General features: G+C 74.0%; 81 protein-coding genes, 2 tRNA genes and 3 pseudogenes. 28 read left to right on the top strand and 58 right to left on the bottom strand.

Annotated elements, in window-relative coordinates:
• Together smc and AWW66_RS04190 are read right to left on the bottom strand one after the other, a co-directional pair.
• Positions 1–2,292, bottom strand: a 2,292-nt coding sequence (gene smc, locus AWW66_RS04185) for a chromosome segregation protein SMC (protein WP_067360078.1), incomplete at its 3' end; no start/stop codon positions are given.
• A gap of 423 nt (positions 2,293–2,715) precedes the next feature.
• The gene (locus tag AWW66_RS04190; RefSeq protein WP_067360080.1) at positions 2,716–2,910 is read right to left on the bottom strand and encodes a hypothetical protein; all 195 of its coding nucleotides are present in this window, start codon (positions 2,908–2,910) and stop codon (positions 2,716–2,718) included.
• Positions 2,911–3,282: 372 nt separating this feature from the next.
• Here AWW66_RS04190 and AWW66_RS04195 point away from each other — a divergent pair, with 372 nt between their 5' ends.
• Positions 3,283–4,926 (top strand): CAP domain-containing protein, encoded by a 1,644-nt coding sequence (locus tag AWW66_RS04195; RefSeq protein WP_083978203.1) that lies wholly within the window; start codon positions 3,283–3,285, stop codon positions 4,924–4,926.
• A gap of 61 nt (positions 4,927–4,987) precedes the next feature.
• On the opposite strand, the gene mutM is transcribed toward AWW66_RS04195, so the two are convergent.
• The 8 genes and pseudogenes from mutM to rsmD form a co-directional block, all read right to left on the bottom strand.
• Positions 4,988–5,839: a bifunctional DNA-formamidopyrimidine glycosylase/DNA-(apurinic or apyrimidinic site) lyase gene (gene mutM, locus AWW66_RS04200; RefSeq protein WP_067360082.1), complete on the bottom strand. Its 852-nt coding sequence runs from the start codon at positions 5,837–5,839 to the stop codon at positions 4,988–4,990.
• Positions 5,840–6,077: 238 nt separating this feature from the next.
• A pseudogene (gene rnc, locus AWW66_RS04205) lies at positions 6,078–6,833 on the bottom strand (ribonuclease III); the annotation flags it as partial.
• Positions 6,830–7,861, bottom strand: coding sequence for a fatty acid synthesis plsX protein (locus AWW66_RS04210; protein ID WP_067360087.1), 1,032 nt, complete (start codon positions 7,859–7,861; stop codon positions 6,830–6,832). The gene AWW66_RS04210 and the pseudogene rnc, both read right to left, overlap by 4 nt.
• Positions 7,862–7,933: 72 nt before the next feature.
• The gene (gene rpmF / locus AWW66_RS04215; protein ID WP_067360089.1) at positions 7,934–8,107 is read right to left on the bottom strand and encodes a 50S ribosomal protein L32; all 174 of its coding nucleotides are present in this window, start codon (positions 8,105–8,107) and stop codon (positions 7,934–7,936) included.
• Positions 8,108–8,112: 5 nt separating this feature from the next.
• Positions 8,113–8,676, bottom strand: a complete 564-nt coding sequence (locus AWW66_RS04220; RefSeq protein ID WP_067360091.1) for a YceD family protein — start codon at positions 8,674–8,676, stop codon at positions 8,113–8,115.
• 109 nt (positions 8,677–8,785) lie between these two features.
• Positions 8,786–9,283: an SPFH domain-containing protein gene (locus tag AWW66_RS04225; protein WP_067360093.1), complete on the bottom strand. Its 498-nt coding sequence runs from the start codon at positions 9,281–9,283 to the stop codon at positions 8,786–8,788.
• Between the two features lie 169 nt (positions 9,284–9,452).
• Entirely contained in the window at positions 9,453–9,941 is a 489-nt protein-coding gene (coaD, locus tag AWW66_RS04230) for a pantetheine-phosphate adenylyltransferase (RefSeq protein ID WP_067360094.1), read from the bottom strand.
• Entirely contained in the window at positions 9,938–10,501 is a 564-nt protein-coding gene (rsmD, locus tag AWW66_RS04235) for a 16S rRNA (guanine(966)-N(2))-methyltransferase RsmD (RefSeq protein ID WP_067360095.1), read from the bottom strand. Before rsmD ends, coaD begins: the two co-directional genes overlap by 4 nt.
• A gap of 332 nt (positions 10,502–10,833) precedes the next feature.
• On the opposite strand from rsmD, the gene AWW66_RS04240 reads away from it, so the two are divergent.
• Positions 10,834–12,102 carry a hypothetical protein gene (locus tag AWW66_RS04240; RefSeq protein ID WP_067360096.1) on the top strand — a complete coding sequence of 423 codons (1,269 nt, stop codon included), beginning with the start codon at positions 10,834–10,836 and terminating at the stop codon, positions 12,100–12,102.
• Positions 12,103–12,235: 133 nt separating this feature from the next.
• On the opposite strand, the gene recG is transcribed toward AWW66_RS04240, so the two are convergent.
• Positions 12,236–14,437: an ATP-dependent DNA helicase RecG gene (gene recG / locus AWW66_RS04245; protein ID WP_067360097.1), complete on the bottom strand. Its 2,202-nt coding sequence runs from the start codon at positions 14,435–14,437 to the stop codon at positions 12,236–12,238.
• A complete protein-coding gene (locus AWW66_RS04250) occupies positions 14,434–16,038 on the bottom strand; it encodes a DAK2 domain-containing protein (protein ID WP_067360099.1) in 1,605 nt (534 codons plus the stop codon). The genes recG and AWW66_RS04250 overlap by 4 nt, the downstream gene beginning before the upstream one ends.
• 196 nt (positions 16,039–16,234) lie before the next feature.
• On the opposite strand from AWW66_RS04250, the gene rpmB reads away from it, so the two are divergent.
• Positions 16,235–16,426: a 50S ribosomal protein L28 gene (gene rpmB, locus AWW66_RS04255; RefSeq protein ID WP_007075181.1), complete on the top strand. Its 192-nt coding sequence runs from the start codon at positions 16,235–16,237 to the stop codon at positions 16,424–16,426.
• A gap of 373 nt (positions 16,427–16,799) precedes the next feature.
• Here the strand turns inward: rpmB and AWW66_RS04260 are convergent, their stop codons facing one another.
• Together AWW66_RS04260 and AWW66_RS04265 are read right to left on the bottom strand one after the other, a co-directional pair.
• Positions 16,800–17,267 (bottom strand): GNAT family N-acetyltransferase, encoded by a 468-nt coding sequence (locus tag AWW66_RS04260; protein ID WP_067360100.1) that lies wholly within the window; start codon positions 17,265–17,267, stop codon positions 16,800–16,802.
• Between the two features lie 18 nt (positions 17,268–17,285).
• Complete coding sequence (locus AWW66_RS04265) at positions 17,286–18,257, bottom strand: thiamine-phosphate kinase (RefSeq protein ID WP_067360101.1); 972 nt, start codon at positions 18,255–18,257, stop codon at positions 17,286–17,288.
• Between the two features lie 123 nt (positions 18,258–18,380).
• Here AWW66_RS04265 and AWW66_RS04270 point away from each other — a divergent pair, with 123 nt between their 5' ends.
• A complete protein-coding gene (locus AWW66_RS04270) occupies positions 18,381–18,614 on the top strand; it encodes an Lrp/AsnC ligand binding domain-containing protein (RefSeq protein WP_067360102.1) in 234 nt (77 codons plus the stop codon).
• Positions 18,615–19,342: pseudogene (locus AWW66_RS32375) on the top strand (DUF3515 family protein).
• A 184-nt stretch (positions 19,343–19,526) separates the two neighbouring features.
• Here the strand turns inward: AWW66_RS32375 and AWW66_RS04275 are convergent.
• On the bottom strand, positions 19,527–20,633 hold the full coding sequence (locus tag AWW66_RS04275; RefSeq protein WP_067360104.1) for a D-alanine--D-alanine ligase family protein: 1,107 nt from the start codon (positions 20,631–20,633) through the stop codon (positions 19,527–19,529).
• Between the two features lie 229 nt (positions 20,634–20,862).
• On the opposite strand from AWW66_RS04275, the gene AWW66_RS04280 reads away from it, so the two are divergent.
• Positions 20,863–22,122, top strand: a complete 1,260-nt coding sequence (locus AWW66_RS04280; protein WP_067360106.1) for an ATP-binding protein — start codon at positions 20,863–20,865, stop codon at positions 22,120–22,122.
• A gap of 36 nt (positions 22,123–22,158) precedes the next feature.
• Here the strand turns inward: AWW66_RS04280 and AWW66_RS04285 are convergent, their stop codons facing one another.
• Together AWW66_RS04285 and AWW66_RS33380 are read right to left on the bottom strand one after the other, a co-directional pair.
• A complete protein-coding gene (locus AWW66_RS04285) occupies positions 22,159–22,419 on the bottom strand; it encodes a hypothetical protein (RefSeq protein ID WP_067360108.1) in 261 nt (86 codons plus the stop codon).
• Positions 22,420–22,467: 48 nt separating this feature from the next.
• Positions 22,468–22,620 (bottom strand): hypothetical protein, encoded by a 153-nt coding sequence (locus AWW66_RS33380; RefSeq protein ID WP_169807054.1) that lies wholly within the window; start codon positions 22,618–22,620, stop codon positions 22,468–22,470.
• A gap of 290 nt (positions 22,621–22,910) precedes the next feature.
• Between AWW66_RS33380 and AWW66_RS04290 the strand changes: the two genes are divergently transcribed.
• Together AWW66_RS04290 and AWW66_RS04295 are read left to right on the top strand one after the other, a co-directional pair.
• The gene (locus AWW66_RS04290) at positions 22,911–23,756 is read left to right on the top strand and encodes a helix-turn-helix domain-containing protein (protein ID WP_067360109.1); all 846 of its coding nucleotides are present in this window, start codon (positions 22,911–22,913) and stop codon (positions 23,754–23,756) included.
• A 5-nt stretch (positions 23,757–23,761) separates the two neighbouring features.
• The gene (locus tag AWW66_RS04295) at positions 23,762–23,980 is read left to right on the top strand and encodes a DUF397 domain-containing protein (protein ID WP_067360111.1); all 219 of its coding nucleotides are present in this window, start codon (positions 23,762–23,764) and stop codon (positions 23,978–23,980) included.
• 308 nt (positions 23,981–24,288) lie between these two features.
• Here the strand turns inward: AWW66_RS04295 and AWW66_RS04300 are convergent, their stop codons facing one another.
• The 4 genes from AWW66_RS04300 to AWW66_RS04315 all read right to left on the bottom strand — a co-directional run bounded on the left by AWW66_RS04300 (position 24,289) and on the right by AWW66_RS04315 (position 28,122).
• Positions 24,289–25,074 carry a putative protein N(5)-glutamine methyltransferase gene (locus AWW66_RS04300; protein ID WP_067360113.1) on the bottom strand — a complete coding sequence of 262 codons (786 nt, stop codon included), beginning with the start codon at positions 25,072–25,074 and terminating at the stop codon, positions 24,289–24,291.
• Positions 25,075–25,210: 136 nt separating this feature from the next.
• The gene (locus AWW66_RS04305) at positions 25,211–26,347 is read right to left on the bottom strand and encodes a cystathionine gamma-lyase (protein ID WP_067360115.1); all 1,137 of its coding nucleotides are present in this window, start codon (positions 26,345–26,347) and stop codon (positions 25,211–25,213) included.
• 6 nt (positions 26,348–26,353) lie between these two features.
• The gene (locus tag AWW66_RS04310) at positions 26,354–27,388 is read right to left on the bottom strand and encodes an NAD(P)H-dependent glycerol-3-phosphate dehydrogenase (protein WP_067360117.1); all 1,035 of its coding nucleotides are present in this window, start codon (positions 27,386–27,388) and stop codon (positions 26,354–26,356) included.
• Entirely contained in the window at positions 27,385–28,122 is a 738-nt protein-coding gene (locus tag AWW66_RS04315; protein WP_067360118.1) for a lysophospholipid acyltransferase family protein, read from the bottom strand. Before AWW66_RS04315 ends, AWW66_RS04310 begins: the two co-directional genes overlap by 4 nt.
• A 120-nt stretch (positions 28,123–28,242) precedes the next feature.
• Here AWW66_RS04315 and cofC point away from each other — a divergent pair.
• The 4 genes and pseudogenes from cofC to AWW66_RS04335 all read left to right on the top strand — a co-directional run.
• A pseudogene (gene cofC / locus AWW66_RS35090) lies at positions 28,243–28,875 on the top strand (2-phospho-L-lactate guanylyltransferase); the annotation flags it as partial.
• Positions 28,876–29,140: 265 nt separating this feature from the next.
• The gene (locus AWW66_RS04325) at positions 29,141–31,597 is read left to right on the top strand and encodes an RNA degradosome polyphosphate kinase (RefSeq protein ID WP_067360120.1); all 2,457 of its coding nucleotides are present in this window, start codon (positions 29,141–29,143) and stop codon (positions 31,595–31,597) included.
• A 27-nt stretch (positions 31,598–31,624) separates the two neighbouring features.
• Positions 31,625–33,181, top strand: coding sequence for a CYTH and CHAD domain-containing protein (locus tag AWW66_RS04330; protein WP_067360122.1), 1,557 nt, complete (start codon positions 31,625–31,627; stop codon positions 33,179–33,181).
• Positions 33,169–34,068: an NUDIX domain-containing protein gene (locus AWW66_RS04335; RefSeq protein WP_067360215.1), complete on the top strand. Its 900-nt coding sequence runs from the start codon at positions 33,169–33,171 to the stop codon at positions 34,066–34,068. Before AWW66_RS04330 ends, AWW66_RS04335 begins: the two co-directional genes overlap by 13 nt.
• A gap of 87 nt (positions 34,069–34,155) precedes the next feature.
• On the opposite strand, the gene AWW66_RS04340 is transcribed toward AWW66_RS04335, so the two are convergent.
• From AWW66_RS04340 to leuC, 3 genes are all read right to left on the bottom strand, one after another.
• A complete protein-coding gene (locus AWW66_RS04340) occupies positions 34,156–34,872 on the bottom strand; it encodes an HU family DNA-binding protein (protein ID WP_067360123.1) in 717 nt (238 codons plus the stop codon).
• A gap of 172 nt (positions 34,873–35,044) precedes the next feature.
• Positions 35,045–35,632 (bottom strand): 3-isopropylmalate dehydratase small subunit, encoded by a 588-nt coding sequence (gene leuD / locus AWW66_RS04345; RefSeq protein ID WP_067360126.1) that lies wholly within the window; start codon positions 35,630–35,632, stop codon positions 35,045–35,047.
• Between the two features lie 16 nt (positions 35,633–35,648).
• The gene (gene leuC / locus AWW66_RS04350) at positions 35,649–37,091 is read right to left on the bottom strand and encodes a 3-isopropylmalate dehydratase large subunit (RefSeq protein ID WP_067360127.1); all 1,443 of its coding nucleotides are present in this window, start codon (positions 37,089–37,091) and stop codon (positions 35,649–35,651) included.
• A 49-nt stretch (positions 37,092–37,140) separates the two neighbouring features.
• On the opposite strand from leuC, the gene AWW66_RS04355 reads away from it, so the two are divergent.
• Positions 37,141–37,827 carry an IclR family transcriptional regulator gene (locus tag AWW66_RS04355; protein ID WP_067360129.1) on the top strand — a complete coding sequence of 229 codons (687 nt, stop codon included), beginning with the start codon at positions 37,141–37,143 and terminating at the stop codon, positions 37,825–37,827.
• Between the two features lie 216 nt (positions 37,828–38,043).
• Here the strand turns inward: AWW66_RS04355 and AWW66_RS04360 are convergent.
• The 3 genes from AWW66_RS04360 to AWW66_RS04370 form a co-directional block, all read right to left on the bottom strand.
• Positions 38,044–38,116, bottom strand: a tRNA-Glu gene (locus tag AWW66_RS04360).
• Positions 38,117–38,255: 139 nt separating this feature from the next.
• Positions 38,256–38,327: transfer RNA gene (locus AWW66_RS04365), tRNA-Gln, on the bottom strand.
• Positions 38,328–38,435: 108 nt separating this feature from the next.
• Complete coding sequence (locus AWW66_RS04370; protein ID WP_083978206.1) at positions 38,436–39,236, bottom strand: fumarylacetoacetate hydrolase family protein; 801 nt, start codon at positions 39,234–39,236, stop codon at positions 38,436–38,438.
• 128 nt (positions 39,237–39,364) lie between these two features.
• Here AWW66_RS04370 and AWW66_RS04375 point away from each other — a divergent pair, with 128 nt between their 5' ends.
• Both AWW66_RS04375 and AWW66_RS04380 read left to right on the top strand, forming a co-directional pair.
• Entirely contained in the window at positions 39,365–40,780 is a 1,416-nt protein-coding gene (locus AWW66_RS04375; protein WP_067360133.1) for a hypothetical protein, read from the top strand.
• A gap of 33 nt (positions 40,781–40,813) precedes the next feature.
• Positions 40,814–41,677 carry a 3-methyladenine DNA glycosylase gene (locus AWW66_RS04380; protein ID WP_067360134.1) on the top strand — a complete coding sequence of 288 codons (864 nt, stop codon included), beginning with the start codon at positions 40,814–40,816 and terminating at the stop codon, positions 41,675–41,677.
• A 64-nt stretch (positions 41,678–41,741) separates the two neighbouring features.
• Here AWW66_RS04380 and AWW66_RS04385 read toward each other — a convergent pair whose 3' ends face one another.
• The 8 genes from AWW66_RS04385 to AWW66_RS04420 all read right to left on the bottom strand — a co-directional run bounded on the left by AWW66_RS04385 (position 41,742) and on the right by AWW66_RS04420 (position 48,731).
• Positions 41,742–42,905 carry a cellulose binding domain-containing protein gene (locus tag AWW66_RS04385; protein WP_157527140.1) on the bottom strand — a complete coding sequence of 388 codons (1,164 nt, stop codon included), beginning with the start codon at positions 42,903–42,905 and terminating at the stop codon, positions 41,742–41,744.
• 120 nt (positions 42,906–43,025) lie between these two features.
• Complete coding sequence (gene arfB / locus AWW66_RS04390; RefSeq protein ID WP_067360138.1) at positions 43,026–43,451, bottom strand: alternative ribosome rescue aminoacyl-tRNA hydrolase ArfB; 426 nt, start codon at positions 43,449–43,451, stop codon at positions 43,026–43,028.
• A gap of 9 nt (positions 43,452–43,460) precedes the next feature.
• The gene (locus AWW66_RS04395; protein ID WP_067360141.1) at positions 43,461–43,769 is read right to left on the bottom strand and encodes a hypothetical protein; all 309 of its coding nucleotides are present in this window, start codon (positions 43,767–43,769) and stop codon (positions 43,461–43,463) included.
• A 111-nt stretch (positions 43,770–43,880) separates the two neighbouring features.
• Positions 43,881–44,738 carry a S1C family serine protease gene (locus AWW66_RS04400; RefSeq protein WP_067360143.1) on the bottom strand — a complete coding sequence of 286 codons (858 nt, stop codon included), beginning with the start codon at positions 44,736–44,738 and terminating at the stop codon, positions 43,881–43,883.
• Positions 44,739–44,845: 107 nt separating this feature from the next.
• Entirely contained in the window at positions 44,846–45,805 is a 960-nt protein-coding gene (locus AWW66_RS04405; RefSeq protein WP_067360145.1) for a VWA domain-containing protein, read from the bottom strand.
• A complete protein-coding gene (locus AWW66_RS04410; RefSeq protein WP_067360149.1) occupies positions 45,802–46,824 on the bottom strand; it encodes a DUF58 domain-containing protein in 1,023 nt (340 codons plus the stop codon). The genes AWW66_RS04405 and AWW66_RS04410 overlap by 4 nt, the downstream gene beginning before the upstream one ends.
• A 138-nt stretch (positions 46,825–46,962) precedes the next feature.
• A complete protein-coding gene (locus tag AWW66_RS04415; RefSeq protein WP_067360150.1) occupies positions 46,963–48,042 on the bottom strand; it encodes an AAA family ATPase in 1,080 nt (359 codons plus the stop codon).
• 164 nt (positions 48,043–48,206) lie between these two features.
• Positions 48,207–48,731: a hypothetical protein gene (locus AWW66_RS04420; RefSeq protein ID WP_067360151.1), complete on the bottom strand. Its 525-nt coding sequence runs from the start codon at positions 48,729–48,731 to the stop codon at positions 48,207–48,209.
• Positions 48,732–49,059: 328 nt separating this feature from the next.
• On the opposite strand from AWW66_RS04420, the gene AWW66_RS04425 reads away from it, so the two are divergent.
• Positions 49,060–50,061 carry an endonuclease/exonuclease/phosphatase family protein gene (locus AWW66_RS04425; RefSeq protein WP_067360153.1) on the top strand — a complete coding sequence of 334 codons (1,002 nt, stop codon included), beginning with the start codon at positions 49,060–49,062 and terminating at the stop codon, positions 50,059–50,061.
• 113 nt (positions 50,062–50,174) lie between these two features.
• Here AWW66_RS04425 and cimA read toward each other — a convergent pair whose 3' ends face one another.
• A complete protein-coding gene (gene cimA, locus AWW66_RS04430; protein ID WP_067360155.1) occupies positions 50,175–51,758 on the bottom strand; it encodes a citramalate synthase in 1,584 nt (527 codons plus the stop codon).
• A gap of 527 nt (positions 51,759–52,285) precedes the next feature.
• Between cimA and AWW66_RS04435 the strand changes: the two genes are divergently transcribed.
• Together AWW66_RS04435 and AWW66_RS04440 are read left to right on the top strand one after the other, a co-directional pair.
• Positions 52,286–52,624 (top strand): PRC-barrel domain-containing protein, encoded by a 339-nt coding sequence (locus AWW66_RS04435; protein ID WP_067360217.1) that lies wholly within the window; start codon positions 52,286–52,288, stop codon positions 52,622–52,624.
• A gap of 50 nt (positions 52,625–52,674) precedes the next feature.
• Positions 52,675–53,451, top strand: a complete 777-nt coding sequence (locus tag AWW66_RS04440) for a tyrosine-protein phosphatase (RefSeq protein WP_067360157.1) — start codon at positions 52,675–52,677, stop codon at positions 53,449–53,451.
• A 179-nt stretch (positions 53,452–53,630) separates the two neighbouring features.
• On the opposite strand, the gene AWW66_RS04445 is transcribed toward AWW66_RS04440, so the two are convergent.
• The gene (locus AWW66_RS04445; RefSeq protein ID WP_067360159.1) at positions 53,631–54,728 is read right to left on the bottom strand and encodes a branched-chain amino acid aminotransferase; all 1,098 of its coding nucleotides are present in this window, start codon (positions 54,726–54,728) and stop codon (positions 53,631–53,633) included.
• Between the two features lie 341 nt (positions 54,729–55,069).
• Positions 55,070–56,101 (bottom strand): 3-isopropylmalate dehydrogenase, encoded by a 1,032-nt coding sequence (locus AWW66_RS04455; RefSeq protein ID WP_067360163.1) that lies wholly within the window; start codon positions 56,099–56,101, stop codon positions 55,070–55,072.
• Between the two features lie 222 nt (positions 56,102–56,323).
• On the opposite strand from AWW66_RS04455, the gene AWW66_RS04460 reads away from it, so the two are divergent.
• Together AWW66_RS04460 and AWW66_RS04465 are read left to right on the top strand one after the other, a co-directional pair.
• Positions 56,324–57,172, top strand: coding sequence for an FAD:protein FMN transferase (locus tag AWW66_RS04460; RefSeq protein WP_067360167.1), 849 nt, complete (start codon positions 56,324–56,326; stop codon positions 57,170–57,172).
• Between the two features lie 406 nt (positions 57,173–57,578).
• Positions 57,579–57,953, top strand: a complete 375-nt coding sequence (locus AWW66_RS04465) for a hypothetical protein (protein ID WP_211271831.1) — start codon at positions 57,579–57,581, stop codon at positions 57,951–57,953.
• A 115-nt stretch (positions 57,954–58,068) separates the two neighbouring features.
• Here AWW66_RS04465 and serA read toward each other — a convergent pair whose 3' ends face one another.
• The 5 genes from serA to AWW66_RS04490 all read right to left on the bottom strand — a co-directional run bounded on the left by serA (position 58,069) and on the right by AWW66_RS04490 (position 66,418).
• Positions 58,069–59,667: a phosphoglycerate dehydrogenase gene (serA, locus tag AWW66_RS04470; RefSeq protein ID WP_067360169.1), complete on the bottom strand. Its 1,599-nt coding sequence runs from the start codon at positions 59,665–59,667 to the stop codon at positions 58,069–58,071.
• Positions 59,668–60,195: 528 nt separating this feature from the next.
• Entirely contained in the window at positions 60,196–61,209 is a 1,014-nt protein-coding gene (gene ilvC, locus AWW66_RS04475) for a ketol-acid reductoisomerase (RefSeq protein ID WP_067360171.1), read from the bottom strand.
• Positions 61,210–61,394: 185 nt separating this feature from the next.
• Positions 61,395–61,910 (bottom strand): acetolactate synthase small subunit, encoded by a 516-nt coding sequence (ilvN, locus tag AWW66_RS04480; protein WP_067360173.1) that lies wholly within the window; start codon positions 61,908–61,910, stop codon positions 61,395–61,397.
• 61 nt (positions 61,911–61,971) lie between these two features.
• Positions 61,972–63,858 carry an acetolactate synthase large subunit gene (locus AWW66_RS04485; protein WP_067360175.1) on the bottom strand — a complete coding sequence of 629 codons (1,887 nt, stop codon included), beginning with the start codon at positions 63,856–63,858 and terminating at the stop codon, positions 61,972–61,974.
• Between the two features lie 187 nt (positions 63,859–64,045).
• Positions 64,046–66,418 carry a putative bifunctional diguanylate cyclase/phosphodiesterase gene (locus tag AWW66_RS04490; RefSeq protein ID WP_083978207.1) on the bottom strand — a complete coding sequence of 791 codons (2,373 nt, stop codon included), beginning with the start codon at positions 66,416–66,418 and terminating at the stop codon, positions 64,046–64,048.
• A 111-nt stretch (positions 66,419–66,529) separates the two neighbouring features.
• On the opposite strand from AWW66_RS04490, the gene ilvD reads away from it, so the two are divergent.
• The gene (ilvD, locus tag AWW66_RS04495) at positions 66,530–68,377 is read left to right on the top strand and encodes a dihydroxy-acid dehydratase (protein WP_067360221.1); all 1,848 of its coding nucleotides are present in this window, start codon (positions 66,530–66,532) and stop codon (positions 68,375–68,377) included.
• 127 nt (positions 68,378–68,504) lie between these two features.
• Here the strand turns inward: ilvD and AWW66_RS04500 are convergent, their stop codons facing one another.
• The 3 genes from AWW66_RS04500 to AWW66_RS04510 form a co-directional block, all read right to left on the bottom strand.
• Complete coding sequence (locus AWW66_RS04500; protein WP_067360179.1) at positions 68,505–69,683, bottom strand: MalY/PatB family protein; 1,179 nt, start codon at positions 69,681–69,683, stop codon at positions 68,505–68,507.
• A gap of 81 nt (positions 69,684–69,764) precedes the next feature.
• Positions 69,765–70,181 carry a VOC family protein gene (locus AWW66_RS04505; RefSeq protein ID WP_083978213.1) on the bottom strand — a complete coding sequence of 139 codons (417 nt, stop codon included), beginning with the start codon at positions 70,179–70,181 and terminating at the stop codon, positions 69,765–69,767.
• A 35-nt stretch (positions 70,182–70,216) separates the two neighbouring features.
• The gene (locus tag AWW66_RS04510; RefSeq protein ID WP_067360181.1) at positions 70,217–70,621 is read right to left on the bottom strand and encodes a helix-turn-helix domain-containing protein; all 405 of its coding nucleotides are present in this window, start codon (positions 70,619–70,621) and stop codon (positions 70,217–70,219) included.
• Positions 70,622–71,082: 461 nt separating this feature from the next.
• Between AWW66_RS04510 and AWW66_RS04515 the strand changes: the two genes are divergently transcribed.
• The gene (locus AWW66_RS04515; RefSeq protein WP_157527142.1) at positions 71,083–73,029 is read left to right on the top strand and encodes a hypothetical protein; all 1,947 of its coding nucleotides are present in this window, start codon (positions 71,083–71,085) and stop codon (positions 73,027–73,029) included.
• Entirely contained in the window at positions 73,026–74,576 is a 1,551-nt protein-coding gene (locus AWW66_RS04520; protein WP_157527144.1) for an ABC transporter substrate-binding protein, read from the top strand. The genes AWW66_RS04515 and AWW66_RS04520 overlap by 4 nt, the downstream gene beginning before the upstream one ends.
• Positions 74,577–74,613: 37 nt before the next feature.
• Here AWW66_RS04520 and AWW66_RS04525 read toward each other — a convergent pair whose 3' ends face one another.
• From AWW66_RS04525 to AWW66_RS04545, 5 genes are all read right to left on the bottom strand, one after another.
• Positions 74,614–75,066: a nucleotide pyrophosphohydrolase gene (locus AWW66_RS04525; protein ID WP_342671908.1), complete on the bottom strand. Its 453-nt coding sequence runs from the start codon at positions 75,064–75,066 to the stop codon at positions 74,614–74,616.
• 64 nt (positions 75,067–75,130) lie between these two features.
• Positions 75,131–77,566 (bottom strand): glycoside hydrolase family 2 protein, encoded by a 2,436-nt coding sequence (locus AWW66_RS04530; RefSeq protein ID WP_067360188.1) that lies wholly within the window; start codon positions 77,564–77,566, stop codon positions 75,131–75,133.
• Complete coding sequence (locus AWW66_RS04535; RefSeq protein WP_067360225.1) at positions 77,563–78,405, bottom strand: carbohydrate ABC transporter permease; 843 nt, start codon at positions 78,403–78,405, stop codon at positions 77,563–77,565. Before AWW66_RS04535 ends, AWW66_RS04530 begins: the two co-directional genes overlap by 4 nt.
• 50 nt (positions 78,406–78,455) lie before the next feature.
• Entirely contained in the window at positions 78,456–79,457 is a 1,002-nt protein-coding gene (locus tag AWW66_RS04540) for a carbohydrate ABC transporter permease (protein WP_067360190.1), read from the bottom strand.
• A gap of 94 nt (positions 79,458–79,551) precedes the next feature.
• The gene (locus tag AWW66_RS04545) at positions 79,552–80,832 is read right to left on the bottom strand and encodes an ABC transporter substrate-binding protein (protein WP_067360192.1); all 1,281 of its coding nucleotides are present in this window, start codon (positions 80,830–80,832) and stop codon (positions 79,552–79,554) included.
• 350 nt (positions 80,833–81,182) lie between these two features.
• On the opposite strand from AWW66_RS04545, the gene AWW66_RS04550 reads away from it, so the two are divergent.
• Entirely contained in the window at positions 81,183–82,202 is a 1,020-nt protein-coding gene (locus AWW66_RS04550) for a LacI family DNA-binding transcriptional regulator (protein WP_067360194.1), read from the top strand.
• An 89-nt stretch (positions 82,203–82,291) separates the two neighbouring features.
• Here AWW66_RS04550 and AWW66_RS33385 read toward each other — a convergent pair whose 3' ends face one another.
• Positions 82,292–85,087: a putative bifunctional diguanylate cyclase/phosphodiesterase gene (locus tag AWW66_RS33385; protein WP_067360196.1), complete on the bottom strand. Its 2,796-nt coding sequence runs from the start codon at positions 85,085–85,087 to the stop codon at positions 82,292–82,294.
• A 201-nt stretch (positions 85,088–85,288) separates the two neighbouring features.
• Here AWW66_RS33385 and AWW66_RS04560 point away from each other — a divergent pair, with 201 nt between their 5' ends.
• The gene (locus AWW66_RS04560; RefSeq protein WP_067360197.1) at positions 85,289–85,672 is read left to right on the top strand and encodes a PH domain-containing protein; all 384 of its coding nucleotides are present in this window, start codon (positions 85,289–85,291) and stop codon (positions 85,670–85,672) included.
• Positions 85,673–85,847: 175 nt separating this feature from the next.
• Positions 85,848–86,414 carry a PepSY domain-containing protein gene (locus tag AWW66_RS04565; RefSeq protein ID WP_067360198.1) on the top strand — a complete coding sequence of 189 codons (567 nt, stop codon included), beginning with the start codon at positions 85,848–85,850 and terminating at the stop codon, positions 86,412–86,414.
• A 28-nt stretch (positions 86,415–86,442) separates the two neighbouring features.
• Here AWW66_RS04565 and AWW66_RS04570 read toward each other — a convergent pair whose 3' ends face one another.
• A complete protein-coding gene (locus tag AWW66_RS04570) occupies positions 86,443–87,369 on the bottom strand; it encodes a 2-hydroxyacid dehydrogenase (RefSeq protein WP_067360199.1) in 927 nt (308 codons plus the stop codon).
• Positions 87,370–87,437: 68 nt separating this feature from the next.
• On the opposite strand from AWW66_RS04570, the gene AWW66_RS04575 reads away from it, so the two are divergent.
• Together AWW66_RS04575 and AWW66_RS04580 are read left to right on the top strand one after the other, a co-directional pair.
• Complete coding sequence (locus tag AWW66_RS04575) at positions 87,438–88,607, top strand: PQQ-dependent sugar dehydrogenase (protein ID WP_067360201.1); 1,170 nt, start codon at positions 87,438–87,440, stop codon at positions 88,605–88,607.
• A gap of 211 nt (positions 88,608–88,818) precedes the next feature.
• The gene (locus AWW66_RS04580; RefSeq protein ID WP_067360203.1) at positions 88,819–90,459 is read left to right on the top strand and encodes a metallophosphoesterase; all 1,641 of its coding nucleotides are present in this window, start codon (positions 88,819–88,821) and stop codon (positions 90,457–90,459) included.
• Positions 90,460–90,573: 114 nt separating this feature from the next.
• Here AWW66_RS04580 and gatB read toward each other — a convergent pair whose 3' ends face one another.
• From gatB to AWW66_RS04605, 5 genes are all read right to left on the bottom strand, one after another.
• Positions 90,574–92,070 carry an Asp-tRNA(Asn)/Glu-tRNA(Gln) amidotransferase subunit GatB gene (gene gatB, locus AWW66_RS04585; protein WP_067360205.1) on the bottom strand — a complete coding sequence of 499 codons (1,497 nt, stop codon included), beginning with the start codon at positions 92,068–92,070 and terminating at the stop codon, positions 90,574–90,576.
• A gap of 97 nt (positions 92,071–92,167) precedes the next feature.
• A complete protein-coding gene (locus AWW66_RS04590) occupies positions 92,168–93,205 on the bottom strand; it encodes a hypothetical protein (RefSeq protein WP_067360207.1) in 1,038 nt (345 codons plus the stop codon).
• Between the two features lie 263 nt (positions 93,206–93,468).
• Complete coding sequence (gatA, locus tag AWW66_RS04595) at positions 93,469–94,944, bottom strand: Asp-tRNA(Asn)/Glu-tRNA(Gln) amidotransferase subunit GatA (protein WP_067360209.1); 1,476 nt, start codon at positions 94,942–94,944, stop codon at positions 93,469–93,471.
• A gap of 67 nt (positions 94,945–95,011) precedes the next feature.
• Positions 95,012–95,317 carry an Asp-tRNA(Asn)/Glu-tRNA(Gln) amidotransferase subunit GatC gene (gatC, locus tag AWW66_RS04600; RefSeq protein WP_067360211.1) on the bottom strand — a complete coding sequence of 102 codons (306 nt, stop codon included), beginning with the start codon at positions 95,315–95,317 and terminating at the stop codon, positions 95,012–95,014.
• A 190-nt stretch (positions 95,318–95,507) separates the two neighbouring features.
• Positions 95,508–96,553, bottom strand: a 1,046-nt coding sequence (locus tag AWW66_RS04605) for an EAL domain-containing protein (protein ID WP_157527146.1), incomplete at its 5' end; no start/stop codon positions are given.

Raw genomic sequence — 96,553 nt, forward strand, 5'->3', positions numbered from 1 at the left:
CTCCTCCAGCTCGGCCAGGGCAATCAGGTCCCGTTCCCGGGCGGCCTCGGCGCGGGCCCGGGACTCGCCGAGCCGGTCGGTCTCGGCCTTGGCGGAGCGGGCGGCGGCGCCCAGTTCGGCGAGCCGCCGGGCGGCGGCGTTGCGGTGGCTCTCCGCCTCCCGCTTGGCGGCGGCGGCGTGCTGGACCGCGTCCTTCGCGGCGGCCACCTCGGCGCGGGCCTCGACGAGTTGGTCGCGCAGTCCGGTGGCGGTCCGCTCGGCGGTGAGCCGGTTGCTCCGGGCCTCCTCGACGGCGGCCTGCACCTCGATGAAGCTGGGGGCCTTGGCCGACCCGCCGGCCGCCGCGTACGCACCGACCACGTCCCCGTCCGGGGTGACCGCGCGCAACTCCGGGCTCCCGGCGACCAGCTCCGAGGCGGCGGCCAGGTCGTCGACCAGGACCACGTCGCGCAGCGCCCGGTACACCGCCGGGCGGAGGTCGGCGGGGCACTCCACCAGGTCCGGTGCCCAGTGGGCGTGCTCCGGCAGCTTCGGCCGCAGCGCGTCGGCGGGCCCCTCCATGCCCGGCCCGGCGGGGCTGCCGACCAGCAGGCCGGCCCGGCCGGCGTCGGAGATCTTCAGCAGCCGCATCGCCTCGACCGCCTCGTCCACCCCGCTGACCGCGACCGCGTCGGCGAGCCCGCCCAGCGCGGCGGCGAGCGCGGCCTCCCGACCGGGCGCGACGGTGAGCAGCCCGGAGAGGCTGCCGAGCAGGCCGGGTACCTGGTCGGCGCGGGCCAGCAGGGCACCGGCGCCGTCCTTGCGGCGCAGCCCGAGGGCGAGCGCCTCCTCCCGGGCCTTCCAGGTGGCGGCGTCCTTCTCGGCGGTCCGCTCGGCGTCGGCGAGGGAGCGGACGGTGGCCTGCGCCTTCTCCTGCCCGGCGACCGCCTCGGCGTGCCGGGCGTCCAGGTCGGCGTTGTCCCGGTCGGCCTCGGTGGACTGTTCGGCCACCGCGTCCACCTCGGCCTGGGCCTGCTCGGCGCGGGCCATCGCGTCGGCGTGCGCGGTGGCGAGGCGTTCGATCTCCTCCCCCGCGCTGGTGGTCCGGGCGCGGGCCGAGTTGACCTGGCCGGTCAGTTTGGCCAGGCCCTCCCGCCGGTCGGCGATGGCCTTGGCGGCGGCGACCAGTTCCCGTTCCGCGGCGGCGAGCTGCCGCTCCAGCTCCTGACGGTGCTCCACCGCCTCGGCGAGCCGGATCTGGTCCTCGGTCAGCGCGGCCCGCAGCTCCTCCTCCTGCTCACGGATCCGCTCGGCCTCGGCCTCCAACTGGTCCGGGTCGCGGCCCGGTCGCTCGTCGTCCCCGCCGGCACTGAGGTGACGCAGCCGTTCCCGGGCGAGCTGCTCGATGGAGCGGAACCGCTCGGCCAGGGCGGAGAGCTTGTACCAGGTGTCCTGCGCGGCGGCGAGCAGCGGGGCGTCCTCGGCCAGGACCGCCTCCAGCTCGCCGAGCCGGCCCTGCACCTCGGCGTGTTCCGCCTCGACCTGCTCACGCCGCTCACGGACCGCCGCCTCGTCGGCGATCTCCCGGTCCAGCGTGCTCCGCAGGGTGTGCAGGTCGTCGGCGAGCAGCCGCAGCCGGGCGTCGCGCAGGTTGGCCTGGATGGCGGCGGCCCGCCGGGCCACCTCGGCCTGCCGGCCCAGCGGCTTGAGCTGGCGGCGCAGCTCGGCGGTGAGGTCGGTGAGCCGGTTGAGATTCACCTGCATCGCGTCGAGCTTCCGCAGCGCCTTCTCCTTGCGCTTGCGGTGCTTGAGGACGCCGGCCGCCTCCTCGATGAACGCCCGCCGGTCCTCCGGCTTGGCGTGCAGCATGCCGTCGAGGCGGCCCTGCCCGACGATGATGTGCATCTCGCGGCCGATGCCGGAGTCGCTGAGCAGCTCCTGGATGTCCAGCAGCCGGCAGGAGTCACCGTTGATCTCGTACTCGCTCTCGCCGGAGCGGAACATCCGGCGGGTGATGGAGACCTCGGTGTACTCGATCGGCAGCGCGCCGTCGGTGTTGTCGATGGTGAGGGTGACCTCGGCCCGACCCAGCGGCGCCCGCCCGGCGGTGCCGGCGAAGATGACGTCCTCCATCTTGCCGCCGCGCAGCGCCTTGGCGCCCTGCTCGCCGAGCACCCAGGCGATGGCGTCGACGACGTTGGACTTGCCGGAGCCGTTCGGGCCGACCACGCAGGTGATCCCGGGTTCCAGCTTGAACGTCGTGGCGGAGGCGAAGGACTTGAACCCCTTCACCGTCAGGCTCTTGAGATGCACCTTCTCGATCCTCGTCCGGTGGCCGCCGCAGGCGTCGCGGGCTGCGCGGACCTGGTGAACCCGCAGACTAACCCCCGGCCGGCGGGGCCGGAGCACGCGACCCGCCCCCGACGTGCGGTGGAACCGGCGGTGACGCGGGGCGGACGGCCTGCGGCCGGCCCGGCGGGACGGCCCCCGCGGTGCGGCGGGGCGGTCGGTCCGGGTCCGGCGGGGCGGTCGGTCCGGCGCGACCCGCGGCGACCCGAGCGATTTCCGGTCGGGGCGCAAACTGCGCCCGGTGGGCTCCCGGGACGGTGACGTGACCATCCCCACAAGATCAATAAATGGCGGCGGCGAAAAGTGTCCGGACAAGGCTGCGCGCCGGAACAAAACCGTCCGGCGCGCTTTTTCGTGTACTGCGATTCAGTTTTCCGACCCTGAAGATCAGGTCAGCGCCGGCTCGGCCAGCCGGAGGAGGTCGTCCGCCTCCGACACGGCCGCCGCGAGCCGATCGTTCTCGGCGCGCAGGCGCGTGATCTCGAACTCCATTGCCTGAACCCTGGCACGCAAGCGGGTGACCTCGTCGAGCAGGCGCCGGTCGGGCGCTGCACCTACGTGGCCGTAGAGGGCCTTCGCCATGCTGACTCCTTGATATGCGCTGCCGGAAAGGCCGGCCAACGCGCGCCCACGTGATTCGCGACTGCCATCCCCTGCGTTATGCGGGCACGACCGGGCGCGACTGGCGACACCTATATATTGAGCCGAAACCCCTCCTTCGTCAAGTTCCCGCAGGCCGTAGATCATCTCCACGTCAACCTGTCCACTTGCCGGGGGGCCGCCGCAAGGCTCGGACACGCTCTGTCCGGACACCTTTACTGTACGCCGGATCCCTGAACAGGGTACGGAGCAGTTCGACTTCGCCTTAACTCTTTCTTAGCCACGTTGCCGCTGCTCACGACGCTCACGTAGCGTCACCTGCGCCCGTCAACCGAAGCTTTGGAGGCACCCGGCGTGTACGGCTCGACCGACCCGATGGACCCGGATCGCGCCCACCGACGCGAGGAGCCGGCCGGCGAACCGACCTGGCTCACGGACCGTCCGGAACCCCGGTCGGCGTACCTGTTCGGTGACGACCCCGAGCCAACGGACGGGCCCTGGCAGCCGGGCGGGCGGGGCGACGCCCGCCCGGCCGACCAGCCCGCCGTCGACCGGCCCCGCACGGACCGGCCCCGCGCCGACCACCCCCGTACGGACCAGCCCCGCGCCGACCAGACCGGTGTCGACCGGACCGGCGTGACGCCGGAGGGCCGGTGGCCCGACGAGCCGGCCCCGGACCGGTGGACGGCCGAGGCGGCCCCCGACCGGTGGACGACCGGCCCGGCGCGCGAGCGGTGGGAGACCGACGCGACCGACGGCCACGGGCAGCTCGACCCGGGACACCACCGGTGGGCCGACCAGCGACCCGACGACCGGTGGACCGACACCGACAGCCAGCGCTCCGACCACCGGCCCGACAGCCGGTGGGCCGACCAGCCGGCCCCGGACCGGTGGACCGGGCAGACGGCACAGGGCCCCTGGGCCGACGAGCCGGCGGACGGCCGGTGGGCCGAGGAGCCGGCGCAGGGCCGGTGGACCGGCACCGACGGCCGGTGGGCCGACGGTGCGACGGACGACCGGGCCGCCGGGGAGCCGGGCTACGGCTGGCAGCCGGACGGCCCCGAGCAGCAGTGGGCGGCCGACCGGACCACCCAGCGGTGGGCAGCCACCCCGACCGGCTCCGACGCCGGGCCGGCCACCTCGGAGATCCCGGCTGTCGGCGTCGCCGGCCCGACCGCACGTCCGGGGACCGACGCCGACCGTACGCCGGGTGAGGGCCGGCACCGCCCGCCCCGCCGCCTGCGCCGGCCGGCGCTGGTCGGCGCCGCCGCGGCGGCCACCCTCGCGGTGAGCCTCGGCGTGGGCGCCCTGGTGCTGCCCGGCGACGACGGCCCGGCGGCCTTCACCGGTACGGCCGAGGAGCGGACGGCGGCTCCGCTGCTGGCCGACCCGCTGCCCGGCGCCCCGAGCGGTACGCCCGACGTGGCGTCGCCCACCCCGTCCGCGTCGCCGTCGGCGTCCCCGTCGGCGTCCCGTCCGGCGCCGTCGCCGAGCCGGACCAGCAAGCCGACCCCGGCGGCGGACCGGTCCACCACCGCCCCGTCGCGGCGCAACGTCGAGCGGAGCAGCGCCCCGGCCACCACCGCCCCGAAGTCCGTCGCTGGCGGCGGCGCCGTCAGCGGCCAGGCGCAGCAGGTCGTCGACCTGGTCAACGCCGAGCGCGCCAAGGCCGGCTGCAAGGCCGTGCAGGTCGACGAGAAGCTGATGACGGCGGCCCAGCGGCACAGCCAGGACCAGGCCGACCACCAGGACATGTCGCACACCGGCAGCGACGGCAGCGACGTGGGCCAGCGGCTCGACCGCGTCGGGTACGCGTGGCGGACCTACGGGGAGAACGTCGCCTGGAACCAGCGGACGCCGGAGTCGGTGATGACCGCCTGGATGAACAGCCCCGGCCACCGGGCCAACATCCTCAACTGCGCCTTCACCGAGATCGGTGTCGGCATCGCGACGAGCAACGGGCCGTACTGGACGCAGAACTTCGCCGCACCGCGCTGACCCGCCCACCCGTTCCGCCCCGGCCGGCTCGACGGCCGGGGCGGCTCGGCACCGGAGCGGCTCAGCCCCGGGTACGGGGGCGGGGCTGACAGCGGGGGCAACTGTAGGACGAGCGGTTCATGAACGCCTCGCGGCGCACCGGCGCCCCGCAGCGGTCGCACGGCTCGCCCTCCCGGCCGTAGACGTGCAGGGACCGGTCGAAGTACCCGCTCTCGCCGTTGACGTTGACGTACAGGGCGTCGAAGCTGGTGCCGCCGGCGGTGATCGCCTCCGCGAGGACGTCCCGGACGTGCCCGAGCAGCCGGGTCGCCGCCGGCCCGGTCAGCGCGTCGGTCGGCCGGGTGCCGTGCAGCTTCGCCCGCCAGAGCGCCTCGTCGGCGTAGATGTTGCCCACCCCGGAGATCAGCGTCTGGTCGAGCAGCGCCCGCTTGACCTCGGTACGCCGGCGGCGCAGCGCCGTCACGAAGCCCGCTTCGGAGAAGTCCGGGTCCATCGGGTCCCGGGCGATGTGCGCGATCTCGGCGGGCAGCTCCGCGCCACCGGCCGAGACCGCCAGCCCGCCGAACGTCCGCTGGTCGACGAAGCGCAGCTCCGGGCCGGCATCGGCGAAGCTGAACCGCACCCGCAGGTGCAGCTCGTCCGCCGCGTCGTGCGGCTGCACCAGGAGTTGGCCGGACATGCCGAGGTGTCCGACGATCGCGTCCCCGCTGTCCAGCGGCAGCCAGAGGTACTTGCCGCGCCGCCGGACGTCGAGCACCCGCCGTCCGGCGAGGACGTCGGCGAAGTGGACCGCGCCGGGGAGGTGGCGGCGGACCGCCCGGGGATGGCGTACCTCGACGGCGGTGATCTGCCGGCCGGTCACCCAGCGGGCCAGGCCCTGCCGGACCGTCTCGACCTCGGGCAGTTCAGGCACGGCGCTCGCCGGCCAGCCCGGTCTCCACCCCGCCCGGGGCGCCGGTCGTCTCGACGCCCACCTCGGCCCGCCCCACCTCCGTCGCCGGGGAGACCCCGGCGGGAGACCCCACGTCGGCCGTCGCCGTCGCCTCGGCAGGTCGCCCAGCCGCCGCCTCGGCGGCCCGCACAGCCTCGGCAGCCCGTGCCGCCTCAGCCGTCTCAGCCGCCCGCACAGCCTCGGCAGCCCGTGCCGCCTCAGCCGTCTCAGCCGCCCGTGCCGCCTCAGCCGCCCGGGTCGCCTCGGCCTGCTCGTTGAGGATGCGCCAAGCGGACTCGGCGGCGCGCTGCTCGGCCTCCTTCTTGCTGCGCCCCTCCGCCCCGCCGTACCGGTTGCCGGCCACCACCACCCAGGCGGTGAACGTCTTGAGGTGGTCCGGGCCGGTGCCCTCGATGCGGTACTCCGGGACGCCCAGCCCCAGCGCGGCGGTGAGTTCCTGGAGGCTGGTCTTCCAGTCCAGCGCCGCGCCCCGGCCGGCCGACTCGGCCATCAGCGGGTCGAAGAGCCGGTGGATCACGATCGCGGCGGTGTCCAGCCCGTACTGGAGGTAGATCGCCCCGAGCAGCGCCTCCAGCGTGTCGGCGAGGATGCTCGCCTTGTCCCGGCCGCCGGTGGTCTCCTCCCCCTTGCCGAGCAGCAGGTACGCGCCGAGCCCGTCGGGGCCGAGCCGCCGCGCCACCTCGGCCAGCGCCCGCATGTTGACCACGCTGGCCCGCAGCTTGGCCAACTGCCCCTCGGGCAGGTCCGGGTGGTTGTGGAACAGCGCCGTGGTGATCACCACCCCGAGCACCGAGTCACCGAGGAACTCCAGGCGCTCGTTGGTGGGCAGACCGCCGTTCTCGTACGCGTACGACCGGTGGGTCAGCGCCCGTTCCAGCAGTTCCGGGTCGAGTGTGACGCCGAAGGCGGCCTCCAGGTGGCCGACGGGAGCACGTCGCCGCTTGTCGTTGGTCATGATGCGGTTACCTCGGTGTCGGTGGTGCGGTCGGTTCGGTCACCCGGCCCGTCCCCGGCCAGCAGCGCGGAGACGGTGTCGGTGGCACCCCGACGCCACAGGTGGGCGGCGAGGGCGATGCCGGAGGCGATGTCGTCGGCGCGGGCCGCGCCGTGGCAGACGACCACGGTGCCGGAGATCCCGAGCAGGGCGGCGGCCCGGGGGGCGCCTCCGCCGGCCGGTGCCCCGCCGGCCATGGCGTACGCGCCCTCGATCGCCTTGAGCAGCACGTTACCGGTGAAGCCGTCGGTGACCACGACATCGGCGCGCGCGCCGAGCGTCACGTCGTACCCCTCGACGAGGCCGACGTAGCGGGCGTCGCACGGCAGCGGGCCGACGGCGAGCAGCGGGTCGGCGGCCCGGCGGGCGCGGTCGCCCTTGCCGGCCTCGGTGCCCACCGAGAGCAGCCCGACCCGGGGCGCGGTGATGCCGTGCGCGACCGCCGCGTAGGCGGCGCCGAGCACGGCGTGCCGGGACAGGGTCGCCGGGTGGGCCTCCAGGGCCCCGCCGACGTCGAGCAGGACCACCGGGCCCTCGACCGCCGGCAGGGTGGCGACCAGCGCGGGGTGCCGTACCCCCGGCCAGCGGCCGAGGCCGAGCACGGCGGCGGTGACGGTGGCGCCGGTCGAGCCGGCGGAGACCAGGGCGTCGGCCGTGCCGGCGCGGACGGCGGCGACGGCCGCGCGGACCGTGCTGTGGGCACGGGCCGCGCGGGTGGGAGATTCGGTCATGGCGACGGCGTCCCGCACCGGGCGCACGGCGACCCGGGCCCGCTGGGCCGGGTCGAGGGCGTCGGTCACCTCGGCGGCGGTCTCCGCCGGACCGACGAGAAGCAGGTGCAGGTCAGGGTCGGCACGCATGGCCCGCAGAGCGCCGTCAACCACGACGGCGGGAGCGTCGTCCCCGCCGAGGAGGTCAACGGCGATCCGTACGGTGCCCGGCCCCGTCGCGACGCCGGCCGGAGCGGGCCGGCCGGCGTCGGCAGCCACCGGGGTGGCGGGCGATCGCCAGGTTGGACGCGCCACCCGACCTCGGGTCGGAGGCGTCACGGGGCGAACCCGTCAGACCTCGATGACCTGGCGGCCGTTGTAGGTGCCACAGACGGAGCAGGCGGTGTGCGGCAGCTTGGCCGACTTGCACTGCGGGCAGGCCACCGTCGCGACCGGCGTCGCCTTCCACTGCGCCCGACGGGACCGGGTGTTGCTGCGCGACATCTTGCGCTTGGGAACGGCCACGGTTCTTACTCCTCTTCACGATTCAGTTGCGACAGGCCCGCCCAACGCGGGTCGATCTGCTGGTGGCTGTGGTCGACCGGCAGTTCGTCCCGGTGCACCCCGCATTCGGGGCACAACCCTGGGCAGTCCTGGCGGCAGATCGGGTTGGTCGGCAGGGTGAGCACCACCGCGTCCCGAACCGCCGGCTCCAGGTCGATCAGGTCGCCCTGGAGTCGGCCCACCTCATCCTCCTCGGTCGTGACGTCCGTGGTGCTGTTCGCGTAGGCGTACAGCTCCTGGACGGTCACGGCCACCGTGTCGTTGATCTCACGCAGGCAGCGACCGCACTCGCCCCGGACGGGGCCGCTGACGGTCCCGGAGACGAGCACCCCCTCGGACACCGACTCCATCCTCAGGTCGAGGGTGAGGTCCGCGCCCTCCGGCACGCCGATCAACTCCACGCCGAGGTCCGCCGGTGCCGGCACGACCCGATCGACCGTACGCAAGGCGCCAGGTCGACGCGGCAGTTCCCTCGTGTCGAGGACCAGCGGCGACCTGGGGTCGAGTGAGCTCGGTGTGTGCTTGGGCATAGTCAGACTCCGGCCGGTGAGAGGCCGACACACGAGGTTACCTGGGCGACCACCCCACCGTCGAACCGGGGCGACGCCCACCCCGTTCGGCCGGCTGGTGCGGTACCGGTCAGAAGGTTATCGGGCGCTCCGTGTCGTCCCCCGCGAAGGTGCCGATCTCCCGCAGCGCGTGCATCTTGTCCCGGCCCCGCTCGATCGAGGCGAGCGCCCGGGTGAGGAACTGCTCGAAGTTGGCCAGCGCGGTGTCGACGTAGTCGTCGACCTCCGAGCGCAGCCGCTGCGCCTCGGCGCGGGCCTCGGCGATGATCCGGGCCCCCTCGTGCTCGGCGGAGACGGTGATCTCGTTCACCGAGACCAGGCGGGCGTGTTCCGCCTCGCCCTCGCTGATGATCCGGTCCGCCTCCCGCTTGCCCGCCTCCATGATCTTGTCCCGCTCCTCCAGGAGGGCGGCGGCCCGGCGCAGGTCGGCGGGGAGGTCGGCGCGCATCTCGTCCAGCGCGGCGATCATCTCGCCCCGGTCGACCATGCAGTTGTTCCGGGACATCGGAACGGAGCGGGCCTGCTCCACCATGGCGATCAGTTCGTCGATGCGATCGAGCGGGTCCACCGGTACCTCACTCCTGTCGTCCGTCGGCCGACCTCCATGATGCGGGCTGCGGCCGTCCTCCCGCTCCACCATGATGTCGCGCACGGGCCACCCGCGCCCCATCCGCCCCGGGTCCGGCGCGTCGCGCCGGCCGCGGGACGGGTCCGGGCGCGTCCGGCGCCGGCTGCGGTCAGCCGCGGACGGACGGGTCGAGGCGGAGGCTGAGCGCCTCCCGGACCACGTCGGGGACGTGCGGCGAGACGTCCCCGCCCCACTTCGCCACGTCCTTGACCAGGCTGGAGGAGAGGAACGAGTAGAGCGGGTTGGTCGGCATGAAGAGGGTCTCCACCCCGGCCAGGCCGATGTTCATGTGGGCCATCTGCAACTCGTAGTCGAAGTCGCTGACCGCCCGCAGGCCCTTGACCAGGACGGTCGCCTGCTGGGCCCGGCAGAAGTCCACCAGCAGCCCCCGGAACGACTCGACCCGGACGTTGTCGTACGAGGCGGTCACCTGGCGGAGCATGTCGATCCGCTCCTCGACGGTGAACAGCGAGTTCTTCGACTGGTTGATGGTGACCACGACGATCACCTCGTCGAAGAGCCGACTGGCCCGGCCGACGATGTCGAGGTGACCGTTGGTGACCGGGTCGAAAGAGCCGGGGCATACCGCACGTCTCATGATCGGCGACCGTACCAAAGCGTGGTCTCCCCGTAACGCCGACTACGCTCGCAGGTGACGTCCTGCACCCAGTCGAACGGTGGGGTCCGGGTGGACCGCTCCACCACGACCAGCGCCCCGTCGGCCAGCCACCCCCCGTCGCGCAGCGCGGCCAGCATGGCGGTCACCTCCGCGCCGGGCATCGCGTACGGCGGGTCGGCGAAGACCACGTCGTACGGACCGCCGTCCGGACCGGCGGCGAGCACGGTGGCGACCCGCCCGGTGACCAGCCGGGCGGCGGGCCCGGCCCGGACGGCGGCGAGGTTCTCCCGGGTCACCCGGGCGGCCCGGGGGTCGGACTCCACCAGCAGGACGTGACCGGCGCCCCGCGACAGCGCCTCCAGCCCGACCGCGCCGGAGCCGGCGTACAGGTCGGCGAAGCGCGCCCCGCCGAGGTCGACCACGGCCTGCACCGCGCTGAACAGCGCCTCCCGCACCCGGTCGGTGGTGGGGCGGGTGCCGGCGCCCGGGGGCGCGGCGATCCGCCGCCCGCCGAGCGCTCCGGCCACGATCCGGGTCACCGGCTCCTCCTGCGCGCACCCTGCGACGTTCTCACGGCCCCGACGCTACGCGATCACGGTACGCGACCGGCCCACACGGTCGGTATCGACCGGTGTGCGGACGAACTACCGTCCGTGCATCAATGATCTCAAATTCATAACATGATGATGAGTGGGGCCTGTGGGCTGTTTCGTACCGGTTGCCCTCGCTAGGGTCTGCCCGTGCCGGCGGTGCTTCCGCCGGCCTCACGGCACCGGGGAGGCACCGTCGCGGGACGCGCCCGAGATCCGGCAGCGACCGCCCACCGCCGCCCCCGCCGTACCCCTTGACGCCCTTCACCCCGGGAGTACGTGTGATCCGTCCCCCGCTGTCGCTGCGGCGACCGCTCGCCGTGGCCGCCGCCGCGCTGCTCGGCTTCGCGGCCGTCACGGTGCCCTCGCCCGCGAGCGCCCGCATCCCCTCGCCGGAGCCCTCCCCCTCGGTGACCGAGTCCGCCGAGACCGTTCCGACCACGCCGCCCGCGACCCCGCCGCCCGGCCCCGAGTGCGTCGACGCCGAGAAGGCCCGCTACACCCACGAATTCGCAGGCCGAGAGGGCACCGCCAAGATCACCCTGACCAACGGCCCGCTCTGCGCCGGTCAGGAGCAGGACGTGGCCCTGGTGTCGTACCTGGCCCCGTCGGCGCGCTTCGCCACCCCGCAGTACGTCTTCGACACGTCGGTGAAGAAGTTCGCCGGGGTCGGCGAGGGTGAGCTCCAGCAGGCCACGCTGGAGTTCAAGGTCGAGGTGCCGGCCTGCTTCACCCAGGTCGACTTCGTCTTCGGCAGCGAGATCATCGACCCGCTGGACGACGACAGCCCCCGGTACGACAACCGCAAGATCGGCAGCGACAGCGGCATCGGCGCCCGGTCCGAGGGCCCGCCGGCCTGGTACAACGGCGGCGAGGACACCTGCGTCGCCGCGCCCGCCGTCGAGCCGACCTTCGACTGCGAGGGCAGCGTGACGCTGGCCCTCACCAACCGGGGCAACATCAAGACGACCTTCACCATCACCGCCAGCGGGGAGTACCGCAAGGACGTGACCGTGCCGGCGAGCGAGGTGGTCAACCACAAGCTCGACCCGGCGAACTCGCGGAACATCACGGTCACGGCCAAGGGCATGGAGACCTTCGAGGGGGGCCACGAGCAGCCCGAGGACTGCAAGCAGCCCGAGGTCGGCACCCCGGAGGGCACCTACACCTCCAGCTGCGACGAGATGATCTTCGAGATCAAGAACCCCACGGACGGGGCCACCGTCACCAGCACCTTCACCCCGAACAAGGGCGAGGCCAAGACCGTCACGGTCAAGCCGGGCAAGACCGAGAAGGTCACCTTCAAGGCCAGCAAGGGCTTCACCGTCACCGTCACCGGTGACCTGGACTCCGGCGGCCCGCTCGCCTGGACCGAGCCCAAGGACTGCGACGAGACCGACGGCGGCGCCGGTGGCGGCGAGGAGGAGCCCGGCCTGCCGGTGACCGGCGCGGCGGCGGGCGGCATCGCCGCCGGTGCGCTCGCCCTGCTCGCCCTGGGCGCGGTGCTCTTCGTGGTCGCGCGGCGGCGTCGGGTGCACTTCACCGCCTGACCCGCTCCGCCCCACCTGATCGACCCCGAGGGCGCGTCGACCACCCGGTCGGCGCGCCCTCACCCCGTCCCCGGGAGGTCCGCGCACCGCCTCGGACGTCAGGCCCGCGCAGCGCCCTCGGTGGACGTCGGGGTCAGCCCTTCTCCAGGTACTCCGCGCGTTCCTCGTCGACCAGGGTGGCGACCGAGGCGGCCAGCGCCGGGTGCCGGGCCAGCTCCGGGTCCTCCTCGACCAGGGCGATCGCCTCGGTACGGGCGTCCCGGATCAGGTCGGTGTCGCGCAGCAGCGACAGCAGCCGCAGGTGCGACCGGCGACCCGACTGGGTGGCCCCCAGCACGTCGCCCTCCCGGCGCTGCTCCAGGTCCAGTTCGGCGAGCTTGAAGCCGTCCGTGGTGGACGCGACGGCGTCCAGGCGCTCCCGCGCCGACGAGCCCTCGGCCGCCTCGGTGACCAGCAGGCAGAGCCCGGCCGCCGAGCCCCGGCCCACCCGGCCCCGGAGCTGGTGCAGTTGGGAGACGCCGAACCGGTCCGCGTCCAGCACGATCATCACGGTGGCGTTGGGGACGTTGACGCCGACCTCGACCACCGTGGTGGCCACCAGCACGTCCAGGTCACCGGCGGCGTAGGAGCGCATCACCGCGTCCTTCTCGTCGGCTGGCAGCCGCCCGTGCAGCACGCCGATCCGCAGCCCGTGCAGCGGCCCCTCGGCGAGCAGCGGGGCGACCTCGGTCACCGCCAGCGGGGGTCGCCGGCCGGAGTCGTCCTCCCGGGGCGGCTCCTCGTCGCTCTGTGGCCCGTCCCCGATCCGGGGACAGACCACGTACGCCTGGTGGCCGGCGGCCACCTCCTCGCGCAACCGCCGCCAGGCCCGGTCCAGGAAGGCCGGCTTGTCGGCGGCCGGCACCACGTGCGAGGCGATCGGCGAGCGGCCCTGCGGGAGCTGGGAGAGGGTGGACGTCTCCAGGTCGCCGTAGACGGTCATGGCGACCGTCCGGGGGATCGGCGTGGCGGTCATCACCAGCACGTGCGGCGGCTGGTCGGCCTTGGCCCGCAGGGCGTCGCGCTGCTCCACCCCGAACCGGTGCTGCTCGTCGACCACCACCAGACCCAGGTCGGCGAAGTCGACCCCCTCGTAGAGCAGGGCGTGGGTGCCGAGCACGATGCCGGCCCGGCCGCCGGCCACCTCGGCGAGCGCCCGGCGGCGGGCCGCCGCGCCCAGCGAGCCGGTGACCAGCTCGACCCGGGTGGCGACGTCGTCGGCGCCCAGCTCGCCGGCCTGCGCGAGCGGACCGAGCAGGTCCAGGATGCCCCGGTGGTGCTGGGCGGCGAGCACCTCGGTCGGGGCCAGCAGGGCGGCCTGCCCACCGGCGTCGACGACCTGGAGCATCGCCCGCAGCGCCACCACCGTCTTGCCCGAGCCCACCTCGCCCTGGAGCAGCCGGTGCATCGGGTGGGCGGTACCCAGGTCGGCGGCGATCTCCGCGCCGACCGTGCGCTGGCCCGGGGTCAGCTCGTAGGGCAGCCGGGCGTCGAACCGGTCGAGCAGCCCGCCGGGGCGCGGCGGCCGGGCCTTCGCCGGCCGCGCGGCGGCCCGGATCTTGCGTTGGACCAGGGTGAGCTGCACGGCGAACGCCTCGTCCCACTTGAGCCGGCGGCGGGCCCGGTACAGCTCCTCCTTGCTGGACGGGCGGTGGATCTCGCGCAGCGCGGGGCCGATCCCGACCAGGTTGCGGCCGGCCCGCACGCTCGACGGCAACGGGTCGTCCGGCGGGGTGAAGGTGTCCAGCACCACCCGGACGCACCGGGCGATCACCCAGGTCGGCACCGCCGCCGCGGCCGGGTAGACCGGGATCAGCGCCCCGGCGAACTCCTCGACCTCCTCGGTGGCCGCCGCCTCGCCGTCGGTGGAGTCGCCGAGCAGGACGTACTCCGGGCCGTTGAGCTGGCGTTTCCCCCGGAACTCGGTGACCTTGCCGGCGAACATCCCCCACCGGCCGGGCCGCAGCTCCCGTTCCCGCCACGCCTGGTTGCCGAAGAAGGTCAGGGTCAGCGTGCCGCCGGAGGAGTCCCCCACGGTGACCTCCAGCAGGTTGCCCCGGCGCTGGCGCATCGGGCGGACCGCGGTGCGCTGCACCTGGGCCAGCACGGTGACCTGCTCGCCGACGTCCAGCGCCCGGATGTCGGTGTGCTCGCCGCGCTCGTCGTACCGGCGCGGGAAGTGGTAGACCAGGTCACCGGCGGTCAGCAGGTCGAGGTGGTCGGCGAGCGCCTTGGCGGTCTTCGCCCCGACCAGCTTCGACAGCGGTGTGTCCACCGTGGACGACTCGGACGTCATTCGACCCCCACCAGGAGCGGATAGTGCGGTTGCCCGCCCGGGTACGCCTGCACCTCGACGAACGGCCAGCGCCGCCCGACGTGCTCGCGTACCGCCTCGGCGAGCCCGGCCGGGGCGTCCGCCCCGGAGAGCAGGGTGACCAGCTCACCGCCGCCGCCGAGCATCCGGTCGACGACGCCGGTGCAGGTGTCGACCAGGTCCGCGCCGATCAGGTGCACCTCCCCCTCGACCAGGGCCAGCACGTCGCCGGGGCGGCACGGGCCGGCCACGGTCAGCGCCTCCCGGCCGGCGTAGCAGACCTCGGCGTACCGGCAGGCGCCGGCCGCCTCGGCCATCGCGATCACGTCGTCCTCGAAGCGGCGGCCCGGGTCCCGGACCGCGAGGGCGGCCAGCGCCTGCACCGGGGAGCGGGTCGGCACCACGGCGACCCGGACCCCCACGCCGTCCGCCTCCCGCGCGGCCAGGCCCGCCACCGCCTGGGTGGCCGGGTCGTTGGGCAGCAGCACCACCCCGGCCGCGCCGGTGGCCCGGATCGCGGCCAGCAGGTCACCGGTGGACGGGTTGCCCGGCACCACCGCCGCCCCCTCCCGGGCGAACAGCTCGGTGATGCCCGCGCCGTCGGAGACCACCACCGCCGCCCGGCCGGCCTGCTCCGGCGGTGGCGCGCCGGGCGGCGGCTGGTCGGCGAAGCGGCTGACGGTGATCCGGTACGGCCGGCCGGCGACCACGCCCGCCTCGACGGCCGCCCCGATGTCGTTGACGTGCACGTGCACGTGCCAGGTCCGGTCGCCGCCGACCACGACCAGGGAGTCGCCCAGCGCGGCCAGGTCGGCGCGCATCCGCCGTACCGCCGCCGGCTCGGCGTCGAGCAGGAACTGCACCTCGTAGGCGTACTCCGGGGAGCCGGTCTCCCGCACGGCCACCGGCGGCGGGCCGACCGGGCGCGGCGCGGTGGCCGGCCGCTCCGGGCGCTCGCCGGTGACGACCTCGACCAGGGCGTCGAGCAGCAGGCAGAACCCCCGCCCGCCGGCGTCGACCACCCCGGCGCTGGCCAGCTCCGGCAACTGCCCCGGGGTACGACCCACCGCGTGCGCCGCCGCGTCGGCCGCCGACCGCGCCACGGTGGGCAGGTCGTCGCTCGCCGCCGCCTCGGCCGCGCCGGCCGCCGCGGCGACCACGCTGAGCAGGGTGCCCTCGACCGGCTGGGCCACCGCGGCGTACGCGGCGGTGGTCGCCGCCCGCAACGCCGTGGCCAGCGCCCGGCCGCGCACGGCCGGCACCTCGGCGACCGCGTCGGCGAGACCGCGCAGGATCTGCGCGAGAATCACCCCGGAGTTGCCCCGAGCGCCGAGCAGCGCCCCCTGGGCCATCAGCCGCAGCGCGTGCCCGTGGCCGGTCGCCCCGTCGTCGGGCAGGGTGCCCAGGTCCATCGCCAGCGCCTGCTGGGCCGAGGTGAGGGTGAGCACCAGGTTGGTGCCGGTGTCGCCGTCCGGGACGGGGTAGACGTTCAGCTCGTCGATCTCGCCCTGGTGCTGCCGGAGCACGGCCAGCCCGCCCGCGCACCAGCGGCGCACCGCGGCGGCGTCGAGGGTCTCCAGCACGGCCAGAAGCCTACTGGCGGAGACCGACAGCCGCCGGGCTCGGCCGGTTCCCGGTGGCGTCGCCGTCCGGCCGCCGCCCAGGTCGGCCCGGCAGGGGCGGTTGGCCGACCCGGCGGACCATCGGGTAGCCTGGCCGGGTTGTCCGGGCAGCACCCTGCCGGCGACCTCATGAACGTTTCAATCTCAGGAGTATCCCGTGGCTAGCGTGTGCGACGTCTGTGGCAAGGGGCCGGGCTTCGGCCACAACGTGTCCCACTCGCACCGGCGGACCAACCGCCGCTGGAACCCGAACATCCAGTCGGTGCGCACCCCCGCCGGTGGCGGCACGACCAAGAAGCTGAAGGTCTGCACCTCGTGCATCAAGGCCGGCAAGGTCACCCGCGCCTGACGCGGTAGCCCGCCGCTCCGATCACCGCCACTGCCGGCGGACCGTTCCCGGTCCGCCGGCTCTGTCGTGCCCGCCGCCGGCCGGACCGGCCTCCGCGCCGCTCCCGGGCCGGCCGCTGCCCGTGCACCGACCAGCTTGTGTGCCGACCAGCCTGTTCACCGACCGACCTGTTTGCCGACCGGCCCGTTCAGCGACCGGTCTGTTCGCCCACCAGCCCGTTCACCGACCGGACCGTTCGCCGGCCGGACCGTTCGCCGGCCGGACCGGCCGGCGTGCCGAACGACCCCGCCCCCCGGTCGACCGGCGCGCAGCCGGTCGCCGGCACCCGCAGGACCAGGCCCGGCCGGGTCGGCGAACGGGCCGGTGCGCCCGGTCAGAGCGGGCGGCCGAAGGAGAGGCAGCCGGGTGAGTCCCGGTAGAAGCCGAAGTTCGGGATCCGCTCGTACCCGAGCGCGAAGTACATCGCGATCGCCTCGGGCTGCCGGTCCCCGCACTCCAGGATGATCTGCTTGCGCCCGTGCTCCCGGGCGGAACTCTCCACCGCCGCCAGCACGGCCCGGGCCACCCCCCGGCCCCGGACGGCCGGGGCGGTGTACATCCGCTTCAACTCGGCGATCTCCCCGGAGTCGCCGTGGCTGCGCCAGCCGGCACAGCCGACCGGCGTGCCGTCCAGCCGCGCCACCAGGAACATCCCCGCCGGGGGCTCGAACTCGGTGGCGTCGATCGGGGTGTCGTCGCCGCTGCCGCCGTACCGGGCCCCCAGGTCGGCCATGGCGTCCCGGATCAACAGCCGGGCCACCGGCGAGTCGAAGGGCACCGGGCGAATCTCCAGCTCACTCACGGGTGAAGGGTACGACCGTCACCGGAAGTGATCCCAGCCGGCCGGCCCGTCGTACCGCTCCCCGTCCACGGTGACCCCGCCCCCGGCCGCCCCGCCACCCTCGGTCACCACGCCGCCCTCGGTCACCACGCCGATCGGCCGCCACGGGGCGGGCAACGCCACGGCGGGCGGGAAGGTGGCCGCCAGGGCGTGGTCGTCACCGCCGGCCAGCAACCAGGTGTACGGGTCGACGCCGAGCGCCTGGGCGGCGTCCCGCATCTGCCGGGGTACCTCGAAGGCGTCCCGGTGCACGTCGATGCCGACCCCGCTGGCCCGCGCCACGTGCCCCAGGTCGGCCAGGAGCCCGTCCGACACGTCGATCATCGCGGTGGCGCCGAGCCGGGCGGCGTGCGGCCCGGCGGGGTACGGCACCTCGGGCCGCCGGTACGCCTCCACGAGCAGCTTCGGGGTACGGAAGCCCCGGGAGAGCACCGTGCACCCGGCCGCCGCGTACCCGACCCGTCCGGCCAGCGCGAGCACGTCGCCGGGACGGGCGCCGGAGCGCAGCACCGGGGCCCGGCCACCGAGGTCGCCCAGCGCGGTGACGGCGACGGTCAGCGTCGGGCTGGCCGACATGTCCCCGCCCACCACGCTCGCGCCGACCTTGGCGGCCTCGGCCGCGAGCCCGTCGGCCAACTGCTCGGCCCAGCCCGGTTCCAGCCCGGGCGGCAGGCAGAGGGCGACCAGCAACGCGGTCGGGGTGGCCCCCATCGCCGCGATGTCGGCCAGGTTGGCCGCCGCCGCCCGGTGTCCGAGGTCCACCGCGCCGCCCCAGTCCCGCCGGAAGTGCCTCCCCTCGACCAACACGTCCGTCGAGGCGACCACCCGGCTGTCCGGGGCGGCCACCACCGCGGCGTCGTCCCCGGGGCCGACCAGGCACGCCGGCCCGGCCCCCAGCCGGGCGGTCACCCGGTCGATCAACCCGAACTCACCGACACCCGCGACGCTCACGCCGTCCCGCTCCGCTCGCTCACCGCTTCTCCTCGACCACCGATAGGGATCACACCTGGTCCGTAGGGTATTTTCACCCTTCGGGCCGCCCAGGCGGCGACGGCGACAGACGGAGGTCGAGTCGTGGTTCAGGCGTACATCCTCATCCAGACAGAGGTGGGCCGGGCACGGGACGTGGCCGGTCTCATCTCCGGTCTCGCCGGCGTGGTGCGCGTCGACGCCGTCACCGGGCCGTACGACGTGGTCGTCCTCACCGAGGCCAACACCGTCGACGAACTCGGCAAACTCATCGTCAGCAAGGTGCAGATGGTGCCCGGCATCACCCGCACCCTCACGTGTTCGGTGGTGCGCCTGTAAGTGGACACGATCACGCCTTCCCCCGCCGACCGGCGGCCCGACGAGCAGCCCACCGACGCGCAGTCTGCCGACGCGCAGTCTGCCGACGCGCAGTCTGCCGACCAGCGGCCTGACGGGCAGCCTGCCGACGGGCCCACCGGTGCGACGCCGGCCGCCCGGACGCCGGACCGGACCAACCGCACCGCCGCGCTGCTCGCCACGGCGGTCGCCGTCCCGGTGACCCTGCTGGTCGCCGGGGTCGCCTTCGCCCAGATCAGGTCGGACGTCGGCACCGACGCGGCCCCGACCGCGTCGCCCACCGTGGTCCAGCCGCAGTCGACCACGCCGGTCGAGATGGCCGCCCCGAAGCTGGCCGAACGGCCCGCCACGGTGTGTCGCGCCCTGCTCTCGCACCTCCCGGCGACCGTCGGCGAGCTCGCCCAGCGTCCGGTCACCGCCGGCCCCGAGCAGAACGCCGCGTACGGCGACCCCGCCCTCACCGTGGCCTGCGGCGGCCCGGCCGCCACCGTGCCGGACACCGACGAGGTGTGGACGGTCAACAACGTCTGCTGGCACGGCACCACCGAGGGCGACCGCACCACCCTGACCACCCTCGACCGCGAGGTCCCGGTCCGGGTGAGCGTGCCGGCGACCCACGGCCAACCGTTGCAGCTCCCCCCCCCCTCGCCGACGCGATCGTGGCCTCGGTCCCCTCCGGCGGCACCCCCCCCACCGGCTGCCACCGCTAACCCCCGCTCCCCCACCCCGTCCCCGCCCCCTCCCCCTCCCCCCGCCCCGTCTCCATGCGTTGATCATGGAGTTGGCGGCAGGCGGAGCGTCCCTCCATGCCGCCAACTCCATGATCAACGGGGTGAGGGGGGGGAGGGGCGGAGCCGGGAGGGGATGAGAGAGGGGTGGGGGCAGGGGGGTGGGTTAGTGGAGGCCGGTGCCTCGGCGGAGGGCGGTGCGGATGAGGCGGTTGACCAGCTTCGGGTACTCCAGGCCGGAGGCAGCCCACATCCGGGGGAACATCGACGACGGGGTGAACCCGGGCATCGTGTTGATCTCGTTGAGGTAGACCCGCAGGTCGGGGGTGACGAAGAAGTCGACCCGGGCCAGCCCGGCGCAGTCGAGCGCGGTGAACGCCCGGACCGCGTACTCCTGCACCTGCCGGGTGACCTGGTCGGGCAGTCCGGCCGGGATGTCGTACTCGCAGGACTGCTCGGAGTCGATGTACTTCGCCTCGAAGTCGTAGAAGTCGTGGTCGGCGACGACCCGGACCTCGGCCAGCACCGACGCCTCGGGCGACCCGGCCGCCTCCCCCTCCAGCACGCCGCACTCGATCTCGCGGCCGACGATCGCCCCCTCGACCAGCACCTTCGGGTCGATCTGCCGGGCGACGGCGACGGCCTCGTCGAGCTTCGCCCAGTCGTCGACCTTGCTGATGCCGAAGGACGACCCGGCCCGCGACGGCTTGACGAAGACCGGCAGGCCCAGCCGCTCCTTGTCCTCCTCGGTCAGCGTCATCCCGCTGCGCAGCACCACGTACGGGCCGACCGGGATGCCCTCGGCGGCGCAGAGCTTCTTGGTGAACTCCTTGTCCATCGCGGCGGCCGAGGCGAACACGTTCGCCCCGACGTACGGGATGCCGGCCATCTCCAGCATCCCCTGGATGGTGCCGTCCTCGCCGTACGCGCCGTGCAGGACCGGGAAGACGACGTCCACGTCGGTCAGGGCCCGGGGCCCCTCCCCCGGCTCGAGCACCAGCAGCCCGTTGCCGGTGGGGTCGGCACGCAGCACCAGGTCGACGCCGGAGGCAGCGGTGATCTCCGGAAGCTGACGCGCGTGGATCGCCAACTCCTCCGCGGTGCCGTTGGTCAGCACCCACTGTCCGGCCCGGGTGATGCCGACCGGTACCACCTCGAACTCGTCCGGGTCCAGCGCGCCGAGCACGCTGCCGGCGCTGACACAGGAGATGCCGTGTTCCGGGCTACGGCCGCCGAAGACGATTGCCACGCGGGTCTTGCCTGGGGTGGTCACTGGGGTCACCTCTTCGGTCCCGACTGCGAAACTCGCTGTGGCGCCGGTGGCGCTCACGCGGTCGACCTTACTGTGCGTGGCGGAGGGCCGGTGGGCATACCCAGGGAGAGGCGGCGGGACACCGCAACCGGTCAACCCGCCTTATACATAGCGTAATCACCCCATGCCGGACGGGACCCGGCCGGGAGGGCGGCCCGACGACGTACCCCTTCGCTACGCTGCTGGTCCTATGAGCACCGACCCCCTGCTCGACAGCCTGGCGGCGGCCCTCGACGCCCGCCCGGACGACCTGCCCCTGCGCCTGCACCTGGCGGCGTTGCTGCTGGAGCGGGGACGCGGCGCCGAGGCGATCGGGCACATCGGTCAGGCGCTCGCCCGTGATCCGGCCCACGTCGAGGCGCGGGCGCTGATGCAGCGGGCGCTCGGCACGGCCGTACCCGGGCCGCCACCGGCCGCCGCGACGACGCCGGACCCCCCGGCGGCCGGCGCGGCCCCGGCCGGCGGGGACGACCCGCTCGCCGCGTACGAACGGGAACTCGCCGACGTCGTGCCGCCGCGCTTCCTGCGGGCCGGCGACGAGCCCGAGCCGGTCTCCGGCGACGCCGACCGGGTGTACGACGTGGAGTCGGCCAGCGTCCGGCTCTCCGACGTGGGCGGCATGGCGGCGGTCAAGGAGCGGCTGGAGCTGGCCTTCCTCGGCCCGCTGCGCAACCCGGAGCTGCGCCGGGTGTACGGCAAGAGCCTGCGCGGCGGGCTGATGCTCTACGGCCCGCCGGGCTGCGGCAAGACGTTCCTGGCCCGCGCCGTGGCCGGGGAGATGGGCGCGAAGTTCCTCTCGCTGTCCATCGTGGACGTGCTGGACATGTGGATCGGCAATTCGGAGCGGAACCTGCACGAGTTGTTCCAGGCCGCCCGCCGCAACGCCCCGTGCGTGCTCTTCCTCGACGAGGTCGACGCGCTGGGGCACAAGCGCTCGCAGGTGGGGTCCAGTGCGATGCGGACGCTGGGCAACCAGTTGCTGGCCGAACTGGACGGCATGGAGGGCAGCAACGACGGGGTGTTCGTGCTGGCCGCCACCAACACCCCGTGGGACGTCGACCCGGCGCTGCGTCGCCCGGGGCGGCTCGACCGGGTGGTGCTGGTGTTGCCGCCGGACCCCGAGGCACGTGGGGCCATCCTGGAGTACCACCTGCGCGACCGGCCCATCGCCGGGATCGACCTGCGCCGGGTGGTGGCCGCCACCGAGGACTTCTCCGGCGCGGACCTGGCGCACCTCTGCGAGACCGCCGCGGAGTTCGCGATGGCCGACTCGGTACGCCGGGGCGAGGTCCGCATGATCGAGCAGCGGGACCTGGAGCGGGCGCTGAAGGAGGTCCGCCCCTCGACCCGGCCCTGGCTCGCCACCGCCCGCAACGTCGCCATGTTCGCCAACGAGGGCGGCGTGTACGACGACCTGGTGGCGTACCTCAAGCACCGTCGGATACTCTGACCCGCGCCCGGCCCGCACGACGGGCGCGACGCCGGGTCAGCAGGTCCGTTCCGACGCCCGGTCCAGCACCACCCGGCCGGGCTCGCCGGTCAGCCGGCGGCCGACGGCGAGCACCTTCACCCGCTGCCGGCCGGCCCGCACCATGCCCAGGGCCATGAACGCCCCGGCGATCCGGTCGGCCGCCTCACGGTTGCTCGCCCCCACCACCTGCCGCCGCCGCTCGGGCGCGGTCCGCTCGTTGCGGCTCGCCCCGTCGAGCAGCCGGACGTCGGTGAGCACCACGAGGAAACGGGTCATCGCCACCCTCCGCGGGTCGGGCCCGGCCCGCCGTGGGTGGGGGTCGGTTCAGGAGGCATAGCGGACCACCTCCGGCTCGGCCGTGGTGGCGGCCAGCCCTCCACCCGAGTCCCGGCAGACGTAGCTGAGACCGCCGCCGCCGTCCCGGCAGACGTAGGCGAGGTCGGCATGGATCCAGGCGCCGTCGTTGTCGCGCAGCACCGGCCGCGCACACCACCGACACCGCGACACACGGGGCCATCGTCCGGCTGCCGTCATCCGTCTCCCCTTCCGGTGACCTCGTGGTCGGGTGGCACGCGGCGATCGGGTACGGGGGAGAAAAAACCCGATCGCCGCGCGCCCCATCCCCTCCGGTCGCTCACCACTACCGTCGCCACGACAACCAGTGGTGAGGACGCCGTCACAGGTTGACACCTCCATGGGGATGAATGCAACTCTCATCGCGGTTCTCTCATGCACACTTTCCCAGAGACGTGTGCGACTATCGATGCATGGCTCCGAAGACCGCCCGAGCACGGCGACTGGGCATCGCCCTGCGTGCGCACCGGGAGGCGGCCGGCCTCACCCTGGAGGCCGCCGCCGACGAGATCAACAGCACCCGCAGCACGCTGTCCCGGTACGAGAACGCCCAGACCCTGGTCAGCCCGGCCACCGCCCGCGCCCTGCTCACGTTGTACGGGGTAGCGGCCGAGGAGGTCGCCGCCGCCGTGCAGCTCGCCAAGGACGCGCGCAAACCCGGCTGGTGGGTGTCCTACTCGTACCTGCTCGACCGCCGCACCATCGACTTCATCGCGCTGGAGGCGGAGGCGACCGGGATCGCCAACTTCGAGCCGTCCGTCGTGCCGGGGCTGCTCCAGACCGCCGACTACATCCGCGCGGTGATGCTCGGCGGGCCGCACACCCTCAGCGACGAGGACGTCGAGCAGCGGGTCCACGTCCGACTCGACCGGCAGCAACGGCTGACCGGCGACCAACCGCCCATCCTGGACACGATCATCGACGAGGGAGCACTGCTCCGCCCGGTGGGCGGGCAGGCGGTGATGGAGGCGCAGATACAGCACCTACTCAAGATCGGCGAACTGCCGAACATCACCGTCCAGGTCGTCCCGCTCTCCGCCGGCTACCACCGGGGCACCCGAGGCTCGCTGCACATCCTCGAGTTCGCCGACCCGGAGGACCCGATCATCGCCTCGGTGGAGACCGTCGCCGGTCAGATGATCCTCGACCGCCCCGGCGACCTGCGTACCTGCACCAAGATCATGGAACACCTGCGATCCGTCGCGCTCAGCCCGGCGGCAAGTCGCGACCAGCTCGTTCGAATCCTGAAGGGACGGTAGGCACCATGACCCCGACGACCAGTCCGGCGCTGACGACAGCCCACTGGCGCAAGAGCAGCCACAGCGGCGACGAGGGCGCCTGCGTCGAGATGGCGGACATCCCCGGCGCGGTCGCGGTCCGCGACTCGAAGGACCCGAACGGGCCGGCGCTGCTCTTCGCCCCGGCCGCCTGGACCACCTTCGCCGCCGCCCCGCCCGTGCCACCGGCCCACACCGACCGCTGACCCGGGTCGGCTGCGGAGCCGGCTCGACGGCGCAGCCGTGGCGAGCCGGAAGCACTCGACCCGCCGGCCCGGCGTCCCGGCCGCCACCGAGGGCGCCGGGCCGGCCCACGCCCACCGCGTGGCCGCCCGGCGGCAGCGACTACTTCTGAGCGGTATACCTGTCAGGCATAAATATGCCTGACAGGTATACCGCTCATCCGCATGGTCCTCCCCGGAGCGAGACACGCCCGGTCCAAGACACGCCCCGGACCGGCGGCCCGGAAGAAAGGGCCGGCACGGCACGGCCAGCACGGCATCGGCCCGCGTCGTCAGGGTGGCCGGCGGGCGACGAGGGCGGTGGCGTCCAGGTCCGCGCTGCGGACCACCCGGGGCTCCAGCCCGTACCCCCGCAGCGCGGCCTGCAACGCCCCGGCCTGGTCGGCGGCGACCTCCACCGCCAGGTGGCCACCGGGGGCCAGCCAGCGCGCCGCCTGGGCGGCGACCCGGCGCAGCACCGCCAGCCCGTCCGGGCCGCCGTCGAGGGCCAGCCGCGCCTCGTGCAGCCGCGCCTCGGCCGGCATCATGGCCACCGCCCCGCTGGGCACGTACGGGGCGTTGGCCACCACCAGGTCCAACCGCCCCCGCCACCGCTCGGGCAGCGGATCGAACAGGTCGCCCTGGAAGACCGGTACGCCGAGCGGGGCGAGGTTGCCCCGGGCACAGTCCACGGCGGCCGGGTCGAGGTCGACGGCGGCCAGCCAGCGGCAGGCCAGCCGGTGGGCGAGGGCCAGCGTGGTGGCACCGGAGCCGCAGCAGAGGTCCACCACCGCCGGGGCCGGACCGGTCGCGGCCACGGCCGCCTCGACCACCAGCGCGGTCCGGCTACGCGGCACGAAGACCCCCGCGTCCACCCGGACCCGCAGGCCGCAGAACTCGGCCCAGCCGAGCACGTGTTCCAGCGGTTCGCCGGCGATCCGGCGCTCGACCAGCCCGGCCAGCGCCCCGGTCGAGGCGGCGGCGGCGAGGAGCAGCTCCGCCTCGTCCTCGGCGTAGACGCAGCCGGCGGCGCGCAGCCGCTGCACGAGGGTGGGGCGGTCGGTACGGGGCGACACCATGGCAGGCCTCTCGGGAACGCTGGGCGGCGCTCCCGCCGGCACTACCGGCGCGACGGGGGCGCGGAGGAAAGCGCCGGTCCTGTTGTCGGATGGATCGGACTCACCTCCTCGACGTCGCCGCCCGCGACGGGCCAGATCACGATAGCGGACCCGGCGCCCCGGCGGCGTCCAGCGCGGCACCGATGTCGGCCACCAGGTCGGCCGGGTCCTCCACGCCGCAGGAGAGCCGGACGAAACCGGGTGCGGTGTCGTCGCCCCACTGGGCCCGCCGGTCGGCGGTGGTGTGCAGCCCGCCGAAGGAGGTCGCCGCGGCGACCAGCCGGGCGGCGACGACGAAGCGGGCCACCCGGTCGGCGTCGCCGAGGTCGAACGAGAGCACCCCCGGCATCCGGCGCATCTGCCGGGCGGCCACCGGGTACGCCGGGTCGGTGGGCAGCCCCGGCCAGCGCAGCCCGGCCACGTCCGGGCGGGCGGCCAGCGCCCGCGCGACCGCCTCGGCGTTGGCCGACTGCCGGCCCAGCCGCAGGTCCAGGGTGGCCAGCGACCGGTGGGCCAGCCAGGCGTCGAACGCCCCGGGCACCGCGCCGGTGGTGGTACGCCAGCCGGTGACCGCGTCCAGCAACGCCCCCGACCGGGTGGCGACGTACCCGAGCAGCAGGTCCGAGTGGCCGGTGAGCGCCTTGGTGCCGGAGGCGACCACCACGTCCGCCCCGAGGCCCAGCGGGCGCTGCCCGAGCGGGGTGGCGGTGGTGTTGTCCACCGCCAGCAGGGCCCCGGCCGCGTGCGCCGCCTCGGCCAGCGCCGCGATGTCGGCCACGTCCAGGCCCGGGTTCGCGGGGGTCTCCAGCAGCACCAGCCGGACCCCCGCGAACGACGGGTACGGCCCGACGGTCGGGGCGTAGCGCACCGTGACGCCGATGGTCTCCAGGGTGTCGGCGGCGAAGGCCCGCACCGGGAAGTACCCGTCGGCGGGCAGCACCACCGTGTCGCCCGGCCGCAGCACGGCCAGCAGCAGGCCGGTGATGGCCGCCTGCCCGCTGGCGAAGACCCGGCAGTCGCCGCCCTCCAGCTCGCCGACGGCCGCCTCCAGCAGCCGCCGGGTCGGGTTGTCCGGTCGGCCGTACCCGTTCGGCGCGGCCTGCGGCCCCTGCCACGGGTCGAGGTGGTACGGCGCGGCGAGGACCGGCCCGGGGAGGAACGGGTCGCCCGGCGCGGGCTCGGGCAGCCCGGCGTGCACGCACCGGGTGCCGTCGCGGTAGTCCTGGTCAGTCATGGCGGCTCACTCGTACGACTCGGGTTTGGCGGTCCGGCTCATCAGCACGTCCACGGCGATCCGGGGGTCGAGGCCCTCGTGGCAGACTCGTTCGACCTGCTCGGTGATGGGCATCTCGACCCCGTGCGCGCGGGCCAGGTCACGGACCGCCAGGGCGCTCTTGACGCCCTCGGCGGTCTGCCGGGTCGCCACCCGGGCCTCCTCCAGCGTCGCGCCCCGCCCCAGGTGCTCGCCGAAGGTGCGGTTGCGGGCCAACGGCGACGAGCAGCTCGCCACCAGGTCCCCCATGCCGGCCAGCCCGGCGAAGGTGATCGGGTCCGCGCCGAGCGCCACCCCGAGACGGGCGGTCTCGGCCAGCCCCCGGGTCATCAGCATCGCCCGGGTGTTGTCCCCGAAGCCCATCGCGGTGGCGATCCCGTACGCCAGGGCGATCACGTTCTTGACCGCGCCGCCCAGCTCGCAGCCGATCACGTCGTCGTTGGTGTACGGGCGGAAGTAGGTCGTCCGGATGGACGCCTGCACCAGCGCCGTCCGGGCGGCGTCGGTGCCGGCGACCACGGTGGCGGCCGGCTGCTCGGCGGCGATCTCGGGGGCGACGTTGGGGCCGGAGACCACCACCACCCGCTCCGGGGTCACCCCGGCGGTCTCCACGATCACCTCGCTCATCCGCTTGGTGGTGCCCAGCTCGATCCCCTTCATCAGGGAGACCAGGGTGGCGTCCGGGTGCAGGTGCCCGGCCCACTCGGCGAGGTTGCCGCGCAACGTCTGCGAGGGCACGGCCAGCACCACCAGTTCGGCGTCCGTGATCGCCTCGACGGCGTTCCCGGTCGCCCGGACCCGGTCCGGCAGCCGCAGGTCGGGCAGGTAGTCGGGGTTGCGCCGGTCCCGGCGGATGCCGTCCACGACGCTGGGCCGGCGGGCCCAGACGGTCACGTCCCGGCCGGCGTCGGCCAGGATCTTGGCGAAGGCCGTCCCCCACGACCCGGCCCCCAGCACCGCCACGTGCCCGCCGCCGCCGGCGCTGTCACGTCGCCCGCTCACGCCGCCGCCTCCGGCCGCTCGCCGCCGTCGCCGGCCCGGGCGGGACGTTGCCACAGCGGCGGCGGTGTGCCGCCCCGGATCTCGGCGAGCAGGTCGCGCAGGCGCAGCATGATCTCGTCGGTCATCTCCTCCAGGGTGGCCCGGGTCGGCGTGGCCCCCTGCCAGCGCCCCAGGTCGACGGGGGGCCCGGCGGAGACGCTGACCGGGATCCGGGGCCGGACGCTGAACCGCTTGGTCCGGGGGTCGAACATCCGCTCCGGACCCCACATGGCCAGCGGGACCACCGGGGCGCCGGTGGCCAGCGCCAGCCGGGCGGCCCCGGTCTTGCCCCGCATCGGCCACAGGTCGGGATGCCGGGTGGTGGTGCCCTCCGGGTAGATGACCACCGCACCGTCCTCGTTCAAAGCGGCGACCAGGGCGTCGAGCGACTTGACCGCGTCGACCGTGCCGCGCTCCACCGGGATCTGCCGGCACCTGTGCAGCAGCCAGCCGACCACCGGCACCCGGAAGACGCTGGCCTTGCCGAGGAACCGGGGCCAGCGGCCGGCGTCGTAGACGAAGTGCGCGGAGACCAACGGGTCGGCGTGCGAGATGTGGTTCGCCACGATGATCACCCCGCCGTCGCGGCGCAGGTGCTCCATGCCCCGCCAGGTGCGCCGGGTCCAGACTGTCATCACGGGCTTGACCACGACCACGGCGAACCGCTGCCAGAACCCCAGCTTCCGGCGCCCCACCCTGCCTCCTCGTTGCCCGACCGCACCCGCGTCCACCGCTGACACCCGCAGCGAAATCATGCCTGCTCGCCCCCGGGACGGCCAGTGAGGGTACCGGTGCGCGGCTGGCAGGATTGTGCCGTGTCCCAGACCTGGACCGTGGTGGTGCCGGTGAAGCGCCTCGGCGTGGCGAAGAGCCGGCTGCGGGGCGCGCTGCCCGCCGTACCCCACGAGAGCCTGGCGCTGGCCCTGGCGGCCGACACGCTGCGGGCGGTGGCCGCCTGCGCCCCGGTCGGCGAGGTGGTGGTGGTCACCGACGACGCCCGGGTGGCGGCGGCGACCCGGGACACCGGGCGTGCCGGACGACGGGCCCGACTGCGGGTGGTACCGGACGTTCCGGCCGCCGGCTTGAACGCGGCCCTGCGGCACGGCGCGGCGCTGGCCGGCGGGACCGGGGTGGCCGCGCTCACCGCCGACCTGCCGGCGCTGCGCCCGGCCGACCTGGCGGCGGCGCTGCGGGCGGCGGCCGGGGTACGCGGGTACGTGGCGGACGCCCCCGGCGACGGGACCGTGCTGCTCACCGCGCCGGCCGGGGTACCGCTCGACCCGCGTTTCGGGGCCGGCTCGGCCACGGCGCACGCGGCCAGCGGGGCGGTGCCGCTCACCGGCGACTGGCCGACCCTGCGCCGCGACGTGGACACCCCGGCCGACCTGGTGGCCGCCGCCCGGTTGGGGCTCGGCCCCCGCACGGCCGCGCTCGTCGGCGGTGGCGCGGTGTACGGTGACGCCATGCAGGGGACGGTGGCCAGCTACGACGCGGCGACCCGCAGCGGGGTGCTGCTGCTCGACGACGGCACCGAGCTGCCCTTCCCGGCGCGCGCCTTCGACGCCTCCGGCCTGCGGATGCTGCGGCTGGGCCAGCGGCTGCGGGTGGAGACCGACGCGGCCGGCGAGGTGGTCCGGGTGACCTTCCCGACGATGGCGTGATCACCCGACCAAGTTCATTTTGCGTTAACCCGCATCGGGTGATTATGGGCTGGTGAGCACCCCTCGCGAACAGCGCACCAACCGCCGTCGGACCACCGGAGCGACCACATCCCGTGACGGGTCCCGGCACCGGGGCGCCGACGGCCGGTTCCGGCCCGGCCGACCGTCGCCCGCCACCGACCCCGAGCCCACCGACCCCGCCGACCCCACCGACCACTCCGAGCCGGTCGGCGGGCCGCCGGCGGCGGACCCGCCCCCGGCCGCCGGCGAGGCGGCCCGGACCGACGACGGTACGGCCGGGCCGCCGGGACCCGAGCGGCCCGACCGCGACCGGCGGGCCCGGGGCACCGACCGGCTCGACGCGGCGGCGGCCTCGGCCGGGCTGGAGGAGGTGCTCGACGAGGGCCCGTACGTCGAGGAGGCGGACGCGGAGCCCGGCCCGGCGGCGCTGCCCGAGGACCGCTTCCTCAACCGGGAGCTGTCCTGGCTCGACTTCAACGCCCGGGTGCTGGCGCTGGCCGAGGACCCGCGCACCCCGCTGCTGGAGCGGGCGAAGTTCCTGGCCATCTTCGCCAGCAACCTCGACGAGTTCTTCATGGTCCGGATAGCCGGACTGAAGCGCCGGCTCCAGGCCGGGCTGCCCGTGCGGGGCGGCGACGGCCTGCCGCTGCGGACCCAGTTGGAGCTGATCGCCGAGAAGACCGCGATGCTGGCGGGCCGGCAGGCCGGCTGCTTCGTCGACGACGTGCTGCCGAAGCTGGCCGCCGAGGACATCCGGATCCTGCGCTGGGGCGACCTCGACGACGCCGAGCGGGAACGGCTGCGCACGTACTTCCGGGAGCACATCTTCCCGGTGCTCACCCCGCTCGCCGTCGACCCGGCGCACCCGTTCCCGTACATCTCCGGGCGGTCGCTGAACCTGGCCGTGGCGGTCCGCGACCCGGACGGCGGCTCGGAGCTGTTCGCCCGGGTGAAGGTGCCAAACAACGTACCCCGGTTCGTGCGGGTGTGCCGGGACCTGCCCGGGGTGCGGTTCCTGCCCGTCGAGGACCTGATCGCGGTCCACCTCGGGCAGCTCTTCTCCGGGATGCAGGTGGTGGAGTGCCACCTGTTCCGGGTCACCCGCAACGCCGAGGTGGAGGTGGACGAGGACCGCGACGAGGACCTGCTCCAGGCCCTGGAGCGGGAGCTGGCCCGGCGCCGGTTCGGCCCGCCGGTGCGGCTGGAGGTGGCCGCCGACATCTCCGACCACATGCTGGAGCTGCTCGTCCGGGAGCTGGACATGGACGCGCACGACGTGCTGCGGGTCCGGGGCCTGCTCGACCTCTCCGCGCTCTGGCAGGTCTACGGCGCGGCCGACCGCCCCGACCTGAAGGACCCGCCGTTCGTGCCGGCCACCCACCCCCGGCTCGCCGAGGGGGAGGTGCCGCGCAGCGTCTTCGCCACCCTGCGCGACGGCGACGTGCTGGTGCACCACCCGTACCACTCGTTTGCCACCAGCGTGCAGCGCTTCGTCGAGCAGGCCGCGGCCGACCCGAACGTGCTGGCCATCAAGCAGACCCTGTACCGCACCAGCGGGGACTCCCCGATCGTCGACGCGCTGGTCGACGCCGCCGCCGCCGGCAAGCAGGTGGTGGTGCTGGTGGAGCTGAAGGCCCGGTTCGACGAGGTGGCCAACATCGGCTGGGCGCGGACCCTGGAACGGGCCGGCTGTCACGTGGTGTACGGCCTGGTGGGGCTGAAGACGCACTGCAAGACCGCGCTGGTGGTCCGCCAGGAGGGCAACCAGATCCGGCGGTACTGCCACATCGGCACCGGCAACTACCACCCGAAGACCGCCCGACTGTACGAGGACTTCGGCGTGCTCACCGCCGACCCGGAGATCGGGGCGGACCTGACCGACCTGTTCAACGTGCTGACCGGGTACAGCCGGCAGACCACGTTCCGGCGGCTGCTGGTGGCCCCGCAGGGCATCCGGCGCGGCCTGGTGGAGCGGATCGAGCGGGAGATCTCCCACGTCCGGCTGGGCATGCCGGGGCTGGTGCAGCTCAAGGTGAACTCGCTGGTCGACGAGCAGATCGTGGACGCGCTGTACCGCGCCTCGCGGGCCGGGGTGCACGTGGACCTGCTGATCCGGGGCATGTGCACGCTGCGGCCGGGGGTGCCGGGGCTGTCGGAGAACATCCGGGTCCGCTCGATCCTGGGCCGGTTCCTGGAGCACTCCCGGGTCTTCCGGTTCGGCAACAACGGCGACGCGGAGTTCTGGCTCGGCTCGGCCGACCTGATGCACCGCAACCTGGACCGGCGGGTGGAGGCGCTGGTGCAGGTGAGCGACCCGGTGGCCCGCGCCGAGCTGGACCACGTGCTGGCCGCCGCGTTCAGCCCGGAGGTGGAGGCGTTCGAACTCGCCGCCGACGGGAGCTGGAGCCGGCGTACCGGGCTGCCGGAGACGCCGCTGACCCACCTCCAGGATCTGTTGCTGCGCCGGGTCGGTGGCCGGTCCGGGTGACCCGTCGACGGGCATAGGGTGGGCGGAATGCGGGAAGAGGAACGCAAGTACGAGGTGCCGGAGGGATTCACGGTCCCCGACCTGTCCACCGTCGCCCCGACGGACGGCCGGGTGGAGCTGCGGGCCCCGGTCCGGCTGGTGGCGACGTACGTCGACACGGCCGACCTGCGGCTGACCCGGGCCGGTGTCTCGCTGCGGTACCGCCGGGGCGAGCCGGAGCCGTGGACGGTGAAGCTGCCCACCGGGTCGACCGGGGTACGGCACGAGATCTCCCGGCCCGGCCGGCGCGGCACCGGGGTGCCGGAGGAGCTGCGGGACCTGGTCACGGTGCACACCCGGGGCGCCGAGCTGGCCCCGGTGGCGATGATCCGTACTGAGCGGCACCGGCACCAGGTCCGCGCCGCCGACGGCGCGCTGCTGGCCGAGGTGGCCGACGACCGGGTCACGGTGCTCGACGAGGGCGGCCGGCCGGCGGGCGGCTTCCGCGAGGTGGAGGTGGAACGCCGGGCCGGGGACACCGCGCTGCTCGACCGGATCGGCCGGCTGCTGGCCGACGCCGGGGCCACCGAGGGCGAGTTCGTGCCGAAGCACCGCCGGGCGCTCGCGGTGGTGCTGCCGGCGCACGTCGGGGCGCTCGGCGCGGCCGTCGACGGCGAGCCCGACCTGGTCGCCCCGACGGGCCTGCCGGCCGAGCCGACCGGCGGGGACGTCGTCACCGAGGCGGTCCGCCGGGCGGTGCGGCGGGTGCTGACGCACGACCCGCTGGTCCGGCTGCGCGCCCCGGTACCCGGGCACCGGACGGCGCTGCAACAGATGCGGGTCGGCTGCCGGCGGCTCCGCAGCGACCTGCGGACGTTCGCCCCGCTGCTGGTACCGGAGTGGGCCCGGCCGCTGCGCGAGGAGCTGGCCTGGCTCGCCGGGGTGCTCGGCGCGGCCCGGGACGTGGAGGTGCTGCGGGACCGGCTGCGCCGGACCGCCGCCGCCGACCCGCTGGCCCCGCTGGACCCGGCGGCGGTGGACCGGCTGGACGCCGTCCTGGCGGCCCGCCAGGAGGCCGCCCTGGCCGAGGTGGACGCGGCGCTGCGTACGCCCCGGTACGTGGCGCTGGCCGACGCGCTGGTGTTGGCCGCCCGTGCGCCCCGGTTGCGGCCCCGGGCCGCCGAGCCGGCCGCTGAGGTGTCGCCCCGGCTGGTCCGTCGGCCGTGGCGGAAGCTGACCGGGCCGCAGGGTGGCGACGCCCTCGACCCGCTCGGCCCCGACGAGCCGTGGCACGAGGTCCGCAAACAGGCCAAGCGGGCCCGGTACGCGGTGAACGCGGTCGTACCGGTGGTCGGCAGGGACGCCCGGAAACTGGCCGGGGCCCTGGCCGACGTGCAGCGTCTGCTCGGCGAGCACCAGGATGCGGCGGTGGCCGCCGAGACCTGGCCCGCCGTGGCGGACTCCCGGCCGGACGACCTGCGGCTGGCCTTCGTCGCCGGCCGGCTGGCCGAGCGCGAGCGGGCCACCATCCACCGGGTACGGGCCGAGTTCCCCGACCTCTGGCGGCGGGCGGGCGACAAGCGGTGGACGGGATGGCTGCGGTGACGGGCGGTCCGGCGACGGCGACCGACGAGGTACGCGCGGCGGGTGGGGTGGTGTGGCGGGCGACCGACGACGGCGTCCAGGTCTGCCTGGTGCACCGCCCCCGGTACGGAGACTGGACGGTGCCGAAGGGGAAGCTGGAGCCGGGCGAGCACCCGCTGGTGGCCGCCGTCCGCGAGGTGGCGGAGGAGAGCGACGTCCGGGCGGTGCCGCAGGTCCGGCTGCCCACCGCGCGGTACCTCGTCGACGGCCGGCCGAAGGTGGTCGACTACTGGTCGATGCGGGCCGTGGCGACCGGTGGGTTCGAGGCGGGCACCGAGGTCGACGAGGTGGGCTGGTTCGACGTGGACGACGCGGCCCGCCGGGTCAGCTACCCGCACGACGCCGAGGTGCTCGCCGCGTTCGCGGCCCTGCCGTCGGCCACCGGCACGGTGCTGGTGCTGCGGCACGCCCGCGCCGGCCGGCGGGCCACCTGGTCCGGGCCGGACTCCGCCCGACCGCTGGACCCGGCCGGGTGGGCGCGGGCGGTCGCGTTGGCGCCGCTGGTGGCGGCGGTCCGCCCGGAGCGGCTGCTCTCCGCCTCGGCCCGCCGGTGCGTGCAGACCCTGGATCCGGCCGCCGCCCGCCTCGACCTGCCGATCGAGGTGACCGGCGACCTGGACGAACCGGCCCCCGGCCAGGTGCCGGAGGAGTGCGTGCTGGCCGCCGCGGCCCGGCTGGCCGAGCTGGGGGCGGGCGGGGTGTCGGCGGCGGTGTGCAGTCAGGGCAAGGTGATTCCCGGTGCCCTGGAACGGCTGGCCGGCGCCCCCGGCGACTTCGGTACCCCGAAGGGCGGTGGGTGGCTGCTCGCCTTCGCCGCCGGCCGCCTGCTGGCCGCCGACCCCGTCTGACCCGCCCCGCCCCCGGGGAGAGCGGGCCGGGACACGCGCAGGGCGCCCACCGGGACGGTGGGCGCCCTGCGAACCGGACCGGAACGGTCAGCGCTTGGTCGCTGCCTTCTTCGCCGGGGCCTTCTTGGCCGGCGCCTTCTTCGCCGCCGTGCTCTTGCTGGCCGCCGTGGCCTTGCTGGCCGCCGTGGTCTTCTTCGCCGCGGTGGTCTTCTTCGCCGCCGTCGACCGGGCCGCGGCGGTGCTCTTCTTCGCCGGCGCGGCCTTCTTGGTGGCGGTGGTGGCCTTGGCGGTGGTCTTGGTCGCCTTCGCCGCGGCGGTCTTCTTCGCCGGGGCGGCGGTCTTCCGAGCGCCGGTCGCCTTCGCCGTGGTCGCCTTGGCGCCGGCCGCCTTGGCCGTGGTCGCCTTCGCGCCGGTGGCCTTGGCACCGGTCGCCTTGGCCCCCGCCGCCTTGGCCGTGGTCGCCTTGGTGCCGGTGGTCTTGGCGGCGGCCGTGGTGGTCTTCTTCGCCGCCGCCGGGGCCTTCGGCACCTTGCCGTTGGCCACCATCTCCTTGAAGCCGGCGCCCGGCCGGAAGGTCGGCACGGATGTCTTCTTGACCTTCACCGCCTCACCGGTGCGCGGATTGCGCGCTGTTCGTGCCCCCCGGACGCGCTTCTCGAACGCTCCGAAACCGGTGATCGCCACTTTCTCGCCCTTGGTGACCGCCGCCTGGACCTCAGCGAGGACCGCGTCGAGCGCGGCCGTCGCCGTTTTCCGGTCCCCCAGACGAGCGGCGAGCGCCTCGATGAGCTCGGCCTTGTTCACGACTTCCTCCCGATTGTGCAACTGACTCGACGCGAGCCATTCTGCGCGCACCGTATGCCCTGTGCTGCCAGGACACAAACATTCGGGGGAAAAAAGCCCTTGTGTCGTAACGGATTCCCCCCGCCGGGCGGGCCGGCGGGGGGTGGAAATAGCGCTCCGGTCGGGCGAACGGCTACGCCACGGAGGGCAGGAACGGCGGTCGCGCCGCCTCGAACTCACCGATCGCGGCCTCGTGGCGAAGGGTGAGTCCAATGTCGTCCAAGCCCTCCATCAGCCGCCAGCGGCTGAAGTCGTCCAGCGGGAAGGACCACGTGGAGTTCCCCGCCCGGACCTCCCGGGCGACCAGGTCGACGGTGACCGGGGCGGCGGGGTCGGCCTCGGCCAGCGCCCAGACCTGCTCGATCGCCGCCAGGTCCAGCTCCACCGGCAGCAGCCCCTCCTTGAGGGCGTTGCCCCGGAAGATGTCGCCGAAGCGGGGCGAGAGGACCGCTTTGAAGCCCCAGTCGCGCAGCGCCCACACGGCGTGCTCCCGGGAGGACCCGGTGCCGAACTCCGGCCCGGCGACCAGCACCGACGCCCCGGCGTACGCCGGATCGTTGAGGACGAACGACGGGTCCTCCCGCCAGGCGCTGAACAGCCCGTCGGCGAAGCCGGTCCGGGTCACCCGCTTGAGGTACACGGCCGGGATGATCTGGTCGGTGTCCACGTTGGACCGGCGCAGCGGCACGGCGGCGCCGGTGTGGGTGGTGAACCTCTCCATCTGCTCGACTGCCCTTCTACAGATCGGCGGGGGCGGCCAGCCGGCCGGCCACGGCGGTGGCGGCGGCGACCGGCGGCGAGACCAGGTGGGTACGGCCACCCCGGCCCTGCCGGCCCTCGAAGTTACGGTTGGAGGTGGAGGCGGAGCGCTCGCCCGGCTTCAGGGTGTCCGGGTTCATGCCCAGACACATCGAGCAGCCGGCGAACCGCCACTCGGCACCGGCGTCGGTGAAGACCTTGTCCAGCCCCTCCGCCTCGGCCGCCTCGCGGACCACCGCGGAGCCGGGCACGACGAGCATCCGGACGCCGTCGGCGACCCGCTGGCCGCGCAGCACGTCCGCGGCGGCCCGCAGGTCCTCCAGCCGGCCGTTGGTGCAGGAGCCGACGAAGACCACGTCCACGGCCAGGTCCCGCAGCGGGGTGCCGGGGGTGAGGTCCATGTACTCCAGCGCGCGGCGGGCGGCGGCCCGCTCGGGCTCGGTGGCGAACGACTCCGGGTCCGGCACGGCGCTGCCCAGCGGCGCGCCCTGCCCCGGGTTGGTGCCCCAGGTGACGAAGGGCGTGATCCGGGCGGCGTCCAGGGTCACCTCGGCGTCGAAGACCGCCCCCTCGTCGGTGGGCAGGGTCCGCCAGTACTCCAGGGCGGCGTCCCAGGCGTCCCCCTGCGGCGCGTTCGGCCGCCCCTTCAGGTACGCGAAGGTGGTCTCGTCCGGCGCGATCATGCCGGCCTTGGCGCCCCACTCGATGGACATGTTGGCGATGGTCATCCGCCCCTCCATCGAGAGGTCGCGGATCGCCTCGCCCCGGTACTCCACGATGTGCCCGCGACCGCCGCCGGTGCCGACCTGGGTGATCAGGGCCAGCACCAGGTCCTTGGCGGTGACGCCGGGGCCCAGCTCGCCGACCACGTTGACCGCCATCGTCTTCGGCCGGGCCTGCGGCAGCGTCTGGGTGGCCAGCACGTGCTCGACCTCACTGGTGCCGATGCCGAAGGCGAGCGCACCGAACGCGCCGTGGGTGGCGGTGTGCGAGTCGCCGCAGACGATCGTCATGCCCGGCTGGGTGAGGCCGAGCTGCGGGCCGATCACGTGCACGATGCCCTGGTTCTCGTCGCCCAGCGGGTGCAGCCGGACCCCGAACTCGGCACAGTTGCGGCGCAGCGTCTCGATCTGGGTGCGGGAGGTGGGGTCCGCGATCGTGAGCAGGTCGCCACGCCGGGTCCGGAACGACGGATCGGCGTACCCGGTCGGGGTGTTGTGGTCCTCGGTGGCCAGCGTCAGGTCGGTCCGCCGGACCGGGCGGCCGGCCATCCGCAGCCCGTCGAAGGCCTGCGGGCTGGTCACCTCGTGCAACAGGTGCAGGTCGATGAAGAGCAGGTCCGGCTCCCCCTCGGCGGAGCGGACCACGTGCGCGTCCCAGACCTTCTCGGCCAGGGTCCTCGGTTGAGTGTCTCCCACCATCTGGACATCCTAAATTCTGGGAGGTAAATTTCGGCTTGTGGGACACAGTATGAGCGGTGTCGGCGTTCTCGACAAGGCGGTGGTCATCCTGGCCGCCTGTGTCGACGGCGCCAGCCTGGCCGAACTCGTTGAACGCACGAAGCTCCCCCGCGCCACCGCACACCGGTTGGCCCAGGCGTTGGAGATCCACCGGATGCTCGTCCGGGACACCCAGGGCCGCTGGCGCCCGGGGCCCCGGCTGGGCGAGTTGGCGAACGCCGCACCGGACGTGCTGCTGACCGCGGCGGAGCCCCTGCTCGCCGCGCTGCGGGACGCCACGGGCGAAAGCGCCCAACTTTACCTGCGCCGCGCCGACGAACGCATCTGCGTCGCCGCCGCGGAGCGGGCCAGCGGGCTGCGGGACACCGTGCCGATCGGCTCGGTGCTCCCGATGACCGCCGGCTCGGCGGCGCAGATCCTGCTCGCCTGGGAGCCGCCGGAGGCGGTGATGCCGCTGCTGCCCCGGTCGAAGTTCACCGGGCGGACCCTCGCCGAGGTGCGCCGCCGGGGCTGGGCGCAGAGCGTCGCCGAACGCGAGCCCGGTGTGGCGAGCGTCTCCGCGCCGATCCGGGACCGGACCGGCCGGGTGATCGCCTCGATCAGCATCTCCGGCCCGATCGAGCGGCTGGGTCGCCGGCCCGGCGAGCGCCACGCGATGGCCGTGGTCCGCGCCGGCCAACGCCTCTCCGGCCTCTGACCGTCACCTCCACCACCACCCCCGCCCGTCGACCGCGAGGTTGTCGCCGGCCCACCGAAGTGCCGGGCCGACAGCCTCCCCCTACCGCTGCGGGCACCACGGGACCCGCCGGGCACCACCGCGACGGGGACGGGCATGAGCCGCCCGGGAGTGGGAAGGACCGGACGGGAAAAGGAAGCGGCCCGCCCCACCGGAGTGGAACGGGCCGCTGTGTCGTAGCCCCGACCGGATTCGAACCGGCGCTACCGCCTTGAGAGGGCGGCGTCCTGGGCCGCTAGACGACGGGGCCAGAACTTTCTTCCTGCTCTCCGCCCTTTCGGGCGGTGCCGCTGTACTCTATCAGAGATCTTTTCCCGCCCCCCTCGCGGGGGGCTGGAGTCGAACTCCAGCAGAAGCCAGCGACCGACGCTCACGGGGAACGTCGGTTGCTGGGGTACCAGGACTCGAACCTAGACTAACTGAACCAGAATCAGTCGGGCTGCCAATTACCCCATACCCCATTGGCACCTTGCGGCGCCGGGGATGAACTTTACCCTCCCCGCGCCGGCCGGCCAAATCGGGTTACCGAAACCAGCCCTGACCAGCGGTTTCGGCCCTCCCGAGCGGTGTCAGACCGGGACCACCGGGTTGGTCAGCTCCCCGATCCCCTCGATCCGCACGGTGACCGTATCCCCGTCCGTGAGCGGGCTAACCCCCGCCGGCGTGCCGGTCAGCACCACGTCCCCGGGGAGCAGCGTCATCACGTGTGAGATGTAGGACACCAGGGCGGGGACGTCGAAGACCATGTCCCGGGTCCGGCCGAGCTGGCGGACCTCCATCTCCTCCGGGTCGCGCCCCACCTCGCAGCGGACCTCCAGGTCCCGCACGTCCAGCCCGGTGGTGATCCACGGGCCGATCGGGCAGAACGAGTCGAAGCCCTTGGCCCGGGTCCACTGGCCGTCGGAGTGCTGGAGATCCCGCGCGGTGACGTCGTTGGCACAGGTGTAGCCGAAGATGGCCCGCTCGGCGGCGGCCCGGTCGGCCCGCCGCGCGCCCGGCGCCCCGATCACCACGGCCAGCTCCGCCTCGTGCTCGACCTGCTTGGAGAAGACCGGCAGCCGGATCGCGTCCCGGGGGCCGATCACCGACGTGGACGGCTTCAGGAACAGCAACGGCTCCGCCGGCACCTGGTTGCCCAGCTCGGCGGCGTGCTCGGCGTAGTTGCGGCCGACGCAGACGACCTTGCTGGGCAGGATCGGCGAGAGCAGCCGGACGTCCGACAGGGCCCAGCGGCCCCCGGTGAAGGTGAGCTGGCCGAACGGATGGCCGGAGATCTCGGCCACGGTCAGCCCCTGCGGGCCGGCCTCCGGCTCACCCTCGACGACCCCGAACGACATTCCCTTGGCATGAGCGAAACGAGCGATACGCACCCGGCCAATCTAGCCCGACACCAGGTCCCGCACTGTACGTGAGCCGCCGGTCGCCGGGGTGGAGTTCGGCACTTCGTACCCGCACGACGTCACCGCGCCCCTAGCGTCGGCGGCGGAGGTTCGTTCGTATGCCTGCATCGAGACGACACCACAGGGCCATCGCGGTGCTCGCGCACTGCCTCGGCATCCTCGCCACCGTGCCGGCGCTCCCCGCGCTGACCGGGCCGCCCGGGGCCAGAGCCCCGGCGACACCCGGGGGCACACCCACTCCGGCCGTGCTCACCACGCCGTCGTCGGCAGCACTGGTCGCCCCGGCCCGGGCCTCGACGATGCCGTCCGCGCCACCGGCGGTACCGACGCCCACCCGGGCACCGCTGCGGGCGCCCGCGCCGACCGTCACCGTGGCGGTCGCGTCGGCGGGCACCCCGGCACCCGCGTACCGGATCCAGGTGCGCAACGTCGGCGACGCGCCGGTGGACACCACGGTCCGCCAGGAACTGCCCTCGGGCGCCTCGGCCACCACCATCACCGGCGGTGGGCGGGCCACCCGCGCCGCCGGGGGGCCCGCCGAGGTGACCTGGCGGCTCACCCTCCCGCCGAAGGGCAGCACCACGCTGCACACCGCGCTGCGCACCAGCGCCCCGGACCGTCCGCTGGCCGCACCGGCCTGCGCGTACGGCGCCGACGGGCGGCGGCCGTACGACTGCGGCACCGCGACGTGGACCGCCGCCGTGACCCGACCGAGCGACGAGCCGGCGGCGGCGCCGTGGTGGCGCCTGCCGGCCCTGCTCGGCGGGCTGGCCGTGCTGCTGGTGCTGGGCGGACTGGGCCTGTGGCGGTGGCAACGCCGCCGCCGGCTACGGGCCTGGGCGGCGGCCTCCGGCACCCCGGGCGACGCCCCGCCGGGCGCGGCCGGGCCGGTCGTCGGCGGCGGAGGGCAGCCCGCCGGGGCCGGGCGGACGGGGCCGTCGCGGGGGACGGTGTACCCGCTGCCGGACGCGCCCCGCCCCACCACCCGACGGCGTACCCCACCGGTCTGGCTGACCGTGACCGGTGCCACGGTGCTCCTGGCCGGGGTGGTCGCCGTCGCCGGCTGGACCGGCACCCGCCAGGTCACCGCGATCGACACCGACCAGCAGCCGACCAGCGGAGCCTGGGTGGGCCAGGGCGCCACGGGGCCGATCGGGGTGCCGCTGCGGGAGACGGCGTTCGAGTTCACCGTCTACCGGGTCGCCTGCGGCACGGCGACGGTGGCCGGCCGGCGCTGCGAGGCCACCGTCGGGGTGCGCAACATCACCCCCGAGAAGCAGGCCTGGCACGGCCAGATGCAGCGGGCCTACCTGCCCGGCGGCACCTGGGTCAACGCCGACGCGCTGGCCACCCGCGCGGTGAACCAGGGCCGGGACATCTTCGCCGAGCCGGTCGACGCCGGCAGCCGGGTGGTGCTCCCGATGGTCTTCACCGTCGCCGGTCGGGAGCCGCCGACCCACCTGGAGCTGCGCAGCGGGGTCTTCTCCGCCGGGGTCCGGGTCGAGGTGCCCTGACGGAAGCGGGGCGGCGGTCGTACCCTCGGGTGCGTGACCGCCGCCCTCGCTCCCGCCGCCGCGCTCGACGCGGTCGACTGGCGGGCCCGCCGACGGGCCCACGAGCACCGGGTCGACACCTGGCTCACGCCGCATCTGGCCCGGCGGCACCGGGGCGAGAAGCACCCGGTGGAGGACTTCCTCTTCACGTACTACTCGCACCGCCCCGCCCAGTTGCGGCGCTGGCATCCGGGCCCGGGGGTGCTGCTGCGCGACGCGGACCCGGCCGAGTTCGGCCGGGACTACCGCGCCACCGCCGCCGGGGTCACCCTCGACACCGCCCGGGTACGCGAGCGCCGGGCCGAGTCGGTCGAGTGGATCCGCACCCTGCTCGCCGCCACCGCCGGTCGCCCGGCCCAGCTCGGCTGTTTCGGGATGCACGAGTGGGCGATGGTGTACCGGCAGACCCAGCAGGAGGTCCGCCACAACGCGTGGCCGCTGCGGCTCACCCCGGAGCGCACCGCCGCCGTGGTCGACGAGCGGGGCGTGCGGTGCAGCCACTTCGACGCGTACCGGTTCTTCACCGCGCCCGCCCGGCCGCTGAACGTGCTCACCCCGACCCGGGAGACCCAGCACGCCCACGAGCAGCCGGGCTGCCTGCACGCCAACATGGACCTGTACAAGTGGGCGTACAAACTCTCCCCGCTGGTGCCGAGCGAGCTGGTCGCCGACGCCTTCGCGCTGGCCCGGGAGATCCGGACGCTGGACATGCGGGCCAGCCCGTACGACCTGGCGGCCCTCGGGTACCCGCCGGTGCGGGTGGAGACCCCCGAGGGCCGGGCCGAGTACGCGGCCACCCAGCGCGGCTTCGCCGAGCGCGCCGCCGTCCTGCGGCACCGCCTGCTCGCCGCGCTGTAAGGAAGGGCCCCCTCTTAACGCATACGGTCGAGAAGGGGCCCCTTCTCACCCCTGCCGTCGGCGGTCAGCTCGCCGTGCAGGTGAGCGTGGGCGTACCGGGGCTGCCGTTGCCGAGGTACCCGAAGGTCGTCGTCGCCCCGGCGGCCAGCGACCCGTTCCAGCCGACGTTGCGCGCGGTGACCGTCGACCCGGTCCCGGTCACCTCGGCGTTCCACGCCTGGGTGAGCTGGCTGCCCGCCGGCAGGGTGAGGCCGACGCGCCAGCCGGCGATCCCGGCGGTACCCGTGTTGCGCACGGTCACCTCGCCCTGGTAGCCGCCCTGCCACTGCCCGATCACCCGGTGCGTCGCGGCGCAGCCCGCCCCCGCGCCCGGCGGCGTCGTCGGCGGAGTCGTCGGCGGAGTCGTCGGAGGCGTGGTCGGGGGCGTGGTGGGCGGAGTCGTCGGAGGCGTCGTCGGGGGCGTGGTGGGCGGCGTGGTCGGGGTGGTGCCGGAGAGGGCGGCGACCACGGCCGGGTACCAGCGGGCGGCGAGCTTTTGGTCCCCGGCCGCGTTCTGGTGCACCCCGTCGTAGGTGTCGGTGGCGGTGCTGAACCCGGTCCACTGGTCGATGACCGTGATCGGGGAGGCGGCGGTGGTCTTGCCGGCCGCCCAGCCGTCGATGGTCGCGTTGAGCGCCACCACCCGCTGGCCGCACTCGCCGCAGGTGGGCGGGGCCATCGGCGGGAGCTTCGCGACGATGACCTTCATCGCCGGGTTGTCGGCCCGCATCTGGTCGACCAGCTTGCTGTACGCGGCGAGGATGGTGGTCGGCGGGATGGCGTTCCACACGTCGTTGGTGCCGAACTGCATCATCACCACGTCCGGGTGGGTCGCGGCGAGCCAGCCGGGCAGCAGGTTCTGGTTGGCGACGTTGGTCACCAGGGCGCCGCCGTGCCCCTCGTTGTCCCCGTCGTACGGCTGACCGCAGCCCTGCGGGCCGAGGGTGCCGACGAAGTCGATGTCGGTGTGCCCGGCCGACTGCAACTGGTTCCAGAGGATGGCCCGCCAACAGCCGGGCGAGCCGGTGAGCGAGTCGCCCAGCGGCATGATCCGTACCGGCGCGGCAGCGGCGGCCGGCGCGGCGGTGGCGGGTGAGGTGGGCGCGGTGGTCGCCAGGCCGACGGCGGCGGCCAGCGGCAGCGCCGCCAGGGCGGCGAGCAGGGACCTGTGCAAGGACCTTCGGAGCATGGTGGAGGAACTCCCGTCAGGGGTACGACGAATGCGATCGATGACGGCCCGTGCTCCCGCGAGAATTCAACCAGGAAGACCGATCGATATCAATCGACCCGAGGACGGTCGGCCCGAGGGTCAGTCGCCGTCGACCCGGCGCTCCCGCTTGCGCTGCGACTGGCGCTTCTTGTCGGCCAGGCGGCGCTCCTTGGCGCCCCGCGAGGGACGGGTCGGCCGACGCGGGGGCGGCGGCGGGGCGACCGCCTCGCGCAGCAGCGCGGCCATCCGCTCCCGGGCCGCCTCCCGGTTGGCCAACTGCGCCCGGTGTTCGCTGGCGGCCACCGTGAGCACCCCGTCGACCAGCCGCCCGGCGAGCCGGTCCAGCGCCCGGGCGCGCAGCGGCTCGGGCAGGCTCGGCGAGCGGGCCAGGTCGAAGCTCAGCTCGACCCGCGAGTCGGCGGTGTTCACGCCCTGCCCACCCGGGCCGGACGACCGGGAGAAGCGTTCCCGCAGTTCGGTGCCGGGCACCGTGAGCCGGTCGGTGACCCGCAGTCCGTCGTCCACCCCCTGAGGCTAGCGCTGCGGCGCGGCCCCGGTGGTGGCCGACGGGGTGGGTGCGGGATCCGCCCCGCCCGGCCCGGAGTCGGCGTCGGAGCCGACGGCGGCGTACGCCACCGCCCCGGCCAGCAGCAGGGTGATCACGCCGACCTTGGTGGTGACGGCCCGGATCAGCAACCAGGCGGCCCGCCGGGCCCCCGGCACCGCCCGGCGGGCGGCCTGGTAGTCCGTCCACCCCCGCCGGGCCCGGGTGTACGCGGCGCCCACACCGGACCCTACGAGCAGGCCGAGCAGCAGCAGAACTGCTAGGAGAGGTTGGTCCACCCCCGTGAGTATGCATACTCAGCGTGATATCGCTACGGGCCGATGGGCATACGCCGGATATCTGACAATTTCCGATATCCCGCCCGTAGTCGATCGCACACTCTCCGCAGCTCAGCCGCCCTTTCCGATGATCGTGTCGGCGGTCTGCTGCACCTGGTCGATCGGAATCGCGAAGCCGATGCCGATCGAGCCGTTGCCGTCGATGGTGGCGATCGCCGTGTTCACCCCGACCACCTCACCTCGGGCGTTGACCAGCGGACCACCCGAGTTGCCGGGATTGATGGAGGCGTCGGTCTGCACGGCCGTGTGCCGGTTCGCGCCGAGCCGGACCTGACGGTCGAGCGCGCTGACGATACCCGCTGTGACGGTGCCGGAGAGCCCGAGCGGCGAACCGACCGCGAGCACCGGCTCGCCCACCCGGGTCGCGCCCGGCTTCGCCAGCGGCAGCGGGGACAGGCCGGCCGCCGGGGAGACCCGCAGCACGGCCAGGTCGCTGCCCGGTTCGCGGCCCACCACCTCGGCCGGGAACCGGCGGCCGTTGGGCGCCTCGACGGTGACCCCGGCCGTGTCCCCCTTGGCCAGGATGTGGTCGTTGGTGATGATGTGCTGCTGGTCGTCGATGGCGAAGCCGGACCCGGTGGCCGAGCGGCCACCGCCCCCGCCCACCAGCACCGACACCACGCCGGGCACGGTCTTCTCGGCGGCGGTCACCAACTCCGCCGGCACCGGCGCCGCCGAGGCCGCCGACTCGGGCCGGTCCGCCTGAGTGGCGACCCAGCCGCCGGCCACCGCGCCGGAGAGGGTGGACAGCGCCACCACCGTCAGGCCGGCCACCAGACGGCCCGGCCGGCGCCGCCCGGGGTCCAGCCCCACCCCGGGTACGTCCCACCGCCCCCGGCCGTCCGGGCCGAGTTCCGGCGAGACGAACCACGGTCCCCGGGGCTCTCCCAGTCCGGTCTGTGCTGCCATCCGTCGCTCCTCACTGCCGTGCCGGTGCGCTGCTCGTGTCGGTGACAGGCGGTGCCCCGCGGGCCGCCCCCGCCCTGGCCGGGGCCGCCCGGGACGGGGTAGCCGGGTCAGGGCAGGCGGGAGAACCACCGCATGGACCCGGCCGCCGCCCCCATCGCGAAGACCAGACCGATTCCGATGAACCGGGCCGAGACGTCCTGCCGCTGTGTGCGGTAGCCGACCGAGGTGCCGATGTCCTCGTAGACCGCCCGGAGTTCCGCGCTGGTGCTGGCCTCGTGGAAGCCGCCCCCGGTCTCCTGGGCGACCGCGCGCAGCGTCTGCCCGTCGACCGGCACCTGGATCGGCCGGCCGCCCCGGTCCACCGACCCGGACGGGGTACCGAACGAGATGGCGTGCACCGGCACCTCGACCGCGACCGCCTCCGCCGCCGCCTCCATCGGGTCCATCCCGGACGTGTTCGCCCCGTCGGAGAGCAGGATGATCCGGGCCGGTGGGGGCTTCGTCGCCGCCTCGCTGTCCAACGCCCGGATCGCGCCCAGGGAGGTGCTGATCGCCTCGCCGATCGCGGTGCCCTGCACGCCGGTGACCCCTTCGGCCAGCCGCTCGATGCCGTCGTGCAACGCCTCCCGGTCGGTGTCCGGCGGCACCAGCACGGCGGCGCTGCCGGCGAACGCCACCAGCCCGACGTTGAACTCGTCCGGCAGCCCGTCGACGAACCGGCGGGCCGCCGACTTGGCCGCGCTGAGCCGGTCCGGGCCGACGTCGGTGGCCAGCATCGACGTGGAGACGTCCACCGCGACCACCACGGTCGCCCGTTCCCGGGGCACCCGTACCTCCGCGCTGGGCCGGGCGAACCCCATCACCAGCAGCGCCAGCATGGCCAGGAAGAGACCGGCCGGTACGTGCCGCCGCCAGGCCGGGCGCTGCGGCGCGACCCGGTCCAGCAGCCGCAGGTTGGTGAAGCGGACGGCGTACCGGCTGTGCCGGCGCTGCACCGCCAGGTACCCGACGGCGAGCGCGGCCACCCCGAGCAACAGCCAGAGGCGCAGGGGCGACTCCCAGCTCACGCGGTACCTCCCCGGGCGGCGGCGGGCACGGCGGCCAGGTGCCGCTGGGTGTGCACGTACCGGACGATGTCGACGGTCCAGTCCCGGTCGGTCCGCAACGGCAGGTGGGCCGCCCCGCACCGGCGCAGCGCCTGGCGTACCTGGTCGCGCTGACCGGCGGCGGCGACCGCGTACCGCCGGCGCAGCACCGGGTCGGAGGTGCAGACCTCCCGGCGGCGCCCGGACTCCGGGTCGACCAGGGTGACCACCCCGACGTCCGGCAGTTCCAGCTCGCGCGGGTCGGTCACCTCCACCGCGAGCACCTGGTGCCGGACGGCGAGCCGGCGCAGCAGCGGCTCCCACGGCGCGGCCTGCCCGGGGTCGTCCGGCAGGCCGTCGAGGAAGTCGGAGACCACCACCACCAGGCCCCGGCGGTGGGCGGCCCGGTGCGCGGCGGCCAGCGCCTCGACCAGGGTCGGCCCCGGCTGCCGGTCGACGACCGCCCCGGGGGCCGGGTCCACGGTGGTCCGGGGCGCGGCCAGCAGCCGGCGGAGCAGCCCGAGCAGATGGGTACGGCCGGCCCGGGGCGGGAACCGGTGCACCCGCTCGGCGTCGAGCACCTGCGCGCCGAGCCGGTTGCCGACGCCTGCGGTGAGGAACCCGACGGCGGCGACCGCCGCCACCGACAGTTCCCGCTTGTCCAGGTCGGCGGTGCCGAACTCCATACTGGGGCTGGCGTCCACCACCAGCCAGGTGGTCAGTTCCCGGTCGGCCTCGACCTCCCGGACGTGCGGCACCGTGGTCCGCGCGGTGACCGCCCAGTCCATCCGGCGTACCTCGTCCTCCCCGGGCCGGTACTCGCGGCTGCCGGCCGGCTCGCTGCCCGGCCCGGGAAGCAGGCCCCGGTACTGGCCGTGCAGCAACCCGTCCAGCCGGCGGGTGACGGTCAACTCCAGCCGACGCAGCCGGTGGTCCGGCACCAGGTCGGGCAGTCCCGGCTCGGGACCGACTGCGCTGACGCGCTCGCTGCGCTCGCTCATGCCACCGCCTCGCTGCGCTCGCCCACGGCACGAAGGCCGACACCGACGATTCGCTCGCTGCGCTCGCTCATGCCGCCACCTCGCTGCGCTCACCGACGGCACGAGGAACGACCCGGATGATTCGCTCGCTGCGCTCGCTCATGCCGCCGCCAGGTCGGCGCGGTTCGGGCCGCCGGTTCCGGTGCCGGCGGGACGCTCGTCCCGGCCGGGTGCGATGCGGGGCGGCGGCACCGCGGCGACCAGCCGCCGGACCACCGACTCGGCGGTGATCCCGTCGGCCACCGCGTCGAAGGAGAGCACCAGCCGGTGGGCCAACACGTCCACCGCCAACTCCCGGACGTCCTCGGGCAGCACGTACTCCCGGCCGCGTAGCAGCGCCTGGGCCCGCGCGGCGGCGACCAGGCCGAGGGTGGCCCGGGGACTCGCCCCGTACGCCAGCATCGGCGCGATCTCCGGCAGCCCGAAGCGGGCCGGGTCGCGGGTGGCGAGGATGAGCCGGACGACGTACTCGGCCACGGCGTGATGGACGAAGACCTGCTCGGCGCGGCGTTGCAGCGCACGCAGTCGCAGCGGGTCGAGCACCTGCCGGGCCCGGGGCCGCTGGCTGCTCATCCGGTAGAGGATGGCGAGTTCGTCGGCGTCGCCGGGGTAGTCCACGACGATCTTCATCAGGAACCGGTCCCGCTGCGCCTCCGGGAGCTGGTACACCCCCTCCGACTCGATCGGGTTCTGGGTCGCCAGCACCAGGAACGGCTCGGGTACCTCGAAGGTGCGCCCGCCGATCGAGACCTGGCGTTCGGCCATCGCCTCCAGCAGGGCCGACTGCACCTTCGCCGGCGCGCGGTTGATCTCGTCGGCGAGCAGCAGATTCGCCATCACCGGGCCGAGTTCGACGTCGAAGGTCTCCGTCGACGCCCGGTAGATGCGGGTGCCGACGATGTCCGAGGGGACCAGGTCGGGGGTGAACTGCACCCGGGAGAAGCTGCCGCCGACCACGGTGGCGAGGGTCTGCGCGGCGAGCGTCTTCGCCACCCCGGGTACGCCCTCCAGCAGGCAGTGCCCGTCGGCGAGGAGCGCGGTGAGCAGGCGGTCGACCAGCCGGTCCTGCCCGACGATCACACGTTTGACCTCGAAGAGGGTCTGTTCCAGCTCGGCGCCGGTCGCGTCGGGATCGACCGGGGTGGGCAGGCTGGCCAGGGTGTCCGAGATGTCCGTCACGGTGCTTGCTTCCCGGGCCGGCGGCTCGACAAACGTCGGACTTCCCGCGCCAGAGGCACCCTTTCCGGGCCTCGGCGGCAGCATCGCCACCGGGACCGGACAACCTGGACGACGCAGCGGTGCCGACCCCCGTCGCGGGAGCCGGCACCGTGCGGCGGTACGGGTCAGTACGTGAAGATCGCCAGGTGGAACGGCAGGTCGGCCGGGACCCCGGCCGAGGTGTAGGTCTGCACGAAGACCGCGTTCGGCGTACCCAGCCGGGGCGCCACCGAGACCTGGCCGGCCGGCGGGACGCAGCACTCGGTGTTCGTCCCGATGGTCGCCACGTAGCCGCCCCGGACCACGTTGCGGTTGAACACGACCTGGTACTGCCCGGGGCCGTACTTCTTCGACGAGACCGCGTCGTAGCCGCGGATATAGCCGCCGGCGCCGTTCACCAGCGCGTAGGAGGTCGAGCCGGGCACGGCGTTGGTGCCGACGGACTTCTTCAGCGCCGCCTTGGCCTCGCGGGCCTCCGCGGCGGTGACCTGCGGCTGGCCGCCGGAGACGCCCGGCGCGGCGGGCTGGACGGAGTCGAGCGGGGCCTTCAGCGACGTCGACTGGGCGGCGGCGACGCCGCCGCCGCCGAGGGTCAGCGCCAGCGCGCTGAGCGCCACCGCGGCTGATCTACGGGAAAAGAACTTGGCCATGACGGGTTCTCCTTGAATGGACCGGGGTGATACGGCCGACCCGCTGACCGCGGGTCGGATAATTGCAGCGCAGATTTCACCCGAGCGGGAACGACAATTCCGCACCAGGATTCAGACCGAGCCACAGGCGCCGGACGAGCGCGCCCCAGACCCGACCTGAACAGGCTTTACCACGTTGTGTTTCGGCACCGTAACCAGGTGGAACCTAGCACCGAAAAAACAACACAGTCAATAGTTGATCACCGCATGTCGCGTCATTGCTCGAAGTGCCCACACATCGCGAAATACGAAGGCGCAACCATTCACGAAATGGCGGCGGAGATCCGCTATGGTGACCGGCGTGACCATCGAGACCGACCGGCCGACGACGCCGAGGCAGTCGCGCCGGACCGCGCTGTGCTGGGTCGCCGTGGCCCCCGGGGCCGGCTGGGCCCTCGCCCGCCTCCTCGGCGTCGAGCCCGGCCCGCTGGTGCAACTGCTCGCCTTCACCCCGTACGTCGCCGCCGGGTCGCTGGTACCGCTGCTGCTCGCGCTCGCGCTGCGCCGCCGCTGGCCGGCGGTGGTCGCGGCCGGCACGGCGCTGGCGCTGCTCGCGGTGGTGGCGCCCCGGGCGCTCGGCAGCCCGCAGCCGGCGACCACCGGGCCGATTCTGCGGGTGCTCACCGCCAACGTGCTGGCCGGCGCGGGCGACGCCCGGACCGTGGTCGACCTGGTCCGGGCCCACCGGGTCGACGTGCTCGCCCTCCAGGAGTTCACCCCGGACACCCAGGCCGACCTGGACCGCCTCGGGCTGGCCGGGCTGCTGCCGCACCGGCGGACCAACCCGCAGGTCGGCACCGCCGGCTCCGCCCTCTACACCCGCTTCCCGCTCACCGGGGACGGCGTCCGGCACAACCGGGGCGGCTGGGGCTTCAGCCAGGCGTACGGCACGGTCACCCCGCCCGGTGCTCCCCCGGTCCGGGTGGAGTCGGTGCACCCGGCCGCCCCGTACGCCCTCGACCAGAACGGGCACTGGCGCGCCGACCTGGCGGCCCAGCCCCCGGCCACCCCCGACGGCACGCTGGGGATCCTCGCCGGGGACTTCAACGCCACGCTCGACCACGCGCCGCTACGGACCCTGCTGGACACCGGGTACGTCGACGCCGCCGCCGCGGTGGGCGCGGGCCTGACCGGCACCTGGGGCCCGTACGACGGGCACCCGATCCCGCCGGTGGTCATCGACCACGTCCTGGTCGACCGGCGGATCGCGGTCCGCTCCGTCACCGTGCACCCGGTGCCGGGCAGCGACCACCGCGCCGTCCTGGCCGAGCTACGGCTACCGGCCGCCTGACCACCCCGCACCGGCACCCGCGCGCCCGCACTCCGCACCGCCCCCGCCCACCGGACGTCAGGGCGTGAGAAGGGAACCCTTCTCTACCGGAGGCGTTAAGAGGGGGCCCTTCCTTACACCGAGGCGCGGGCGACGCCGTAGGTGAGGGCGTCGACCAGGGCGTGCCAGCTCGCCTCGACCACGTTCGGGTGCACCCCGACGGTGGTCCAGTCCCGGCCCGCCCCGTCGACGGTCTCCACCAGCACCCGGGTCACCGCGCCGGTGCCGTGGGTGCCCTCCAGGATCCGCACCTTGTAGTCGGCCAGCTCGAAGTCGCGCAGCTCGGGGTAGTGCTTGGTCAGCCCGACCCGCAGCGCCTCGTCCAGGGCGTTGACCGGGCCGTTGCCCTCGGCGGTGGCGATCACCCGCTCGCCCTGCACCCGGATCTTCACGGTGGCCTCGGAGACCACCGCGCCGTCCTCGCGGTGCTCGACCAGCACCCGGTACGACTCCAGGTCGAACGGTCGCGGCGGGGCGCCGTCCGGCAGTTCCGAGCGGACCAGCAGCTCGAAGGACGCGTCGGCGGCCTCGAACGACCACCCGCCGGCCTCCAGTTCCTTGACCCGCTTGGTCACCCGGGACAGCGTCTCCGGATGGCCGGCCAGGTCCAGCCCGAGCTCGCGGCTCTTGAGCTCGATGCTGGCCCGGCCGGCCATCTCGGTGACGAGGATCCGCATGTCGTTCCCGACCACCGCCGGGTCCACATGGTTGTAGAGCAGCGGATCCACCTTGATCGCGCTCGCGTGCAGCCCCGCCTTGTGGGCGAAGGCGGCGGCCCCGACGTAGGCCTGGTGGGTGTCGGGGGCGATGTTGGCGATCTCACTGATGGCGTGCGAGACGCGCACCAGCTGCTCCAGGCAGCCCTCCGGTAGGACCGGCAGCCCGAGCTTGAGCTGGAGGTTGGCGACCACGGCGAAGATGTCGGCGTTGCCGGGGCGCTCGCCGTACCCGTTGGCGGTGCCCTGGAAGTGCAGCACCCCGGCCTCGACGGCGGCGATGGTGTTGGCCACCGCGCAGGAGGTGTCGTTCTGGCAGTGGATGCCGAGCAGCCCGGGGTCGACCCCGGTCCGCGCGGCCAGGTCGGCGATGGCGGCGGTGACCTGCGAGGGGAGCATGCCGCCGTTGGTGTCGCAGAGCACGAACCGCTCGGCCCCGGCCGCCAGCGCGGCCTCGACCACCGAGGCGGTGTACGCCGGGTCGTGCCGGTACCCGTCGAAGAAGTGCTCGCCGTCGACGAAGACCCGCCGGCCCTGTGCGACCAGGTGCGCCACGGTGTCCCGGACCATCGCCAGGTTCTCCGCGCCGGTGGTCCGCAGCGCCCGCTCGACGTGCCGGATGTCCGCCTTGGCAACCAGGGCGATCGCCGGGGTCTCGGCGTCGAGCAGGCCACGCACCTGCGGGTCCTCGGTGACCGCGACGCCGGCCTTGCGGGTGGCGCCGAAGGCGACCAGCACCGCGTGCTTCAGGTCGAGTTCGGTACGGGCGCGGCGGAAGAACTCGGTGTCCTTGGGTACGGCCCCCGGCCAGCCACCCTCGATGAAGCCGACCCCGAGTTCGTCGAGCAGCCGGGCCACCGCGAGCTTGTCGACGACCGAGTACGTGAGGCCCTCTCGCTGGGCACCGTCGCGCAACGTCGTGTCGTACACCTGGAAGGTCATCCGGAGGGCCCTTTCATGAAGCAACAAAAAGACCCCCCGCGGATGCGGGAGGTCTGCGCGCTGGCGGAGACGGAGCCGGCGCGCTAGGTGCTGATAATCAGGACGGACCTGGTCACGCTCGGTACTCTGCCACTCGCCGGGTGGCTCTGGGAGGCAAAATCCACATGTCGGGACGGCGGTCCGGGTCCGCCCGGCGTCACCGGCCCCGGCGATTTCGTCCCGTCTCGGGGGTGTAGCCGGCAAAGGCCCGGGTAGGAGTTTCGGGGACAGCGCAGATTACCTCCGAGACGGCCGGTCGACGGCCGGGACAGGAGCCCCCCGTGGAACGCATCGACACGCACACCGCCCCGTTCGACACCCACACGCCGGAGTCCACCGGGCACAGCACCGGCGCGACCGCGCCGCAGGGCTACGATCGCACGCCCAACCCGACCGGCACCACCCCCTTCGACCAGACCCAGGGCGCGGTCCCCGGCGGAGCGCCCGCCGGCTCGTTCGACCCCTGGCGGTACCGCGAGGACGCCGGGGTGACCGGCAGCGACCTGACCGGCTACAAGGTCGAGGCGACCGACGGCAGCATCGGCAAGATCGACAACGCCAGCCACGCGGTCGACGACAGCTACCTCGTGGTCGACACCGGCCCGTGGATCTTCGGCAAGAAGGTGATGCTGCCGGCGGGCACCGTCAACCACGTCGACCACGACGAGCAGAAGGTCTACGTCGACCGGGAGAAGGACCAGATCAAGGCCGCCCCGGAGTACGACGAGAGCAGCCACGGCGACCCGGCGTACCGCGAGCGGCTGGGCGGCTACTACGGCGAGCGGCACTCGGCGATGCCGCCGGGCAGCGCCGGGCGGATCATCTGACGACACTTCCCCGCCGACCGGAGGTCCATCCGAGGCGGCGGTGACGGCCGGTGGAGCACGGCTCCGCCGGCCGTTACCGTGTCGACGTGGACGTCACCGACAACAGCCGCCGGATCCCCTTCTCCGCCATGTTCAACTTCCGCGACGTCGGTGGCTACCGCGGCCACGACGGCCGCACCGTACGGTGGCAACGGCTCTACCGCTCCGACTCGCTGCACCGCATCGACGACACCGACCGGGAGGCGTTCGCCGCCCTCGGCGTCCGGACCGTCGTCGACCTGCGCCGCCCGTACGAGGTCACCCGCGACGGGCGGGTACCCGACTTCACCGGGCTGACCTGGCGGCACGTGCACCCCGAGCACGCCGAGTGGGACGAGAGCCCGTACCAGCCCGGCAGCGACCTGGCCCGGTACCTGGCCGACCGGTACGCCGACCTGGCCCAGACCGGTACCGCCGGCCTGGCCGACGCGGTCGGGGTGATCGCCGACAGCGCCAACGCCCCGGTGGTGGTGCACTGCGTGGCCGGCAAGGACCGCACCGGGATCGTCTGCGCGCTGACCCTGTCGGTGCTCGGGGTGGCCGACGCCGACATCGCCGCCGACTACGCGCTGACCGCCGAGGCGGCCCAACGCTTCGCCGCCTGGGCCGCCGAGGTCATGCCGGAGCGGGGCACCCTGCCGCCGGCCTGGCTCGCCTCACCGGCCGAGACGATGCTGCTGTTCCTCGCCGAACTGCGCGCCGCCCACGGCTCGGTCGAGGGCTACCTCCGCTCCGCCGGCGTCACCGACGCCCAGCTCACCGCCCTGCGCACCCACCTGCTCCACTGACCGCCGCCCACCCGCCTTCCGTCCACCCGTCCGAGCCGGCCGCCCGCGACCCCGCCCCACCACGGCGGCGGCGCGGGGTCGCGGGCGGGGCCGGGTTGGGTGGGACGCGCGACGGCCGGCACCGTGTGGCAACGGTGCCGGCCGTCTGGCACGCCGGATCGGGTGGTGGGCGGTCGGGGTCAGAGCACCCGGCGCACCCAGCCGTGCGGGTCGGCGGCCTTGCCGCGCTGGATGTCGACCAACTGCTGCCGCAGGGTCATGGTGACCTCGCCGGAACCGCCGTCGGCGATGGCGAACTCCCCGTCGGGGAAGCGGACCTGCCCGATCGGGGTGATCACGGCGGCGGTACCGCAGGCGAAGACCTCGCGCAGCCGGCCGCTGGCCGCGTCGGCCTGCCACTCGTCGAAGCTCACCGGGCGCTCCTCGACCCGGTGGCCGGCCTCGGCGGCTAGGACCAGCACCGACTCCCGGGTGATGCCGGGCAGGATGGTGCCGCTCAGCGGCGGGGTGACCAGGGTGCCGTCGTCGTAGACGAAGAAGACGTTCATCCCGCCCAGTTCGTCGACGTAGCGGCGTTCCACGGCGTCCAGGAAGACCACCTGGTCGCAGCCGGCCTCGATGGCCTCCGCCTGGGCGACCAGGGACGCCGCGTAGTTGCCACCGCACTTGGCCGCGCCGGTGCCGCCGGGGGCGGCCCGGGTGTACTCCGGGGAGACCCAGACGGTCACCGGCTTGATGCCGCCGGAGAAGTACGCGCCGACCGGCGAGGCGATCACGGCGTACAGGTACTCGTTGGCCGGGCGGACGCCGAGGAAGACCTCGCTGGCGAACATGAACGGCCGCAGGTAGAGGCTGCCGTCCTCGTCCTCCGGGATCCACTCCCGGTCGATCTCGACGAGCCGGTGCAGCGAGTCGAGGAACACCTGCTCGGGCAGTTCCGGCATGGACATCCGCCGGGCGGAGGCCGCCAGCCGGGCCGCGTTGGCGTCCGGGCGGAACATCGTCACGCCGCCGCCGACGCTGCGGTACGCCTTCAGGCCCTCGAAGATCTCCTGGGCGTAGTGCAGGACCGCGCTGGCCGGGTCCATCGGGATCGGCGCGCGCGCCTCGACCCGGGCGTCGTACCAGCCCTTGCCCTCGGCGTACCGGATGGTGACCATGTGGTCGGTGAAGACCCGGCCGAACCCGGGGTTGGCCAGCAGGGCAGCCCGGTCGGCGGCGGGTACCGCCGCAGAGTTCGGACGGATCTCGAAATCGAGCTTGTCACCACCGCTCATCGCGCTGACCTCCAAGAATCGTCCCGGCACGCCGAGGTTGGCGGACCGGTGTCAGATGTTCTGCAACTTACCCCGAACGCTCGTTAAGCGAAAAGTGCCGCTCGGGGAAAGGTGGCCTTCGTGGTGGCGCCCGGCCCGCCACCGTCGAGCGGAAAGCCGCCCACCGGAGGGCAGGACACCGGCGTACGGGCCCAGCGGGACGGTACCGCGAACCGGGCCGGCACCGCACCCGGGTCGCGGGTCGGCGCCCACCCCGGTCGCGCCGCGCCGGCCGGCGCCACCGCCAGCCGGTCGGGCGCCGGACGGGCCGCCGACAGCCCGGCGACCCCGCGCGCCCGGGATCAGGCTACGGCGTAGCCGGCGAGGCGGTCGCCCACCTCGGCCGTGTTCAGGGGTACGCCCGGGGCGCGGCTGGCCAGCTCGGTGGCGACGGCGTCGGTGACCCGGGCCGCGGCCTCCGGGTGCCCGAGCTGGTCGAGCAGGAGGGCGGCGGAGAGGACGGCGGCGACCGGGTCGGCCACGCCCTTGCCGGCGATGTCCGGGGCCGAGCCGTGCACCGGCTCGAACATCGACGGGTACCGGCCGTCGGGGTTGATGCAGCCGCTGGCGGCCAGGCCGATGCCCCCGGTGACCGCGGCGGCGATGTCGGTGAGGATGTCGCCGAAGAGGTTGTCGGTGACCACCACGTCGTACCGCTGCGGCTGGGTGACCAGGAACATCGCCGCCGCGTCGACGTGCTGGTACTCGGTGGTGACGTCGGGGTGCTCGGCGGCGACGGCCTCGAAGGCGCGGGCCCACAGCGAGCCGGCGTGGGTGAGCACGTTGGTCTTGTGCACCAGGGTCACCTTGCGCTGCTCGCGGCGGCCGGCGCGGGCGAAGGCGTCGCGGATCACCCGCTCCACCCCGTGCCGGGTGTTCAGGCTCTCCTCGGTGGCCACCTCGGCCGGGGTGTCCCGGTGCAGGGTGCCGCCGGCGCCGGCGTACAGCCCCTCGGTGCCCTCCCGGACCACGACCAGGTCCACCTCGCCGGGCTTGACGTTGGCGAGCGGGCCGGCCGTGCCGGGCCAGAGCCGCGACGGACGGAGGTTGACGTACTGGTCGAAGGCGAACCGGAGCTTGAGCAGCAGGCCCCGCTCCAGCACGCCCGGCGGGACGGTCGGGTCACCGACCGCGCCCAGCAGGATGGCGTCGTGCCCGGCCAGCTCGCTCAGGACCGAGTCGGGCAGCACCTCGCCGGTGCGGTGCCAGCGCGCGGCACCCAGGTCGTACTCGGTGGCCTCGACTCCGGGGAGCACCGCGTCGATGACCTTGCGGGCCTGCGCGACCACCTCGGGCCCGATCCCGTCCCCGGCCACCACCGCGATCCGTGCCACCCTGCGCTCCTCTGCGTCGTCGGTCACGTCGACGGTACGACGCCATCCCGTCCCCCGGTACACATCGTCCGCATCGTGGGAAAGCGAGATGCACAGGCCCTTTCCAGGTGGCATTCATGGTCCGGTCAACTTCGCTGCCTACCGTGAACGTGCCCGGGTCGCCGGGCCCGGTGACCCGGGTGACCACAGCGACGCGGCACCGCCTGCGAGGGAGCACGCCAGATGCGGATCGACGGACAACCGCGGACCAGATGGGTGGACCAGCCGGCCCACCGCAGTCGCCGGCCCGACCTGCGCCTCGGCCCCCGCGACACCCGGCCCGACCGGGCCGGCGCCACGGCCACCGGCCGGCTCAGCGCCACCCACACCGTCCGGACCTCCACCGCCGAGTACACCCTCTTCCTGAACGCCCCCCACGAGCTGGGCCGGCGGGCCGTCGGCGAGGCGCTGCGGGACGCGGTCGCCGAACTGCGGGCGATCGACCTCACGTACGGGCCGAACCGGCCGGACAGTCTCGTCTCGCGGCTGCGCCGGGGTGAGATCAGCCCCGAGTCGTACCCGCCGCTGGCGGACCTGGTGGACCGGTGCGCGGCGATGCGGGCCGCCACCGACGGGTGGTTCGACGCCTGGGCCGTACCGGGCGGGTTCGACCCGGGCGGGCTGCTCGGCGGCTGGGCGGTGGAGCAGGCCGCCGCCCGGCTGCGGGCCGCCGGGGTCACCGACTACGCCGTCCTCACCGGCGCGGACCTGGTGGTACGCGGCACCGCCGCGCACGGCGGGCCCTGGCGGGTGGCGGTGCACCACCCGACCGACAGTCGGCGGGCCCCGCTGGTGCTGGAGATGACGGCGGGGGCGGTCGGCACCTCCGGGGTCACCGGACGGCAGGGACACGTGGTGGACCCGCACACCGGGGAACCCGCCGACCAGCTCGTCGCCGCCACGGTGGTGGGGCCCGACCTCGCCGTCGCCGACGCCTACGCCACCGCCCTGTACGCGGCCGGCCCGACCGGCCTGGCCTGGTTCCGCGCCGATTCGGAGTACCGCGCGCTCTTCGCGCACCGCCGTCGCTGACCGCCACCGGCCGACCGTGGTCGCCACGGACAGATCACCGGCTGTCGGCCGGGCCCACCACCGACCGCACCGCCACCGACCGACCGTCGTCGGCCCGGGCGTCGTCGGCCGGGCCTGCCCGCGATCGGCCCCCACCATCTCGGCAACGACCGTGGGGGCCGGTCAGCGACGAGTGCGCGTGGCTTGCGCAATCGAGGGGCGCGGGCCGGTCGACCAGGGCGCCGGACCTCGCCACCCGAAGACGGGTCGACACCACGAGCACGGCCGGTAGCCGCAGGGCAACGCTATCGAATCGACGCAACTCGACGCAAGGGTCTCCACAGCGGACCGTCGAGACAGGATTTTCGCCAAACCGGTACACGGGGTAGTTGCGCTGTGATGACCGGCGGATGGCACGCTGTCCGCCGTGAGTTTCGATCTGAGCGTGTGGGCCATGTGGGACGGGGCCTCCCCCGCGGACGTGCGGGCAGCGGTGCAACGGTGCCGGCAGGGACAGCATGTGGAGCGCTACCCCGACCCCCGGGTGGTGGCGTTCTACCGGGCCGTCACCGCCATCTACCCCGACCGCCCGGCCACGCCGGGCACCCCGTGGGAGCGGGCGCCGCTGCACGCCGCCAGCGACCACGTCGAGATGAACCTCTTCCCCACCTGTGCCGACCAGGTGCTGCTCGACATCGAACGGCTCGCCGGCGAGCACGGCCTGATGCTCTTCGACCTGCAGGACGGCTCGGTCTACCCGCCGCCTCCCGGGCAGCGACCGGTGCCCGTCCAGGGCCGGTGACGCCGGGGCGGCCCGGACGACGAAGGGGCCCGGCCGCGTACGGCCGGGCCCCTTCGTCTGTCCTGCCGGGAGCTGTCCCCTGGCTCACCCGGACCTGTCCGGTCCGGCCCCGGACCTACTCGTCGCGCAGGTCGGCGGCGCTGGCCGAGGTCGCGCCGATCGAGTCGGCGGCCGAGGTGAGCAGGTCCGCCCCGAGCGCCTGGTCGACGGTGAGGGTCATCAGCGTCTCGCCCCCGGCCTCCCGGCGGGCGACCTGCATCGCGGCGATGTTGATGCCGGCCTCGCCGAGCAGGGTACCGACGGTGCCGACCACACCCGGCCGGTCGGCGTAGCGGAGGAAGAGCAGGATGCCCTCCGCGCCGATCTCCACGTCGAAGCCGTCCACCTCGGTCAGCTTGAGCACGTCACGGTTGCCGGTGTGGGTCACCGTGCCGGAGACGCTGACGGTACGCCCGTCGGGCAGGGCGCCCCGGACGGTGACCAGGTTCGGGTGCTCGGTGGTCTCGACCTGGGTGGTCAGGGTGACCTCGACCCCGCGCTCGGCGGCCAGGTGCGGCGCGTTGACGTAGGTGACCTGCTCCTCGACGACCGAGCTGAACAGCCCCTTGGTCGCGGCGAGCTTGAGCACCGAGACGTCGTGGTTGACGATCTCCCCGCGTACCTCGACGGTGACGCTGGCGGCGACGCCACCGGCCACGGCGGTGAAGGCCCGGCCGAGCTTCTCGGCCAGCGGCAGCAGCGGGCGGACGTCCTCGGCGACCACGCCGCCGGCCTGGACGTTCACCGCGTCCGGGACGAACTCGCCCTGGAGCGCGAGCTTGACGCTGCGGGCCACCGCGAGACCGGCCTTGTCCTGCGCCTCGGCGGTGGAGGCACCCAGATGCGGGGTGGCCACCACGTTGTCGAACGCGAACAGCGGCGAGGAGGTGCAGGGCTCCTTGGCGTACACGTCGACACCGGCGCCACCGACCCGGCCCTCGGCGATCGCGTCGGCCAGCGCCTGCTCGTCGACCAGACCACCCCGGGCGGCGTTGACGATCCGCACGCCGGGCTTGACGATCGCCAGCTCCTTCTCCCCGATAAGCCCGACGGTCTCCGGGGTCTTGGGCAGGTGGATCGAGATGAAGTCGCTCTCCCGCAGCAGCTCCTCCAGCCCGACCAGGCGGACGCCGAGCTGGGCGGCGCGCGCCGGCTGGATGTAGGGGTCGTACGCGATCAGCCGGGTGCCGAAGGCGGCGATCCGCTGCGCGAAGAGCACGCCGATGCGGCCGAGACCCACCACGCCCACGGTCTTGCCCTGGATCTCCACGCCGGTGTACTTCGACCGCTTCCACTCCCCCGCCTTCAGCGCGGCGCTGGCGCTGGCGGTGTTGCGGGCGACCGCGAGCAGCAGCGCGAGGGCCTGCTCGGCGGCGGATACGATGTTCGAGGTGGGGGCGTTGACGACCATCACACCCCGGGCGGTGGCGGCCGGCACCTCGACGTTGTCCAGACCCACCCCGGCCCGGGCGACCACCTTCAGCCGCGGCGCGGCGGCGACCGCCTCGGCGTCGATCTGGGTGGCGCTACGGACGATCACGGCGTCCGCCTCGGCGAGCGCGGAGAGCAGAGCCGGACGGTCGGTGCCGTCGACGTGACGGACGTCGAAGTCGTGCGCGAGTACCTCGATGGCGGCAGGGGCGAGTTCTTCGGCGATCAGTACGACAGGATTCATTGGTCCTCGTAGATGTCGAAAGCGTGGTGAGGTGTGCGACGCCGACGCCGCACTGCGCCCTGCGCCGACCGGATACGGCCGTGGGTGCCGCTTGCGCACCTCACGCCGATCGTAGGGGTCAGGCCGGCCGGGATGCCCCGACGACCAGCGTGAGTGCCCTCACAAACCCGACCTAACACCCGATCACCCCACCCCACCCTCCCCCCTCCACCCCCTCCCACCCCCGATCCCCCCGCCCCCGGTCCCCGGTCCCGCCCACCGCGGTCCCGCCCACCGCGTTCCCGCCCACCGCGGTCCCGCCCACCGCGGTCCCGCCCACCGCGTTGATCATGGAGTTGGCGGCACCCCAGGGGCTGGCCTGGTGCCGCCAACTCCATGATCATCCGGGTGGGCGGGGGGTGGGGTGGGCGGGGTGGGGTGGTGAAGGGGGTGGGGGTGGGGGTGGGGGTGGGGGTGGTCCGCCGGGGCCGGGAGGCGCCGGCGGACCATCCCTGGGCGGGTGAGCGCCCGGGTGGTACGGGTGACCGCTCAGGCGGTCTCGGTGATCGGGCGGTCGACCCAGCTCATCATGTTGCGCAGCTTCTGGCCGGTCTCCTCGATCGGGTGCACGGCACCCTCGGCCCGCCACTTGGCGAAGTTCGGGCGGCCCGCCTCGTCCTCGGCGACCCACTCGCGGGCGAACTCGCCGGACTGGATCTCGGAGAGGATCTTGCGCATCTCCTCCTTGACCCGGGCGTCGACGACCCGGGGGCCCCGGGACAGGTCGCCGTACTCGGCGGTGTCGGAGACGCTGTAGCGCATCCGGGCGATGCCGCCCTCGTACATCAGGTCGACGATCAGCTTCAGCTCGTGCAGGCACTCGAAGTACGCCACCTCGGGGGCGTACCCGGCCTCGGTGAGCACCTCGAAGCCGGTCTGCACCAGCGCCGCCGCGCCGCCGCAGAGCACCGCCTGCTCGCCGAAGAGGTCGGTCTCCGTCTCCTCCTTGAAGGTGGTCTTGATCGCGCCGGCCCGGGTGCCGCCGATGCCCTTGGCGTACGACAGGGCGAGCTGGAAGGCGGTGCCGGTGGCGTCCTGCTCGACGGCGACCAGGCAGGGCACACCCTTGCCGTCGACGTACTGGCGGCGGACCAGGTGACCCGGGCCCTTCGGGGCGACCATCGCCACGTCCACGTCGGCCGGGGCCTTGATCAGGTCGTACCGGATGTTGAACCCGTGCCCGAAGAAGACCGCCTTGCCCGGGGCGAGGTTCGGGGCGATCGCCTCGGCGTACAGGGACCGCTGGGCGGTGTCCGGCGCCAGGATCATGATGACGTCGGCCTCGGCCGCCGCCTCGGCCGGCGTAAGCACCCGCAGCCCCTGCTCCTCGGCCTTGGGCCGGCTCTTCGAGCCGACCGGCAGGCCGATCACCACGTCGACCCCCGAGTCGCGCAGCGACAGCGCGTGGGCGTGGCCCTGGCTGCCGTACCCGATCACGGCGACCTTCTTGGCCTGGATCAGGCCCAGGTCGGCGTCGTCGTCGTAGTACACCTCAACGCTCATGAACTTCCCTTTCGTACGGCGGCCCTGGGCGGCCCGTCGTGGTCGGTGTGTCTGGCCCAGCCCCGCCCCCGGGGCCGGACCGGTTGTGGCCCGGTCGGTCCACTGACCCGACCGGTACTGTCGCCGCGGCCCGCAGGGTCGGGCCATGGTGTTCGAGGTGGCCCGCAGGGTCGGGCCGGTCGTGTTCAGGCGGCCCGCAGGGTCGGGCCGGCGGTGATGGAACGCGAGCCGCGCCCGATCGCCACCAGCCCGGACTGGACCATCTCCTTGATGCCGAAGGGTTCGAGGTCGCGCAGCAGCGCGTCCAGCTTGTCCGGGGTGCCGGTCGCCTCGATGGTGAGGGTGTCCGGGGCGACGTCGACCACCCGGGCGCGGAACAGGTTCACTGTCTCCAGCACCTGGGCCCGGGCCGACCGGTCCGCGCGGACCTTGACCAGCAGCAGTTCCCGGGCGACCGAGACCTGCGGGTCCAGCTCGACGATCTTGAGCACGTTGACCAGCTTGTTGAGCTGCTTGGTGACCTGCTCCAGCGGGGACCGCTCGGCGTTGACCACGATGGTGATCCGGGAGACGTCGGGGTTCTCCGTCTCACCGACGGCGAGGCTGTCGATGTTGAACCCACGCCGGGAGAAGAGCCCGGAGACCCGGGCCAGGACCCCCGGCTTGTTCTCCACCAGCACGGAGAGGGTGTGCATGGTCATTGCTGTGCCTTCCTCGTCATGTCCTCACGGCCCTCGCTGCGCTCGGTGCGATCGGCCACGACTAGATGTCGTCCTCGTCGAAGACGGGGCGGACGCCCCGGGCGAACATGATCTCGTCGTTGCTGGTGCCGGCGGGGACCATCGGCCACACCATGGCGTCCTTGCCGACCACGAAGTCGACCACGACGGGCGCGTCGTTGATCGCCATCGCCGCCTCGATGGTCTTGTCCACGTCGGCGGCGTTCTCGCAGCGCAGCCCGACGCAGCCGAGCGCCTCGGCCAGCTTGACGAAGTCCGGGATACGGTGCTTGTGGGTGCCCAGCTCGGTGTTGGAGTAGCGCTCACCGTAGAACAGGGTCTGCCACTGCCGGACCATGCCGAGGTTACCGTTGTTGATCACGGCGATCTTGACCGGGATGCCCTCCAGGGCGCAGGTGGCCAGCTCCTGGTTGGTCATCTGGAAGCAGCCGTCGCCGTCGATCCCCCAGACCACGGTGTCGGGCTTGCCGACCTTCGCGCCCATCGCCGCCGGGACCGCGTACCCCATGGTGCCGGCACCGCCGGAGTTCAGCCAGGTGTACGGCTTCTCGTACGAGATGAACTGGGACGCCCACATCTGGTGCTGGCCGACGCCCGCCACGAAGATCGTGTCCGGGCCGGCGATCTCGCCCAGCCGCTTGATCACGTACTGCGGGGAGAGGGTGCCGTCGCCCGGCTCCTCGTAGCCCAGCGGGTACCGGTTGCGCAGGTCGTCGAGCTGGGCCCACCAGTCGTCGTGCCCGGTGACCCGCCCGGCGGCCCGCTCCACGGTCACCGCGGCGATCAACTCGTCGATGACGTGCCGGGCGTCGCCCACGATCGGCACGTCGGCGTGCCGGTTCTTGCCGATCTCGGCCGGGTCGATGTCGGCGTGCACCACCGTGGCGTCCGGGGCGAACGAGTCGAGCTTGCCGGTGACCCGGTCGTCGAAGCGGGCGCCCAGCGCGACGATGAGGTCGGCCTTCTGCAGGCCGTACACCGCGGCCACCGTGCCGTGCATGCCGGGCATGCCCAGGTGCTGCGGGTGCGAGTCGGGGAACGCGCCGAGCGCCATCAGCGTGGTGATCACCGGGATGCCGGTCAGCTCGGCGAGCTTGCGCAGCCCCTCGGTGGCGCCGGCCTTGAGCACCCCGCCGCCGACGTACAGCACCGGCCGGCGGGCGCCGCTCATCAGCCGCGCCGCCTCCCGGATCTGCTTGCCGTGCGGGTGCAGGGTCGGCCGGTACCCGGGCAGGTCCAGGGTGGGCGGCCAGGTGAAGGAGGTCTGCGCCTGGAGGACGTCCTTGGGGATGTCGACCAGGACCGGGCCGGGCCGGCCGGTGGCGGCCAGGTGGAACGCCTCGGCGAGGATCTGCGGGATCTCCTCGGGGGTCTGCACCAGGAAGTTGTGCTTGGTGATCGGCAGGGTGATCCCCTGGATGTCCGCCTCCTGGAAGGCGTCCGTGCCGATCGCGGGCCGGGCCACCTGGCCGGTGATCGCGACGATCGGCACCGAGTCCATGTACGCGTCGGCGATCGGGGTGACCAGGTTGGTCGCGCCGGGGCCGGAGGTGGCGATGCAGACGCCGACCTTGCCGGTGGCCTGGGCGTACCCGGTGGCCGCGTGGCCGGCGCCCTGCTCGTGGCGGACCAGGATGTGCCGGACGGCGGAGTCGTAGAGCGGGTCGTACGCCGGCAGGATCGCCCCACCGGGGATGCCGAAGACGACGTCGACGCCGAGCGCCTCCAGGGACCGCACCAGCGAACCGGCGCCCGAGAGCGCGGCCGGCTCGGGGGTCCGGGCCACCGGGGTGGTCGGGGCCACGGCGGCGCGGGCGGTGGGCGTGTGGTCGACGTCGCCCGCCGGCTCGGCGGCGGCGCGGGCCCGCCGGGCGGAGTGGGCGAGTGTCTCGGGCGTTGGTCTCGTCATGACGGTTCTGGCCTTCGGCTGGAGTGGTCAGGCTCTTCTGGCAGTGCAACACGGGCGGAGCCCGTGTCGGTCAAGTTCCGACGGCATGAAAAAAGCCCTCGTGCAGGATGCACGGGGCCAGCGCACTCTCGACAACAGGAGAGTGCGCTCAGGTAAGTACTCGCAGCGACCGGTGAGACGACATGGACTAAGCCTGACGCATCTCACGCGATGAGTCAACTGATCCCACATGTTGGTTAACGGATCTCGTCGAACCCGGCTCCCCGACGCCCCCGGAGCGCCGTTCGCCCTGATCAGGGCGGCTCTGGTCGGCGCGCGGGGCCGGCACCCGGTCGTTCACCGGCCGGGCACCCGGCGACGTGGCGGCCTCCAGCATCGCCTCCAGGTGCTCCGCCGGCACGCCCCAGCCGAACAGGGCGCCCTGGCCGAACCGGCAGCCGGCCGCGACCACCGCGGCCAACTCGGTCGGGTTGGTCACCCCCTCGGCGATCACCTCCAGGCCGAGCTGGTGACCGAGGCGCATCACGATGTCGACCATCGGCGCGAAGGCGGGCCCGTCCCGGTCGACCGGGCGGACCGGCTCGTGCTCGGCGACCAGGCTGTGGTCGATCTTGAGGATGTCGATCGGCAGCCGGCGGAGCTGCCCGAGCGACGAGTACCCGGCGCCGAAGTCGTCCAGGGCGATCCGCACCCCGGTCCGGCGCAGCGCGGTCAGCCGCCGGATCAGCTCGTCGAGGTCGGTGGCGACCGCGTGCTCGGTGACCTCCAGCACCAGCCGCTGCGGGGGTACCCGATGGGCGCGCAGCGCCTCGGCGACCTGGACGACGTACTCCGGGGCGTGCAGTTCCCGGGGCGAGACGTTCACCGAGACCCAGACGTCGTGCCCGTCGGCCAGCCAGCGGGACAGTTGCAGGCAGGCCTGGTCGAGCACCCAGGCGCCGAGCTTGGCGATCATCCCGGACTCCTCGGCCAGCGGGATGAACTCGTCGGGGCGGACCTGCCCCAGCTCGGGGTGGTGCCAGCGGAGCAGCGCCTCGGCCCCGACCGGGCGGACCGAGGGCAGCGAGGCGACCGGCTGGAAGGCCAGGCGCAGCTCGCCCCGGCCGATCGCGCCGCGCATCTCGTGCTCGACCGTGGTACGCCGCCGCAGCAGCCGGTCGTACGCCACGTCGTACCGCTCGATCCGGTTCTTGCCCTGCTGCTTGGCGTAGCGCAGGGCCAGGTCGGCGTGGCGCAGCAGGAGCTGGACGTCGACCTGGTCGGTACGCCCGGCCACCCCGATGCTGACCGAGAGGAAGACCGGCCCGTCGGGCTGCACGTACGGCTGGCCGAGCACGTCGAGCAGGCGCTGCGCGACCGGGGTGGCCTCGGCCGAGCCGCCGAGCACCAGCACGGCGAACTCGTCCCCGCCGAGCCGGGCGGCGACGTCGTCGGCGCGCAGCCCCGTCCGCAGCCGCCGGCCCACCTCGGCCAGGACCGCGTCGCCCACGTCGTGCCCGCGCATGTCGTTGACGATCTTGAACCCGTCGAGGTCGAGGCTGATCAGCACGTGCGGCACGCCCTCCTGGGCGCGGGCGTGCAGCTCGCCGAGGAAGCCCCGCCGGTTGGCCAGCCCGGTCAGCGGGTCGGTGTGCGCCAGCTCCCGGAAGTGCGCCTCCCGCTCGGCCAGCCGCCCGGCGTACCCGCGCAGGTCGTTGAGGGTGAGGTACTGCCGGGCCACCAGCGCGAACCCCTCCACGCTGCCGGCGACGATGCCCAGCGCGTCGAACCGGCCGTCCTGGGCGAGGTGGTACATCGCCGAGGTGGCCATCGCGACCATCGGGACCACCGCGTACTCGCCGTCGCGGCGGGTCGGGTCGATCTCCACCTGACCGGGCGAGTCGGCCCCGTGCACCGTCACGGCGACGGCCGCCAGCCCCGCCGCCAGCCCGGCGGCGCCGACCAGTACCAGCGGGCCCTCGCCCTGGCAGAGCCCGGCGGCGATGCCGAGCCCGCCCAGGGTGACGGCGGTGGTCCCGGCGGCGAAGAGGGCCAGCCGGCGGCGCGGCGCGGCGCGCAGCACGACGATGAGCCCGAGCCCGGCGGTCAGCGCCGTGCTCACGGTGGCGAGCAGGATCGCCGGACAGGCGGTCGGGGTGGCCGCGCCGAGCAGGCGGGTCGGCTCGGACAGCAGCACCCAGCCGACGAACCAGAGCGCGGCGGCGATGACCAGGCCGTCCAGGGCCAGCCGCAGGGTCGACCGCGCGGTGATCGCGGTGCCCGGCAGCCGGAGCAGCCAGAGGCAGAAGGCCAGCCCGCTCAGCACCGCGCCGACGGCGACCACCGCCGCCCAGCCGCTGTGCCCGTCGGACTCGTGCCCCCGGTGCCCGGTGTCGCCGACGCCCACGGCCAGCCCGACCAGCAGGCCGGCCGTGGCGGTCACGGCGGCCACGACCAGCAGGAGCTGGGCCACGCGGCAGCGCCCCGTCCGGCGTCGGACGGACGCGGTCAGCAGGGCGGTGGCGGCAGCGGCGACGAGCCCGCTCAACGCCGCGACGGCGACGCCAGAGGGGAAAGGCACGAGCTCAACTGTGCCCGATCCGCGCCGACCGTGGGGGACCGGGTGTGCAACTGTTGGGACACGGCGCACACACCCGGGGCGTACGGCGGCGACGGTGCCAGACTGGGAGCCATGCCTGAGCTGCGGTCGAAGACCTCCACGCACGGTCGGACGATGGCCGGCGCCCGGGCCCTCTGGCGGGCCACCGGGATGACCGACGACGACTTCGGCAAGCCGATCGTCGCCATCGCCAACAGTTTCACCCAGTTCGTCCCCGGTCACGTACACCTCAAGGACCTCGGCGGCCTGGTCGCCGACGCGGTCGCCGAGGCCGGCGGGGTGGGCCGGGAGTTCAACACGATCGCGGTCGACGACGGCATCGCCATGGGCCACGGCGGCATGCTCTACTCCCTACCCAGCCGGGAGCTGATCGCCGACGCGGTCGAGTACATGGTCAACGCGCACTGCGCCGACGCCCTGGTCTGCATCTCCAACTGCGACAAGATCACCCCGGGGATGCTGCTGGCCGCGCTGCGGCTGAACATCCCCACCGTCTTCGTCTCCGGCGGCCCGATGGAGGCCGGCAAGACGGTGGCGATCGAGGGGATCGTGCACTCCAAGATCGACCTGATCGACGCCATGATCGCCTCCTCCAACGAGGCGGTCACCGACGACCAGCTCGGGGAGATCGAGCGCTCCGCCTGCCCCACCTGCGGCTCCTGCTCCGGCATGTTCACCGCCAACTCGATGAACTGCCTCACCGAGGCGATCGGGCTGGCGCTGCCGGGCAACGGGTCGACGCTGGCCACCCACGCCGCCCGCAAGGCGCTCTTCGGCGAGGCCGGCCGCACCGTCGTGGAGATCGCCAAGCGGTGGTACGACCAGGACGACGCCTCGGTGCTGCCCCGCGCCATCGCCAACCGGTCCGCCTTCGAGAACGCGGTCGCGCTGGACGTGGCGATGGGCGGCTCGACCAACACGATCCTGCACCTGCTCGCCGCCGCCCGGGAGGCCGAGCTGGACTTCCACGTCGCCGACATCGACGCGATCTCCCGGCGGGTGCCCTGCCTGTCCAAGGTCGCCCCGAACTCGCCGCAGTACCACATGGAGGACGTGCACCGGGCCGGTGGCATCCCGGCCATCCTCGGTGAGCTGGACCGGGCCGGGCTGCTGCACCGGGACGTGCGCTCCGTGCACTCCCCCACCCTCGACCGGTGGCTGGCCGACTGGGACGTGCGCGGCGGCAGCGCCACCGCCGAGGCCGTGGAGCTGTTCCACGCCGCCCCGGGCGGGGTCCGCACCACCGAGCCCTTCTCCACCAGCAACCGCTGGTCGTCGCTGGACACCGACGCGGCCGGCGGCTGCATCCGGGACGCCGCGCACGCGTACTCCGCCGACGGCGGGCTGGCCATCCTGCACGGCAACCTCGCCCCGGACGGCTGCGTGGTCAAGACCGCCGGGGTGCCCGAGGAGTGCCTGACCTTCCGGGGCCCGGCCAAGGTGTACGAGTCGCAGGACGACGCGGTCACCGCCATCCTGGCCAAGGAGATCGTCGCCGGGGACGTGGTGGTCATCCGGTACGAGGGCCCGAAGGGCGGCCCCGGCATGCAGGAGATGCTGTACCCCACCTCGTTCCTGAAGGGACGGGGGCTGGGCCGCTCCTGCGCGCTGCTCACCGACGGCCGGTTCTCCGGCGGCACCTCCGGGCTCTCCATCGGACACGTCTCGCCCGAGGCCGCCTCCGGTGGGCTGATCGCCCTGGTCGAGCCGGGTGACGAGGTCGTCATCGACATCCCGGGCCGGTCGATCGAGCTGAACGTCCCCGCCGACGTGCTGGAGGCCCGCCGGATCGCCCAGGAGAAGCGGGACCGCCCGTACACCCCGGTTGACCGGCAGCGCCCGGTCTCGGCGGCGCTGCGGGCGTACGCCTCGATGGCCACCTCGGCCAGCGACGGCGCGTACCGCCGCGTCCCCGAGTAGGTGCAAGGAGGGGCCCCTTCTTAACCTCCACGGTCGAGAAGGGGCCCCTTCTCACACCCCGGCCCCTTCTCACACCCTGGCCGGGCCGGCGCCGGCGGAGCCCGGCGGCCCACGACCGGTACGCCGGTCAGGTCACGGCGGCGGCCATCCGGCGTACCGCCTCGGTGACGATCTCGGGGGCGGTGGCCAGGTTGAGCCGCACGTGACCCGCCCCGCCGGTACCGAAGGTCGGGCCGGGGTTGAGCGCCACCCGACCACGGTCGAGGAAGACGGCGGCCGGGTCGTCGCCGAGCCCCAGGGCACGGCAGTCGAGCCAGGCGAGATAGGTCGCCTGACCCGGCCGGTACCGGATGGCCGGCAGGTGCTCGGCGAGCAACTCGGCCAGGAGCCGGCGGTTGTCGTCCAGCCCGGACAGCAGGGCGTCCAGCCACGGCCCGCCGTCGCGGTAGGCGGCGGTCTGGGCGATCACGCCGAGGTGACTGGTACTTTCGCTGACCTCGAACGGCACCCGGGCCAGGTCGGCGGCGGCGGCCGGGCCGGCGAGGGCGAGCGCACCGCGCAGGGCGGCCAGGTTCCACCCCTTGGAAGCGGACATCAGCGACAGGCCGTCCTCCGTGCCGGGCACCGAGAGGTACGGCACGAAGCGCGCGTCCCGGGCCACCACCGGAGCGTGGATCTCGTCGGCGACCACCCGCACCCCGTACCGCCCGGCCAGCTCGGCGACGGCGGCCAGCTCGTCCGCGGTGTGCAGGGTGCCGGTCGGGTTGTGCGGACTGCACAGCAGGTACGCTGCCGCCCGCCCACCGGCACGGGCCTGCCGGAACACGTCCCGCAGTCGATCGAGGTCGAGCCGCAGGTCCGCGCCGAGCGGCGCCTCCAGGATGCGCCGGCCGGCGTGCGCCACGAAGGTGTAGAACGGCGGGTAGACCGGACAGTTGACCACGACCGCGTCGCCGGGCCCGGTGACCAGCCGCACGGCCTCGACGACGCCGTGCATCACGTCGGGCATCAGCACGGTACGGTCCACGGCCAGCTCGTCCCACCCCCAGCGGGTGCGGGCGAACTCCGCCAGCGCCCGTGGGAACGCCTCACCGACGACGTACCCGGTGTCGCCGAGCGCGACCGCTGCGGTGATCGCCCGCGCGACCGGCTCGGCCAGCGGCACGTCCATCTCCGCCACGAAGAGCGGCAGGACGTCGTCGGGGTACTCCCGCCACTTGTGGCTGGTCCGCCGCCGGAGCTGGTCGAGGGAGAGCTGACGGAGCGGATTCCCGCCGTCGCGGGAACCCTGCGGCACACCACCCATGTCCCCCGTTCTACCCTGCCCCGGCGCTCCGGGCCGCCGGAGGGTGACCGGGATGCCGGGCAGGGTTCCCGTGCCCGGTCCTCAGCCCTGGTCGAACATCTGCCCGATCCGGATCTTGTTGCCGAACGGGTCACGAATGCCGAAGTCGATCCCGTACGGCTGTTCCGTCGGCCCGTCGGTCACCTCGACGCCCTTGGCGACCAGGTCCTCGTACGTCTTGTGGGCGTCGTCGGTGGTCATGAACAGGAAGCCGCCGGCGGCCCCCTTGGTGAGCAGCTCACGGACCTGCTCGGCGGTGGCCGGGTCGAGGCTGGGCGGGCCGGGCTTCTCCAGCAGGATCTCGCGCGTGTCGCCGGGCAGGTTGACCGTGAGCCAGCGCATGAAGCCGAGATCCTGGTCCAGGCTCACCTCCAGGCCGAGCTTGCCGACGTAGAAGTCGAGCGCCTCGTCCTGGTCGAGGACGAAGAGCTGAGAGCGGCTGATCATGTTCATCGTCATGACCGACACGCTAGGACAGGGCTGTGACCTGCTGCTTATCCAAAACTGCTCGGTCGGGTCCAAGCCTTAGTGAAGCAGCTCGGCACGGGCGCGGCAGGTGCCGTCCGCCGCTGGCGGTACCCGGTGGGCGACTCGCCGACGATCTGCCGGAAGGTACGGCTGAACGTGCCGAGGCTGTTGAAGCCGACCGCGTGACACACCTCGGTCACGTCCTGCCCGGTGTGCAGCAGCAGGTACATGGCCCGTTCCACCCGACGCCGCTGGAGGTACCGGTGCGGCGTCTCGCCGAAGGTGGCCCGGAAGGTCCGGATGAAGTGGTACTCCGAGACGTGCGCGACCCGCGCCAGGGCCGGGACGTCGAGCGGATCCGCGTACGCCCGGTCCATCACGTCCCTGGCCCGCAACATCGCCCGGTTCATCTGCTCGACAGCCCTGCTCATCCGGCCATTGTGCCAACGCGCGCCGTCGACCACCCGCGCTGTGGCGGCCCGCGCTGTGGCGGCCCGCGCTGTGGCGGCCGGTGGAGCCCGGCGGTGCCGGCGACGAGGAGGGTGGCCCCGCCGAGTCGCACCAGGTGACGACGACCGGACGAGATTGACATCGATCAACCGTCTCCGCCCGCGCGCCGGCGGGGAAGCGCCGGCCGATTGGCTGCGCGCGATTCGTGTCCCGGGCGGTGTGCCGTGGCCGTCGACCGGGCCCCCCGGCCCGGCGATCCACCGTGCAGTCCGCCTCGCTCAGGTGTTAACAGGGGGCCCCTCCTCTACAGGAAGCGTTAGCAGGGGGCCCCTCCTTTCCGGGTGTAAGGGATCTGTCACCGCTGGTGTCCTGAATCAGGCTGACTCGCCGCCCGCTGGGGCGGACCATCGGCCACACCAGTGTGTCCGAACGGGGGGGTGGCATGACTCTTTTCGGGCGGCGGCACGCCGTGGGGCTGGTCCGGGAGGTGATGACCTGCCCGCAGGACGGGCCGGCCCCGCCCGTGCTGGTCTTCGAGGGCGGCCGGACGGCGCTGCTCACCGGGGTGGCCGGGCTGCTCGACGGGCGGGTGCCGTACGCCCACGTCGACCTGGGCGCGCAGGGCCGGCCGGGTACCCCCGAAGTGCTGTACGCGCTCGCCTTCCACCTCGGCCGACCGTGCCCGCTCTACGGCACGCTGCGCTTCCCCCGCCTCGCCGTCGGCAAGCTGGTCATGGACGACACCACGCTGGACCTGCACGACCGGGACGCGGCCCGCCGGCAGATCAACGACCTGCTCCGCGCGCACCGGGGCATCGACCAGATGGTCACCACCCTGCGCGAGGGCGCCGGTACCCTGCCGGCCGGGCTGCCCGCCAGTGTGCAGACCCCGCTCGGCCTGGCCGCCCGGTTCCTCGCCACCGCCCTCGGCCGGCTCGCCCGGTGGACGTGGAGCAGCCGGTTCGTGCTGGGCCGGGCCCAGAAGTGGTACGGCGCGCAGGGCAGCAGCCACCGCCGCCCGCCGGTCGAGACGCTGATCGAGCTGAACCAGTGGCACCGCCGGCCGAACCTGGGCACCAACGCCCGGCAGCGCGACGACCTGCTCTGGGCGGCGTTCCGCGCCGACCTCACCGCCGGCCTGGGGCGACGCCGGCACCGGTCGTGGATACCCCGGTGCGTGGTCCTGCTCGACAACGCCGACACCCGGCTCGGCCGCAACGTCCTCACCGAACTGGTCCGGCTGCGCGCCGGCGGCGAGCACGACCCGCTGGCCGTGGTGGCCACCGCCCGGGAACCGTTCCTCGACCACCTGCCCGCCGCCGAGCAGCGCACCCTGGCCGCCGACGAGCCGCTGGCGCTGGCCCGCTCCGGGCCGGACGGTCGCCGGTGGCCCCGGTGGGTCCGGTACCCGCTGCCCGGCCTCACCGAGGAGGACACCACCCGGAAGGTGACCGCCGACCATCCCCGGCTGGACCACCGCATCCCGCTGCTCGTCCAGCAGTTCGCGCAGGGCAACCCGCTGGCCGTCGGGCTGCTGCTGGAGGCCGCCGACGAGGTGCCGTCCTGGCCGGCCGGCGGGAACGAACTGGGCCTGGTACTGGCCCGCCTGGAGCCACCGCCGCCGGACGACACCGACCGGGTGCAGTGCACCATCGCCGAACGGCTCTGCCGGCACCTGCTCGGCCGCGACGACCGCGACCCCTTCCCCGACGACGAGGTCGAGACGCTCACCACCTGCGCCGCCGCCCGGACCGGGGAGCAGGCCCTGACCCTCGCCGTGGGCAGCGGGCTGCTCACCCCCGACGGGTACACCGGGGAGCTGAGCACCCTGCTCGCCGGCCTCTGGCCGACCGCCCCGGACGCCGCCCCGCCACCGCTGCGCCGGCTGCTGCTGCGCCGGCTCGCCGCCCGCCCGGCCGACGCGGAGACGGGCTGGCGGGCGGTGCACGAACGGCTCCGGCGCGAGTGCGCGGAGCGCGCCGACCGTACCGGCGAGCTGTACCACGCGCTGGCCCTCGGCGAGCTGGGCCGGGTTGCCGGGTACTTCACCGAGCGGGCCGGCGTCGACCCGGCGCGGGAGTGGCTGGCCACCCTCCACGAGGTCGTCCAGGCCCCGACGAACCTGGACCACCCGGTGCCGCCGGCCGACGAGGCGCACCGCCTGGCCCGCGCCACCGGTGCCGACCCGGACAGCCGGCTCGGCCGGATCACCCGGCTCGTCGCCGCGCTGTGGCTGGCCGCCGACCCGTTCACCGGCCGGCACCGGGCCGACCTGCACGACGGCATCAAACGCGACTATCGGGCGATCGCCCTCCAGTTCCACGACGACCAGTCCCGGCTGGTCGCCGAGGCCACCACGCACCGGGTACGGGCGGAACAATGGCGGTGAACAGCAGGAACGGCACCAGCCCGGTCGCCGACGTACCCCCGGACCACCTCGCCCCGCGCGTGCCCCGGCTGCGGACCGTGCTGCGCCGCTCGGCCGTGGTGCTCTCCGTGGTCGTGCTGGTCGCCGCCGGGGCGGCGGTGGTGCACCGGGTCGCCGTCTCGTGCGGCCCCGTCCGCTCCGGGTTGACCCGGGTGGACGGCGAGTGCGTCGGGGTGCTGACCGACGTGGGCAGTCACCCGTTCAGCGACGACCTGCGGTCGGTGCAGGACGCGATCGACCGGGAGAACGCCTGGGTCGACGCGCAGTACCGGGCCGACCCCGGCGGCAACCGGTACGTCCGGGTGGCGCTGTTCTCCCCGATGACCGCGACCGCGCACAGTTTCATGACCGCCGACCAGGTCCGGCACACGGTGCAGGGCGCCTACGTGGCGCAGCGACGCGCGAACCACACCCCCGACTTCGACGACCCGCGACCGCTGGTCCAGCTCGTGCTCGCCAATCCGGGCAGCCGGCAGGCGCAGTGGCCCCGGGTGGTGCGGGCGTTGGAGCGGATGACCGACGACCGGCACCCGCTGGTCGCCGTGATCGGCATGGGCACCAGCATCACCGCCACCCGGGACGCGGCCCGGTACCTCTCCGCCTCCGCGACCGACCTGCCGATGATCGCCGGGGTCGCCACCACCGACGAGTTCCGCGACATCACCGGCTTCGTCCGTACCTCCCCCAGCAACACCGACTACGTCCGGGCCCTCGCCGACTACCTGGCCGGTCACCGGGAGCTGCGCACCGGCATGCTGGTCTACGACGACTCCGAGCCGGACCTGTACGTCCGGGACCTGCGCTCGGCCTACGAGCGGCACCTGCGCCGGTACCTGACCGTGCCCGCCAAGTCGTACTTCGGCGCGGCCGACCCGGAGAACCGTACCCAGCTCTTTGCCACCATCCAGGACAGCGTCTGCAACGCGCCCCGACCCGACCTGATCCTGTACGCCGGCCGCGCGCTGGACCTGGACGACTTCGTCCGCTCCCTGGCGCTGCGCGGCTGCCGGGACCCGATCTCGATCCTGGTCGGGGCGACCGGTCTGAGCCCGCTGGAGGAGCTCGTTCCCACCCTGGTCGAGGGCAGGATCACCATCGTGAACGCCGCCGCCGGCCACCCGTCCTGGTTCACCGCCGACAGCCACCCGCCCGGCTCGGTACCCGACGGGCTGCCGCCGTTCCTGGCGGCGTTCCGCGCCGAGAAGATCGGCGAGCCCGGCGCCCTCGCCGACGGGTACGGCCCGACCCACCACGACGCGATGGCCACCGCCGTCATGGCGATCCGCGCCGTCGCCCCCGGCCTGCCCCGCGACGAGGTACCCCGGGCGGGCAACGTCCGCGGCCAGTTGATGAACCTCAACAACAGCAGCACCGTCCCCGGGGCCGGGGGCACCCTCACCTTCACCACCGACCGGAAGGCGGACCCGATCGGCAAGTGGGTACCGATCACCGTGATCCCCCCGGCCACGGACGCACCGACCCGCCGCCCGTACGTCACCACCGGCTGACCGACGTCAGCCGTCTCCACGGCTCGGGAGGGACCGGCTACGTGTCGAGGGCCTTCGCCGCCGAGCCCCGGACGCGCTCGACCGGGTAGCGGCGGGCGGCGTCGGTCAACTTGTCGGTGGCCGCCTGCACGAGGTCGATCCCGAGCACGTCGGCCAGCCGGACCAGGTAGATCATCACGTCGCCCATCTCGGCCCGGACCCGCCCACCGGCCACCGGGTCAACCATCACCCGCGCCGACTCCTGCGGGGTGAGCCACTGCAACTCGGCCAGCAGCTCCCCCACCTCGCCGGAGAGCGCCATGGCGAGGTTCTTCGGGGTGTGGAACTGCTGCCAGTCGCGTTCCTCGGCGAACAGCCGTAGCCGGTCGGCCAGTTCGGCGATCGTCGCCGGCCCGTGGGTACCGGCGGGGTGCGGTGGTCCGTCGCGGTGCATCCTCGTCCCCCGGGTCCGGGGCCGGGGCGGCACGTACCGCCCCGGCTCGGCGTTCACTGTAGATCACCTGTTGGGAAGGGGCCCTTTTACTACAGAAAGCGTTAACAGGGGGCCCTTCCTTTCAGTTGACGGCGCGGAGGACGGGGCGGGTGGTGAGGGCGGAGGCCTCCAGCGGGACAGGGGTGTGCACGGTGAAGGTGGCCGTCTCGCCGGGCAGGAGGGTCAGCAGGGCCTCGTCGACGGTGGCGTCCGGGTGCAGGCGGTCCGGCTGGAGAGTCAGGTCGCGCAGGACGGTGCGGGCGGTGACCCGGATCCGCACCCCGCCGTCGAACCGTTCCACGGTGCTGTCGAAGTCCGCCCTCGGCCAGGTCACGTCCTTGTCCTCGGCGAAGAACCACAGCGCCCGGTCGACCTCCTCGCCCGCCTCGGCGACCAGCAGTTCGGCGCGGGGCTCGTGCGGGCCGGCCAGCTCCGCCGGCAACGGCACGGTCATCACGCCGTACGCCGGCACGTCCAGCTCCACCGAGGTCTTCGCGCGGGGCGCACCGGCCAGGGTGAGCCGGGTGACCGTCGCCGGCGCCCGCCACGGCTGACCGGTCTCGTTCACCGCGACCAGGGCCAGCCCGCCGTCGCGCGGCTGGACGGTGAGCAGCCGGTCGGCGTACGCCCGGCGCAGCGCGTACCAGAGCGGTTTGCGGCGGCCGTCGCCGTCGATCGCCGCCCAGGAGGTCACCGGCCAGCAGTCGTTGAGCTGCCAGACGATGGTGCCCATGCAGACGCCCCGGTGCGCGCGGAAGTGTTCCACCCCGAGGGCGATGGCGCGGGCCTGGTTGAGCTGGGTGAGGTAGTGCCACTCGTCGAAGTCGGCCGGGGCGGGCAGGTGCGCGTCCAGCCCTCGCTGGAGCTTCAGGTCCCCGTCGACGGCCTTCTGGTGGTGCGCCATGCCGGGCGAGTCCGGGGCGAGCGGGTCGTCGGAGAGCGCCCGGCGCAGGGTCGCGTACGCCGGGGGCGCCTGGTAGCCGAACTCGGCGAGGAACCGGGGCACGTACTCCCGGTACCTGACGTAGTCGTCGGTGTTCCAGACGTCCCAGATGTGCATGCTGCCGTGCGCCGGCTCGTTGGGGTGCCGGTCCTCGCGGCCCGACCAGGGGCTGCCCGGCCAGTACGGGCGGGTCGGGTCCAGCTCGGCCACGATCCGGGGCAGCAGCTCCAGGTAGTAGCCCCGCCCCCAGCTCCGGTCGTCGAGCTGTTCCTGCCAGCCCCAGTCGTGCCAGCCCCAGATGTTCTCGTTGTTGCCGGTCCAGAGCACCAGTGACGGGTGGACCGACAGCCGGGTCACCTGCTCGGCCGCCTCGGCGGCGACCTCGGTGGCGAACGGCTCCTCCTCCGGGTACGCCGCGCAGGCGAAGAGGAAGTCCTGCTGGACCAGGAGCCCGAGGTCGTCGGCGAGGTCGTAGAAGTCGTCCGACTCGTACCGGCCGCCGCCCCAGACCCGCAGCAGGTTGACGTTCGCCCCGACCGCCTGGTCGAACCGGTGCGCCAGCCGGTCCCGGGTGACCCGGTGGGGGAAGACGTCGTCGGGGATCCAGTTCACCCCCCGGGCGAAGACCGGCACGTCGTTGACGACCAGGGTGAACGGGGTGCCGTGGGCGTCCGGGACGGTGTCCAGCCGGACGCTGCGGAAGCCGATCCGCCGGGACCACTCGTCCAGCAGCGTGCCGGCCGGGTCGTGCAGGGTCACCGTCAACGGGTACCGGTGCGGTTCGCCGTACCCCCGGGGCCACCACCGCCGCACGTCGGCGACGGTGAGGTCCAGCACGGCGGCGCGCGCGCCGGCCGGGATGCTCGCCTCGACGTCGACCCCGGCGACCGACGCCCGGACGGTCAGCGGCACCTCGGCGACCCGCTCGACCTCGACGTGCACCGTCACCCGACCGGTGGAGTCGGCGACGGTCACCAGCGGGCGGACGGTCGCCAGCCGCGCGGTCGACCAGGAGTGCAGCCCGATCGGCTGCCAGATCCCGGCGGTGACCAGCGTCGGCCCCCAGTCCCAGCCGAAGTTGCAGGCCATCTTCCGGATGAAGTTGAACGGCTCCCGGTACGCGTTGGGCCGGTGGCCGAGGCGTTCCCGCTGCGCCGCCGCGTACCGGTAGGCGGAGTCGAACCGGACCTCGACGGTGTTGTCGCCGGGGCGCAGCAGCGACCGGACGTCGAACCGGTACCCCCGGTGCATGTTCTCGGTCCGGCCGACCTCGGTGCCGTTGACGCTGACCGTGGCGACGGTGTCCAGCCCGGCGCAGACCAGGTCCACCCGGTCGTCGCCGCCGGGCGTCCAGTCGACGGTGCTGCGGTACACCCAGTCGGTGCGCCCGATCCAGCTCAGCCCCACCTCGTTGTCGTCGAGGTACGGGTCGGGGATCAGCCCGGCGGTGAGCAGGTCGGTGTGCACGCAGCCGGGCACGCTCGCCGGTACCTCCCGGCCGGCGAGGGCGGTGGGCACCGGCGAGCCGGGTACGGCGTGCAGGGTCCACCCGTCGTGCAGGGTTCGCTGGGTCATGACTTGAGCGCACCTTCCATGATTCCGCGGACGATCTGCCGGCCCCCGATCACCAGCATGACCAGCAGGGGTACGGTCGCCACGAACGCGCCGGCGAGGACCCGGCGGTAGACGACGTAGTTGCCGGCGGCCAGGTCGGAGACGGCCACCATCGAGGTCGGGAAGTCGGTGCCGCCGAGCGTGATCAGCGGCCACTGGTAGTCGTTCCAGGTGGCCACGAAGGTGAGCAGCCCGAGCACCGCCATCGCCGGGCGCAGCGCCGGCAGCGCGATGCTCCAGTAGACCCGCATGGTGCTGGCGCCGTCCACCCGGGCCGACTCGATCAGCTCGTCGGGGACCGTGTTCACGATGAACTGCCGCATGTAGAACACCCCGAACGCGGTGACCAGGCCGGGCACGATGACCGCGAGCAGGGTGCCGTTCCAGCCCAGCTCCCCCATCACGATGTAGAGGGCGACCACGCCGAGCTGGTTCGGCACGGTGAGGGTGATGATCACGATGAGCATCAGCACCCGGCTGCCCCGGAACCGCAGCTTGGCGAAGGCGAACCCGGCCAGCGAGCTGAAGAACAGCACCGAGGCGGTCACCACGGTCGAGACGACGAAGCTGTTGATCAGGCCGGCGGCGAAGAAGACGTCCTGGGAGGAGAAGACCTCCTCGATGTTGACGAGGAACTGGCTGCCGGGCACCACGGTCGGCGGGATCTGCGCCAGCGCGTCGTCGGTGCTGGTCGCGATGACGAACATCCAGTACAGCGGGAACGCGGCGAAGAGCATCGACACGGCGAGCAGCAGGTACGTGCCGACGCCGGCCGGGGTCTCCTGCGGCGCGCGGCCCATCGCGGCGTACCGCGCCCGGCGGGTCCGCTGCGGTGCCCGGGTCGGGGCGGTCATCGGCGGCCTCCGGAGAATCGGCTGGTCAGCCAGGAGTTGAAGCCGGCCACGACCAGGATGATCAGGAACAGGGCCCAGGACATGGCTGCGGCGTAGCCGAGGTTGAGGTCCTTCCAGCCGACCTTGTAGATGAGCTGCGCGATGCTCTGCCACTCGCCGTTCGACCCGCCGGTGGCGGCCTGGGAGTTCAGCTCGAAGAGCATCGGCTCGGTGAAGAGCTGGAAACCGCCGATGGTGGAGAGCACCACGGTGAAGATGACCACCGGCTGGATCATCGGCACGGTGATCCGCCAGAGCTGCCGCCACGCCCCGGCCCCGTCGAGCGCGCTGGCCTCGTAGACGTCGCGCGGGATGGACTGCATCGCGGCCAGGTAGAGCAGGGCGTTGTAGCCGATCCACTTCCAGTTGACCATCGTGGCGATGGCGGTCCAGGCGGCGGGCTTGCTGGCCCGCCAGTCGATCGGGGCGGCCGGGTCGCCGAGGCCGAGGGTCTGCAACGCCCAGTTGGCCAGGCCGTGATCGCGGGAGAAGAAGACCCCGAAGACCAGGGTGGAGGCGACCAGCGGGGTCACGTACGGGACCAGGAAGCCGACCCGCCACCAGGTCTGGGCGCGCAGCTTCCGGTTGAGCAGCGAGGCGAGCACGAGCGCCAGGAACAGTTGCGGCACCGTCGACAGCACGAAGATGCCCAGGGTGTTGTAGAGCGCGTTCCAGAAGTCCGAGTCGGTGAAGAGCCGGGCGAAGTTGTCGAAGCCGGCCCAGCCGGTCAGCGTGGGGTCGTCCAGCCGGTAGTGCCGCAGCGACACCACCCCGTTGTAGATCAGCGGGAACAGGCCGAAGACCAGGAAGAGCAGGAAGAACGGGGCGACCAGCAGGTACGGCACGTACCGCAGGTCGAAGCGGTGCAGCCGGTCCCGCCAGCTCATCCGGGTGGCGGGACGGGGGCCGCCGGGGGGCCGCCCGGTGCGCCCGGGTGGCGCGGCTCGCGTGGTGGACATGGGGGTTTCTCCTCCGGCCGAGGGGTACGGGGGCGGGGGCTGCGCCGGCGACGGTCGCCGGGGCGGGCGGAGGGCCCCGGCGACCGGCGTACCGTCAGGAGGTGGCGGCCTTCTCGGCCGCCTTGACCGCCTCGGCCCAGGCGGCCTCGGCCTTGAGGGTGTTGTTCTGCACCCGGCCGATCACGTTCTCCACGGCGACCCGGGTCGGACCGTTCCTGCGGCCCAGGTACTGCGGGGTGAGGCCCTGCGCCATCTTCGGGAAGATCTGCCCGACCGGCGCGTCGCTGAAGAACGGGTTGGTGAACTCGGTGATCGCCGGGTCGGCGTAGAGCGCCGGCTGGGAGGGCAGGTTGCCGACCTGCTTGAAGACCTCGATCTGCTGCTCCGGCTGGATCAGCCACTCCAGCAGCTTGTACGCCTCGTCGACGTGCTTGCTCTGCTTGGGGATGGTGAGGAACGACCCGCCCCAGTTGCCGCCCCCACCGGGAATCGCCGCGATGTCCCACTTGCCCTCGGTGGAGGGGGCGGTCTCCTTGATGTGCCCGAGCATCCAGGCGGGGCAGGCGAGCGCGGCGAAGGAGCCGCTGGTGAAGCCCCGGTTCCAGTCGGTCTGGAAGCTGGTCAGGTTCGCCGAGATGCCCGCCTGGAGGGCCTTGACCGTGTAGTCGAAGGCGACCTTGGGACCGCCCTCCATCTGGAGCTGGTCCTGCTCGTTGTAGAAGCCGGTCGGCTGCTGGCCGAGGATCGGGTTGAACAGGTTGGTGCCGGAGTCGATGAACTTCTTGCCGGTCTTGGCGGTGTAGTCCTTGCCGACCTCCAGGAACGCGTCCCAGGTGGGCCAGAGCGCGGAGACCTGGTCCCGGTCGGTGGGCAGCCCGGCGGCGGCGAACAGATCGGTGCGGTAGCACATCGCCAGGCCGCCGACGTCGGTGCCGAGGGCGATCTGGGTCTTGCCGTCCGCCGACAGCGACTGCTTCCACTTCCAGGGCAGGTACCTGCTCTCGTACGAGGCGGCGCCCTTGTCGAGCAGGTTCACGAAGTTGTCCGACTGGCTGCGGAACTGGACCATGAAGCCCTCGTCGATCGCCGCGATGTCGGCCGCACCGGAGCCGGCGACCAGCTTCTTCTGCAGGTCCTCGTGCTGGGCGTTGTACTCCCCGGAGTTGAGCACGATGCGCACGTTCGGGTTGGCCGCCTCGTACCTGCTCTTGAGCTGGTCCAGGCCGAAGTCGCCCCAGAAGTTGATCCTCAGGGTCACCTGACCACCGGCGTCGGAGCCGCCACGGGTGCTGCTGCCGCTACAGGCGGCGACCATGGTCAGGCTGACGGCGCCCACGGCGATCGCGCGGGCCCAGCGGGTCCAGGACGGTGTCATGTCTTCCTCCGCGCACGTGGGAACGCTCCCGATATCGAGGAACGTTGACTGAACCGGATAAGTGAGGCCACCGTACGGGCGCCCCTCCGGAGTGTCAACGGTTGGTTAACTCTGCGCTCAGTCCGTAACCTGCAACCCTCCACGACAGGGCACGGACCGGCTCGCGCGGGCATACCCGGCACCCGCCGCCCGGCTACCGTCGACGTACGCTTAACCGGGCAAGCGGATTCCGCCCCGGGCACCGCGCACTCGGCAGCGCCACGGGGCGACACAGCCGGCCGACGGGTGATCATCACGGGGTGGGGTGCAGTAGCGTGGTGGCCGAGCACCGAGAACGGAGGGACACGCCGGTGAAGCGGCCGACCATCGCCGACGTCGCCCGGCGGGCCGGGGTCTCCAAGGGCGCGGTGTCGTACGCGCTCAACGGGCAGCCCGGCGTCTCCGAGGCCACCCGCCGGCGCATCCTGGACATCGCCACGGAGATCGGTTTCAGCCCGAGCAGCGCCGCCCGCGCCCTCTCCGGCGCCACCGCCAACGCCGTCGGCCTGGCCCTGTGCCGCCCGGCCCGGACCCTCGGCATCGAGCCGTTCTTCATGGAGCTGATCAGCGGCGTGGAGGCGGAACTCTCCGCCCGCTCGTACGCGCTCACCCTCCAGGTGGTCGCCGACCCCGACGCCGAGATCGAGGTGTACCGGCGCTGGTGGGCCGAGCGGCGGGTGGACGGCGTCCTCCTCTGCGACCTGCGCACCGAGGACCGCCGGGTGCCCGCCCTGGAGAAGCTGCAACTGCCCGCCGTGGTGATCGGGGGGCCCGAGCACACCGGCAACCTGGCCCACGTCTGGTCCGACGACGCGGCGCCCCTGGTGGAGACGGTGGAGTACCTGGTCGCCCTGGGGCACCGGCGGATCGCCCGGGTCGCCGGGCTGCCCTCCCTCCAGCACACCCGGGTCCGCACCGAGGCCTTCACGCAGGTGTGCCGGCGGGCCGGGCTGACCGAGGCGGTGACCGTCTGGTCGGACTACACCGGCGAGGAGGGGGCCCGCGCCACCCGCCGCCTGCTCAGCTCCGCCGGCCGCCCGACGGCGGTGATCTACGACAACGACGTGATGGCGATCGCCGGGCTGTCGGTGGCGCAGGAGATGGGGCTCGCCGTACCCGCCGACCTGTCCCTCGTGGCCTGGGACGACTCGCCGCTGTGCCGGCTGGTGCACCCGCCGCTGACCGCCCTCGGCCGGGACATCCCGGCGTACGGCGCGCACGCCGCGCGGCTCCTGCTCGCGGTGATCGCCGGCCAGCCGGCCAGCGGCACCCAGGACGAGACCGCCCACCTGACCCCGCGCGGTAGCACCGCCCCGCCCCGCAGCCACTGAACCGCACCGCCGCACGGCAGCACCGCACCACCGCACGGTGACCGAACCGCCTCGCCACGCAGCGACTGAACCGGTTCACCGCTCACCGCTCACCGCCCCGGGCCCGGGAAACCCGCCAGGTACGCCTCCACCCGCTCGGCGGTGGCCGGCCGGGCCAGCGCGTAGCCCTGCCCGTACCGGCAGCCGGCCCGGTGCGCGAGCCGCACCTGCTCCGGCGACTCCAGGCACTCGGCGACGATCTCCAGCCCCAGCCGGGTACCGAGCCCCACCAGCACGTCGGTCAGGGGCTGGTCCGGGCCGGCCGGATCCGGCCCGATCTTGAGCAGGTCGATCGGCAACCGGCGCAGGTGGCTCAGCGATGCGTGCGCGGCCCGGAAGTCGTCCAGGGCGGTCCGCACGCCCAGCGCGCGCAGCTCGCCGAGGCGGACCGCCAGCACCTCCTCCTCGCCGGCGAGCCGCGGCTCGGAGACCTCGACGACCAGCCGGTCGCCCGGCACCCCGTGCGCGGCGAGGGTGGCGGCGGTCCGCCTGACGAAGTCGCCCGCCACCAGTTCCCCCGGCGTGACGTTGACCGCCATCCACAGCCCCGGCCCCACCGCCGACCAGTCGGCGAGTTGTCGGCAGGCCCGGCCGAGCGTCCAGCGCCCCAGCTCGCCCACCAGCCCCAGGCTCTCGGCCACCGGGAGCAGCTCGTCGGGGAGCACGGTGCCCAGCACCGGGCTGCGCCAGCGCAGCAGGGCCTCCGTCCCGACCGGCGACCGGTCGGCCAGCCCGAGCACCGGCTGGTAGACCAGGTCCAGCTCACCCCGGGCAGCCGCGCCGGGAAGCTGCCGTTCCAGCTCCAGCCGCCGCAGCAGTTGCCGTTCGAGTTGCGCGTCGTACCACTCGATCCGGTCCCGCCCGAGCTGCGCGGCCCGGCGGCGGGCCAGGTCGGCCTGGCGCAGGACGTCGTCGGGCCGGTCCCCGCCGATCTCGGCGAGACCGATGCTGACCTGGAGCCGGACCAGCGGCCCGGCCGAGGCGAGGTCGGCCGGTGCGACCGGCACCGCGTCGGCTGGCTCCACCGGTGCGGCGTGGGTCGGCTCCCCCGCTGCGGGCGCGGTGGCGTCGGCCGGCTCCGCGCCGACCCGGTACGGCTCGGTCAGCGCGGCCAGCATCCGGGTGGCCAGCCCGTACGCGGGCACCGGTCCGGCGGGGGTGACCACGGCGAACTCGTCACCGGTGAGCCGCGCGACCAGGTCCCGTGGCCCGGCGACGCTCCGCAGCCGCCCGGCCGCCGCCACCAGCACCCCGTCCCCGGCGGCCCGGCCCTGCCCGTCGTTGACCGCGCCGAGCCCGTGCAGCTCGACGATGAGCAGCGCCCCCACGGGCACCGGCGCCGGCCGGCCTACCTCGGCTGCCACCGGCACCCCGCCCGCCACCCCGGCGGTCGCCGCGCCCCGCTCCGCACCGGACACCGGTGCCACCACCCGCCCCGACCCGGCGGAGGCCGGCTGCGGGCGGTCCGGGCCCAGCGCCGCGACGACCCGCAGCAGCTCGGCGCGGTTCGCCAGGCCGGTGAGCTGGTCGGTGACGGCGAGCTGGCGCACGGTCCGCTCCAGCCGGCGGCACTCCCCGACGTCGCGCACGTGCAGGACCAGGGCCGCCAGGTCGGGCATCGCGCGCTGGTCGCTGACCGTGGACTCGGTCTCCCGCCAGCCGCCCCGGCCGTCGGTCAGCCGGGCCATCAGCAGACCGCCGTCGGTGTCGCCGTCGACTGCGGCCAGCCGGGCGGCCACCCGCGCCACGTCGTCGGGGTGCACCAGGTCGCGGAAGAGTCGACCGACGATGGCGGTGTCGGGGAGGCCGAACAGCCGGGGGCCGGCCGGGGACTGCCAGCTCACCCGCATCTCGTCGTCGAGGAGCAGGATGAGGTCCCGGGCGCCGGCCACCAGGGCCCGCAGGCGGGCGTGCCGGGCCACCCGTCGGGTGGCGTACCGGCGCTGCTCGGCGGCGCGGACCAGTTCCCGGACCACCAGGGGCGGGACCACCGCGAGGCCGAAGACGAGGACGGTCGTCTCGATGTGGTCGACGGCCCGGACGTAGCTGCCGAGGACCAGCAGGACCGCCAGCGCCGGCACGATCGACCGGAGCTTCGTCCCGGACGGCGCGGTGGTGGGGATGGGCTCGGCGCAGACCGCCCGGCGCGCTCCGACGGCGGCCACCAGCGCCCCGACCACCAGGGGCGGGATCCCGGCCAGCCGGGCCCGGTCGGCCTCGGGCGCGGCGAGCGGTGCCACCGTCAGCAGCAGCCCGAGCAGGGCCAGCGTCACCCCGCCCCGGCAGGTCGCGGCGGCCGGCCGGTGGTGCCGGCCGGTCAGCGCGGTCAGCGTGGTGACGGCGAGCAGGCCCGCGCCGATCGCGGCGGGCACCCGGACGGCCTGGGGCAGGGACTGCGGCAGCAGTACCCAGGCGGAGAGGCACAGGCCGACCGCCGACACCGCCGGGTCGACGGCCAGCCGCGCCCGTTCCCGCAGGGTCGATCGGGACCGACCGGGCAGCAGCGCCAGCGCGACGGCGACCAGGCCGGCGGTGCCGACCAGGCCGGCCGACCCGACGGCCAGTCGGAACGCCGCCGGGAGGTACCCGGGCAGCGCCGTGGTCAGCCCGGCCGTCACCAGGGCGGCGTCCAGCAGCGCGGCGGGGCGGGGGGTCGGGGACCGCCGGGCGAGGCGGACGGCGGCCGGGACGGCGGCGGTCACACCGGCGAGGGCCACCGCGGCCGGTGCCGGCACCAGCGCGACCGCTCCGGCGGTGCCGAGCAGGGCCGCCACGACCAGCACGACGAGGTCGCTCGTCGGGCGGCCGGCCGAGGGGATACGGGAGGTGAGGGACGCGAGGGACACAGGGAGGTCGCCTTCGTGAGGGGGGCACGGGGCGGGGACGCCGAGATGGTCCGCCGCCCACCCGCGTAACGAATGGGAGCGTTCCTCGGCTACGGCCCCGCCCGCCCCGAAAACCACGAACCGCGTCCCCGGTTGTGCCGGTGGTCACCGCGTTCGCCGCCCGGCTCCGCACCGCCGTCCGCCAGGTGGGACCATCAGGGGGTGAGTCGCGCCGACACCGTCCAGTTCCGGCACAACCAGTCGATCGTGGCCGCCGCGGTGATCGCCGCCATCGGCGCCCTGCCGTTGGCCTCCGCCCGGTGGTACCTCGCCCCGGTCATCCTGGTGCCGCTCGCCGTGGTCTTCTGGGGCTGGCGGGCCGGCACCCGGGCCGACGCCCGCGAGCTGCGCCTGCGCGGCCTGGTCGGGCAGCGCCGGATCGGCTGGGACCGGGTCGCCGAACTCTTCGCCGACCCGCGCGGCCGGGGCGTCGTCCGGCTCGACGACGGCACCATGCTGCACCTGCCGGCCGTCCGGGGCACCGATCTGCCGCGCCTGGTCGCGGTCACCGGCCGCACCACCACCCCCGCCGACCCGGACGCCTGAGCGCGGCCCCGCCACCCCGCAGCCCCGTCCCTGCGGCCGGCCGACCCGCCCCGGCCCACCCCGCCGTGCCCCGACCCGCCCCGGCCCTCTTAACCCGGCCTTAGCATTCGGACAGCGCGCCCCTATCCGCCCAGGACCGATCCTCGATCACAGCAACCGAGGAAAGGACGAACCGATGAAGCGGATCTCACTGGTACTGGCCGCGATCGGCGGCACCGCCGTGCTGTCGGTCACCGGGGTCGCGCTCGGCAGCGCCGCCGCCGACCGGACCGCGCAGCGCACCACCGACACCGCCCTGGTCGCGGCCACCACCGCCCCCGTCACCGAGGACCCGGCCACCCCCACCGCCCCGCCGACGGACGACACCCCGGCACCGGGCCTGACCGCCACCACCCGGGCGGCGACCCCGACGGCGACGCAGACCAGCGCCCCACCGGCCAGCCAGGACGCCATCAGCCGGGAACGGGCCGGTGAGATCGCCCTCGCCGCCGCCGGTGGCGGCCGGATCGTCGAGGTCGACCGCGAACGGGAGCACAACCGCCCGGTCTGGAGCATCGAGATCATCAACGGCACCACCGAGTACGAGATCGACGTCGACCGCGAGACCGGCACGATCCTCGACACCGAGAAGGAGCCGGTCGACGACGACGATGACGACGACGACCGGGACGATGACGACGACCGCGAGGACGATGACGACCGCGACGATGACGACGATGACGACGACCGGGACGACGACTGACGCGCCGGGCCGGGCGGGGACGGGTCGGTCAGTAGCCGCCGACCACCTCGTTCACCAGCGGCTCACCGGCGGCGAACCGGCGGAGCTGCTGGCCCACCAGCCGGTACGCCCGGGGCAGCAGGCCGCGTACCGAGCCGGCGACGTGCGGGGTCAGCAGGACGTTCGGCATCGTCCAGAGCGGATGACCGGCCGGTAGCGGCTCGGGGTCGGTGACGTCCAGCGCCGCCGAGATCCGCCCGGTGGACAGCTCCGCGACCAGGGCCGACGTCCGGGCGACCGGCCCCCGGGCGGCGTTGACCAGCAACGCCCCGTCGGGCAGCGCGGCGAGGAACGCCTCGTCCACCAGTCCCCGGGTCTGCGGGGTCAGCGGCACCAGCAGCACCACCACGTCGGCCGAGGGCAGCAGGTCGGGCAGCTCGTCGACGCCGAACACGCCCTGGTCGGGGCGGGCGGTCCGGGCGACCAGGGTGACGGCGACCTCGAACGGCGCCAGCCGGGCCTGGACCGCCGACCCGATCGAGCCGGCCCCGACGATGAGCACCCGCTTGCCGGCCAGCTCGTCGGTCGGCGCCACCTCGGCGTACGCCCACTCGCCCCGGGCCTGGGCGCGGGCCAGCACGGGGAAGCCGCGTAGCTGCGACAGGATCGCGGTGACCACCCACTCGGCGGTCGACGAGTCGTGCACGCCCCGGGCGTCGCAGAGGGTCACCCCGTCGCGGACCCGCCCGACCCAGGCCTCCGCCCCGGCCGTGAGCAGCTGCACCACGGCCACGTCGGGCAGCCGGTCCAGCACCGCCGGGACGTCCCGCCCGCTGAGGAACGGCGGTACCCAGAACCGGACACCGGCCCCGCCCGAGGGCAGCCGGGTCGGGTCCTCGACCACCTCGACGTCGACCCCGTCGGGCAGCTCGCCGAGCAGGGTACGGCCGGTGGGGTGCGGAATCCAGACCTTCACGCTGCCCGACGATAGTGCGCCCGCCGCACCGGGGCGGGGCGGGGTGCGGGACGGCTACGCTGGGCCGGGTGAGCGTCCGTCCCTGGTACCCCCGCCCCGGCCGGCTCCGCGCGGCGGCCGTGACCTCCTGCGCGGCGCTGCTCCTCGCGGGGTGCAGCTTCGGCGAGCCGGAACCGGACCCGGCGGGGGAACCGCCCACCTTCCCGACCCCGTCGGTCAGCGCGACGCCGGAGGGGGGCGAGCAGCAGGTGGTCACCACCGTGCTGGCCAAGGGGCTGCGGGTGCCGTGGGCGATTGCCTTCCTGCCCGACGGCGCGGCGCTGGTCACCGAGCGGGACAGCGGCCGGATCCTCCAGGTCGGCCCCGAGTCCGGGCCGGACGGGCTGACCGTCTCGGTGGTGCAGACCATCGCCGACGTCGCCCCGGCCGGCGAGGGCGGCCTGCACGGCATCGCCGTCTCCCCCGACTTCGCCCGGGACCGGACGGTCTTCGTCTACTACACCGCCGAGCGGGACAACCGGATCGCCCGGATGGAGCTGGGTTCCCGGCCCACCCCGATCCTCACCGGCATCCCCAAGGCCGGCACGCACAACGGGGGCGGCCTCGGCTTCGGGCCGGACGGGCTGCTCTACGCCAGCACCGGGGACGCCAACGATCGGCCGTCGGCCCAGGACCGCGACAGCCTCGCCGGCAAGATCCTGCGGATCACCCGGGACGGCAAGCCCGCGCCCGGCAATCCCGACGCGGACTCCCCGGTCTGGTCGCTGGGGCACCGCAACGTACAGGGCTTCGGCTGGGACGCCCAGAAGCGGATGTACGCGGTCGAGTTCGGCCAGAACACCTGGGACGAGATCAACCAGATCACCAAGGGCGGCAACTACGGCTGGCCCCGGGTCGAGGGGCAGGCCGAGGACGACCGGTACACCGATCCGATCGTGCAGTGGCCGACCGAGCAGGCGTCCTGCTCCGGCATGGCCGTCGCCGACCGGCTGCTCGCCACGGCCTGCCTGCGCGGCGAGCGGGTCTGGCTGGTGGAGCTGACCGACACCGGTACGGTGCTCGGCCAGCCCCGGGAACTGCTCACCGGCCGGTACGGTCGACTGCGGGCGGCGGCCGTGGCACCGGACGGCTCCCTCTGGGTGACCACCTCGAACCACGACGGTCGGGGTGACCCGGAGCCGGAGGACGACCGCATCCTGCGGCTGGTGTTCGCCGACGGTGGCGCCGGTCGGAGCTGACCGGGGAGCACCGGCCGGGACGGCTCCGGCGGGGCACGGCTCCGGCGGGGCACGGCTCCGGCGGGGGAAATCCGGTGGGGTGGGACGACTCCGTGGCGCGGGACGACTCCCGTGGGGCGGAACGGCTCCGGTGGGGCGGCCGACGCGGTCGTGAACCACCGGAGACGGCGGGTTTGCCAAGATCTTTCAGGGGGCAGGTCAGAATCTCGTTATGGACGGCCAGGGGAACGACCAGGACAGGACCCGGGACAGCGACGCCCGGGAGACGGCGGGTGCCCGCCGGTGGCTGCCGCGGCGGCGGCAACCCGGCGCGGGCCGCGCCGGGACCGGTGACCGGGGCGGCCGGCGGGGACCGCTGCGCCGGCTCGGGGTGACCCTGGCGGTGCTGGTGGTCGCCATGGCCGGGGTGGTCATCGGGACACTGGCCGGCGGGCACGTCGACACCGACATCGGCCCGTTCCGGGCCCAACTGAACCTCACCCCCGCCTCGTCGGGCGGGACCACGGTCGACATCCCCCCGCTCGGCGCGCTCCTGCTGGACTCGCACAGCGGGCCCGTGCACCTCAACGTCGAGTTGGGCGCGCTGGACCAACGGCGTACCGAGGCGCTGATCGACGACCCGGCGAGCATCGCCCGCGCCAGCCAGTCCGCCGTCGAGGACGTCCGCGACGGGGTGCTGCGGCTGGGCCTGCGCACCGTGGCCGCGGTCGTGCTGGTCACCCTGGTCCTGGCCTGGCTGGTGTTCCGGGACAGCCGCCGGACGGCCTGGTCGGGCACGCTCGCCCTGCTGGTCGCGGCGGGCAGCCTGGGCACCGCCGCGCTGACCGTACGCCCGCAGGCGATCGAGGAGCCCCGGTACGAGGGGCTGCTGGTCAACGCCCCGGCGATCGTCGGTGACGCCCGCAAGATCGCCAACGACTACACCAAGTACGCCGAGCAGCTCAAGCGACTCGTCGGCAACGTCAGCCAGCTCTACACCACGGTCTCCGCGCTGCCGGTGTACGAGCCGGAGCCGGGCACCACCCGGGTGCTGCACGTCTCCGACATGCACCTCAACCCGACCGGCTGGCAGCTCATCCGGACCGTGGTCGAGCAGTTCAGCGTCGACGTGGTGATCGACACCGGGGACATCACCGACTGGGGCAGCGAGCCGGAGGCCAACTACGTCGGCTCGATCGCCCTGCTCAAGAAGCCGTACGTGTACATCCGGGGCAACCACGACTCCGGCCGTACGGCGGCGGCGGTGGCCCGGCAGCCCAACGCCATCGTGCTGGACAACTCGACCACGACGGTGGCCGGGCTGACCATCGCCGGCATCGGCGACCCCCGGTTCACCCCCGACAAGAGCACCGCACCGGCCGCCGGTGGACTCAACGCGCCCACCGCCAACCAGCTGATCGACAACGGCGAGACGATCGCCGAGACGGTCCGCAAATCCCCCCGGCCGGTGGACATCGCCCTGGTGCACGACCCGGCGGCGGCCGGCCCGCTCTCCGGCACCTGCCCGCTGGTGCTGGCCGGGCACACCCACGACCGTCAGGTGTCCACCCTGCCCGAGGTGCCCGGCCAGCAGGCCACCGAGCTGATGGTGCAGGGCTCCACCGGCGGCGCCGGCCTGCGCGGCCTGGAGGGCGAGCGGCCGACCCCGCTCAGCATGACCGTGCTCTACTTCGACAGCGAACGGCGTCTGCAGGCGTACGACGACATCACCGTCGGCGGCACCGGCCAGGCGCAGGTCAACCTGGAGCGGCGGGTGGTCGAGGGGCCCGACCCGGCCCCCTCCCCGCCGGTCACCCCCACCCCCACCCGGGGCCCGGCCCCCACCACCCCGACCCCGAGCCCGACCGGCTGAGCCGGGTACCCACCACGGCCCAGCGCTGACGACGGCGGCCCCGGTCCCACCGGACCGGGGCCGCCGCTTCGGCGCCGTCACGCCGGGCTCAGCTCCCGCCAAGCCCGGACAGGATCAGCTCGCGCCCAGCCGGGACAGGATCAGCTCGCGGACGGTCTTGGCGTCGGCCTGCCCACGGGTGGTCTTCATGACCGCGCCGACCAGCGCGCCGGCCGCCGCGACCTTGCCGCTGCGGATCTTGTCGGCGATGTCCGGGTTGGCGGCGATCGCCTCGTCCACGGCGGCGGTCAGCGCGCCGGTGTCGGAGACGACCTCCAGCCCCCGGTCGGTCATGATCTCGGTCGGCGAGCCCTCGCCGGCCACCACGCCCTCCAGCACGGTACGGGCCAGCTTGTCGTTGAGCTTGCCGGCGTCCACCAGGCCCTGGAGCTCGGCGACCTGGGCCGGGGTGGCCCCGACGTCGGCCAGCTCGACGCCGGTCTCGTTGGCCCGGCGGGACAGCTCACCCAGCCACCACTTGCGGGCCGCCGCCGGGGTGGTCCCGGCCGCGATGGTGGCCTCGATCAGCTCGACCGCGCCGGCGTTGAGCACCGACTGCATGTCCAGGTCCGACAGGCCCCACTCCTGCTGGAGCCGGCGACGGTGCAGCCGGGGCAGCTCGGGCAGGGCGGCCTTCAGCTCGGCCACCCAGGCCGGGTCCGGGGCGACCGGGACCAGGTCCGGCTCCGGGAAGTACCGGTAGTCGGTGGCGGTCTCCTTGGAGCGGCCCGGCGTGGTGTCGCCGGTCTCCTCGTGGAAGTGCCGGGTCTCCTGGGTGATCCGGCCGCCCGCGTCGAGCACCGACGCCTGACGCAGCATCTCCGAGCGGACCGCCCGCTCCACGGACCGCAGCGAGTTGACGTTCTTGGTCTCGGTCCGGGTGCCCCACTCCGCGCCGGGCAGGTTGAGCGAGGTGTTGACGTCGCAGCGCAGCGACCCCTCCTCCATCCGGACGTCGGAGACGCCGAGGGACCGGAGCACGTCCCGCAGCTCGGTGACGTACGCCCGCGCCACCTCCGGGGCGAGCGCGCCGGTGCCGGGGATCGGCTTGGTGACGATCTCGACCAGGGGGATGCCGGCCCGGTTGTAGTCGACCAGCGACTCGGTCGCGCCGTGGATCCGGCCGGTGGCCCCACCCACGTGCAGCGTCTTGCCGGTGTCCTCCTCCAGGTGCACCCGCTCGATGCCGATCCGCACCGTCTCGCCGTTCACCTCGACGTCCAGGTACCCGTCGACGCAGAGCGGCTCGTCGTACTGGCTGATCTGGAAGTTCTTCGGCATGTCCGGGTAGAAGTAGTTCTTCCGGGCGAACCGGCACCAGGAGGCGATCGAGCAGTTCAGCGCGAGGCCGATCCGGACGGTCGCCTCGATCGCCGCCTTGTTCGCCACCGGCAGCGAGCCGGGCAGCCCCAGGCAGACCGGGCAGACCCGGGTGTTCGGCTCACCGCCGAAGTCGGTCGGGCAGCCGCAGAACATCTTCGTGTTCGTGCCCAGCTCGACGTGGGTCTCCAGGCCGATCACCGGTTCGAAGCGCGCGACGACCTCGTCGTACGCGGGCAGTGTCGTGGTCATTGAGACGCTCCAGGCGCGATCCGGACAGAACCGTTCCAGCCTAATGGGGTTGCCGGCCCGCCCGACCGCCGGGTTTCACCGCCACGCCGCCGACGGGTCAGCGGGTCGACCCGGACTGGCGGAGCAGCCTGGCGGGCACCAGGCGCAGGATCGTCCGGTCGCCGTCGGCTCGGCCGTACTTCTCGCCGAAGTGCCGGGCGACCGTCGCGCGGTCCCCGTCGGCGGGCTCGACCAACGTGAACGCCTGCGGCGTCGACTGGTGCGTACGCCGCGACAACCTCACCCGGGCCGTGAGCGGCAGACCCGGCCGGACCCCGCCGCAGTCGACGTAGTGTTCGCCGTCGGCCACCACGTACGGCGCCTGGATCTCGGCCACGTCGGCGTCCTGGAACCGGAGCACCACCGTGATCGTCCAGTACTGCGCGAGTGGCACGGTGGCCTGGTCGTGCTTCCACAACTCCTCGAACCGGGCGTGCACGAACGCGCCCCACGGGCTGTCCATGTCCACCTCGAGCTGGGACACGTTGAACGAGAGCTTCCCGACCGGGAAGAACGAGATCAGTCCCCGGTCGTCCCACTGGTAGAGCTGGATCGACGGCGACGCGTCGTAGATGCGCACCTGGAAGCGGTTCCGTTCCTCCACGGGCAGCTTGGCGTGGAAGGCGGACAGGTGCCGCAGGTTGGTCCGGATCTGGGCGGGAACGTTCACACCCTGCTGTTCCAGCTCCTCGGAGCGCTGGTGCGCCGCCCGGCAGTCCGGGTCGAGCAGGAGCACCTGCACCACGGCCCCACCCCGCAGGGCTGCCGTGATCGCGTCCAGGGTCGCCTGCCGGTGCCGATCCTCCAGCAGGATGGTCCAGGTGTCGAGGATCCGGATGTGCCGGCGGCTGCGGCGTAGCTGGGACACGAAGGCCTGCTGGTCGAAGCTCAGGTGCTCCTGCACCCGGGCCCGGCGCGCCTCCTCGAAGAGCGGATCGAAGATCAGGTACGAGATCGCCGCGAGCACCACGCTGGAGCCGACGTTGAGCAGCAGATCGCTGAGGAAGCCGGTGGTCCGCCAGGCGGTGAGCAGGATGACGGTGGCCACACCGAGCAGACACCCGGCGATCACGAACGCCCGCCGCTGCCGTGGCACGCGCCCCGCTCGCCGCAATCCCGGCCCCCTTCCGGTCTGCCGCCGGCGGCGACTTCCGACGTCCGCCAGGATACGCACCCACCGTGTCGGCGGCTGTCCCGTTGGTGACGGAACCGGCAGCGCCGCCGTCACCGTCGACCACGATCGACACGTCGGCGGCGGCGCGGCCGATGATCAGCGGCAGGGGCGGGATGCCCGACTCGACGTCACGGTCCGACCGGGAAGGGTCGGACCCGGTCCGGTCGGCATCCCGCCCTGCCGCGTCACAGCGCCGGCGGGGTGAGGGTGCCGACCGCGGACTCCAGGGCGGCGGCGACCCGGTACATCCGGTCGTCGGCCATGGTCGGGGCCATGACCTGGAGACCGACCGGCAGGCCGTCAGAGAGGCCGCACGGCACCGAGATGCCCGGCCCGCCGTACAGGTTGGTCGGGATGGTGTACAGGTCGGCCAGGTACATCTGGTACGGGTCCGAGGTCCGCGCGCCGAGCGGGAACGCCACGAACGGCGTGGTCGGCGAGATCAGCGCGTCGACCCGCTCGAAGGCGGCGGTGAAGTCGCGGGTGATCAGGGTACGGACCTTCTGCGCCTGGCCGTAGTAGGCGTCGTAGTAGCCCGAGGAGAGCGCGTACGTGCCGATCATGATGCGGCGCTTGACCTCGGGGCCGAAGCCGGCCTCCCGGGTGAGCTGCATGACCTCCTCCAGCGACCGGTTGCCGTCGTCACCGACCCGCAGGCCGAACCGGACCCCGTCGAAGCGGGCCAGGTTGGAGGAGCACTCGCTCGGGGCAATCAGGTAGTACGCCGGCAGGGCGTACCGGAAGTGCGGGCAGGAGACCTCGACGATCTCCGCGCCCAGCTTGGCGAGGGTGTCGACCGACTCGCGGAACGCGGCCAGCACGCCCGGCTCGGCCCCCTCCCCGGAGAACTCGGTGACCACGCCGAGCTTCACCCCGGTCAGGTCACCGGTCGCGCCGAGGCGCGCCGCCGCCACCACGTCCGGCACCGGGGCCGGGATGGAGGTGGAGTCGCGCGGGTCGTGCCCGCCGATCGCCTGGTGCAGCAGCGCGGCGTCCAGCACGGTCCGCGCGCACGGGCCGGGGGTGTCCAGCGACGAGGAGAACGCCACCAGGCCGTACCGGGAGGTGCCGCCGTAGGTGGGCTTCGCGCCGACGGTGCCGGTGACCGCGCCGGGCTGCCGGATCGAGCCACCGGTGTCGGAGCCGATCGCCAACGGCGCCTCGTACGCGGCCAGCGCCGCCGCGCTGCCCCCGCCGGAGCCGCCCGGGATCCGGTCCAGGTCCCACGGGTTGTGCGTCGCCCCGTACGCCGAGTACTCGGTGGACGACCCCATCGCGAACTCGTCCATGTTGGTCTTGCCGAGCATCACCGTGCCGGCGTCCCGCAACCGCTGCACGATCGTCGAGTCGTACGGCGGACGCCAGCCCTCCAGGATCTTCGAGCCGACGGTGGTCGGCACGCCCTTGGTGGTCAGCACGTCCTTGACCGCGACCGGCACCCCGGCCAGCGGGCCCAACTCCTCGCCGGCGGCCCGGCGCTCGTCGACCGCCCGCGCGGCGGCCAGCGCCCCGTCGGTGTCGACGTGCAGGAAGGCGCGTACCCGGTCGTCCACCGCCGCGATCCGGTCCAGGTGGGCCTGGGTGACCTCGACGGCGGAGGTCTCGCCGCCGGCGACGAGACCGGCGATCTCGACCGCGGTCAGCCTGGTCAGGTCACTCATGCCGTCGCCTCGCTTCGCTCACCGGCGCCACGGGCCGCCGGTACACCGGGAAGGGTGGTCCGCTCGCTCATGACGCCACGTCCTCGTCGAGGATCCGGGGCACCCGGAACCGCTGCTCCTCGGCGTCGGGAGCGCCCGACAGCGCCTCGGCCGGGGTCAGGCCGGGCACCACGACGTCGTCCCGCAGGACGTTCGTCAACGGCACGGAGTGCGAGGTCGGCGGGATGTCCGCCGCGGCGACCTCGCCGACCTGCGCGACCGCCTGGAGGATCACGTCGAGCTGGCCGGCGAAGGTGTCCAACTCCTCCTCCGTGACGGCGAGCCGCGACAGTCGCGCCAGGTGCGCGACCTCCTCGCGGGAGATGGCGGCCATCGGTGCCCCCTTCGTGGCTGTCCTGTTGCGTCCGCTGGTCGGCCGCGCGGCCGGTGGGGATGACGCGCGGTGACCGCAGCGAGTCTATTGTCCTGCCCGCACGCCGTGCCGCCGGCTCCCCCTCCGGCCACCCGCGCCGCCCCACGACCGCCGGTCCCTTCAGCGGGCCACCCCACGATCGCCGGTCCCTTCAGCGGGCCACCCCGCCGGGCGTCCCCGGGTCGCCGCCGCCGCTCGGCCGCAACGGCCGGTACCGGGTCAACCAGGTGGCGAGTTCGTCGGCGGGCATCGGGCGGGCGTGGAACCACCCCTGGGCCACCTCGCAGCCGGCGGCGTGCAGCAACCGCCAGGTCCGCTCGTCCTCGACCCCCTCGGCGACCACCCGCAGCCCGAGCGCGCCGGCGAGGTCGATCATCGAGCGGACGATCGCCGCGTCGTCCCCGCCGTCGGCCATCCCGAGCACGAAGGAGCGGTCCACCTTGACCTCGGACAGCGGCAGCCGCCGCAGGTGCTGCAACGACGAGTACCCGGTGCCGAAGTCGTCCAGCGAGATCCCCACCCCGGCCCGGTGCAGCCGGGTGATGGTGTCCAGCACCCGCCGGGGGTCGGCCATCAGCGCCCCCTCGGTGATCTCCACCTGGAGCCGGTCGGGCCGGATGCCGTACCGGGCCAGCCGGTCGGCCACCTGGTCGGCGACCTCGCCGCTGTGCAGGTCCCGCACGCTGACGTTGAGCGCGGCCCGCAGCTCGACACCGGCGGCGGACCACGTGGCGAGCTGCGCCAGCACGTCGTCCACCACCCGCCGGGTCAGCAGCCGCATCACGGCCGTCTGCTCGGCGACCCGGATCAGCTCCTCCGGGTTGACCATGCCCCGCCGGGGGTGCCGCCAGCGCAGCAGCGCCTCCACCCCGACCACCTCGCCGGTGGCGATGGCGATCTGCGGCTGGTAGTACATGGTGATCTCGCCCGCGTCGACCGTCCGGCCGGGCTCCCCGCCCCGGCGCGCGCCCACCGTCGGGCGGCTGCCGCTCCGGCCGGACCGGCGCGGCACCGGGCTGCGGACACCGTCGCGGTGCGCGGCGTTCTGCTCGTACCGACCGGGGGCCACGCCGGCCCGGCGGCGGATCGGGTCCGCGTTGGTGATGATCCGGGTGATCAACTCGTCGGCGGGCGCGCTCTCCGGCTGCCGTCGCAGCCGCCGGCCCCACCAGCGCCAACTCCCGGCGGCGCCGGCCA

It is taken from the genome of Micromonospora rosaria (genome assembly GCF_001567585.1).
GTDB classification, from domain to species: Bacteria; Actinomycetota; Actinomycetes; order Mycobacteriales; family Micromonosporaceae; genus Micromonospora; species Micromonospora rosaria.

Excerpts from the sequence above, each read along its gene's own strand:
- AWW66_RS04280 (WP_067360106.1), top strand. The coding sequence starts at position 20,863 with ATGAGCACCGACCCCCTGCTCGACAGCCTGGCGGCGGCCCTCGACGCC.
- AWW66_RS04505 (WP_083978213.1), bottom strand. The coding sequence starts at position 70,181 with ATGACGATGAACATGATCAGCCGCTCTCAGCTCTTCGTCCTCGACCAG.
- AWW66_RS04540 (WP_067360190.1), bottom strand. The coding sequence starts at position 79,457 with ATGTCCACCACGCGAGCCGCGCCACCCGGGCGCACCGGGCGGCCCCCC.
- AWW66_RS04335 (WP_067360215.1), top strand. The coding sequence starts at position 33,169 with ATGGCTGCGGTGACGGGCGGTCCGGCGACGGCGACCGACGAGGTACGC.
- AWW66_RS04410 (WP_067360149.1), bottom strand. The coding sequence starts at position 46,824 with ATGAGCGAGCGCAGCGAGCGCGTCAGCGCAGTCGGTCCCGAGCCGGGA.
- AWW66_RS04510 (WP_067360181.1), bottom strand. The coding sequence starts at position 70,621 with ATGAGCAGGGCTGTCGAGCAGATGAACCGGGCGATGTTGCGGGCCAGG.
- AWW66_RS04530 (WP_067360188.1), bottom strand. The coding sequence starts at position 77,566 with ATGACCCAGCGAACCCTGCACGACGGGTGGACCCTGCACGCCGTACCC.
- AWW66_RS04485 (WP_067360175.1), bottom strand. The coding sequence starts at position 63,858 with ATGACGAGACCAACGCCCGAGACACTCGCCCACTCCGCCCGGCGGGCC.
- AWW66_RS04460 (WP_067360167.1), top strand. The coding sequence starts at position 56,324 with ATGCGGATCGACGGACAACCGCGGACCAGATGGGTGGACCAGCCGGCC.
- AWW66_RS04285 (WP_067360108.1), bottom strand. The coding sequence starts at position 22,419 with ATGACCCGTTTCCTCGTGGTGCTCACCGACGTCCGGCTGCTCGACGGG.
- coaD (WP_067360094.1), bottom strand. The coding sequence starts at position 9,941 with ATGAGACGTGCGGTATGCCCCGGCTCTTTCGACCCGGTCACCAACGGT.
- AWW66_RS04565 (WP_067360198.1), top strand. The coding sequence starts at position 85,848 with ATGAAGCGGATCTCACTGGTACTGGCCGCGATCGGCGGCACCGCCGTG.
- AWW66_RS04445 (WP_067360159.1), bottom strand. The coding sequence starts at position 54,728 with ATGAGCGGTGGTGACAAGCTCGATTTCGAGATCCGTCCGAACTCTGCG.
- AWW66_RS04305 (WP_067360115.1), bottom strand. The coding sequence starts at position 26,347 with ATGACTGACCAGGACTACCGCGACGGCACCCGGTGCGTGCACGCCGGG.
- gatA (WP_067360209.1), bottom strand. The coding sequence starts at position 94,944 with ATGAGTGACCTGACCAGGCTGACCGCGGTCGAGATCGCCGGTCTCGTC.
- AWW66_RS04515 (WP_157527142.1), top strand. The coding sequence starts at position 71,083 with ATGACTCTTTTCGGGCGGCGGCACGCCGTGGGGCTGGTCCGGGAGGTG.
- gatB (WP_067360205.1), bottom strand. The coding sequence starts at position 92,070 with ATGACCACGACACTGCCCGCGTACGACGAGGTCGTCGCGCGCTTCGAA.
- AWW66_RS04425 (WP_067360153.1), top strand. The coding sequence starts at position 49,060 with ATGGTGACCGGCGTGACCATCGAGACCGACCGGCCGACGACGCCGAGG.
- AWW66_RS04545 (WP_067360192.1), bottom strand. The coding sequence starts at position 80,832 with ATGACACCGTCCTGGACCCGCTGGGCCCGCGCGATCGCCGTGGGCGCC.
- AWW66_RS04375 (WP_067360133.1), top strand. The coding sequence starts at position 39,365 with ATGCCTGCATCGAGACGACACCACAGGGCCATCGCGGTGCTCGCGCAC.
- AWW66_RS04290 (WP_067360109.1), top strand. The coding sequence starts at position 22,911 with ATGGCTCCGAAGACCGCCCGAGCACGGCGACTGGGCATCGCCCTGCGT.
- AWW66_RS04400 (WP_067360143.1), bottom strand. The coding sequence starts at position 44,738 with ATGGCAGCACAGACCGGACTGGGAGAGCCCCGGGGACCGTGGTTCGTC.
- AWW66_RS04295 (WP_067360111.1), top strand. The coding sequence starts at position 23,762 with ATGACCCCGACGACCAGTCCGGCGCTGACGACAGCCCACTGGCGCAAG.
- AWW66_RS04190 (WP_067360080.1), bottom strand. The coding sequence starts at position 2,910 with ATGGCGAAGGCCCTCTACGGCCACGTAGGTGCAGCGCCCGACCGGCGC.
- recG (WP_067360097.1), bottom strand. The coding sequence starts at position 14,437 with ATGACGTCCGAGTCGTCCACGGTGGACACACCGCTGTCGAAGCTGGTC.
- AWW66_RS04580 (WP_067360203.1), top strand. The coding sequence starts at position 88,819 with ATGGACGGCCAGGGGAACGACCAGGACAGGACCCGGGACAGCGACGCC.
- AWW66_RS04300 (WP_067360113.1), bottom strand. The coding sequence starts at position 25,074 with ATGGTGTCGCCCCGTACCGACCGCCCCACCCTCGTGCAGCGGCTGCGC.
- leuD (WP_067360126.1), bottom strand. The coding sequence starts at position 35,632 with ATGGAGAGGTTCACCACCCACACCGGCGCCGCCGTGCCGCTGCGCCGG.
- AWW66_RS04385 (WP_157527140.1), bottom strand. The coding sequence starts at position 42,905 with ATGCTCCGAAGGTCCTTGCACAGGTCCCTGCTCGCCGCCCTGGCGGCG.
- AWW66_RS04420 (WP_067360151.1), bottom strand. The coding sequence starts at position 48,731 with ATGGCCAAGTTCTTTTCCCGTAGATCAGCCGCGGTGGCGCTCAGCGCG.
- AWW66_RS04500 (WP_067360179.1), bottom strand. The coding sequence starts at position 69,683 with ATGGGTGGTGTGCCGCAGGGTTCCCGCGACGGCGGGAATCCGCTCCGT.
- cimA (WP_067360155.1), bottom strand. The coding sequence starts at position 51,758 with ATGACCTTCCAGGTGTACGACACGACGTTGCGCGACGGTGCCCAGCGA.
- ilvD (WP_067360221.1), top strand. The coding sequence starts at position 66,530 with ATGCCTGAGCTGCGGTCGAAGACCTCCACGCACGGTCGGACGATGGCC.
- gatC (WP_067360211.1), bottom strand. The coding sequence starts at position 95,317 with ATGGCCGCCATCTCCCGCGAGGAGGTCGCGCACCTGGCGCGACTGTCG.
- AWW66_RS04535 (WP_067360225.1), bottom strand. The coding sequence starts at position 78,405 with ATGGGCCGCGCGCCGCAGGAGACCCCGGCCGGCGTCGGCACGTACCTG.
- leuC (WP_067360127.1), bottom strand. The coding sequence starts at position 37,091 with ATGGTGGGAGACACTCAACCGAGGACCCTGGCCGAGAAGGTCTGGGAC.
- AWW66_RS04220 (WP_067360091.1), bottom strand. The coding sequence starts at position 8,676 with ATGCCCAAGCACACACCGAGCTCACTCGACCCCAGGTCGCCGCTGGTC.
- AWW66_RS04330 (WP_067360122.1), top strand. The coding sequence starts at position 31,625 with ATGCGGGAAGAGGAACGCAAGTACGAGGTGCCGGAGGGATTCACGGTC.
- serA (WP_067360169.1), bottom strand. The coding sequence starts at position 59,667 with ATGAATCCTGTCGTACTGATCGCCGAAGAACTCGCCCCTGCCGCCATC.
- ilvN (WP_067360173.1), bottom strand. The coding sequence starts at position 61,910 with ATGACCATGCACACCCTCTCCGTGCTGGTGGAGAACAAGCCGGGGGTC.
- AWW66_RS04355 (WP_067360129.1), top strand. The coding sequence starts at position 37,141 with ATGAGCGGTGTCGGCGTTCTCGACAAGGCGGTGGTCATCCTGGCCGCC.
- ilvC (WP_067360171.1), bottom strand. The coding sequence starts at position 61,209 with ATGAGCGTTGAGGTGTACTACGACGACGACGCCGACCTGGGCCTGATC.